The sequence below is a fragment of the Bacillus sp. FSL R10-2780 genome (genome assembly GCF_038006125.1).
Taxonomy (GTDB): Bacteria; Bacillota; Bacilli; order Bacillales; family Bacillaceae_G; genus Bacillus_A; species Bacillus_A cereus_U.
In genome coordinates, this window is record NZ_JBBOUQ010000001.1 from 3767221 (window position 1) to 3882563 (window position 115343).

Genomic DNA, 115343 nt, shown 5'->3' on the forward strand with positions numbered 1-115343 from the left:
TACCGTCTAGTAATGCACCGTACACTAAGCTTTCTGCGTATTGTGGCAATAATACTTTTAAAATTTCTTCTTCAGAAGGTTCGAATTCATAAGCTGTCGTCGGTTTGTCAGACGCCACATCCGTAAGCGGTAAAATTTTATTCTCCGTTACTTCTTGTGAAATTTTACTTACATAATGATTGTAGTAAATGTACAGCTCATCATAAGCACCATCTGCGAACATCGCAATTGCTCGAGAAGCAATATCTTTAATATCAATAAATGATGGGTGGTCAGATAATCCAACTACTTCATCAATGATGTTAAAGCCGCGACGTTTTAAATAATCACGTCCTAGTCGTCCAAGCACAATAATTGAATATTGGTTTGAATCCATATTATGACGTTCACGAATTACGTTACTTACTGTACGTAATACGTTACTGTTATAACCACCTGCTAGTCCGCGATCAGATGTAATAACGATGTATCCTGTACGCTTTACAGGACGCGCATTTAGCATTGGATGATTAATCCCTTTACTTCCTTGCGCAATGCTCGCTACTACTTCTTGAATCTTTTCCATATACGGAACGAAAGATTTAGCATTTTGCTCTGCACGGTTTAACTTAGATGCAGATACCATCTCCATCGCTTTCGTAATTTGACTCGTTTTCTTTGTCGAGTTAATCTTCGCTTTTATATCGCGTAAAGATGCCACAGGTTTTCACCACCTTTTTTCCGGAAGTTGGCACGATTAGTAAGAATCCTCTTCCTAATCTACGTTGCAAGATATTCTTGCTCATGATTGAAGGAAAAGAATAGGTGCACCTACTCTTTTCCTTTACATAACCGTCAGCAATCTCAAAAGCTGAGATGCCTTTATATGATCTAGCTAAGTCACAGTCGACTTCACTTTTATTTATCTAGCTCCAGCGGCTTGAATGCTCGGTGGCTTCACTTCTTCCTACGAGGCAAAAACCGCCTCTTCGTCAGAAGCTCCATCCCCCTCACATTCAGGACGAGCCGCTTCCGCTTTTATTTATTATTCAGAAGCTACGAATACTTTTTTAAATCCGTTAATTGCTGCTGCAAATTTGTCGTCATCCGCAAGTTTCTTAGTTGTGCGAATTTCGCTTAATAAGTCAGCTGCATTTGAATCTAACCAAGCATGGAATTCTTCTTCGAAACGAGTGATATCTACTACTGGGATATCATCTAGGAATCCACGTGTTAAAGCGTAAAGAATGATAACTTGTTTCTCTACACGTAACGGTTTGTGTAATCCTTGTTTTAATACCTCAACTGTACGAGCACCACGGTTTAATTTCGCTTGTGTTGCTTTATCAAGGTCAGAACCGAACTGAGCGAACGCTTCTAACTCTCGGTAAGATGCAAGGTCAAGACGAAGTGTACCTGATACTTTACTCATTGCTTTAATCTGAGCAGATCCACCTACACGAGATACAGAAGTACCCGCATCGATCGCTGGACGTACGCCAGAGAAGAATAGGTCAGATTGTAAGAAGATTTGTCCATCCGTAATAGAGATTACGTTGGTTGGGATGTAAGCTGATACGTCCCCTGCTTGTGTTTCGATGAAAGGTAGTGCAGTTAAAGAACCGCCGCCTCTTGCATCACTTAATTTTGCTGCACGCTCTAATAAACGAGAATGTAAGTAGAATACATCCCCTGGATATGCTTCACGACCTGGAGGACGACGTAATAGTAATGAAAGCTCACGGTAAGCCGCTGCTTGTTTAGATAAGTCATCATATACTACTAATACGTGTTTACCATTGTACATGAACTCTTCACCCATTGTTACACCAGCATAAGCAGCTAGGTATAATAATGGAGCTGGTTGAGAAGCTGATGCAGTTACAACGATTGTGTAATCTAATGCACCGTGCTTACGTAGTGTTTCTACTACGTTACGTACAGTTGATTCTTTTTGTCCGATAGCTACATAGATACAAACCATATCTTCATCTTTTTGGTTAATGATTGTATCAAGTGCAACTGCTGTTTTACCTGTTTGACGGTCACCGATGATTAACTCACGTTGACCACGGCCAATTGGTACAAGAGCATCGATCGCTTTAATACCTGTTTGAAGTGGCTCATGAACAGATTTACGATCCATTACACCTGGTGCTGGACTTTCGATTGGACGAGTGTTTGTTGTATTGATTGGGCCTAAACCATCAACTGGTTGACCTAATGGGTTTACAACACGACCGATTAGTTCTTTTCCTACTGGTACTTGCATGATGCGACCAGTACGACGAACTTCGTCACCTTCACGGATTTCTGTGTAAGGTCCTAAAATAATGATACCTACGTTGTTTTCCTCTAAGTTTTGTGCTAGTCCCATAACGCCGTTAGAGAACTCTACAAGTTCACCAGCCATAACGTTATCAAGACCATGAGCACGCGCAATACCGTCACCAACTTGGATAACTGTACCAACATCACTAACTTCGATTTCAGACTGATAGTTCTCGATTTGTTGCTTTATCAGTGCGCTAATTTCTTCAGCTCTGATGCTCATGTGCTTCACCCCTATCTATTCTTCATTAATTCACGCTGAATACGTGCTAATTTTCCTTGTAAGCTTCCGTCGTAAATGCGATTTCCAATACGTACTTTAATGCCGCCTAGTAAATCTTCATCTACAACATTTTTCACGCGAATTGCATCTTTTCCTGTTTTTTTTGCAAATGCTTCTGCAATGTTAAGTTTTTCGTCTTCTGATAGAAGACGAATAGAATATACAGTTGCATCCGCTACGTTACGCTCTTCATTAGCAAGAACAACATATTCATCTGCAATTTCAGGTAGAATATCAATACGCTTGTTATCAATTAAAATATATAACGTATTTAAAATAGATTCAGAAACAGATGCGAATACGTTTGCAAGAAACGTTTTCTTCTGCTCTTTTGAAATGTTCGGTTGCGTTAAAAAGCTATGTAGTTCTTCGTTCTTTACATAAACGTTTTGTACAAGGCGTAATTCCTCTTCAAACATTTCTAATACGTGTTTTTCTTTTGCAATTTTGAAAAGAGCGACAGCATAACGTTTTGCTACAATCCCATTGCTCATCGCGCTTCTCCTACTTCTTTAATATAATCGCGAATTAACTTCACTTGATCTTCTTCTTTTAACTCTTTTTCAATTACTTTAGAAGCAATTTGAACAGATAAAGAAGCGACTTGTTCTTGTAAAGCAGCAATCGCTTGCTCTTTTTCGCGTTGAATTTCTTGTACAGCAGATGTTTTAATTGATTCTGCTTCTTCTTTCGCAGCAGCAACAATAACATCTTTTTGATCTACAGCTTGTTTTTTCGCTCTTTCGATTAACTCTTGTGCTTCAACACGCGATTGTTTTAACATTTCACGTTGTTCTTCTACTAACTTCTTCGCTTCAGTGTTACTTCTTTCTGCAGCGTCGATTTCATTAGTAACATGCTCTTCACGTTCTTTCATAATTCCCATTAAAGGACCCCACGCAAATTTGCGTAGCATTACTAATAGAAGTAAGAAAATGAACAATGTATAAGCAATCGTTCCAAATGGAATGGAAGCACCTAATAATAAAGTTGGCACAAGGATTCACTCCCTTCAAAATATCTAAATTGATCCTATGAAAAAAAAAGACATACATTTCGTTCATAAAGCAATGGCGAAGAAAGTTCGGAAAAACACTCTTCGCCATCTATGTAAGGGGAGTCTCCCTTATTTGTTCATTACGATGAAAGCAATAACTACACCGATAATTGGAAGTGCCTCAACTAAAGCAACCCCGATGAACATAATTGTTTGAAGTGCGCCTTTTAATTCTGGTTGACGAGCAACACCTTCGATTGTACGTGATACGATAAGACCGTTACCAATACCTGCACCTAATGCTGATAAACCAATTGCAATTGCAGCTGCGATTACACCTAAACTCATTTAATTTGTCCTCCTTTGTATTATAAAAAAATAAATTTTTTCTTACTTAAATTATATTAATGGTCATGGCTTACTTTATGAGCCATATAAACCATCGTTAACATTACGAAAATAAATGACTGGATTGATCCAACGAATACACTGAATCCCATCCATGCTAACATCGGTACAAGTGCACCTAATGCTCCAAAGAATGATGCTCCGCCTAACTTAGCAAGTAATCCTAATAAGATTTCACCTGCATAAATGTTACCAAATAAACGAAGACCTAACGTTAATGTGTTAGCAAACTCCTCAATAACCTTTAATGGGAATAAGAATTTCATAGGTTGGAAATAACCTTTAGCATATTCTTTCGTACCCTTCATCTTAATTCCATAATAATGGGTGAGGGTAACTACCATCACGGCTAATGTTAATGCAACTGCTGGATCAGACGTTGGTGATCTCCACCATGCAATATGTTCGCCAGCCTCAACTGTTGAATACATGAATGGTAAACCAAGGAAGTTCGATACGATGATAAACATGATAAGCGTAACGCCAAGCGTTAAGAAACGTCCACCTGTTTTCCAGTCCATCGTACTATTGATAATCCCTTTCACGAAGTCAAACACCCATTCCATGAAATTTTGCATTCCGGTTGGGCGAAGCGCTAAGCTGCGAGTTCCGATAACAGCGATTAAGAAAACAATAACTGCTGCTACAGTAACCATCATAACTGATGACAAATCGAACGTTAAACCTAGAAATTTAACTAATTTACCGTGTTCCACTAGTAATTCACCTCTCTTCCCTGCTCGTATACTCTAAATAAAGAAAATCTATGATCATGACAAGGTATCCTGTCAGCAATCCTACACCTAAGCCCCACATCGCAATTAACTCTTGATATTTGGCTGCAAATAAAATTAATAACCCAATCGTGGCGAATCTTGAATATGTACTTACCGCTGTCGCCTTAAACTTCACGTTTTCTCCATTTGTTACGCGATCTAATAGCTTGTCTGTTCTACGTGCAATGATGCGCAAACTAAGAAAACTGAAAATCGTTCCGATAATCAGCCCAAGAAATACATCCTTGTAAGAGGTAATTCCCCATCCTAGCACTAGAAGCGCAAGCAAGTAGTACATATATTTCTTTTGTCTTTGGACAAGTCCATGTACGTCTATCATCATTGCTCTCCCGAATAGTAATGTTGAATGAGTCGAATCATTGCGTATACCCCTGTTCCTAACCCGAGTAATAACCCTATAATAAGAAACAACGGAAACGTTCCAACCTTATTATCAATCCATTGCCCACCAAAGATTCCAATAAGAATAGAACCAACTAACTGAGCAAGTATTCCTGACATTAAAGCATACGCTTTTATATGGCTGCGATCGTTTTTTTGCAAGGATTCATCCCTCCAATATGTAACCCTCATTCACGATGTGTTAATAATAACTCATTTTTCTGCATAAATTCTATACAAAATAAAAAGTTTACATTTTCGTCACGGAATAGATGCATTTTTGTCACTGAAAGCCCTACCATCTATCCCCGTTGTTAGCATACAATAGGGTATTAACAGTGTCAACGAGAAATCGTAAAAAATCAAAAAATTTGAGTATTAGGCATTTCCTCCCAAAAATGAAAACGTTCCCCTTCTAAATACTGGTTAGAGATATGCAATTTCTAACAGATCTCTCTTTATAATAGAAGAAAATGTTCACAAGTTTGTCACTATTATATTTTTAAGATATAGCGCTTTCCTTCCATAATATAGTGTTCTCTAGACGTAAGACTTCTATATTATATGTGATGTGTATATAACTTATGTTGTATATACCCTGTATATTTATCTCCCCCTCCCCCGTGCGCTGAGGGCGAAAAAAAACGAGAGGGGAATCCCCCTCTCGTCTGTTGTCTTACTTCGTTCCGAATAAACGGTCACCAGCATCACCAAGACCTGGAACTACATAACCATGGTCATTTAACTTCTCATCTAATGCTGCTATATAAATATCAACATCAGGATGCTCTTCCTGTACTACTTTTACTCCTTCTGGAGCAGCTACGATACACATTAATTTAATGTGCTTTGCACCGCGCTTTTTCAGAGAATTAATTGCTTCAGCCGCAGAACCACCTGTTGCTAGCATTGGGTCTAGTACGATAAAGTCACGCTCTTCTACATCCGTTGGAAGTTTCACATAGTATTCTACCGGTTGCAATGTTTCAGGGTCACGGTATAAACCAACGTGTCCTACTTTTGCTGCTGGAATTAATTTCAGAATTCCATCAACCATTCCTAAACCTGCACGTAAAATCGGAATTAAACCAAGTTTTTTACCAGCGATCACTTTTGTTGTCGCTTTGCTTACAGGCGTTTCAATTTCAATGTCTTTAAGTGGCAGATCACGAGTAATCTCGAAAGCCATTAAGCTTGCTACTTCGTCCACTAATTCACGAAAATCTTTCGTACCTGTATTCTTATCGCGAATATATGTAATCTTATGTTGAATTAACGGGTGATCAAATACATACAGTTTTCCCATGTGAATCTCTCCTTTAGATGATATTCATGCGTTTACACGCTTTTTTACACTATTTACGATTGTAAAGAAAACGCTACTAATATTCAAGGGCAAATTTGGTAAAATCATGATTTTGCGATGAATCTATCTAGTATCTTTACCAATTATGGGAGCTGTATCCTTCATTATATCGCCAAAATTTATTCATCATTTGTATACATACTTTAAAAGCAATATATGTCCACAAAAAAGACTACTAAAACAATTACGTTTCAGCAGTCTTTTTTAATCTATTATAGATTTGTATACATTGGGAATTTGCTCGTTAACGCCTCTACACGTTTGCGCGCTTCTTCTAGTTCAGCTTCATTCTCATGATTTTTTAATGTATGAGCAATAATTGCTGCAATCTCATCCATTTCTTCTGAACCAAAACCACGAGATGTTACCGCTGCTGTACCGATACGTACGCCGCTTGTTACAAATGGGCTTGCTGTTTCAAATGGAATCGTATTTTTATTCACTGTAATACCAACTTCATCTAATACGTGCTCTGCTACTTTACCTGTAATTTCTAAGTTACGAACATCAATTAAGATTAAATGATTGTCTGTTCCACCAGAAACAAGTGTAAGTCCTTCTTTTTGAAGGCCTTCAGCTAAACGATTCGCATTATTAATGATATTTTGTGCATATGTTTTAAAATCATCTTGTAGTGTCTCACCAAATGCAACAGCTTTTGCAGCAATTACATGCATAAGCGGGCCACCTTGAATACCAGGGAAGATTGATTTATCAATTTGTTTTGCAAATTGTTCTTCACATAAAATCATACCACCACGTGGGCCGCGTAATGTTTTATGTGTTGTTGTTGTAACGAAATGTGCATGTGGTACTGGATTTGGATGTAAACCAGCTGCTACTAAACCAGCGATATGTGCCATATCAACCATTAAGTATGCTCCCACTTCATCTGCAATCTCACGGAATCGTTTGAAATCGATAACACGAGGATATGCACTTGCACCTGCAACGATTAATTTTGGTTTATGTTCTTTCGCTTTTGCTAATACATCATCGTAATTAATGCGATGAGATTCAGCATCCACGCCATATTCTACGAAATTATATTGTACTCCACTGAAGTTAACAGGGCTTCCGTGTGTTAAGTGACCACCATGAGATAAATTCATACCAAGTACTGTATCGCCTTGCTCTAAAATCGTGAAGTATACTGCCATGTTCGCTTGTGCACCAGAATGTGGTTGAACATTTACATGCTCTGCGCCAAAAATTTCTTTCGCGCGATCACGTGCGATATCTTCTACTACGTCTACGTGTTCACAACCACCATAGTAACGTTTTCCAGGATATCCTTCAGCATACTTATTCGTTAAAACAGAACCTTGCGCCTCCATTACTGCTTCACTTACGAAATTTTCCGAAGCAATTAACTCAATCTTTGAACGCTGTCTTCCTAGTTCTGCCTCAATTGCAGCAAATACCTTTTCATCTTGACGTTTTAAATGATTCACCAAAATCCCCCTTTTCTGAACGAATTACATCAATTCCCAATAGTTTTTTCTCATTTATTCAGAAAAAACGAAAATTCAGGTTGTAATTCTTTCGAACCTTCATGTTTTCAACTACATTCTAACATGACTTTCTATATCATAAAAGAAAAAAAAAGACCAAAATTGGTCTTTTCTTTCTTCTATTATAAAGTCAGACTACATACCTTTTACCTTTCGATATAAAGCTGTTATAAGACTTTATAATTTTTCATGTTTAACGACAAGGAATAGCTTCTTCATTTGCCGCATAAACAGCACGTGCTCCACCTATTAGTTTCCCACGTGTTTTCGCCATCGTTACATGCGCACTTCCTATTTCCTTCACACTTGTACGAACCGGTACAGCTACATGCTTTAAATGCATACCGATAAATGTATCACCGATATCCATTCCTGCATCTGCTTTAATAAACTCAATTACTACCGGATCTTTAAAATTGTGATACGCATACGTCGCTAATGCACCACCTGCTGATCTAACAGGCGTAACTGTTACAATTTCAAATTGATATTTCATCGCTACATCTCTCTCAACTACTAAAGCACGATTTAAATGCTCACAACATTGAAACGCCAATTCAATACCTGTTCGTTCTTGAAATTGTTTAAATTCAGAAAAAATCGCCTCTGCCACTTCCATCGTTCCTGATGTTCCAATTCTTTCACCTAGCACTTCGCTCGTGCTACACCCCACTACAAAAATTTGGCCTCTTTGCAGTGAAGCTTGTTCTTGGAAATCAGAAAGCGACATTTGCAGCTGTTCTCTTACCTTTACGATTTCTGTCATTACGCCTCTTCCTTTCACAGGTTGGTTCACCAAATTATATTTCATACTACTTATAGTTAGAATCTATTACTTTGTTTCGTACGTTTTAATTTTTCCTACGCGGTTTTCGTGACGGCCACCTTCATAGTCAGTTGTTAGCCAAATTTTTGCGATATCACGCGCTAGACCAGCTCCAATTACACGCTCGCCCATTGCTAACATGTTAGTGTCATTATGCTCTCTCGTCGCTTTCGCACTGAAAGTATCATGAACTAATGCACAACGAATACCATTTACTTTGTTTGCTGCGATTGACATACCAATGCCTGTCCCGCAAACTAAAATGCCACGATCCACTTCACCATTTGCGACCATTTCTGCTGCCGGAAACGCAAAATCAGGGTAATCAACAGAACCAGCTTCACATTCACAACCTAAATCAATATATTCAATATTTAACTCTTCTAATAAACTTACAAGTTCTTTACGGATATTCATACCGCCGTGATCAGATGCTACCACTACTTTCATTTTTACCCCTCCAAAGTTTCAATCAATTATCTTCATTTCACACTCGCTACCTTAATGGAACGAAGTGATCTCCAATATCGTATTATACACGAAACATCAACCTTCTGAATGTTTTTTCAGTAAAGTTTGTACAAGTTTTTCCATCTCTTCTAACGTTTCTTTATAAATAGAAAGCGATCCGCCAAATGGATCTGAAATATCCTTACTTACACCCTCAGTTAATCCATATAATGTATCCAATTTCTTTTCAACACTCGGATAATGCCCAAGTACAATTTGCTTATGGTTTTCCGTCATTGTTACTACAATATCCGCCCAATCAACTAAAGTCTCGTTTACCTGCTGTGCAGCATGATCGATTACAATTCCTTTTTCAGCTAAAGCTTCCTTTACATGTACCGACGCATCGCTTCCAGGATAGGCAAAAACACCAGCAGATTGCACTTCAAATTTACCTTCTCCATAATGACGAAGCAAAGCCTCAGCCATCGGACTACGGCATGTATTTCCAGTGCAAACAAATAACACCCGTTTCATCCAAACCCACCCCTTTTTTTCTGTTTCCTACCATTTATCCCCGATTGATGAAGGCTAATAATCAACAGGGGATGAACACCCTCCACTGATTAAAGTTTCACTTTATCATAGCGTACATTAGAATAGAACAAAAGAAATGTGAATATACGAAAGGCGCATTTCTCTTATATTTTTTCTAAGAAAAATGCGCCTTATCCACATATATGTGAAACCCTATTTCCAAGCGCCCAAAGTATTTACCATACATAATGAACACACTACGAAACAAAATAAGGAATCCATTTCATACGAAACAGATTCCTTTCATACAATAATTATTTCATTGTAACTTTCATTACTTCTGTTGAACCTTTTGTAGCTGTTACACCTATAGTTGTCTTAATAGACTCAGCTGCATCTGTGTTTGTAATAACGATTGGAGTAATTGTGCTTTTCGCTTTTTCACGAATTAATTCTAAGTCGAATGAGATTAATTTATCTCCAGCTTTTACAGATTGTCCTTCAGAAACGTGAGCTTCGAAACCTTCACCTTCCATTTTTACAGTTTCTAATCCAACGTGGATTAAAATTTCTGTACCGTTTTTCGCTTTAATTCCAATAGCATGTTTCGTGTGGAATAATTGTACGATTTCACCATCAACTGGAGATACAACTACACCTTCAGTAGGATCGATTGCAACACCGTCACCCATCATACGACCAGCGAATACTGGATCTGGTACTTCTTCAATATTTTTCACTGCTCCAGTTAATGGAGCTACGATTGTTTCTTCATTTGTTTTTGAACCAAAACCGAATAATTTTTTAAACATAGGATAGTCCTCCTTATAATTTACCTAAAAGTTTATAGGGCAATCTCTATTCAAGATCGAAATACACGTAAGACTTCATACTTCGAATGTTATACTGAAAAAACGCTTTCGAAATAAATCATGTCGTTACTACTAGACTCTTATTGTAGCGCCTCACAAAATTCCAGTCAATTCTGATTGTCTGAATAACAATAAGAAGTTAACTTCTACTTATATTTTCTCTTTTTTTCACTTACTCGTCTAGAGGTCTTTACTACATTTTATTTTTTGTTGTTAATTTGTAAAATTTCTTTCGAATTTTTATTGAAATCCACTTGACTAAAGTAAGTAACTATTTTATTATTACTTACATAAGATAAGTTAATAACTTTTAGGAGGTTTTTGAAATGATGGATATCGGTCTTCTTATTATTCGTCTTATTATAGGAATTACATTCATGGGTCACGGTGCTCAAAAATTATTCGGTTGGTTTGGTGGCTACGGGCTGAAAGGAACAGGTGGCTGGATGGAATCAATCGGCTTACGCCCTGGTGTATTTATGGCATTTATGGCTGGCGCAACTGAACTATTAGGTGGTTTCTTATTCGCAGCAGGTATTTTCACTGTAGTTGGTTCATTATTTATCGTAGGAACAATGTTAGTAGCAATCTTCACAGTTCACGGAAAAAATGGTTACTGGGTAACACAAAACGGATTTGAGTATAATTTAATGTTAATCGCTGTTGCAGTTGGTGTAGCTTTAATCGGCCCTGGTGCTTACGTTTTACTTTAATGTTTATCTCTATTTCGAGATATTTACCAAAAAAGAGATTACTTCAAATTGAGGTAATCTCTTTTTTTACATCATCAAAAAAATATTATTTTCAGCAGGAGATTCCCATTGATATCTTGTAAACAAACAATAAGTATTCATATTTAGAAAGGGGATTACAACATGTTATCCATTAATCCAAACGAACAAACCGAAAAAGATAATTACAAATTACTAACAGGAAGTATCATTCCACGTCCTGTTGCATTCGTTACTTCTGTAACTAAAGATGGTGTATTGAACGGTGCGCCATATAGTTATTTCAATATCGTCGCTGCCAATCCACCACTTATCTCGGTTTCCGTACAACGCAAAGAAGGAAAACCGAAAGACACTTCCCGAAACGCAATCGAAAAAGGGGAATTTGTCGTACATATTTCTGATGAATCTTACGTAGAAGCGATCAATGAAACAGCAGCCAACCTACCTCCTAATGAAAGTGAAATCGAATTAGCAAAACTAACACCAATCGACAGTGATGTCATTTCAGTACCAGGGGTGAAAGAAGCAAACATTCGAATGGAATGCGTATTAGAACGCGCTATCCCGCTCGGCGGAACCGAAGACTCACCAGCTTGTGATCTACTAATTGGCCGCGTCGTTCGCTTCCACGTCGCAGAACACTTATACGAAAACGGTCGAATTCACGCCGAAGAACTAAAACCAATAAGCCGCCTTGCAGGACACAACTACGCAAAACTAGGAGAACAATTTGAATTAGTGAGGCCTATTTAAAAGTGGAAGCGGCTCGCTCAGAATCGCAGGGCATTGGAGCTCTCGACCTTGAAGCGCTATTTGCTTCGAGCGAGAGAGCGAAATGGCCGGAGATTCTAGCCGCTGGAGCTGGATATCCCCTAAAAGCGGAAGTGGCTCGCTCAGAATGAGAGGGAGATGGAGCTTCTGACGTAGAGGCGCTTTTTGCCTCGCAGGAAGACGCGAAGCCACCGACCATTCTAGCCGCTGGAACTGGATACAACTAAAAGCGGAACCTTAGACGCAAGGGCCTAGGAGCTGGAGCTAGATATCACCCTAAAAGCGCGACCGGCTCGTTCAGAATCATAGGGCATTGGAGTCTTTCATCATTCAAATATAAAATCCCCCGCTTTAAGCGGGGGATTTTTTCACTGTAATTCTTCCTTCTTCTCCTCTAATGCAGGTAATTTCTCTTTTTTAGATCTACCCAGCTTTATTACAAAGAAATATAAGGAAAGTAACGTAATAAGGAAAACAATTAAAAATGGATACGGTGAATAAAACGCACGCGCCGCCTCCGATTTTCCTGCAACAAATTTTAATGATTCGATATCTAAAAACTCAGCAAACATTTGTACACCGAGCATACTAAACCAAAAAACAAAAAAACTAATAATAATACCAAAAACTTGCTTTAATCTCGTCATTTGTACCATCCTTTCTATATTTGTGGAGTATTGTATTCAAATGCACAGAAAGGAATTAACTCACCATTCACGAATCAATTTAACCCAACCTAAAACCGCAATTTGCAAAATAACGCCCCAAAAGATAAGCCTACGTAACCACCTTGGAAAAAAAGTTATAAATACGACATACCATTTCAGCAACCTATTCATGTTCTCCACCCTCATATAAAATTATATAGGAAAAAGGAGATACAATCCAAACCCAACAAGAATAATACCACCTACTATTTCACCGTATGTACCAAGCATATTTTTGGCATGGCTACCAAGCAATAAACCCATCCAAGCTAGTAACATACTTATTAGTCCGAACAGTAATATCGTAATAATTGTCTCTGCTCCGTAAATTCCAAGACTAAGACCTACTGAAAAACTATCTATACTAACACCAAATGCAAATACAAATAAACTAATTCCAATTGGAGCAGTTCTAGTCTCTTCCCCTTCTAAAATAGACGAATATACGATATAAAACCCTAGCCCAATTAATAAAATAGCTCCTGCAAAATTCGCGACATCCCCATACCTCTCTGATAGAAAACGTCCTAGTACCATTCCGATAAATGGCATAATAATATGAAATATCCCAATCGTCATACCGATATAAAGGATTTGTCTTAACTTTAATGTTACCATCCCCATACCGAGGCTCACTGAAAATGCATCCATCCCCAGGGCGAATGCCATAATTATTAAAGGTATTAATTGTTCAAGTGTCATTCATATCCCCCCTCGGACGTGCTACTTCACAATATGCTTATCCGAGGAGAAATATTCTGTTTGCTAAAGGTACATTATCATTCAATAATAATCTGATGTCCCGCAGCTTTTGTTAAACGATTCATAATTGCATTTCCTATGCCTTCATTCGGGAATGATTCACTAAAAATAACATCTACTTCACTTGCATCAAACGTTCTAAGCACATCATATAACTTAGTCGCAACGCTGGCTAAATCGCTTCGCACACCACAAGACAATACAACATCTGCACTATACACATGCTGATACTCTTCTGTCGTTAATACACCTACTTTAAACCCTTCTTTCTTCTTCTCATCCACAATACGTTGAATAAACTCACGGGACCCTTCAACAATACTAAGTGGCGCTTTCGGTGCATAATGTGTATATTTCATTCCAGGTGATTTTGGTTTTTCTTTCTCATCCTTTAAAGCTGGATCTAAAGAAACATTTCCTATCACTGCTTCTAATTGCTCCTTCGTAATCCCGCCTGGACGTAAAATCGTCGGAACCTCGCTCGTACAATCAATTACAGTTGACTCAACGCCTACTCCTGTTGCCCCGCCATCAACAATACCAGCAATTTTCCCGTTTAAATCTTCATACACATGAGAAGCTAACGTTGGACTTGGGCGTCCTGAACGATTCGCACTCGGTGCCGCAACAGGCACGTTTGCCTCTTCAATAAGAGCGAGCGCTACTGGATGATCCGGCATCCTCACTCCGACTGTATTAAGTCCGGCCGTAACCCTCTCTGAAATCCCTTTTTTTCTCGGTAAAATGATTGTTAATGGTCCTGGCCAAAAATGCTCCATTAACTTTTCTGCAACCGGCGGAATTTCTCTTACGATACCATCTAACTGAGATTTTGTTCCTATGTGGACAATCAGTGGATTATCGCTCGGTCTCCCTTTCGCTTCAAAAATTTTCGCTATCGCTTCATCATCCATTGCGTTTGCTCCTAACCCATATACCGTTTCCGTTGGGAAGGCCACCGCTTCATTTTCTCTTAATAATCTCGCTGCTTCTTTTAATTGTGGATAATATTTTTTTCTTTCCACAACATTATCCACAACCCACATATTTGTATGCATTTTTTCCCACGTCCTTTTCTACCATGAAATACTTGTCTATTTTTAGTTTACTATGAGATTTATCCAAAAGACAAACAAGGTTTATCCACAAAATGTGGATAAACCTTGTTAATCCGTGGATAACTTTGTGAATAGCTGACAATTTAGTATTATTGCATTTAGCTCTTTTATATTTTTACAAAAGTGTTCTAACTGTCGAATTTCCTCTGGCACTTCCTCTTTCTCTATAATGACAAAGTTAAAAAACTGAAAGATTGTCACAGATTGTGGATGATTTGTGAGTAAGTACAATTGTCGAATATCTTTTTCTTTCATATACTGCAAAAACATCTCAAAAAAATATAAGAAAGTCTGTTTATCCACATTAGGTGTGAATAAACAAGAACGGATAAGTGCATTTCCCCCACCTTGTTCATATCCAACTACCGCTCGTATTTCTCCCGCCTCTTCCAAGATCATAAATTGTGCGTACAACTCATTTATTTTATCATCTTTTTTATTAGCTTGTCCGAAAAAAGAATGCAATCTTTCTACATCTGCTTTCGTAGCAAAATACACGTTCTTCATAGTAAATCCCTCCTCATTGATATATATGAGGAAGGATTTAGTAATAGTACTATTTAGAGAATAAAGATGTAAAAACTTCGACGATAAATAATTTAACCTCTGGTTTTTCTTCTTCCTCTTCTACTGTTACATACTCATTTTCCTTTTCTTGTTTTTGCTCCACAGGTTTTTCCACTTTTTCCACAGTTGTTGTTTCTACTTTTTTTACAGGCTGTTCTTCTACTTGCGTTTCATGTTTTACTACTTTCTTTTCCTGGACTGTTACTTTTTCAGCTTTTTCCGGCTTTACTACTTTCGTTTCTTTCACCTTATCCACTTTCTTCTCCGGTACATCCACTACTTCCTCATCTGGTTGTCTCACCTGCTCCTCTTCAGGAGATTCAGCTTTCACAACATGTTCTTCCTTCCTTACAGCTGTACCACTTGAAAAATCTAAGAAACACATCGGTGGAAATAATACACACCACCAGTTTGCACCTTCACCTTTTCCAATTGTAATAAGTACCGCTTCATATTCTCCTGCCGGATAAATAAAATTCCCATATACCTTTGTAGGAAACTTCACATTCTTACCGAATTTCACTTGAAATGCCTCTTTACTTCCTTCTCTTTTCAGCGTATTCTCCACTGTCTTTTCAATTTCAGGAATATGATTTTGAATTACTTTTCGCGCTTCTTCAAATGACGTTAAATCCGCTACCCATCCATCAATTTGCGCTTTCACTTCATCACGTACTTTACGTTTTAATGCCTGATCTTCATCTGAATCACTATTTGCTAAAATCCGTAATCGAACGGCCTCTTTCGGAATAACTGAAGGCCCTTTCGCATCAGCTTTCATATATCCAAACTGCACAAGCAACTGTGCACCAATTAATAATAGAAGAAGATAAGCAATAACTTGTTTTTTCATTTCCTCCACCGTCCCTTCTACAAACAGTGTGGACAGACTTTCATCTTTCTAAACTATTAAATTCAAAATCTATGTCAACTCCCCCCACTGAGATGAAGCGTTTCAATGGGGGCTTGAGTTAGAACTCTAGGTCTTTTCGTCTATCGCTAGACAGTTTGACGCTCTAGAATTCATGCCACCTTACGGTAACACCCCAAGTATGTTTTTGGTTGGTACTGGCAACGAACTATTGTTTTCCCACTTGCACCACCCTTTCGAAAAAGAGCAATTCTTCCTTATGGAAGAAGCCACCACTCAGATGAACCCGGCGTGTGCTACAAGCCCCGATAAGTCGAGTACACATGGATGGTTGACGCACCCACTAAGCTATGCGCGAAGCAACAGCCTTACGTTTTTGCACTTCTAATAGAATCGGCGTTTTCACTTTGAGATTGTCATCCAATTCTACAACTCTTGATTTTTGCAATGTATTCAATGCACCATTAATATCAGCATGGATACATGTTCCTGCTTTACTTTGGTACAGACCACGAGTGATTCGTTTGCCACTAAGGAGATAATGTGTTCTATCCTCCTTAGACCAAACTGGAATCGGATCTTTATCTAGGAAACTAGCTTTTGAAGTATAGCTTTCTTCTTGTTTCAAAAATCGGATACCTGCTTTTACACATTTATTCTCAATTGCTGCAATCAGTTTATGAAATGGGATTTGAACAAATTTTTGGTTATTCTTTTTTCCCATATCAGATTTTTGTTTCCAACCAGTGTTATAACCTACGACAACCGTATCTATGCTGCATGCTTTCACTTTTTTGAACAACAGGCCTACAGTTTGTGAAATGTAACCATTTATTTGTCGTTCTCGTTTATGCCAAAGTGCAGCCATTTGGTTCGTTACAACACGTTTTGAAAGTCCATTTTCCATATTTTTCAGTTGTAGATTACATATCATTTTGTTGAAGTACTGGTTAATGGATTTTAGTTTTTTTCCATCAATTAAGAATGTATCACCTGTATTTGTTGCACAACTTAATAATCTGTCTACACCTAAATCGCAACTCAAAGCGTTACTAGTAGTCGTGGATTGTTTCTTCATTTGAGAAACGTGCATTTCATATGTGTAATGCACCTCAAAGAACCGACCTTTTTGCTTCGGTACAATCTCAATGTAGGAGATTTTTTTATTTCTTAAGTTTTTAGGCATACGTATTTTAATGGAACCGAATTTTTTTCTGAATGCAACATTCATCGGAATCATCCAATACCCGTTATCATCCACTTTTGGAACTTGATAGATTTCAATGATTCGTTTGTCAGTTGAACGAGAATAATTCGGAAACTTAGGACGACCTGTGAATGTTTCAGGTTTTTTCTTCCACTGTTCCAATGCTTTAAAAAAGCTCTTCACTTCTGTAAATAAGGCTCTACGAATCGCTTGAACAGAGTTTGATTGAATGCCCCAGTAGTTCATATCGGCTTGCATAGCAGTGTCCACTTCTTTTACAGTAGCCATCTTGTTATTATTCAAGTAACTTTGTTTAATCGTGTACAATCCAACATTTCGCAATGCTTTTGAACTATGTGACATGCGTTGCAGTAAACGAAATTCTTTAGCCGTAAGGCAAGCTCGTCCGATATTCTGTTTCTGAGTGAATCGTTGGATGTTTTCTCTTTTCTTTTGTTTACGTAATACTTTCACTACTTTCTTTTTAGCCATTGTTTTCACCACCTTTCTTAGAGAGTTCATTAAAATTATTTCTTTTGGCGCAAGTAACCGAATGATGATTATTATCCAATTTCGTTGTCTTAAAATATATTCCCTCCTTATCTACGATAGATTATATCGTAAGACAAAAAGAAACAAATATTCGCTCTCAAAAAAATTATTATGAACGAAACAAAAGAGTTCAGCCTACCTTCTGACGGCAATTCATCTCCACCTGAATTGTTGGGTTTCACCCGTAACACAAATCAGATGGAGTCTTCTTGCTGAAAAGGATAAATTTTCCCACAAAAAAATAGAGTAAGGTGTGAACCTTACTCCATCTCTGCAAATACCATGCGATCTTTTCCATTAATGTCAAATACAACTTCAACTTGAGCACGCGGGAAAGTTTGCTGTAATAATGCTTTCACATCTTCACCTTGCCCTACACCAATTTCAAACGCCACAATCGCCTTTTTCTGTAATACATTCGGCAATTCCTCCATAAAACGACGATAGAAATCTAGTCCATCTTCCCCACCAACAAGCGCACGCTTCGGCTCATGCTCCTTCACAACAGTAGAAAGACCACGCCAATCTTCCTCTGGTATGTACGGAGGATTGGAAACAACAACATCTAACTTCTGACCTGTTTCATAAAACGGAGACAGTAAATCGCCGTGATAGAAAGTTACATCCGCCCCTAAAGTTTTTGCATTTTCTTTTGCAACTTCAATCGACTCCTGCGCGATATCTACTGTATACACATGAAGATTTTTATTTTCTAAAGCGAGCGTAATAGAAATCGCTCCACTACCTGTTCCAATATCCGCTATGTGAAGCTCCTCATTACCGAAATGGCGCTCAATTCTCTCTAGCACCCCAACTATAAGTTCCTCTGTTTCCGGTCTTGGTATCAATACCTCTTCATTTACAAAGAATGAGCGGCCATAAAACATTTCATAACCGAGCATATATTGGATCGGAGTACCTTCTACGTGCTTGTGGATAAATTGTGCAAAACTTTTCTCTTGTTCCGCAGTTATTTCTTCACGCATATTCATGAGCATTCCGGTTCTGTTCGTCTTTAATACATGACAAAGGACAATTTCTCCCGCATTTTCATCTCGTCCATTTTCCTGTAAAAAAGAAGAAGCCCATTTCAGGGCTTCATAGACACGCATTACTCAGCTGCCTCCATCTTTTGAGCCTGATCTTCCATCACTAAGGCATTGATGAAATCATCTAACTTACCTTGTAGGATTTGATCTAGCTTTTGAATCGTTAAACCGATTCGATGGTCTGTAACACGGTTTTGCGGGAAGTTATACGTACGAATACGCTCTGAACGATCTCCCGTACCAACAGCTTGTTTACGGTTTTGATCATACTCAGCTTGCGCTTCTTGTCTAAACTTATCATAAACACGTGCGCGTAATACTTTCATCGCTTTTTCTTTATTCTTAATTTGTGATTTCTCATCCTGACAAGATACAACTACACCAGTCGGTAAATGTGTTAAACGTACCGCTGACATCGTTGTATTAACGCTTTGTCCACCAGGACCACTAGAAGCAAACGTATCAACACGAACATCTTTTTCATGAATATTAATTTCTACTTCTTCTGCCTCTGGTAATACAGCTACAGTTGCTGTAGATGTATGAATACGTCCACCAGATTCCGTTTCAGGAACACGTTGTACACGGTGAGCACCATTCTCGAATTTCAGCTTAGCGAAAGCACCTTTACCGTTAATCATAAAGATAATCTCTTTATATCCACCTAACTCTGTATAGCTCGCTTCGATAATTTCAGTTTTCCAACCTTGCACCTCAGCATAACGGCTATACATACGATATAAATCACCAGCAAATAAAGCTGCCTCGTCACCACCAGCAGCACCACGAACCTCAACGATAACGTTTTTATCATCATTAGGGTCTTTTGGAACAAGTAAAACTTTCAGACGCTCTGATAATACTTTTTCTTGACCTTCTAACTCAGAAACCTCTTCTTTTACCATGTCACGCATATCAGCGTCTAACTTATCTTCTAACATTGCTTTTGCATCTCGTAATTGCTCACGAACATCTTTATACTCACGGTACACCTCTACCGTATCCTGAATATCAGATTGCTCTTTTGAATACTCACGAAGCTTATTTGTATCGCTAATAACCTCTGGGTCACTTAACAACTCATTCAACTTCTCATAACGATCTTCTACAGCTTGCAAACGATCTAACACACCATTCACCTCTACATCCTAGTATCTAATACAAATAGTATATGGTACTTAATCAAAAAAACGCAAATTATATTTAAAAGCACAAGCGGCTCGCTCAGAATGGGAGGAGGTTGGAGCTTCTGACAGAGAGGCGCTCTTTGCCTCGCAGGAAGAAGCGAAACCACCGACCATTCTAGCCGCTGGAGCTAGATAATATTTAAAAGCGCAAGCGGCTCGCTCAGAATGGGAGGAGGTTGGAGCTTCTGACAGAGAGGCGCTCTTTGCCTCGCAGGAAGAAGCGAAACCACCGACCATTCTAGCCGCTGGAGCTAGATAATATTTAAAAGCGCAAGCGGCTCGCTCAGAATAGCTAAGGTTCTCTCGTACAAAAGGTGCTTTTTACCTTGAGTAGCGGAGGTTCTTAGACACGAAGAGCTCGCCACCAATCTTCATCTATTTTCGAAAAAAACCCGCTCTACATAGCGAGTTTCATTTATCTTTGTTTTGTAGGTACTGCATGACAATGACGACAACGTGGTTCATACGATTCTGAAGCCCCAACTAAAATAATTGGATCATCAAATGCCGCTGGTTCTCCATCGATTAAACGTTGCGTACGACTTGCAGGAGATCCACATTCAGAACAAACTGCCTGCAATTTAGTTACATGTTCAGCAATCGCCATCAGCTGAGGAACTTGTCCAAATGGTAGACCACGGAAATCTTGGTCTAATCCAGCTACAATGACACGATAGCCACGATTTGCCAATACTTGCACCACTTCCACAATGTCCCCATCAAAAAATTGTACCTCATCGATTGCAATAACATCCATTTCTTCTGTTACATGGTTAAATATATCTTTTGAAGCTGAAACAGGAACTGCTTTAACCTTTAATCCATTATGTGATACAACATCTTCTTCACTATAACGATTATCAATACATGGTTTAAATACAATCGCATGTTGTTTCGCAAATTGCGTACGGCGTATACGGCGGATGAGCTCTTCTGATTTTCCAGAAAACATACTCCCGCAAATCACTTCAATCCAACCATTTTGATTCATTAAGTACATTGAGCTCTCCTTTCATCTACTTTCCTAATCTAAAGTAGGGTAAAGGTTTAATATTTTCGCAAAAAAAACAGACAAGCGAATACATACACTTGCCTGTTTTATGTTCTTTATTACTTAATACCGTATTTCTTATTGAAGCGGTCAACACGTCCGTCTGCAGTAGCAAACTTCTGACGTCCAGTGTAGAATGGGTGAGAATCAGAACTGATCTCAATTTTTAGTAATGGATAAGTGTTACCATCTTCCCACTCAACAGTTTCGCTAGAGCCTTTTGTAGACCCGCTTAAGAATTTGAAGCCAGTGTTCGTGTCCATAAATACAACTTTATTGTAATTTGGATGGATTCCTGCTTTCATTCTTTTCATCTCCTTCCGCCCTGAATCATTTTCGAAACAGAGTTTTTCATCTTCAGCTGCTTACACAACTATATTGATGAAACACATATGATGAAATTATAACAAGGCTAACTCCATTTTGCAACTACCTGTTTTTGTCTTTTTAAAAATTAAAAGCGCAAGCGGCTCGCTCAGAATCCAGGACACTTCAAGCTCTCGACCCAAATATGATTTTCATCCCAAAAAACAAAATTATTTCCATATATTACTCTCTCTAATATTACCTTAAAAACATAAAAAACTCGCTTACTACGAAATAAGCGAGTCCCAATCTTTTCCCTTTACTTAGTTGCTACATACCTTTTTGAGTCTGCAACAATGTTTTGTAAAAATTCTTCATTTGTCTTTGTTTGACGAAGTTTACGTAAGAAGCCTTCAACAAAGTCTGGTGTATCACGCATTGTTTTACGAATACCCCATAGTTTGTCTAAATGTTCTTTCGGAATTAATAGGTCTTCTTTACGCGTACCAGAGCGACGAATATCAATCGCTGGGAAGATACGGCGCTCAGCTAATGAGCGATCTAAGTGAAGTTCCATATTTCCAGTTCCTTTAAACTCCTCGTAAATTACATCATCCATACGAGACCCTGTATCAACAAGAGCTGTTGCTAAAATCGTTAAGCTACCGCCCTCTTCGATATTACGCGCAGCCCCGAAGAAACGCTTCGGTCTATGAAAAGCAGCTGGATCAATACCACCCGATAAGGTTCTACCACTCGGTGGAATAACAAGGTTGTAAGCACGCGCTAAACGGGTAATACTATCCATTAAAATGACAACGTCTCTTTTATGTTCTACAAGACGCATTGCACGCTCTAATACAAGCTCAGCTACTTTAATATGATTCTCTGGCACTTCATCAAAAGTAGAACTTACAACATCACCTTTAACAGAACGTTCAATATCTGTTACTTCCTCTGGACGCTCATCAATTAAAAGTACAATTAATTCTGCTTCCGGATGATTTGTTGTGACACTGTGTGCAATTTCTTTTAACAGACTTGTTTTACCAGCCTTTGGAGGCGCAACAATTAAACCACGTTGTCCAAATCCAACTGGTGCGATTAAATCCATGATGCGTGTCGGTAACTTTTTCGTTTCCGTCTCCAATTTCATTTGGCGATCTGGGTATAACGGTGTTAATGCAGGGAAATGTACACGCTCTTTTGCTGAGTCTGGATCATCTCCATTTACAGCTTCAACTTGTAGCAATCCAAAATAGCGCTCATTTTCTTTCGGAGGTCGTACTTTACCAGAAACCTTATCTCCATTACGTAAATCGAAACGACGAATTTGCGAAGCCGAGATATAAATATCTTCTGAGCTTGGAGAATAATTGATAGGACGTAAGAATCCAAATCCTTCTGATTGAATAATTTCTAATACGCCTTCCATGAAAAAGAAACCTTCTTTTTCTGCTCGAGCTTTTAAGATAGAGAAGATTAGCTCTTTTTTCGTTAACTTGCTGTAATACGAAATCTTAAATTCCTTCGCAAGCTCGTATAACTCTTTTAATTTCATGTTTTCTAATGCTGCAATTGACAAATTCATTCAGACACCACACTTTAACGTTTTTCTCTTTTCACATGGGTAAAGGGGAAAAATACGGAAGGCAAATAAATAATAATGAAAGGCAATAAGTTCAAGTAGGGTAATATTCACTATTGTAACCCTTTTATCTAGTTTTAATCAATACATTGAAACACAAATACAAGAAGCGAAGACAAGAAAATTTATCTTCGCTTTTCATATTTCTTTCTTTTTTCTACTCGCCTGATTTTAAGGCAGAATAGATAAGGCATTTTTTCTTTTATTTAATCCAGTTCCAGCAGCTAGAATCTCCGGTCATTTCGCTCTCTCGCTCGAAGCAAAAAGCGCTTCAAGGTCGAGAGCTTGAAGTGCCCTGCGATTCTAAACGAGCCGCTTACACTTTTTACTTAATCCAGTTCCAGCGGCTAGAATGGTCGGTGGCTTCACTTCTTCCTACGAGGCAAAAAGCGCCTCTACGTCTGAAGCTCCATCCCCCTCCCATTCTGAACGAGCCGCTTGCACTTTTTATTTAATAACCAAATTCGGTTTTTTATTTAAGCTATGGCGGCCGTCTACGAAGCGTACTGTGCCTGATTTTGCACGCATAACAAGGGATTGTGTTGTTCCGACGCTACCTTTAAATTGAACGCCTCGTAATAGTTCTCCGTCTGTTACACCTGTTGCTGCAAAGATTGCATCGTCACCTTTTACTAAGTCTTCCATACGAAGGATACGATTGATATCTTCAATACCCATTTTTTTGCAACGCGCTAATTCAGCTTCGTTTTGAGGTAAGAGCTTCCCGTGAATTTCTCCACCTAAGCATTTTAATGCAACCGCAGCTAATACACCTTCAGGTGCTCCACCAGAACCGAATAAAATATCTACACCGGTACGGTCAAATGCTGTATTGATTGCTCCAGCTACATCTCCATCGTTAATTAATTTAATACGAGCACCAGCTTTACGAATTTCTTCGATAATTGCTTGATGACGTGGACGGTTTAAAACTGTCGCTACAACATCTTCGATATCTTTATTTTTCGCTTTCGCAACTGCACGTAAGTTGTCGATAATAGGTGCGTCAATATCAACTGCACCAACCGCTTCTGGACCAACCGCTATTTTATCCATGTACATGTCAGGAGCATGTAACAAATTGCCGTGATCTGCAATTGCAATAACAGCAAGCGCATTCCAGCCGCCAGCCGCTACGATATTGGTCCCTTCTAAAGGATCAACTGCAACGTCTACGCGCGGTCCATATCCTGTTCCCAATTTCTCTCCGATATATAGCATTGGCGCTTCATCCATTTCACCTTCGCCAATTACAACTGTACCTTTCATCGGAATTGTATCAAATACATCACGCATAGCTGATGTTGCTGCACCATCTGCCTCATCTTTTTTTCCGAGCCCCATCCAACGCGCTGATGATAATGCTGCAGCCTCTGTTACACGTACTAACTCCATAGATAAACTTCTTTCCACAATAATCCCTCTCCTTTAAGTCTTTATATTTCTGCCGTATTTTGTGAACCGTGTTTTTCTATAAAGTGTACTTCCGTTAGTAGTGATTCTTCGCTCCCCATTAACGGAAGTATCACCACCTTATCCCGATTGGTGAGGGCTAATAATCGGCATGGGATATCCCATACTGATTAAAGTTTCACTTTATGCATTCTTCATTTCTTCAATTTCTTGCTTTGTCATTTGTTCTCGCCAAATGTTTGCACCAAGCCCTTTAAGCTTGTCTACTATATTTTCGTAACCTCGATCAATATGATCAAGTCCCGTTACTTCTGTAATGCCATCTGCCATTAAACCCGCAATAACAAGGGACGCACCAGCTCGTAAGTCACTCGCTTTCACCTTCGCACCTTGCAATAAAACAGGTCCAGTCACAATCGCTGAACGGCCTTCTACTTTAATCTGTGCGTTCATACGGCGCAATTCATCAATATGCTTGAAACGTGCGCTGTAAATTGTATCAGTTACAACTCCTGTTCCATGCGCTTTTGTTAAAAGCGTTGTAAACGGCTGTTGTAAATCTGTTGGAAACCCTGGATATACAAGCGTTTTCACATCAACTACTTTTAACTTTCTATTGCCGTTCACTGTAATTTGGTCATCGTTCGTTTCAACTTGAACACCAGCTTCTCTTAGCTTCGCAGTAACGGATTCTAAATGCTGAGGAATAACATTATCAACTGTTACTTCTCCTCCTGACGCTGCTCCTAAAATCATATACGTACCAGCTTCAATACGATCTGGAATGATAGTGTGGTGACAACCATGTAAAGAATCCACACCATCAATTCGGATTACGTCTGTACCAGCACCTTTAATACGTGCTCCCATACTCGTTAACAATGTAGCTACATCAATAATCTCTGGTTCTTTTGCTGCATTTTCAATAACAGTTCTACCTTTCGCTCGTACAGCCGCTAGCATAATATTAATCGTAGCTCCTACACTAACAACATCTAAATAAATACGCGCTCCACGTAGTTCATCTGCTCTTAAATAAATGGCACCTTGTTCATTTGTAACATGTGCCCCTAACGCTTCAAACCCTTTAATATGCTGATCAATCGGTCGTGGCCCTAAATGACATCCACCTGGAAGCCCAATAACAGCTTTTTTAAAACGGCCAAGCATTGCACCCATTAAATAATAAGAGGCGCGCAATTTTTTCACTTTTCCATTTGGTAAAGGCATCGCAACCATGTTAGAAGGATCGACTACCATCTCTTCTTCCTGCCCATAAGTTACTTTCCCTCCAATTTCCTCTAGTAAGTCTCCTAATATTTTCACGTCCGAAATATTAGGAACGCCACCGATAGTTACTGGAGTATCTGCTAAAATTGTCGCTGGAATTAGTGCAACAGCACTGTTCTTTGCACCACTCACGCGAATCGTTCCATTTAAAGCTCTTCCGCCTTCAATTAGCAATTTTTCCATATTGAGCTCCCTTCTTGTGAATGTATTTATCTACTACTTCTTTATAAGAAGTAGTAGAAGATTCCCCCTTAAGAATCTCAATCACTCTTTCCATCCTGAAACCCAATAAGTAGAAAACCATCACCTGTAGCTCCCCTGCTGTACAAATAGATGAAGATTAACTATTCATCGAATCAAATTCCTCAATTCAGATACTTACCACATTTATTAATAGGACTATGCACATTATTTTCTATATTCGCAAACCAAAAATTCACTTTATAAAATCTTTAGACTTGTTCACGCTTTCATTATACAACGAAAGGAAACCGTCTAAAAGACTAGACGGTTTCCAAAACGGAATTTTATTCTTACGCTTTACCGTTAGAACCGAACTCACGCATTTTACCAGCAACAGTTGCTTTAATAGCGTCGCGGCCAGGTCCAATATATTTACGAGGATCGTAAACTTCTTGGTCTTTGTTTAATGCTTCACGAACAGCTTTTGTAAACTCAATTTGGTTCTCAGTGTTTACGTTAATTTTTGAAGTACCTAAAGAAATAGCTTTTACGATATCAGCAGTTGGGATACCAGTACCACCGTGTAATACTAAAGGTACGCCAGTGAAGTCGCGAACTTGTTCCATTTCAGCGAATCCTAAGTTAGGCTCACCTTTGTAAGGACCGTGTACAGAACCTAAAGCTGGAGCTAGGCAATCGATACCTGTTGCTTCAACAAGGTGTTTACACTCTTCAGGATTAGCGTAGATAACGCCTTCAGCGATGATGTCATCTTCTTGTCCGCCAACTGTACCAAGCTCAGCTTCTACAGATACGTTACGAGCATGTGCGTATTCTACCACTTTTTTAGTAGTTTCAACGTTCTCATCGAATGGGTGGTGAGAAGCGTCGATCATTACAGATGTGAAACCTGCATCGATTGCTTCTTTACATTTTTCGAAGCTTGAACCATGGTCAAGGTGAATCGCTACAGGAACAGAAATGTTCATTTCTTCGATTAAAGCTTTAACCATAGCTACAACTGTTTTGAAACCAGTCATATGACGAGCTGCACCCTCAGATACACCTAAGATTACAGGAGATTTTTCTTCTTCCGCAGCAGCTAAGATAGCTTGAGTCCACTCTAAGTTGTTCATGTTGAATTGACCAACTGCGTATTTTCCTTCTAGTGCTGTGTTTAGCATTTCTTTCATAGAAACTAAAGGCATGGTGAATCCTCCTAAAAAACGTTTTTTGTATCCGATAAATTCTTATCGCTGGTAGTATGACCAGAATAAGGTAAAATATGTATATTTACATACCGGACTTCTTTCTACACTCAATAGGATAACAACTTGTACTCAAAAACTCAACTGTATTCACCTGCTCAATAGTCCATGTAAACGCTTTTTTCCATATTTTTTATAAAAAATTCATTTTTTACGCCTCTACAGCAAGCTGATCTCTCACCGCTTGACGAATCTCATCAATATCAAACGGTTTAGCAAAGTGCATTAAAGCTCCTAAATCTTTCGCTTCTTGAATCATATCCAATTCTCCATAAGCAGTCATTAAAATCACTTTAATACTCTCATCAATTTCTTTTACATGTTTTAAAATCTCTATACCATCCATACCTGGGATTTTCATATCTAACACTACTAAATCTGGATTATCTTTTTTCACGATATCTAAAGCTTGAAATCCATTCGCTGCTTGAAACGTCTGATAACCTTCTTTTTGGAACACTTCATGCAATAAAACACGAATGCCATATTGATCATCAACGATTAAAATTTTTCCTTCCATAACTCCCAACCTTTCTGTGTAAGTACAAGATTTAAAGCTTCTTATATCTTATCGGTTTATTTTCGCTACTCTTTGCCAAATCCCTTCCTATTCTTTCTTATTTTACCGTTTCCTATTTTGTTATGCCACCCTACTATTTCCCCTTTCCAAAAAAAATAAGCTATAATGAGAACCAGCTAACACGAAAGAAAGGAGCAACAACATGTTAAAAATTTTCTCGACTCAATTAAGTGGATATTTCTCCAGAATTTCTCAAAAAGAAGAAATGAATATAGAAGATAGCGCTCGTCTACTTGCCCAGGCGTTAATTGGTGACGGCTTCATTTACTTGCATGGTACAAACGAAATGGAGGGTATTGTTTCAGAAGCATTATTTGGTGCCGAACCAATGAAACAGGCAAAACGTTTAATAGAAAACGGTGAACTGGCGGCAGTGACTTCTGCGGACCGCGTACTTCTTATTAGTCGTTTTTCGACAGATGAAGAAATTATAACAACCGCGAAAAAACTTCATGAAGACGGCCAATCTATCGTTGGAATCTCGGCTATTCAAGAAGGTGCTGAATCACTGGAACAATATACAGATGTACATATTGATACAAAGCTGTTAAAAGGTCTTATTCCAGATGATGAAGGTAACCGCTACGGGTTCCCAAGTTTAATTATAACTTTATTTGCTTATCACGGATTGAAATTTACAATTGATGAAATGTTAAACGAATATTAAAAAAAGCGCCCTATTTCAGGCGCTTTTTTTTATTACTTGCTCTCTTTATTCGTAATAGAAGCACTTACGAAATCATGGAACAATGGTTGCGGACGGTTTGGACGAGATACAAGTTCTGGATGGAACTGTGCTGCCACGAACCAAGGATGATCTTGTAATTCAATAATTTCCACTAGACGACCGTCTGGGCTTGTACCAGAGAATACAAATCCTTCTTTTTCCATATCTGGACGGAATTGATTGTTGAACTCATAACGATGACGATGACGCTCATATATAACCGGCTCGTTGTAAGCATTGTAAGCATTTGTTTCTTCAGCAAGCTTACATGGGTATAGACCAAGGCGAAGTGTACCACCTAAATCTTCTACATCTTTTTGTTCTGGTAATAAATCGATAATTGCATAAGGTGTGTCAGGATTAATTTCAGAAGAGTTAGCTCCTTCTAATCCTAATACGTTACGTGCAAATTCGATTGATGCAAGTTGCATACCTAGGCAAATTCCTAAGAATGGAACTTTGTTTTCACGAGCATATTGAATTGCAACGATTTTACCTTCTACACCACGATCGCCGAAGCCACCTGGTACAAGGATACCATCTGTGTCGCCAACTAATTCTTTTACGTTCTCTGCTGTTACGTGCTCAGCGTTTACCCATTTCACTTCTACATCTGTGTCGAATGAATAACCTGCATGACGAAGTGCTTCTACAACAGAAATATATGCGTCTTGAAGCTCTACGTATTTACCAACAAGAGCGATTTTTGTTTTCTTAGAAAGGTTACGTACTTTATTAACTAGTGCAGTCCAATCTGTCATATCTGCAGCAGGATTGTCTAATTTTAAGTGATCGCAAACGATTTGGTCCATGTTTTGTTCTTGAAGAGCTAATGGAACCGCATATAAAGTATCTGCATCGCGTGCTTCGATAACTGCTTTTGTATCGATGTCACAGAATAATGCAAGCTTGTCTTTCATGTCCTGAGAAACAGGTAATTCTGTACGAACAACGATAATGTTCGGCTGAATACCTAAGCTGCGAAGCTCTTTAACGCTATGTTGCGTTGGTTTTGTTTTCATTTCACCCGCTGCTTTTAAGTACGGGATTAACGTACAGTGAATGTACATTACATTGTCACGACCGATGTCGCTCTTAATTTGACGAATTGCTTCTAAGAATGGTAGAGACTCGATATCACCAACAGTTCCACCGATTTCTGTAATAACAACGTCGGCGTTTGTTTCGCGACCAGAACGATATACACGTTCTTTAATTTCGTTAGTAATGTGAGGAATAACTTGAACTGTTCCTCCTAAATATTCACCACGACGCTCTTTTTGAAGAACTGAAGAGTAAATTTTACCTGTTGTTACGTTGCTGTATTTATTTAAGTTGATGTCGATAAAACGCTCATAGTGACCTAGGTCTAAGTCCGTTTCTGCACCATCATCTGTTACAAATACCTCACCGTGTTGGTATGGGCTCATAGTCCCTGGGTCTACGTTAATGTATGGATCAAACTTTTGAATAGTTACGTTTAAACCACGATTTTTTAAAAGTCTTCCAAGAGATGCTGCTGTAATACCTTTACCTAAAGACGATACTACACCGCCTGTTACAAAAATATACTTAGTCATGAAAATACTCCCTTCTACTTCGTTGTTATATAATCACCGTTGCAAAGCGCAACGTATGTAGATAACAGTGTATCTATCTTATTGTTAGGCTCTTTTTATTTTCTAAACAAAAAACAAAAAAGAAAATTGCTCCCCTCATCACATAAAGTAATAAGTAGGGAGCAATTTTCTTTTATATTTACACTTTAAAAGTATTATCGTCCTTTTTTAAAGAGCCCAAAAATGATTCTACATGGACGATAATGAAAAGTCAAGAACTAACGCTCTTCCTCTTCTTCTTCTTCAGTTTCATCGTACTCAAGTTCTTCTTCTGCGAAGTCTTCATCATCTTCTTCTACATCATCAAGATCATCATCTTCATCATCTGCGTCTTCTTCTTCAAGAACCTTGTCCAAATCTTCTACATCTTCTTCTTGGTCTGCGTTTCCTTCTGCATCGCCGAATTCATCTTCATCTTCTTCGATGTAGTCGTCAAAACCGTCCTCTTCAACTTTACGTTTCTTCTTCGGTTTTGGCTGAGGCAGAATTTCTTCATCAATTTGCTCATATGGGTACCAGCTGCGTAGCCCCCAACGATTTTCTCCTAAATTAATGAAACGTCCATCGATGTTTAAATCTGTATAAAATTGTGCGAGTTTCGTATTAACTTGTCCTTGAGATAGTCCCAGCACTTGAGCGATTTCTTGAACCAACTCGTTGAATGTCGTTGCTTGTCTTTTATTCCCTAAAACGCTATGTACAACTTCAATCATTGAACATTCTTTTAGCTCTTCTGGTGAATATTGCTTAAAATTCACTTATGCGGCACTTCCTTTCTTCAAATATAACCTTATATACAACGGTCTGCTTAAAAAAATCCATACTATTCATTATAAACAAAAGTCGCACAAATATGCTACAAAAAAAAAACGGGAAACTTTATATGGTAATAAAGTGAAACTTTAATCAGTGGGGTTTTGTTCATCCCCCACTGATTATTAGCCTTCACCAATCGGGCGTTTACGGGCGTTTGATCTCCCACCTAACTTCTTTGTTCCAGCCGAATTTTGAGGTGGGAGTCTTACTGCCCACAAATAGCGGGATAAAATTATAATTTGTCCATTCCTTATTTCGGAAACATATGCGCACCTTGCAGTACATACCTAATTTGCATTTCTGTATATTCTTCGAGAGTATACAGTTTTTGCAGGGCCCAACGTCTAAATCCCCACATTTGTCCTTGTATGAAAATATTATGTGCAAGAAGCTGTATTTCCTTTTTATTTAGTGTAAATGTCCCATTTTCAGTACACTGCTCTAAAATATTCTCAAACATCCCGACCATTTGAAACTCTTTTTCTAATACATATGGGAGTGATTCTTTCGGTAAAAAACGTACCTCTTGATACATAATTAATACTTCTTCTTGCAATTCATCCATCACTTTAAAATAATTCGTTATCGCTATCTTTAAGCTTTCTATACTTCCCTTCTCTGTACACACTACTTTCTCTAACCGCTCTTTTACATGTTCATAAATACTATCACAAACTAAATATAATACATCATCTTTTGTGCGAATGTATTCATAAAGTGTTCCGATACTAAATCCAGCCGCTTTCGCAATTTCTCTCGTTGTTGTACGCGGGAATCCTTTTTGCTTAAACAGCTGCACCGCACCTTTAATCATTTGTTCACGCCTTAACGCAACTAATTTTTCATCTTTCACTGACGCATGTACATTATGTTTAACCATCCCTTCACCTCTCTCTATTATTTTTGGAAGTAAAAAGCGTAGGAAAATACCTACGCTTTCGTTCCTACTTCGTTAACATACGAGAAATTACAAGCCTTTGAATCTCTTGTGTTCCCTCATATATTTGTGTAATCTTTGCATCGCGCATATAACGCTCTACTGGATAATCTTTCGTATAACCATAACCACCAAATACTTGTACTGCTTCAGTCGTTACCTTCATCGCTGTATCACCTGCAAATACTTTTGACATCGCTGACTCTTTCCCGTACGGAAGCCCTTCAGATTCAAGCCAAGCCGCTTGATATGTTAAAAGACGCGCTGCCTCTACATCCGTTGCCATATCTGCAAGTTTAAAGCCAATTCCTTGTTGCGCCGCAATCGGCTTCCCAAACTGATGACGTTCTCTTGCATATTCTACAGAAGCATCTAAAGCGGATTGTGCAATCCCAACCGCTTGCGCCGCAATACCATTACGACCGCCATCTAACGTTTGCATCGCAACTTTAAATCCTTGGCCCTCTTCCCCTAGCAGATTCCTTGCAGGAATACGGCAGTCTTCAAACATAATTTCAGTCGTTGGCGAAGAGCGAATTCCTAACTTACTTTCCTTCTTCCCAACTGAAAACCCTAGCGTATCACTCTCCACAATAAATGCACTCGTGCCGCGCTGCTTCGAATCAGGATCTGTTAATGCAAAAACAACATAAATATCAGCAATGCCGCCATTTGTAATAAAGATTTTCGAACCATTTAAAATGTAATGGTCTCCATCTCGTTTTGCAGTCGTCCTCATTCCACCAGCATCTGATCCAGAGCTTGGTTCTGTTAAGCCATATGCACCAATTTTCTTCCCTTCAGCCATTGGGCGCAAAAACTTTTGTTTTTGCTCTTCCGTTCCAAATTTAAAAATTGGCCATCCAGCAAGTGAAGTATGTGCAGACAACGTTACACCTGTAGAAGCACAAACGCGGGATAACTCTTCAACGGCAATTACATACGCCAAGTAATCGCTTCCAATTCCGCCGTATTCTTCAGGCCACGGAATACCGGTCAAACCAAGCTCTGCCATTTGATCGAATAAAGCGCGATCAAATCGCTCTTCCTCATCACGCTCTGCTGCTGTCGGTGCTACTTCATTCCTTGCAAAATCCCGAACCATTTTCCTTATCATTTCATGTTCTTCTGATAATTTAAAATGCATTCCCGTCTCCCCCTCTGCCTTTTTATAAAGCTCGACTAATTACAAGCTTTTGTATTTCGCTCGTTCCTTCATATATTTGTGTGATCTTCGCATCACGGAAAAATCTTTCTACTGGATAATCTTTCGTATAACCATAACCACCAAATACTTGCACTGCTTCAATCGCAACTTCAACAGCCGTCTTAGAAGCAAATAATTTCGCAATAGAAGCTTCTTTACCGCATGGTAATCCTTGTGCTCTTAGCGATGCCGCTCTGTATACAAGTAATCGCGCTGCTTCTACGCTAGTCGCCATATCTGCAAGTTTGAATCCGATTCCTTGCTGCGCCGCAATTGGCTTTCCGAATTGCTCACGCTCTTTCGCATAATCAATCGCACTTGCAAGCGCCGCTTCCGCGATTCCTAATGCCTGCGCTCCGATTCCAATTCGCCCAACATCTAAATTCGCCATTGCCACCTTAAATCCTTGTCCTTCTTCACCAAGTAAATTCTCAGCCGGCACTTTCATATCTTCAAACGTAAGTTGCACTGTACGAGAACCAAGAAGCCCCATCTTATGCTCATCTTTTCCGATGATTAAGCCTGGTGTATCTTTCTCTACTATAAATGCTGAAATCCCGCTTTTCCCCGCCTCTGGATTTGTAGACGCGAAGACGATATATGTACTTGCTTCACCACCATTTGTAATAAAGACTTTCGATCCATTAATGATGTAGTGATCGCCTTTCTTTACAGCTCTTGATTTCAAACTGCCTGCATCTGATCCTGCATTCGGTTCTGTTAGAGCAAATGCGCCTAAATATTCACCAGTCGCCAGTTTAGAAACATACTTCTGCTTCTGTTCTTCTGTTCCGAAATACAAAATCGGGTTCATTCCAACTGACGTATGTACAGCTAAAATTACACCAACCGTTGCACTTATCTTTGAAATTTCCTCAATTGCTAAAATATAAGAAATAAAATCCATTTCTGCCCCGCCATATTTTGCAGGCGCTGGAATACCCATTAGTCCAAGCTCACCCATCTTTTGCAAAATCTCTTTTGGGAACACCCCTTGTTCCATACTAGGAACAAAGGGAGCTATTTCCTTCTGCGCAAAATCTCGAACCATTTTCCTCATTATTTGTTGCTCTTCAGTAAAATGAAAATTCATGTACTTCGCCTCCGTTTGCTATATATCTTTTTAATAATTTGGTAAGACCACTACTTTAATAAAGGGAGGAATTTATTCGTAAACGTAGAAACCACGACCCGTTTTACGTCCTAACCATCCTGCATTCACATACTTACGTAATAATGGACATGGGCGATATTTACTATCTCCTAATCCTTCATGCAACACTTCCATAATGTATAAACACGTATCTAAACCGATAAAATCAGCTAATGTAAGTGGTCCCATCGGATGATTCATACCGAGTTTCATTACTTCATCAATCGCTTCTTTCGTCGCTACACCTTCATATAACGTATAGATTGCTTCGTTAATCATCGGTAATAAAATACGGTTCGATACAAACCCTGGGAAATCATTTACTTCAACTGGCACTTTCCCGATTTTTTTCGTAATATCCTCAATCGTTTCGTACACTGCATCATCTGTAGCTAAACCACGAATAATTTCAACAAGTTTCATAACTGGAACTGGATTCATAAAGTGCATGCCGATTACTTTCTCAGGACGTTTCGTTACCGCTGCAATTTCCGTAATTGGTAGCGATGACGTATTCGTCGCTAAAATTGCGTGTTCTGGAGCAATTTCATCTAGATTCGCAAAAATTTTCTTTTTAATATCCATTTTCTCAACAGCTGCTTCAATAATAAGATCCGCTTCTTTGACACTATTTAAATCGAGCGTCCATGTAAGACGATTTAAAGTCGCTTCTTTCTCTTCTTCCTTCATACGACCTTTTTCTACTTGGCGGGCTAAATTTTTCGAAATAACAGCTAGCCCTCTATCTAATTGCTCTTGCTTTAAATCTTGTACTTTCACATCATAGCCTGCCATTGCACACACTTGTGCGATACCTGAACCCATTTGCCCTGCACCAATTACAACTATTTTTTGTACACCCATTCTTTCTTCCCCCTTAATATAAGTTGTTAATAAACCGAAAATTTCCTGAACGTAAATTAATGAACCTCAATCATCACTGCATCACCTTGACCTCCACCGCTACAAATAGAAGCAATTCCAATTCCGCCGCCGCGCTGCTTCAGTGCATGGATAAGTGTAACGATAATACGTGCTCCGCTCGCTCCAATTGGATGCCCCATTGCTACAGCACCACCATTTACATTCAATTTTTCCGGATCGATTCCTGCGATTTCTGTACTTGCAATTGCTACAGCCGCAAATGCCTCATTGATTTCAAATAGATCTATGTCTTCAATTGTCTTACCTGTCTTTTTCAGCAATTCATTAATTGCATAACCTGGTGTTCTTGGGAAATCCTTCGATTCTACCGCAATCGCCGTATGCGCCAAAATTGTCGCTAATGGCTTTCTTCCTTCTTGCTTCGCTCTGTCCTCGCTCATTAATACAAGCGCAGCACCGCCATCATTTAGTCCAGGAGCATTACCAGCTGTCACCGACGACGTCTTATCAAAAACAGGCTTTAATTTCGCTAATTTTTCAACCGTTGTATCTTCACGCGGCGCCTCATCCTTAGCCACGACGATAGGATCGCCTTTTCTTTGCTGAATTGTTACTGGTACAATCTCCTCTTCAAAACGACCTTCCTTATGTGCCGAAACCGCACGTTGATGGCTACGATATGCCCATTCATCTTGTGCTTCGCGGGAGATCCCATCCTCGTTTGCAACTTCTCCGCCATAAACACCCATGTGTATACCTGAAAATGCGCATGTTAAACCGTCTGCAACGTTTAAATCGATAACTTCGTTGTTACCCATTCTGTATCCCCATCTTGCCCCTCGTAAAATGTAAGGGCTGTTACTCATCGATTCCATTCCACCAGCTACAATCAGTGATTGATCACCAGTACGAATAATTTGATCCGCTAACGTAACTGCGCGAAGTCCTGATGCACAAACTTTATTTACTGTTTCTGTCTGCACTTCCCAAGGAATGCCGGCCGCTCTTGCTGCTTGGCGTGATGGAATTTGTCCTTGCCCTCCTTGGATAACCGTTCCAAATATAACTTCTTCAACATCACTAGCGGAAACATTCGCTCTTTCAAGCGCTGCCTTAATTGCGATTCCTCCAAGTTCTGTTGCTTTCACGTCTTTTAAAGTTCCTCCAAATTTTCCAACCGGTGTTCTTGCAGCACTTAAAATAACTGTTTTACTCATGTTTCTTTCCCCCATTTCTTTTTTTAGCACCGAGCGCTCGCTCGGCATTCCTACGCTTAGAAGAGGTGCAATTATTGCACCTCTTTCTAAAGTTGGATGCATTCCTACAAACTACATTGCTTCTTTCTTCTGTCCGATAACTGAGCGTTCTAAAATCTCTGTTACGTCCAGAGTTTGAACTGTTTCTTCAACTTCTTTCGCTTTCGTACCGTCACTAATCATCGTTAAGCAATACGGGCATCCTGTACCGATAATTGACGGCTGCACAGCTAGCGCTTGTTCTGTACGAGCAACGTTAATACGAGAACCTGCCGTTTCTTCCATCCACATTAGGCCACCACCCGCACCACAGCACATTCCCGTTTCACGGTTACGCGCCATTTCTACAAGGTTTACACCTGGAATTGCTTTTAGAATATCGCGCGGTGCTTCGTATACTTCGTTGTATCTTCCTAAGTAACAGGAATCATGATACGTAACTGTCTCTTCAATAGAATGGACAGGTTTTAAACGTCCTTCCTTCACCCACTGAGCTAGTAATTCTGTATGATGATAGACTTCTGCTTGTAAGCCAAAGTCCGGGTACTCATTTTTAAAAGTGTTATAAGCATGAGGGTCAATCGTAACGATTTTCTTCACTCCTGCTTTTTCAAATTCTTCAATATTTTTAGTCGCCATTTCCTGGAATACAAATTCATTTCCAAGGCGGCGCGGTGTATCACCAGAGTTCTTTTCCTTATTACCAAGAATTGCGAATGAAATGCCTGCTTCGTTCATTAGCTTCGCAAATGATATCGCAATCTTCTGACTGCGATTGTCATACGAACCCATTGACCCAACCCAGAATAAGTATTCAAACTCTTCGCCAGCTTTTGATTTCTCCTTTACAGTTGGAACTGTTACTTCATCGTCACCTTGGCGCCATGTTTCACGCTCTTTACGATTCAGTCCCCACGGATTCCCTTGACGCTCAATGTTTGTCATTGCACGCTGCGCTTCCGCGTCCATCTTCCCTTCTGTTAAAACGAGATAGCGGCGTAAATCAATAATTTTGTCAACATGCTCATTCATAACTGGGCACTGGTCCTCACAGTTACGGCACGTTGTACATGCCCAAATCTCTTCTTCTGTAATAACATCTCCGATTAAACTTGGATCGTACGCTAGCGCTGTAGCCGCTGATTCTTGTTGTCCTTTTCCAGCTGCCATCATCGCTAACTGATTTCCTTGTGTATTATTAAAAGCAACAACTGGAACCCACGGTGCTTTTGATGTTACCGCTGCTCCTTTATCAGTTAAATGATCACGAAGTTTTAAAATTAAATCCATCGGTGATAACATTTTCCCTGTTCCTGTTGCCGGACACATATTTGTACAACGACCACATTCGACGCAAGAATATAAGTCGATAAGTTGATTTTGTCTAAAGTCTTCAATTTTACCAACACCGAATGTTTCTTGCGTTTCATCTTCAAAATCGATTTTTTCAAGTTTTCCTGGATTTGAAAGACGACCAAAAAATACGTTAACTGGTCCAGCAATTAAATGCGCATGTTTTGATTGTGGTACATAAACTAAAAACGTTAACAGGATTAATAGATGCACCCACCAAGAGAAATAGAACACTGAAATGGCTACGGTTTCATTTATCCCTGAGAAAACGTAAGCGATTGCAGAAGCGATTGGTTCACTCCACGAAAGCTCTTCGCCATGCCATATAATTCCCATTCCATTACCAAGTAGCACAGAAATCATTAAGCCACCGATAAAGATAAGGACAAGACCTGATTTGAAATTACGTTTTAAACGAACAAGCTTTTCAACATAGCGTCTATGAAAAGCCCAAAAGACTGCAATTAAAATAACAAGTGTGACAATTTCCTGGAAGAATGTAAATGCAGGATATAGTGGTCCAAGTGGAAGATGTGATCCTGGTGCGAGCCCTTTCCAAACGAAGTCAATTGCTCCAAATTGGACAAGAATAAATCCGTAAAAGAACATAACGTGAATGATGCCGCTCTTTTTATCTTTCAGCAGCTTTTTTTGACCGAAAACATTGACCTTAAGGAGATCCCAACGTTCTTTAAAACGACGGTCAAATTCAATCTTTTTTCCTAATTGTATGTAGGCCATCCTCGTTCGTATAAGATATACAAACAAATATCCCGCATAAGCAATAACAGCAATGGCAGCCAGCCAATTAATGATTAGTAAGCTATTCATTTTATGCTACCCCTCTCTTTGTAAGCCCTCTTCCTTTTTTAGAATCTTCGAAAATATATAATTTTCTGAATTGTATCCCCTATTTCCATTATATAATGAGTGAGCATTCAGTCAACAGTTTTTTGTTATACAACAACACATTTTTTAATAAAGCTGTTTATTTCGGTGAAACTATAAAGTGAAACTTTAATCGGCGGGGCTGTTCATACCCAATGATTATTAGCCTACACCAATCAGGCTTTTACGGGCAGCCCTAATCCCAACCAACTTCTTTGCTTTAACCCAATTTTGAGGTGGGAGTCTTACTGCCCGAAAATAGCGGAATAAAGTAAAGTTTTAATTTATAAAAAACTGATGGTGAAAAGACCGTGAAGGAGGGAATTTACTTATGTTCTTCTTATCTCTCTTGTTATTAGGCAGCGCTCTCTGGATTACAATCGACCTTTCATACGGGAGAATTCTTCATTTAAAGCGCGTACGTTCTCGTTCTTTCTCTTTACGTCAAAGTGATTTTCGCCTTTATACATACGGAAATGATCTGTACGATGCTCTCTTTACTGATATAAAACAAGCTAAACACCATGTGCACGTCTTATTTTTTATTGTAAAAAACGATGACATAAGTCGTAAATTTTTAAAGTTACTTATCGATAAAGCACAAGAAGGAATTGAAGTAAGACTTTTACTCGACCGGTTTGGAAGTCATTATTTATCAAAAGAAGCGGTTTACTCCCTACAAAAGCATGGTGTCTCTTTTTCATTTTGTCACAAAGTAAAATTTCCTTTTCTTTTCTTTTCTGCCAATCAAAGAAATCATAGAAAAATTACAGTTATTGACGGGAAAATTGGTTATATTGGTGGATTTAATATCGGCGAGGAATATTTAGGGCACAATCAAAAGTTAGGGTTATGGAGAGATTATCATTTACGTCTTACAGGTGAAGGGATACAAGATTTACAAAAACAATTTTTACATGACTGGTTTGATGATACGAACCAAAACTTATTAGATTCCTCTCTTTATTTTCCAGAACAACAACCTGGTGCTATTCTACATCGCTTCATCCCTACTGATGGTGCCTATTTACAAAATACATTTTTACATTTAATCGAAAGCGCGGAAAAAGAACTCTTTATCGGTACACCATATTTTATTCCTGGAAAAAAAATTATGAACGCATTATTAAAAGCACGAAAACGTGGGGTTCAAATAACTATTCTCGTTCCACAAAAGGCAGATCACGCCCTCGTTCGAGAAGCAAAATTCCCATATTGCCGAAAGTTAATACAAGCTGGTTGTAATATTTACGCTTTTCAGCAAGGATTTTTCCACGCAAAAATTATTATAGTAGATGATCATATTTGTGATATCGGAACTGCTAATTTCGATATGAGAAGTTTATATAGTAACCATGAAATCAATTGCCTTTTATACGATAAACATTTCATACAAGAAGTAAAAAGCAAATTCGAGGAAGATTTGGGACGCTCCTCATTACTTTCCTTTGAAGATGTCAGCCCTCTCTCCATTATTGATAGAGGAAAGGAATGGATAGGAACGATACTCGCGTTCTTTTTATAGGGAAATTTCAAGAGCCAAAGAGGTGAATCACATATGATAATGCGATTTGGATATGTCTCACATGCTACGGCATTATGGGACTGTTCGCCTGCCAAAACAATGACATTTACAAGCTGGAAAAAACTAAAAAAACAAGAGCGTGAAGATAAATTATATAATGTCACACTGCAAAATCTAGAACACACAATACGCATCCTTCATTACAATATTGCACACGAAATTCCATTATATCGTTTATCATCTTCTATCGTCCCGCTTGCAACACATCCTGAAGTTAAATTTGATTACATTCAACTATTTGCTCCGCTATGGCGTAAAATAGGAGCATTAATTCAAGAACACAATTTACGCGTAAGTTTTCATCCCAATCAATTCACACTATTTACAAGCGACAAACCACATATTACAACTAATGCAATTACAGATATGACCTATCATTATAACGTGTTAAATGCTATGGGAATTGCAGATTCTTCCTACATTAATATCCATGTAGGTGGCGCGTATGGAAATAAGGAGAAGGCAATCGAACGTTTTCATGAAAACATACAACAACTTCCTTACCATATAAAAAGACAAATGACTCTTGAAAATGACGATAAAACATATACAACTTCTGAAACTTTGGCTATTTGTCAAAAAGAAAAAATCCCTTTCGTGTTCGATTATCATCATCACATAGCGAACCTTTGTAATGAACCGCTAGAAGAATTACTTCCTATGATATTTAAAACTTGGTCACATACAAATGTCCTTCCTAAAGTTCATATTTCTTCTCCTAGATCTGAAAAAGAATTTAGGGCCCACGCAGATTATATTGATTTAGAGTTTATTAAACCTTTTTTGCACATTACAAAAAAAATTGATCATGATTTCGATATTATGATTGAAAGTAAACAAAAGGATTTAGCACTTCTTCAGTTAATAGATGAAATCGCTTCTATAAGAGGGATAAAAAGAAAAAACGGCGCAACGTTACAATGGTAATTTGTAACACTGCGCTATTTTTTCAAAAAAAGTAATTCTTATAGCAAAAAACATCCCAATTTATATGCTATTATTTAAATTAGCATTTTCCCCCTGCGATTCAACTTTATTGAAACGGAGTCATAATATGATTAATCAAAAAAAATATGTACAATTTGTCATGATGTATATAATTATATTTTCTCTTTGGATATTCCTTATCCCTAGGGATTTAAATATAAAAGAAATTGGAATTCTCTTCTTATTTTGGTTTGCTACACTCTTTTCTTGCTATTGCTTATATAAAGCAATTAAAAAGATGAAGCACGGTGACAAACTATTTTGGGTTCTAGTACTATGCACTTGTATATGTGGATTAGCTATGGAGATAACTTTATTTCTTCATTCACTTTCTATATATGATCAAGTCATATTCTCATATAAGGCATTGCCTTTTTTCATCATACAATATATTTTGCTCTTTTCTGGCTTTGCTATAAAGTTTATAAAACATTACTCTATTAGAGGCCTTGCTCAATTTTCATTCGATAGCATCTTTATTGTTATTATGAATATTTATTTTACCTTAACTTTTATTTTAGATATTTCCAGCTTTCGTATGTTGACGAAGGACACGTGGCTTTTGATTGGGTATTTTATCGCACAATCATTAGTAATTTACGCCGTTATTAGCCTATATAGGAGAGAGCAGTATTCTTCTAGCAGAATCTCATTAATTATCGGCTTTACTATCATACTTGTTTACGGATATATACACTTGCTTCAGATAACCTCAGGAATGGAAACTTCTTCTGAAGTCTCTTATTTAATACATACTGCTTCGATTTTACTAATCGGTTTATCATCCATATTGTACATTTTGGATAAACCCATGCAACATGAAACGAAAGCGAAATATTATCGATTCGATTATGTGCGCTTTATATTACCATATTTCAGTATAATCATTACCTTTGCCTTTATTCTTATTCAACCTTGGGATGATAAGTTCATGTTAATCGGTCTCGTATTATCACTCATCTTATTATTCCTACGACAACTTTACATGTGGAAAGATAATCAAGTACTAATCGATACGTACGAACAGTTGACTACACAACTAGAAGGAAAAGTTGAAGAAGGTGCATCTGCGTTATCAAAAAGTGAACAACGTTATACATCTTTATTCGAAGATCATCCTGATGCCGTTTTCTCTTTAAATATGAATGGCATTTTTCAACAATCTAATAAGGCTTGTGAAAGCTTATTTACTGCCTACTATTGTGAAGTCGAAAGCTATTCCCTTCTACACTTTATTGATTTAAAAGACCATGATCTACTAAAGAGAGCTTTACAAATAACTAAAGAAGGTAGACCACAAACTTTAGAGGTTCGTACAAAAGAAAAAGAAGGCTACTACTATTACCTTCACATTACACTCATCCCTACTTTCATAAATAAAGAAGTTGTTGGGATGTTTGGTATAGCACGTGATATTACAACTTTATATGAAAAACAAAAGCAAGTAGAGCATATGGCTTTCCATGATGCACTTACAGGACTACCGAATCGCCGGAAATTCGAAAAAGATTTAAAAACGATTTTAAATACAGCTCAAAACAACACTAATGACGTTGCGGTCATGTTCCTCGACTTAGATCGATTTAAAAAAATTAACGATCGACTCGGCCATGATGTCGGGGATTTATTATTAATTGAAGTAGCAAAAAGATTACGTGGATGTTTGCGTTCAAAAGATATCGTTGCCCGCCAAGGCGGAGATGAATTTACGATTCTATTACCAGATATGTACTCTGAAAAAAGTGCTTCTTTTATAGCTGAACAAATTTTAACTATTTTAAATAAGCCTTACTTTATTAAAGATGAAGAACTTTCTGTTACACCGAGTATCGGAATTGCGATGTACCCTGACTACGGAACCGATGTAACCGAATTAATGAAAAATGCAGATATGGCTATGTACCGAGCAAAAGCTAATGGAAAAAACAGATTCATTTTCTTCTCAAAAGAAATGAGTATTGCGCAAAATGAAATACACTTCCTAGAAGGTGAACTTTCAAAAGCTCTGCAACAAAATGAATTTTTCCTTGAATATCAACCGCAAGTAAATACAAAAACAAAACAAATTATCGGTTTTGAGGCATTAGTTCGCTGGAAACATCCAAAACTCGGAATTGTATCGCCTGCCCAATTCATTCCTCTAGCGGAGGAAACAGGATTTATTATTGAACTTGGTAATTGGATTTTACGTACCGCCTGCTTAGAAGCAAAAAAGTGGCATAACCAAGGATTTTCTCACTTAAAGGTTGGTGTAAATTTATCTGTTGTTCAATTTAATCACGCAGATTTAATATCAACTATTTCAAAAGTCTTGGAAGAAACAGAACTAAAGCCAGAAGCGCTAGATATTGAGATTACGGAAAGTATCGCAATTAATCAAAATCATTCTGTAATTGCTAAACTAGAAGAACTTCAAAATCTCGGTATCCAAATTTCAATTGATGACTTTGGAACTGGTTATAGTTCTTTAGCTTATTTAACGAAATATCCAATCAATACATTAAAAATTGCTCGAGAATTTATTTGTGGAATTACAAATAGCCCTTTAGAAGAAGCGATTATCGCTTCCATTATTACGCTATCAAAAGAATTAAATTTAGAGGTTATTGCGGAAGGTGTAGAAACAGAAGAACAATGGAAGTTTTTACACGAACAAAACTGTGACCACATTCAAGGATTCCTCTTTAGCAAACCTGTTTCTAGTAAAGATGTTTGGATGTTACTCAACGAAAAAACAACCGTCTAAGTAAGACGGTTGTTTTTTAATATTCAAAAGGTAGATCTGAAGCTAATTGTACCTCTTGATTATTATGAGAAATTACCTGGCTTTTCTCTAAAGCTGTATCTCCTAATGAAATACCCCATGCCATCGCTAACGTTAATAGACTACCAATAAGTAGTTTTTTCATATTCCATCACCCACATTTTTTCTTTTAATATATCATGAAAATTTATCCATACCGTATGCAATTATGCATATCCATTTTTTAGGGTGTTTATCTGTTGATTTTATTTGCAAGCGCTTCTTTATATACATGCATTTCTAATATATCAAAAAAGAAACTTGCTTTCTTATATGCATCTTCAATCTCTGCCCCATCATGCTCTAACTTCTCTAGGCATTCACCTCTTTGATAGTATAGCTGTCCAATTAATGCCATACTATTAATCCGGCACGATATTTCAATCGCTTTATTCACTTGATAAAGTGCTTCTTCATATTGGTTATCTAAGTATAATGCTTTCGCGTGATTATATCTTACCTTCACATCGAATTCTTCATTATTATGCAATGTTTCTACTTGCTTTAATATATCCTCAAATAACTCAATACTCTTCTTAAAATAGCCATTTTCAGCATAAATATTTGCAATCGCATTTTCTATATAAAGATTTTGATACACATCTATTCCCGTTAATTGTTGATTTAGTAGCTTTTTTAACTCTAGAATACAATATTCATAATCAATCTTCTTTAGCACATACGCAGATACATGATATTGCCATTGAAGAAACTGCTGAAACTCAGGATGATACTCTTCCTTTTTCAGCTCATTCCATACTTTATTATAAATCTCTTTATATTTCTTTTGCTTAAGAAGTATAATAATTCGATCTTTAAACTGCTTTTTCCTCTCGATATCGGAATAAATGAGTACCTCATAAAAATGAATAATGGGAACTTGTAACTTCGCTGCGATACCTTGCAATATATCCATACTTGGGTATACCGCGCCCGATTCAATTCTGCTCACTTCCGATTGATGACATACATTATCGGAGAGTTGTTTCTGTGTTAATCCTCTCATTACCCTAATTTTCTTTATTTCGCTTCCTAATTTTTCTGCATGCATACTTACTCACCATCCCATTATAACAATCTAATTTTTTTTAAGTTGTCATACCACTACAATAATGTGAATTCGACAATTTTTGATATGAAATAATGCATAATATATATAAAATTCCGCAAATTCCTCATACAATTCATCTCACATACACAATACAAGATTAGGAGTGTTATAGATGAATTATAGAAAACTTGCTAGTGCTTTCGTTACATTCGGTCTTCTTTGTCCTTTATCAACAGAAGCTATTCACGCTCAAGAATTAGATAAAAATGAAGTGAAAGTTGAAATTGCTCAGCCTGGTTTAACAATCGGAAAATTAACACAACCTCAAAACGATACAAAAGAGAATATTGCTAAAAAGTATTTAAAAGGTGAGGTAAATGGGGCTAAAGCTCAACAAGAGCAAGTTACTACTGAAAAGAATGTCGATTTTCAACCTACAAATACAGAAACAAAAGAAAATCAAACCGAATTACGCCTTGCACAAACATACAAAAACTATAAAGTATATGGTCAAGATCTCATTGTAAAAGTAGATAAAAATGGAGTAATTACAACTGTTAGTGGTAAAGTTGCCCAAAATTTAGACCAACAACTTAATCTTACTATAACAAATTTTTTGTCGAAAAATGAAGTAAAATCTAAATTACGCAATATACTTCAAATTCCAAGTGATGCGACAGAAACAGAATTTTCTAGCGAAACGGTAGTTTATACGAAAAAAGATGGGCACTATACATACGCAACGGTCCTTACATTTACTTATGAAAACAATGAACAAGTTATAAACGGAAATGCAATCATGGACTTACAAACTGGTGAAGTACTTTTCCAAGAAAAGTTTATTAAAAATAAAGAGAATAAAACTATTAATCAAGTAACAGCACCTAAACTATCACCAGCGAAAGAACAAGGAACTGGGAAAAATGCGCTACAAGAAAATGTATTATTTAATATCGCAAAAGGTACTGACGGAAAATTTTATTTAGCTGATTTATCCCGTGGAAATGGTATTTATATTTATAACGCAGACTATGCTGACTCTCTTGGTGGCAATAGCCAAGCCGGTTATCCAGGGACACTTATTTCAAGTAACACTTCGAACTTTGCAGATAAAGAAGCAGCTGGTGTTATGAAAAACATGAGCAATATTTACGACTATTTTAAGAAAGAACATAATCTAAAAAGTTACGATAATAAAGATTCAAAAGTTGTTGCTAGCGTCCACGGATTTGATTCTACTGAAGTTAGTGATGGTGTAAAAGAAAACTATGTAAATGCGTTTTGGCATCCAGGTTGGAATCAAATGGTCTTTGGTGACGGGCTAAATGGAAAATTAACCTCTGCTCTTGACGTAACAGCCCATGAATTTGGACATGCTGTATTTAGTGGTACGACGAAAAATAAAATTGTGCGATATCCAAGTGCTGAAACATCTGCGCTAAATGAAGGTTTAGCAGATTTTTGGGGTACACAAATAGAATATTACGTAAAGAAAGATAAAGGAAATTGGATTATGGGTGATACGTTAGGTGGTCTAACAATTCGTGACATCCCAGGGGAAATTGGTGACGGCGGCAACAAACTATATACAAACTTACAAGATTTCTATAATGATGGAAATAATCAAGAATCTCATGTGAATTCCGGAATCATTAGCCATGTATTATATCAATTAGCTGAAGGTAAAACGTATAACGGTATATCTGTTCAAAGACAAGGAAATGAAAAAGTAAGTAAAGTTGTTATGCGTGCATTGCAAAACTACGCAACTTCAGCAGAAGATTTTGAATCACTTCAATCTCACATTGTACAAGCTGCAAAAGACTTATATGGTAATACGACAGCAACAGAATTCGAAAAGGCTTTCCAAGCACATGGATATACAGCACTAGCAAAAATTAATAAAGTAGTAGAAGTACAACAAGGAAAATAAGAAAAAAAGAAGTTTACCGACTATAGGTAAACTTCTTTTTATATCCATCCCTTTTCTTCCGCAATTGTAATTGCCTCAATTCTATTTTTCGCGTCGAGCTTCGTTAACACTTCGGAAATATAATTACGTACTGTACCCGGTGAAAGATAAAGTGTTTTCGCAATTTCATTTGCCGTCTTTCCTTCTTTAGCAAGTAACAATACTTCTTTTTCACGATCTGATAATGGATTTTGCTCCTGCCATAAACCAAACATTAAATCTTGAGAAACCTCTCGTTTTCCCTTCATTACATTACGAATTGCTGCGGCTAAATCTTCACTCGGGCTATCTTTTAACAAATATCCGTGCACACCAGCTTTCATCGCCCTTTCAAAATACCCTGGCCTTGCAAATGTTGTTAAAATCATTACTTTGCATAATGATTTTTCTTTCTTTAAAGTTTCAGCAACATCCAATCCACTTTGAATCGGCATTTCAATATCCATAATACTTATATCCGGCTTTAACGATTCAATTAATTTTAACGCCTCTTCCCCGTTCGCAGCTTGCCCAATCACTTCCATATCATCTTCTAAATCAAGTAGGGCTCCTAATGCACCACGAAGCATCCGTTGATCTTCCGCAATAATAATTCGAATCATGCCCTCACCTCATCTTTTCCTGTTCTAATGACAACTGGTACTTTTACTGTTAATAGCGTCCCCGGATTAATCGTATCTAGCTCCACTAGACCGTCAATTAAGGCAATTCGTTCCTTTATACCACGAATGCCGTTTCCATCATGATTTTGCTCCTCTAAACCGACGCCATTATCTTCTACTTTTAAAATCAATTCACCTTGTGATTCTAATATAGAAACAATGCACACTGTCGCCTTACTATGCTTCACTACATTCGTAACTGCCTCACGTAAACACATACCTAAAATATTTTGCTCGATTGGCGATAACGAACTAGAATTAGCCTCCTGCTTTACTTCCAATTCAATATTGGCTGCTTGCAAAATCGCTTTTATTTGCTCAAGCTCTTCTTCTACTGTAATCATGCGCATATCAGAAATTAATTCCCTCAGCTGCTTTAAAGCGGTACGAGATGTTTGTGTAATTTCCTTCGCTTCCATACTTGCCCGCTCCGGATTTTTCACAATTAACTTCTCAACAAGCTGACTTTTTAAAGTAATAAGAGATAGTGTGTGTCCTAACGTGTCATGAAGATCTCTTGCAATTCGCTGACGTTCTTCACGTTTTACTAAATCTTTAATTTGTTCGTTTGCTTCGTTTAATTGATTCCTTAATACCTTTTTTTGATTAAAATTACGCATTCCAAATGGTGTAAGGAGCATTAAAATAAACATTGGGACTATATTCACTAAACTTGTAGTTGTTAGTTGATTAAAGTTTACAAATGTAAAAGCTCCCAGCATTACAATTAACAGGCCCCACAACAATCGAAATACTTTTTTACTTGGTGCAAATCCCATCGCACTTGCCGTAAAAAATCCAAAGAAAATCATAAAAGGATTATAAAATACAGCAAATAAAAAGGTTAGTAACATTTGAATACATGCCCATAAAATGAACGTCTTTTGAACGAAATAAAGTTGACGGTATGTGACAATGAAAACTATCAACATACCGATGCCAATTACAAGCTTCCATCCTGATACTTGTGTTAAATTATAAATTGGAAATAGCAGATACACGAGCCAAATATATGGGAAGAATCCCATATATTTTGGAAAAATCTCAATCCTCTTCTTCTCTATCATTTATACCGCTTCCTGTCTTTTTCTTATATATATTGATACTACAACAAATATAAGGAAATAACCTCCTAGTACCGCGATATTTTCCCATCCAATTGATTTTCCAGCTACAATATCCCATGCCCCGCTACCAAAATGATATGTTGGTGTCCATTCTCCAATAGTTCTTAATACTTTTGGGAATACTTCAATTGGCATCCATAATCCGCCAACTACAGCTAAGCTCATATTTAAAATATTAGCCAGGCCAGCAGCTGCATCCGCCTTTTTGATTGAACCTATTACTGTTCCGAGTGCTAAAAATGGTGTCACGCCTAATAATAACCATAATCCGGCACCAATCCATTGACCTACTGTTAACTCGACATTATTAATTAATATTCCTGCCATAAAAATAACTAAGATTGAAAAAGCATTCACTACTGTTTGAGCAATAATCTTTGCTGCTAAATATGCTCCCTCTGGAAGTGGTGTGATTTTTAAAAGATGTGTCCAGCCTTGCCCTTTTTCCTGAGAAAGTCTCACACCGAAACTAAAAAGTGCAGTCCCTACAATACTGAAAGTCGCCATTGAAATTAAATAATGAGCTTTCCAAGCATCTCCGTTTTGTGGGACTTGAATAACATTTGTGAAAATATAGTAAAACATAACTGGCATTAATAATGAGAAAAAGATAAATAATTTATTACGGAACGTACGCAAAACCTCTATTTTACATTGCATCCATAGTGCTCTCATGCGATTTCCCCCTTCTGATTTGCGACAAACTGTTCAAATGCTTCGTCGAGACTTCCACGTTCAACTGAAATATCTGTTACAGGTAAGTTCTTTTGATAAATTGCTTGTAACGTGGCATCAGTATCCTCCGTTGTTAAAATAATCCGCCCCTCATTTGACTGTACTCCTGTTACATTCGGCAATTCCTTTAGCAAGCCCATAGGGATACTTTCTTTCGAATAAAACGAAATCGTTTTTCGAGAAATCGTCGCTTTCATTTCATCTGGCGTACCATCTGCGATGATCTTTCCGTTCGCAAATAATAAAATCCGATCCGCTAAAGCATCTGCCTCTTCTAAATAGTGCGTCGTTAAAATAATCGTTTTCCCTTCACTTGCTAACTTTCTAATCGTTTCCCAAAATGTTTTTCGAGACGTAATATCCATTCCAACTGTCGGCTCATCTAAAAATAACAACTCTGGATTTCCTGCAAGTGCCAGTGCAAAATTTAACCTTCTCTTTTGGCCACCCGATAATTTCTCACATCTTTGCTTTCGCTCTGATTCTAAATTTGATAACTGAAGTAATGTTTCTTTCGCTACTGGATTCGTATAATAACTACGGAATAACTCGATTGCTTCTTCTACCGTGATACTATCAATCACACTTACTTCTTGTAGCATCGCACCGAGGCTATTACGAGCATCTCTATGCTTCGGACTCTTTCCAAATATAGAGACATTCCCCTCTGTCGGATCTTTTAATCCGAGCATCATTGAAATTGTCGTTGTTTTCCCCGCACCATTTGGACCGAGTAATGCTACTATTTGCCCTTTATTTACATGAAATGAAACGTTATTTACTGCTTTTTTATGTTTAAATGTTTTAGAAACACCATTTACTTCAATAATCTTTTCCATCTCTCCACCCCCGCCGTTTCTTATATTTACATTGTATTCCTTGGAAAAGTTAGGAAACAGTATGATGCGTCATGACATCAATATGACAATTGTCATGTATTCTCTATGAGCAGAATCACCCCGCATACCGCACGCAAGTAGCAGGAGCAAAATAAACATGATACAATCGGATAAGATATATATTCGAGGAAGGACAGTGGTTTTCATGATTATTCGTAATGAACAAGATTTAGAAGGTTTACGAAAAATCGGCCGCATCGTTGCACTTGCACGCGAAGAAATGAAAAAGCAAGCGAAGCCAGGTATGACAACGAAAGAGCTTGATTTAATTGGTAAAAAAGTATTAGATGAGCACGGTGCTATGTCAGCACCTGAAAAAGAATATAAATTCCCAGGTGTAACTTGCATTAGTGTGAACGAAGAAGTTGCTCACGGTATTCCAGGAGATCGTGTATTAAAAGAAGGCGACTTAGTAAACGTAGACGTATCAGCAGCACTTGACGGCTATTATGCAGATACAGGTATTTCATTTGTTCTTGGAGAAGATGAAGAAAAAGAAAAGCTTTGCCAAGCAGCAGTAGACTCATTTTGGGAAGCAATGAAAAAGGTAAAAGCTGGATCAAAACAAAATCAAATTGGTCGTGCTGTTTCTAACTTTGCACATAAAAGTGGATATAACGTTATTCAAAACTTAACTGGTCACGGCATCGGTCTTAGCTTACACGAAGCCCCAAATCACATCTTAAGCTACTATGATCCAATGGATAATGCACTTCTAAAAGACGGCCTTGTTATCGCTGTAGAACCATTCATCTCTATGAAAGCTGATCATATTATTGAGCGCGGTGATGATGGTTGGACATTCGTTACACCAGATAAAAGCCTTGTTGCACAATGTGAACATACAGTTGTTGTAACACGCGGTGAACCGATTATTTTAACAGAAATATAATAAAAAAACAGCCGTTTTGTAGATTCCTGCTACTGAAACGGCTGTTTTTTTATTATTTTTATGCATGTAAAAGCTTATATAAATAAAAAGGTGGTGCATCAAAGCATCACCTTTTTAACGGGGTGAGGCTGTCCAAAAGTACAGAAAACTCTTGAACAGCCTCGTATTTTCATATGGATGCCTTACATATATCACTGATGATAATTATGAAATGCGGAAACATAGTTACCATCACATGATTCAAACAAAAGAAAAGAAACCCTATAACGGATCTCTTTTCCCTACATAATCTAAAGTTTGGGTACACTAGATTCATGCAATGTAGGAGCCTTCAGAACAGAAAGCGATCCTTCATTTAAAATGATAGCATACATATATCCGCTAAAAATATGCAAATATGCATATAGCGTTTTTTCATTTCTCAACATACATTTATTTAAAATTCATACATATAAAGGTAAAATAAAGTCGTTATCCGTCTTCTTTTGTCAGTCAGAGAGAATAGAAGAATGGGAGAGGAAAAAATGAGAAAATTACTGAAACAAAAAATAGTAAGCTCCTTGCTTGCTGTATCACTCGCCGTTAGCTTAGCTCCAATCGGACAAGCAAAAGCTGATTCCACGTCAGAAATTACACAGACTCCACCTATTACAAAACAAGTTGATGCAAACCGCGCCATCGAGCATATCCGTTTCTTATCCGAAACAATCGGTCCCCGTCCAGGTGGTACAAAATCAGAAGAATGGGCTTCTCGCTATGTTGGTATGGAACTTAAATCATTGGGATATGAAGTAGAGTATCAGCCCTTTCAAGTGCCGGATCAATACGTTGGATTTATCGAATCACCATTAGGGACAAAGCGTAATTGGCAAGCTGGTGCTGCTCCAAGTGCACTAATTTCTACAGAGGCTGTTACAGCTCCGCTTATCTTTGTTCAAGGTGGTACAAAATTGGACGATATTCCAAATGAGGTAAACGGAAAAATTGTTTTATTCGAAAGAGGTGCAACAGTAGCAGATTATAATAAACAAGTTGAAAATGCTGTTAGTAAAGGGGCAAAAGGTGTTCTTTTATACAGCTTAATTGGAGGTCGTGGAAACTACGGACAAACTTTCAATCCTCGCTTAACTAAAAAGCAGTCTATCCCTGTCTTTGGTCTTGCTTATGCTCAAGGAAATGCATTTAAAGAAGAAATCGCTAAAAAAGAGACAACAATGCTTTCCCTAAAAGCGAGACATGAATCTAATTTAACATCTCTAAATGTCATCGCAAAAAAGAAACCAAAAAATAGTACAGGTAATGAAAAAGCTGTCGTTGTAAGTTCACACTATGATAGTGTCGTTGGAGCACCTGGGGCAAATGATAATGCTTCTGGTACAGGATTAGTATTAGAATTAGCTCGTGCTTTTCAAAATGTAGAAACTGATAAAGAAATTCGTTTTATTGCTTTTGGTTCTGAGGAAACTGGCTTACTTGGCTCTGATTATTATGTTAATAGTCTGTCCCAAAAGGAACGCGATCGAATTTTAGGTGTCTTTAACGCAGACATGGTTGCAACAAATTATGATACAGCAAAGAATTTATATGCAATGACTCCTGATGGCTCAACAAACCTTGTAACAGATGCTGCCTTACAAGCAGGTAAACAATTAAATAATGATCTCGTTCTTCAAGGAAAATTTGGCTCTAGTGATCACGTACCATTTGCTGAAGTGGGTATTCCTTCTGCACTATTTATTTGGATGGGCGTCGATAGTTGGAATCCATTAATCTATCATATCGAAAAGGTATATCACACGCCTCAAGATAACGTATTAGAGAATATTTCACCAGAACGTATGAAAATGGCATTAGAGGTCATTGGTACAGGCGTCTATAATAGCCTTCAACCTACCGTGAAAACAGGACAAAAAGCTGCTTAATACTATTTCAAGCCACCGATTAATCGGTGGCTGTTTATTGAGAAAAAATAAATATGCATAAAAGCATATTTATTACATGGTATTATCGCGTATAATTAAAATCGTAATATATAAATAAAAACACATTTATTACATAGCATTATCATGTAGAATAAAAATTGTAATAATATTGATTACATCTAATAAAGAGGTTTTTCAATTATGAAAAAATTATTCTTGCAGTTGTGTGAACTTTAACTTGAATTTCAGGAATTAATGCTTTTATTCCTGAAATAAACGTTGCAGCAGCTACTCAAGAACAAAGCTTTCCAAAATACTATTTCTAAATTAGCCATAAAAATGGCTATGCATTCATCTAAAACTTAATGGAACATGGTCATTGACCTTAAATTACATGAGATAGGACACCACATTCTAATCTTATGATAATAGACTTCTTAAAAGCAGCTTTATTATCGCTTTAGAGCCGCTTATCTCTATGAAAGCTGACCATATTATCGGGCCACTGATTAAGTCCAACTTGAAACTGTTCTCTTTTTTCTATAAAAAAACCCTTCAGGTTGCATTCTTCCCTTCACTTTATCGTGAAGTTTTTGAATACTTACCTAAAGGGCGTAATATCAATAGTAATTTTTCAACTTGTCTGCTACTCAGATTACGGTTTAATCAATAATCTAAAGCTTTTTTATTATTTTATTCGCTGACGAGCAAATAGAATTCCACCTAAAAGGAACAATACCATACCGCCAAGAATTGAAATCATTTCTGCTGATGTTCCTCCTGTGTTAGGAAGTAATGTTGGCTTATCATTTTCTGTAGTAGGTGGAACTTTTGAATCGCTATTTTTGTCTGTATTTGTGTTTGGATCCGTACTTGGATCTTTTGGATCCGTACTTGGATCTTTTGGATCTGTACTTGGATCTTTTGGATCTGTGCTTGGATCTTTTGGATCTGTGCTTGGATCTTTTGGATCTACACCTGGTTCGTCCTTGATTTTTGTATTCGTGATGTCATAACCATTTACTTCGGATTTGTATCCCGCTACTGGTTGTTCTTTCACTTCATACTTGTACGCCTTACCTTCAGCATCATATGCTGCTAAATCTTTAAACGCATATTTCCAATCACTTGCTGTACTCACTTCTTGTGTTGCGATTACTTGGCCATTTTGTAGTAAGTCTACTTTAATCATTGAAGGACGTTCTTTCGCATTATCGTCTTTCCACGTTTTCGTTCCTTCTACTTTTGTTTGACCAACCTTTGTATTCGTGATGTCATAACCATGTACTTCTGTTTGATATCCGTCTACTGCTTGTTCTTTCACTTCATACTTGTATGCTTTTCCGTCTGCATCATATGCTGCTAAATCTTTAAATTCATATTTCCAGCCTGTTGCTTTGCTTACTTCTTGCGTCGCAATCACTTTACCGTTTTGTAGTAAGTCTACTTTAATTGCTTTCGGACGTTCTTTCGCATTATCGTCTTTCCACATTTTTGTTCCTTCTACTTTTGTTTGGCTTACTTTTGTATTCGTGATGTCATATCCTTTGACTTCGGATTGATATCCATCTACTGGTTGCTCTTTCACTTCATACTTATATGCTTTTCCTTCAGCATCATATGCCGCTAAATCTTTAAACGCATATTTCCATTCGCTTGCTGCGCTCACTTCTTGTGTTGCGATTACTTGGCCATTTTGTAGTAAGTCTACTTTAATTGCTTTCGGACGATCTGTTGCGTTGTTATCGTTCCAAGTCTTTGTTCCTTCTACTTTCGTTTCGCCTACTTTTGTATTTGTGATGTCATATCCTTTGACTGCGGATTGATATCCATCTACTGCTTGTTCTTTCACTTCATACTTATATGCCTTACCTTCAGCATCGTATGCCGCTAAATCTTTGAATTCATATTTCCAGCCTGTCACTTCTGTTACTTCTTGTGTTGTGATTACTTGGCCATTTTGTAGTAAGTCTACTTTAATCATCGTCGGACGATCTTTCGCATTATCGTCTTTCCACGTTTTCGTTCCTTCTACTTTTGTTTGACCAACTTTAGTATTCGTGATGTCATAACCATGTACTTCTGTTTGATATCCGTCTACTGCTTGTTCTTTTACTTCATACTTGTATGCTACTCCGTTTGCATCGTATGCTTGGAGGTTTTCAAATGTGTACTTCCAATTTGTTGCTTTGCTTACTTCTTTTGTGTCTACTACTTTATCATTTTGTAGTAACTCTACTTTAATTATCGTCGGACGATCTTTCGCATTATCGTCTTTCCATGTTTTCGTTCCTTCTACTTTCGTCTTGCTTACTTTTGTATTCGTAATGTCATAACCTTTTACTTCGGATTGATATCCGTCTACTGGTTGTTCTTTTACTTCATACTTATATGCCTTACCTTCGGTATCGTATGCCACTAAATCTGTAAACGCATATTTCCATTCGCTTGCTGCGCTTACTTCTTTTGTATCGATTACCTGGCCATTTTGTAGTAGGTCCACTTTGATTGTTTCTGGACGTCCTTCACCATTTCCGTCCTTCCATAGCTTCGTTCCTTCTACTTTTGTTTGACCAATCTTTGTATTCGTGATGTCATAACCTTTCACTTCGGATTTGTATCCGTCGATTGGTTGTTCTTTCACTTCATACTTGTATGCCTTACCTTCGGCATCATATGCCGCTAAATCTTTGTATTCGTATTTCCAGCCTGTTGCTTTGCTTACTTCTTGCGTCGCAATCACTGTACCATTTTGTAGTAGGTCTACTTTAATCATTTCCGGACGATCTTTCGCGTTATCGTCTTTCCATGTCTTCGTTCCTTCTACTTTTGTTTTGCCAACCTTTGTATTCGTGATGTCATAACCGTTTACTTCTGTTTGATATCCGTCTACTGCTTGTTCTTTCACTTCATACTTATATGCCTTACCTTCGGCATCATATGCCGCTAAATCTGTAAACGCATATTTCCATTCGCTTGCTGCGCTTACTTCTTTTGTATCGATTACCTTGCCATTTTGTAGTAAGTCTACTTTAATCATATTCGGACGATCTTTCGCATTATCGTCTTTCCACGTTTTTGTTCCTTCTACTTTTGTTTGACCTACTTTTGTATTTGTAATGTCATAACCTTTTACTTTGGATTGATATCCATCTACTGCTTGTTCTTTTACTTCATACTTATATGCCTTACCTTCGGCATCGTATGCCGCTAAATCTTTGAATTCATATTTCCAGCCTGTCACTTCTGTTACTTCTTGTGTTGCGACTACTTGGCCATTTTGTAGTAAGTCTACTTTAATCATCGTCGGACGATCTTTCGCATTATCGTCTTTCCACGTTTTCGTTCCTTCTACTTTTGTTTGCCCAACTTTAGTATTCGTGATGTCATAACCATGTACTTCTGTTTGATATCCGTCTACTGCTTGTTCTTTTACTTCATACTTGTATGCTACTCCGTTTGCATCGTATGCTTGGAGGTTTTCAAATGTGTACTTCCAATTTGTTGCTTTGCTTACTTCTTTTGTGTCTACTACTTTACCATTTTGTAGTAACTCTACTTTAATCATTGTTGGACGATCTTTCGCATTATCGTCTTTCCATGTTTTCGTTCCTTCTACTTTCGTCTTGCTTACTTTTGTATTCGTAATGTCATAACCTTTTACTTCGGATTGATATCCGTCTACTGGTTGTTCTTTTACTTCATACTTATATGCCTTACCTTCGGTATCGTATGCCACTAAATCTGTAAACGCATATTTCCATTCGCTTGCTGCGCTTACTTCTTTTGTATCGATTACCTGGCCATTTTGTAGTAGGTCAACTTTGATTGTTTCTGGACGTCCTTCACCATTTCCGTCCTTCCATAGCTTCGTTCCTTCTACTTTTGTTTGACCAATCTTTGTATTCGTGATGTCATAACCTTTCACTTCGGATTTGTATCCGTCGATTGGTTGTTCTTTCACTTCATACTTGTATGCCTTACCTTCGGCATCATATGCCGCTAAATCTTTGTATTCGTATTTCCAGCCTGTTGCTTTGCTTACTTCTTGCGTCGCAATCACTGTACCATTTTGTAGTAGGTCTACTTTAATCATTTCCGGACGATCTTTCGCGTTATCGTCTTTCCATGTCTTCGTTCCTTCTACTTTTGTTTTGCCAACCTTTGTATTCGTGATGTCATAACCGTTTACTTCTGTTTGATATCCGTCTACTGCTTGTTCTTTCACTTCATACTTATATGCCTTACCTTCGGCATCATATGCCGCTAAATCTGTAAACGCATATTTCCATTCGCTTGCTGCGCTTACTTCTTTTGTATCGATTACCTTGCCATTTTGTAGTAAGTCTACTTTAATCATATTCGGACGATCTTTCGCATTATCGTCTTTCCACGTTTTTGTTCCTTCTACTTTTGTTTGACCTACTTTTGTATTTGTAATGTCATAACCTTTTACTTTGGATTGATATCCATCTACTGCTTGTTCTTTTACTTCATACTTATATGCCTTACCTTCGGCATCGTATGCCGCTAAATCTTTGAATTCATATTTCCAGCCTGTCACTTCTGTTACTTCTTGTGTTGCGACTACTTGGCCATTTTGTAGTAAGTCTACTTTAATCATCGTCGGACGATCTTTCGCATTATCGTCTTTCCACGTTTTCGTTCCTTCTACTTTTGTTTGCCCAACTTTAGTATTCGTGATGTCATAACCATGTACTTCTGTTTGATATCCGTCTACTGCTTGTTCTTTCACTTCATACTTATATGCCTTACCTTCGGCATCATATGCCGCTAAATCTTTGAATTCATACTTCCAACCTTTTTCCGCTGTTACTTCTTGCGTTGCGATTACTTGGCCATTTTGTAGTAAGTCTACTTTAATCATATTCAGACGATTTTTCGCATTATCGTCTTTCCATGTTTTCGTTCCTTCTACTTTTGTTTGCGCTACTTTTGTATTTGTAATGTCATTACCTTTTACTTCGGATTGATATCCGTCTACTGGTTGCTCTTTTACTTCATACTTATATGCCTTACCTTCGGCATCATATGCCGCTAAATCTGTAAACGCATATTTCCATTCGCTTGCTGCGCTTACTTCTTTTGTATCGATTACCTTGCCATTTTGTAGTAGGTCGACTTTGATTGTTTCTGGACGCCCTTCACCGTTTCCGTCCTTCCATACCTTCGTTCCTTCTACTTTTGTTTGACCAATCTTTGTATTCGTGATGTCATAACCTTTCACTTCGGATTTGTATCCGTCGATTGGTTGTTCTTTCACTTCATACTTGTATGCCTTACCTTCAGCATCATATGCCGCTAAATCTTTGTATTCGTATTTCCAGCCTGTTGCTTTGCTTACTTCTTGCGTCGCAATCACTGTACCATTTTGTAGTAGGTCTACTTTAATCATTTCCGGACGATCTTTCGCGTTATCGTCTTTCCATGTTTTCGTTCCTTCTACTTTTGTTTTGCCAACCTTTGTATTCGTGATGTCATAACCGTTTACTTCTGTTTGATATCCTGATACTGCTTGTTCTTTCACTTCGTACTTGTATGCCTTACCTTCGGCATCATATGCCGCTAAATCTGTAAACGCATATTTCCATTCGCTTGCTGCGCTTACTTCTTTTGTATCGATTACCTTGCCATTTTGTAGTAAGTCTACTTTAATCATTTCCGGACGATCTTTCGCGTTATCGTCTTTCCATGTTTTCGTTCCTTCTACTTTTGTTTGACCTACTTTTGTATTTGTAATGTCATTACCTTTTACTTTGGATTGATATCCATCTACTGCTTGTTCTTTTACTTCATACTTATATGCCTTGCCTTCGGCATCGTATGCCGCTAAATCTTTGAATTCATACTTCCAACCGCTTGCTTCTGTTACTTCTTGTGTTGCGATTACTTGGCCATTTTGTAGTAAGTCTACTTTAATCATATTTGGACGATCTTTCGCATTATCGTCTTTCCACGTTTTCGTTCCTTCTACTTTTGTTTGCCCAACTTTAGTATTCGTGATGTCATAACCATGTACTTCTGTTTGATATCCGTCTACTGCTTGTTCTTTCACTTCATACTTATATGCCTTACCTTCGGCATCATATGCCGCTAAATCTTTGAATTCATACTTCCAACCTTTTTCCGCTGTTACTTCTTGCGTTGCGATTACTTGGCCATTTTGTAGTAAGTCTACTTTAATCATATTCGGACGATTTTTCGCATTATCGTCTTTCCATGTTTTCGTTCCTTCTACTTTTGTTTGCGCTACTTTTGTATTTGTAATGTCATTACCTTTTACTTCGGATTGATATCCGTCTACTGGTTGCTCTTTTACTTCATACTTATATGCCTTACCTTCGGCATCATATGCCGCTAAATCTGTAAACGCATATTTCCATTCGCTTGCTGCGCTTACTTCTTTTGTATCGATTACCTTGCCATTTTGTAGTAGGTCGACTTTGATTGTTTCTGGACGCCCTTCACCGTTTCCGTCCTTCCATACCTTCGTTCCTTCTACTTTTGTTTGACCAATCTTTGTATTCGTGATGTCATAACCTTTCACTTCGGATTTGTATCCGTCGATTGGTTGTTCTTTCACTTCATACTTGTATGCCTTACCTTCAGCATCATATGCCGCTAAATCTTTGTATTCGTATTTCCAGCCTGTTGCTTTGCTTACTTCTTGCGTCGCAATCACTGTACCATTTTGTAGTAGGTCTACTTTAATCATTTCCGGACGATCTTTCGCGTTATCGTCTTTCCATGTTTTCGTTCCTTCTACTTTTGTTTTGCCAACCTTTGTATTCGTGATGTCATAACCGTTTACTTCTGTTTGATATCCTGATACTGCTTGTTCTTTCACTTCGTACTTGTATGCCTTACCTTCGGCATCATATGCCGCTAAATCTGTAAACGCATATTTCCATTCGCTTGCTGCGCTTACTTCTTTTGTATCGATTACCTGGCCATTTTGTAGTAGGTCAACTTTGATTGTTTCTGGACGTCCTTCACCATTTCCGTCCTTCCATACCTTCGTTCCTTCTACCTTTGTTTGACCAACCTTTGTATTCGTGATGTCATTACCTTTCACTTCTGTTTGATATCCGTTTACTGCTTGTTCTTTTACTTCATACTTGTACACTACTCCATTTGCATCATAGACTGCTAGGTTGTCAAATTTGTATTTCCAACCATCTGCCGCTGTTACTTCTTTCGTGTCTATTACTTTTTCATTTTGTAGTAAGTCTACTTTGATCATTGTCGGACGATCTGTTGCGTTATCGTCTTTCCATGTCTTTGTTCCTTCTACTTTTGTTTGCGCTACTTTTGTATTTGTAATGTCATAACCTTTTACTTCTGTTTGATATCCATCTATCGGTTGTTCTTTCACTTCATACTTGTACGCTACTCCATTTGCATCATAGACTGCTAGGTTGTCAAATTTGTATTTCCAACCATCTGCCGCTGTTACTTCTTTCGTGTCTACTACTTTCTCATTTTGTAGTAAGTCTACTTTGATTGAACTTGGACGATCTTTCTCGTTATCGCCTTTCCATGTTTTCGTTCCTTCTACCTTTGTTGTTTGTACCACTTTTGTATTTGTAATGTCATAACCTTTTACTTCTGTTGTGTATCCATCTATCGGTTGTTCTTTCACTTCATACTTGTATGCTTTTCCATTTTCATCGTATACAACTAAATCTTTGAATTCATATTTCCAATTGTTTGCTGCTGTTACTTCTTTTGTTTGAATCACTGTTCCATTTTGGTATAAGTCGACTTTGATCTTTTCTGGACGACCTGCTCCGTCTCCATCCTTCCAAGTCTTCGTCCCTGAAACAGATGTGGTTTTTACTTTATTTGGAATATCCAGTTCGACTCCATTTTCATCATCTGATTTTATTTCAAACCATACTTTTTTCTCAGGATCGAAATCAATATAGTCTGGAGCTGAAACCTCTTGTACATAATATTTACCTGGTGATAATTGAGGCGTTTCAACTATCCCTTTTTCATTTGTTTTATATTCGCCCCCAACTTGTTCACCAGACTCTTTATACAACTTAAACGAAACATTCGGAATTACTTTTTCTTTATTTCCTTCAATATGTTTAACAATTTTCAGCTTTCCTTTTGGAACCTTGTTACCAGTAGCACCACCACCAGCTGTCATATTTTCGACTGGATGAGTACCCGATTCAGTAACTGGTTCTTTGTTTAGAACTTGGTAATCAATCGTATAATCATTCTTAAAAAACTCTTGCTTCTTCCCAGCTTCCGTTATAGTAGATGTATAACCAATCGTAAAGGCAGCAAGACGTGCTTTATCCTTATTAAGCACAACTTTAAATGATCTGTCTCCAGTAAAGGTAATCGTTCCGTAACCTTGCTTTTCAAACTCTTGTAGCGTTAACGATCGACGACCTAGATAATCATCTACACTTATATAGAAACTATCCTTATTAAGTGTTTGACCTTCCTGTAAATTATCAGTCACAACAATATCACGACTTAACTCTTCTTTATTTAAATTTATATTCAAGAACCAACGTACTTCATTGTCCTTACCTGAGTTCATATCACCAGTTTTATAAAAAAACGGTGGCTTTCCAGGATCTGTGCCACCACCACTACTTGGACCGGTAATTGTTACAGACTGCTTATCTACAGTTGTACCGAAATTGGTTTCAATCTCTTTCTTTTGATCCGTTCCTACATTAGTAGCTTCCACGAAAAAGTTTAAATACCCTTGAATATTTTCATATGTATCCACTTTATCATTAAATGTACATACCACAGTACCTGCTGTAACTTTACAAGTACCATAGTCATTTAATAGAAACTCGCTATTTAATCCTTTTAATTCTGGAGGCAGTGTTAATGTTAGTGTGTCTCCAGGCTTCAGCCTAAGTCCATCTTTTTCACTGAAGTTTACAGTTACTTTAGTCCGTTCTGTGGTACTTAGATTTGTTTTACCAATCTGAAAACTATCCACAAGTCCTGCTGTGTTTAGCTCTTGTGCATTTGCTACTATAGGTAGCAAACTCTGACCTATAGTAAACATGAAAATCATTATAATCGAAAAAATCGAAGTAACTCTTTTTAAATACATATTTTATGTTATCCTCCTATAAAATTAAAAATAGATAGATCCTGGTACAAGCATACTATGACAAAGATTCTACCATTCAATGTCATTAAGCCACTTTACTAAAATGCGTTTGATAGCTATTATCATCTTTTTCTCTTTTTTCAACCCTTCTATTATTTAGAAACTTGAAGTTTGACTCTTATATAGATTCATCTAATTTCTCCGACATTTTATTTCTGGCCTATACCGTTTAACAAAAACAGATACAGGACAAATTTTGATAAAGAAATTCAAATTACAAGTACACATGAACGGACCTCAGAATAACTTCAAAGCTAGAAGAAGACAATTTGAAAAGCAATCACGATAAAGCTCATGACAGCCATTGTCGTCTTATTATGCTGTGAAATTTTAGAAATTTCTTCAAATCCAATGCAAACGTTCGCTCTATAAATGCAAAAATTTCATTGCTGGCAAGTATGAACGAGCTACTTCACAGTAACTATGCATTTGGTCAACTTCCTTACTTATCCTCCTAAAGAATAACAAGAAGTACCATCTATAATCGAAATTAGCATATCAGCCGAGGAAAGTTACAACTGTGAAACATACTTGAATACTCGTATTCTAAAAGATGTTATTGAAGATGCGTTTTCTGCCATTATAAGTTGAGGTGAAATTGGCCATATGTTAAAACGTTTTGTGTTTAGTTACACAACTGACCTACACACCGAAACAAGTAGAACAAGAAGCGTTCCACCGCCAGCAGTATATAATTAAAAACGCTCTGGATGAAGTATTGTTTGCCTATGCAAGATGATAGTCATATTCTCCAAATTTGAATACAGTGGACCGAATTTGGGGGTAACTAAAAAAGAGTATGATTGTCAACTGATTTCATGTAAATCGCATAGAAATACGAAATTCAGCCTTTTCATTTTTGGAGTATATAAATGAGTGTCGAGAAAAAAACTTTGCCTAATGGGTTCCATGGCTATGTCGAAGAATTAAAATGAGCTTATATATGATGATAATATCAAAACCGAGAGATTTATATCCTTTCATTATTTTTTATCAAATCATGAAAACTTTAATTGTACTATATGTACTATCTTAAACATACCCCCCTAGTTTCTTGACTAAGCTGGAAGTTTTCAAGATTAATTACTAATTGGTTAGATACTTGGTTAGATGAATTGTTATTTTAGTATTTGGCATAGCTGTAACAATGTTTTTTACAACAATCACACCATTTCCTAGTAACATTCCACCAACTAATAATACATATATGGATTTTTTGATAACCTTACCCCCAACAGTCTATTATTCTAGAATCGTCCCTAAAAATCAATAGTTAATTGGTATTTTACTATTTTCACTTCATCACCATAACATATCTTTGTCACATGTATTTATATTAGAAAACTGACACAGAAAAAGAGACAGCTCTGCCATCTCTTTTTCTGTGTCAGTTTCCCCTCATCAAGACGTACGTGAGGTTCTCCCCCATACGTCTTTTCGTTGGTCTTGTTTTTTGACATCTAATCAGTTTATAGACTGATCAGATGTCTTTATATCAACTTGTTATCACTTCTAAACAAAAATAAGTATCTTTTCTTTTCTTTATTACATTTTTTCTGGTGCAGATACTCCTACGATTGCTAATGCATTTTGAAGTGTAGTGCGTACTGCTTTCATTAATTCGTAACGAGCTTTACTTAATTCTAAGTTATCTTGGTTTAATACTTTTTCTGCATTGTAGAAGCTGTGTAATGCTGCAGCTAATTCAAATGCATAGCTTGTAATGCGGTGTGGCAGACGTTTTTGCGCTGCATCCGCAACTACAGCTGGGAATTCACCAAGTTTTTTCAGTAACTCTACTTCTTTCTCAGAAGTAACAAGTTTGTAATTCACGTCTTCGCCTGTAGCTAATCCTAACTCTTCACCTTGACGAAGGATACTGCATACACGAGCATGAGCATATTGTGCATAGTATACTGGGTTTTCATTAGATTTTGATACAGCTAAGTCCATATCGAAGTCTAAATGAGAATCACCGCTACGCATTGCGAAGAAGTAACGCATTGCATCCACGCCTACTTCTTCCATAAGCTCACGAAGTGTAACTGCTTTACCTGTACGCTTACTCATTTTCATTTTTTCACCATTTTGGTACAGTTGTACCATTTGGATGATTTCTACTTCAAGTGTTTCTTTATCGTAACCTAGCGCTTGAATAGCAGCTTTCATACGAGGAATGTAACCGTGGTGGTCAGCACCCCAAATGTTGATTAGCTTACCGAAACCACGCTCTAATTTATCACTGTGGTAAGCGATATCTGGCGTTAAGTATGTGTAAGAACCGTCATTTTTAATTAATACACGGTTTTTGTCGTCACCGTAAGTCATTGAACGGAACCAAGTTGCTCCGCCTTCTTCAAAGATTTCGTCACGCTCTTTTAATACAGCAAGAGCCTGATCAATTTTTCCGTTTTTGTATAATGATGTTTCTGAGAACCACACATCGAAGTTAACACGGAAGCTTGCTAAGTCTTTTTGAAGTTTTGCTAACTCATATTTTAAACCGTATGAACGATAGAATTCATAGCTTTCCTCTGCATCAGCTTTTGCATAACGATCGCCAAACTCTTCAGCTAAACGTTTACCGATTCCAATAATGTCCGCACCATGGTAACCGTCTTCTGGCATTTCTTTCTCTAAACCTAAAGCTTGCATGTAACGAGCTTCAACAGAAAGAGCTAAGTTATGAATTTGGTTACCAGCATCATTAATGTAGTACTCACGAGATACATCGTATCCCGCTTTTGCTAATACGTTACATAAAGTGTCACCTACTGCCGCACCACGTGCATGTCCTAAGTGAAGATCGCCTGTTGGATTCGCAGATACGAACTCAATTTGTACTTTTTCACCTTTACCAGTATTCGTTTCACCGTATGCTTCACCAGCGTTAACGATTGTTGGGATTAAGTCTGTTAAGTAGCTATTATCCATGTAGAAGTTAATAAAACCAGGACCAGCGATTTCAATCTTTTCAATAGAAGCTTTTGCTTTATCGAAGTTTGCAACTAATTCTTCTGCAATCATACGAGGTGCTTTTTTCGCAACGCGTGCAAGTTGCATTGCCATATTTGTAGAGAAGTCACCATTTGTTTTATCTTTTGGCGATTCTAATACAACGTTTGGAATTTGTTCTTCTGTCGCTAATTCTGCCTTTAATACAGCAGCTTGAATTTCTTCTTTAATCAATTCTTTTACTTGTTCTAAAGAATTCATTACTTTGCCTCCTTCAAATTAATTGTAATTGTATATCTGCCAGCCTCTTGTTCACTTAGAAGCAATGCGTACGTTAAGAAGAGTTGTCCTTTTTTCTTTTCATCCGACCATTTAAAAAGAACGTTATCAGTTTTCGTTTGCAATGCAAACGTACCAAGTTCACTCGTATACGTACCAGTTGTCCATTCACCTTTCACATGCGTCTGACGCATAGAAATAGCACCTGAACGCATAATGAGAACTTGTTCATCTTGAATTTTAATAATTGTTTTCACTTCGCCTTGTTCGTTCGACTCTTGGAATGTTATATATGTACCTTGACCTTTTACATAGTATTGACCATTTGCTTCAAAAGCAACGGTTTCCTTCCTCGCCCCTTCACGGATTTCTGTTACGAAATGAACGTGTACCGGCAAGCCTGCAAGTTGTTTCTTCACGTCTTGCACACCCTTCAAATGTTATAGATATTAAATACTACTTATAATAAATCACTTTTCCTATCATATCAAAAAAAGACTCTGTCTGTCTGCTGAAAAATCAGGAAAACTCCTTTTCAAAAAATAATTCACCTTCACTTTATTTCATATGTTAAAATATTTTTTAAATCTAAATATTCTTTCACTTTAAAGGGGTGAATTTGGTGATACCAACAAAATTAAAAAAAGGTGATGAAATAAGGGTTATTTCACCATCTTGTAGTTTAAGTATTGTCTCAAATACGAACCGAGAGCTTGCCACAAAAAGATTAACCGATATGGGCTTTCACGTTACATTCTCAAAAAATGCTGAAGAAATAGATCGCTTTTCTTCATCCTCTATTGCTTCACGAGTTCAAGATCTTCATGAAGCATTTAGAGATCCTAATGTAAAAGCAATTTTGACGACACTTGGCGGATACAACTCTAACGGTTTATTGAAACATCTCGATTATGATTTAATTCGAGAAAATCCGAAGTTTTTCTGCGGTTATTCTGATATTACCGCTTTAACTAACGCGATTTATGCTAAAACAGGCTTAGTTACATATTCAGGTCCTCACTTCTCTTCATTTGGAATGGAGAAAGGCCTCGATTATACGACCGATTACTTTTTAAAATGCTTAACTTCTAATGAGCCTATTGAAATATTTCCGGCTGAAACATGGAGCGATGATTCTTGGTATATTGATCAGGAAAATCGAGAATTTATTAAAAATGAAGGATATGTTTCAATTCAAGAAGGAGAAACTACAGGAGATATTATTGGTGGTAATATGAGCACATTTAATTTACTACAAGGTACGCCATATATGCCTAACTTACAGGACAAAATTTTATTTCTTGAAGAGGATAGTTTAACAGAAAAAGCTACCCTTAAAACTTTTGATCGATATTTACATTCTCTTATGCAGCAACCTGACTTTGAACATGTAAAAGGCATTGTTATAGGAAGAATGCAAAAAGGAGCAGAATGTGCGATAGCAGACATTCAAGAAATGATTGCTTCAAAGGTAGAACTTAAACATATACCTATCATTGCAAATGCTAGTTTTGGGCATACAACTCCTATTTTCACTTTTCCCATTGGCGGAAGAGCAACAATCACTTCTAATACAAAGAACACATCTATTACAATTTTAACGAATTAAAAAAGGAGCGATTTGTTCGCTCCTTTTAAACTTTTTCTATTTTTTGTAATGCCTTTTGCGGGATTGATTCTTTCGGGATTTCAGCCCATCCTTTTCCTTGCATACCCTTTGCATAAATTTTTATAAAATCACCTGTATGCAATTCACGGTTCACTATTCTTTTAATAATTTGTAGCTTTCCGTCTTCCGTATACCCTTTAAATGTATACAAATATTCATCATCTTTTTTCTCACCTTTATCTATAACTGCATAATAATCTTGTATTTCTTTATTTGAAAAGAAGTTGTCTACAAAAGCATGTACCCCTTCTGTTTTTGTGTTTAAATAATATGCTGTTCCCCCTAAAATAATGGCGAACACAGCTAAAACTTTAATGACCAATTTCATAAATGCGCCTCCTGTTTGCACTTCTTTCTCACTAACCGTATGTCTATACCTGTATTATACGAAAAAAATCATACTATACTCCATCGAAATGTCTTACACTTCCCTTACATTATTGTAAGACTTTTTCACCTTACAGCAATTTCCGGGCAAAAAGTTTTTCCGTTTAACAAACTTTTATATTATTATTGAATGATACGAATTTTTATTACAACAATCAAAGGAGACAGTTTTCAAATGGCTATCTTGCAAGGTTTAGCACTATTACTTGTTGTACTCTGTCTATTTACACTTTTTAGTTACCGTGCTCCTTACGGAATGAAAGCAATGGGTGCTTTAGCTAATGCAGCAATCGCGAGTTTTCTTATTGAAGCATTTCACCGTTATATCGGTGGAGAAATGTTTCATAATGACTTTTTACAATCAGTAGGAGAAGCATCTGGTAGTATGAGCGGTGTCGCCGCGGCAATTTTAGTAGCATTAGCAATCGGTGTTTCACCTGTATACGCTGTTTTAATCGGTATAGCTACTAGTGGGTTCGGTATTTTACCAGGATTTTTCGCTGGATACGTTTGTGCTTTCGTCGTGAAATTTCTCGAAAAGAAATTACCAGCTGGTGTAGAATTTTTAGCAATTCTATTTATTGCCGCACCAATTTCACGTGGAATGGCCATGCTTATGGATCCACTCGTTAACGCAACACTCGGTAAAATCGGTTCTATGATTTCAGTTGCAACTACAGAAAGTCCTATCATTATGGGTATTATGCTTGGTGGATTAATAACAGTTATCTCTACATCTCCATTAAGTTCTATGGCACTAACTGCAATGCTTGGATTAACTGGTTTACCAATGGCAATTGGTAGTCTTGCCGTAGCAGCTTCTGCCCCAATGAACTTCATTTTCTTTAAACGACTAAAAATCTGTTCAAAGAAAGATACAATCGCTGTGGCAATCGAGCCGTTAACACAAGCCGATGTTGTCTCAGCAAACCCAATTCCTATCTATATGACAAACTTTGTTGGCGGTGCGCTTGCCGGTATTATTACGTCGCTATTCCAGCTCGTTAATAATGCACCAGGGACAGCATCACCAATTCCAGGACTTCTCGTGTTGTTCGGATTTAATGATGTAATAAAAGTAACGATTGCTGCCATATTATGTGGAATCGTTACCACCATCGTTGGATACGTCGGTTCCATTGTGTTCCGCAAATATCCAATCCGTTCTGCTGATGAAATTCGCGGCATTACTTCGGAAGAGAAAGTTGCATAAGAAAAAGAGCTATTCTCATCGTTTGAGAATAGCTTTTTTTTGATGTCTCGTAACGATAAGTGAAATTATACCAGCGGTTTTTTAAATATATCGACTTACCGACACATAACGACAAAAGTAAAGGCCTCCTAGTCGTCTAGGAGGCCTTTACTCTATCCAGCTACAACGGCTAGAATCTCCGGCCATTTCACACTCTCTTTCGAAGCCAAAAGCGCTTCTCGGTCGAGTGCTCCAATGACCTGCGATTCTGAGCAAGCCGCTTCCGCTTTTATTTCACCCAACCGAGCAGCATTTCCCGCACGAATTTACTTGCTGCGATTGGTGTTTGATCACTATGATCGTAGACTGGAGCTACTTCTACTAAGTCTGCTCCGACTACTTTTATATTTGAATTTGCAATTGCTACGATGGACTCTAATAGTTCTTTAGATGTGATACCTCCAGCTTCTAATGTTCCTGTTCCAGGAGCGTGAGCTGGGTCTAATACGTCGATGTCAATTGTGACATAGACTGGGCGTCCTGCAAGTTTCGGTAATACTTCTTTTAACGGTTCTAATACGTCAAATTTATATAAGTTCATACCTACTTCTTTTGCCCATTCGAATTCTTCCTTCATTCCAGAACGAATACCGAAAGAATATACGTTTTCCGGACCAATTAAATCGCACACTTTACGAATTGGTGTAGAGTGGGATAAAGGCTCTCCCTCATATGACTCACGTAAGTCAGTATGAGCATCCATATGGATGATTGCTAAATCCGGATATTTTTTTGCCATTGCCTTAAAAATTGGCCAAGACACTAAGTGCTCTCCGCCGAGACCTAGTGGAAACTTACCGGCATCTAATAGTTTTGCTACATATTCTTCAATCATGTCTATGCTGCGCTGTGGGTTCCCAAATGGTAATGGAATATCACCCGCATCAAAGTACTTTACCTCTTCTAGTTCACGATCTAAATACGGACTATATTCTTCAAGACCGATTGATACTTCACGAATACGTGCAGGGCCAAAGCGAGATCCTGGACGAAAACTTACTGTCCAATCCATAGGCATCCCATAAATAACCGCCTTTGACTCTTCAAAACTTGGATGACTTTTTATAAATACTTTACCTGAATAAGCTTCATCAAAACGCATACTCTTTTCCTCCTTGTGTGGAACTTAAGGTATCCCAACCTTTCACTATTTCTCAAATTTGGAGCGTACTGCTCCTCTTTCTCGATTTACCGGGGTCTTCTTTTTTAACGATAAGAAGACGATTTTCTTTACAGAAGTGCAAGTAGCTAGCATGTTCAAGTCTTCTGGACAAACACCTTAAATGAACTACTTGCACCTTATTTGTTCGAACTCGATTTTCTTACTTAATTAAATCGCCAACAAATTTCGGTAGTGCGAATGCTGCATTGTGTAATTCTTTTGTGTAATATTTCGTTTCGATTTCGTGGAAACGCTCTTCACTTACTTCTAATGGATCATGTTTTTTAGATCCGATCGTGAACGTCCAAAGTCCACTTGGATACGTCGGAATGTTTGCTGTGTATAGACGAGTAATTGGGAAAATCTCTTTTACGTCTTTAAATACAGTTGTAATTAGTTCTGGTGTAAACCAAGGGTTGTCCGTTTGGGCAACAAAAATACCATCTTCTTTTAACGCTTTTGAAATTCCAGCGTAGAAGCCTTTTGTAAATAAGTTTACTGCTGGGCCTACTGGCTCAGTAGAATCTACCATAATTACGTCATATTCGTTTTCGCTTTCTGCGATGTGTAGGAAACCGTCTCCTACTTTTACTTCTACACGTTCATTATCTAATGCACCTGCAATTGATGGTAAGTACTGCTTAGAGTACTCAATTACTTTTCCATCGATTTCAACAAGAGTTGCTTTCTTCACGCTTGGGTGTTTTAACACTTCACGAATAACACCACCATCGCCTCCGCCAACAACTAATACGTTTTCAGGGTTTGGATGTGTAAATAAAGGTACGTGCGCTACCATTTCATGATAAACGAACTCGTCCTTTTCTGTTGTCATAACCATGCCGTCTAAAATAAGCATGTTTCCGAACTCTTCCGTTTCAACCATATCAAGTTTTTGGAATTCTGTTTGCTCCGTATGTAATGTGCGGTTAATACGCGCCGTAATTCCAAAATGCTTTGTTTGTTTTTCAGTGAACCATAGTTCCATCGTACAATCACGCCTTTCGCTGCAAATTTATAATAGGGACATCATTAATGTCCCCTAACAAAAATAAAACAAAACATCCAAAAAGTATAGTTAAAAGTACAAAAATACCGAAAATATATTTTAGTCAGAGGGTTCTAACATATATGCGAAAAAGGTTTGCTCTGTAATAGGAAAGAAAACCCTTTCTTAAGAAAGGGCTTTTGTCTCTATTTCTACCGGTTTACGAATTGGAATTAAGATCATAACGCAACCGACTAACACAACAATTCCACCGACTAAAAACGGACTTTGCGGCGAAACTGTATGACCGATGACTCCTGATAAAATTGGAGCAATCGCGCCTCCTAACCAACGAACGAAGTTATAAACACCTGATGTAACAGATCTTTCATAAGGTGAAATATCCATTACATAACTTGTAAATAACGCATTATTTAATCCTGATGCTAATCCAGATAGAACGATTAATACGATTTGTAACCACATAATTTTCACAAAGAATAGTGCAATTAATAACATCGCAAATACGAGTAAACTACCCTTCAACACTGTTTTCGGTTCATATTTACCTTCTAGCTTATGTGCTAAAATTGCTGATCCGTAAGCTAGCGCTAATCCCCATCCACAAAATACAAATCCTAATTGAATAGCAGATAAGTGCATAATAAGTGGTGAATAGGCTAAAACGACGAAAAATCCGTAGTAATATAACATCCCTGAAATGGCACCTTGCATAAACGGTTTATATTTCACCAAGTTAAGTAATTCTCCCATGCCTGCTGCTTTACGCTTCACTTTTCGCTCCGGTTCTTTTACAAAAAAGAAAACTAAAATAAATGCTAAGGAAATTAAAATACTCGTCGCAAAAAATGGGTAACGCCAAGAATGTCCACCTAATATTCCGCCTAATAATGGTCCACCTGCCATCCCTAAACCAATGGCTGCTTCATATAGTCCTACTGCTTCATGAACTTCTTTACTTAATGCAATTAATAATGTCATCGCTGTTGCGAAGAACATCGCATTTCCTAATCCCCACCCAGCGCGGAAAAGAGATAATTGAGCAATCGTTTGCGATATACCACATATAAATGCAAATACAGTCACAATCGCAAGACCAATCGTCATCATTCGTTTATCAACAAATCTTGATGCAAATATTCCAGCTGGTAACATCATAATTGCCATCGTTAAAATATATGATGTAAATAACATCTCGACTTGCCAATGCGATGCACCAATTTGTTCAGCAATACTTGGTAAGATTGGGTCGACTACCCCTATACCTGAAAAGGCAAGGAAGGTAGCCACCACTGTAATCAATCTCCCTAATTTTTGTTTGCTCTCCATTTTGATTACTCTCCTTTTGTATTCTCTAAAAATGTAACTGCACGGCTTAAACTATCCTCTAGCTCTGCCTTCACGCGATGCATTTGCTCCATTTTCTCGTCTAACGTTTGCACTTGTTCTTCAAGCATCTCTTTAATTTCTTGAATCACTTCACGGTCACGCGGATTCTCACTATTTCTTCTTTGTTCCATTCTTTCTTTTAACGATAAGAAATGTTGCATTTCTTGAAGCGTAATTCCTAGCACTTCTTTCGCTTCCACAATCCTTTTAATTCTTGCAATGTCCTCGTCTGTATACAGGCGAATATTCCCTTCACTGCGTTCTGGGGGATGAATTAAACCAATTTCCTCATAATAACGAAGTGTACGCTTTGTTAAACCGACTTGCTTTGTTACTTCATCAATTTTATACATGTGTATTCCTCCCTTCACTGGATTATTACATTTTACGTTAACGTTAACTATTATGCAACTATTATACTTTTGTAAATGTTTGTCATATGAATTGTATTTTTCTCAAAGCAGTTTCATAATGAAAGAAAAGAGATGATAAGGAGATTTCCACATGAATAAACCACTTATTTTCGCTCATCGCGGGGTAAAAGGAACACACCCAGAAAATACGATGATTGCCTTCCAAGAGGCTGAACGCATTAGTGCTCATGGAATTGAACTTGATGTTCATCTATCAAAAGATGGTGAACTAGTTGTTATTCATGATGAAACAGTGGACCGTACAACAAATGGCGTGGGACTTGTTTCTGAGAAAACTGTAGAAGAATTACAAGTTTTAGATGCTGGTAGCCATAAAGGCCCTTCTTTCCATGAAGCAAAAATCCCAACGTTACGAGAAGTATTTATTTGGCTCTCTACAACAAATTTACAACTTAACATTGAATTAAAAACAGATGTTATTCACTATCCAACTATTGAAGAAAAGGTCGTCGCTCTCGTTCGTGAATATCATCTATCCAATCAAATTGCATTTTCATCATTTAACCACGATTCCGTTTCATTATTAGCAGAAATTGCTCCAGAAATTCCAAGAGCGATTTTGTACGATACACCACTTGCAGATCCTATTGCTGAAGCAAAAAAACGTGGGGCAACTGGATTACATCCAAACTTTCAATTATTAACGAAAGAGTTCGTCCAATTAGCACAGGGGCAAGGATACGTTTTTCGTCCTTACACCATTAATGAATATAAAGATTTACAAACTATGATTGATTATGGCGTAGATGTTATTATTACCGATTGGCCAGCGCGTGCTTTTGAGCTCCTTTCTTAAATGAAGGGGCTCTTTTTATTTTGGAAATTTCATTGTTTAAAATAAACGAAAACCCTCAATACTAATACAATAATGCTTGTATTAATGAGGGGCTGAAAAAGATGGATCAAACTATGAATCCAAAACTTAAAAAATATAAACGTCTTTTCTTCACCGTAATGTTTTCTTGTGTTCTTTTTTTCGTTTTTTCCTTTTTTATTATCATTATAGCTGCAAAAATTATGGGACCTCCCCCTGTTGCGGTTCCGCAAACGAGTATCTTTTACGCTAATGATGACACTGTTATAGGACAAAGTAATGAAATGCAAAAACGCTATAATGTATCTCTCGATGAAATTTCTCCTTATGTAAAAGGGGCGACACTATCTATTGAAGATCAACGATTCTACAAACATCATGGCTTTGATATGAAGCGCATTGCTGGTGCCATTGTTGCCGATTTAAAAGCAATGGCAAAAGTACAAGGTGCTAGTACTATCACACAACAGTATGCTCGTAACCTATACTTAGATCATGATAAAACGTGGAAGCGTAAACTATTAGAAGCAATGTATACCGTTCGTCTTGAAGTGAACTATAATAAAAATCATATTTTAGAAGGGTATTTAAATACAATTTATTACGGGCATGGTGCTTACGGAATTGAAGCTGCTTCCCGCCTGTATTTCGATAAAACTGCAAAAGAATTAACATTAGCAGAAGCTAGTATGCTCGCAGGCATTCCGAAAGGACCTAGTTTCTACTCTCCCTTTTTAAAAGAAGAGCGTGCTAAAGGGCGTCAATCTCTCATACTAAATGAAATGGTAGAACAAGGGTATATTACAAAACAGCAAGCTGCCTCAGCAAAAAAAGAAACACTTACTTTTGCCTCATTGGATACGAAAAAAGTTGCAGAAATTGCACCTTATTTCCAAGATGCTGTACAAGCTTCCCTTCTTCGTGATATCGGATTAGATGAGCAAGCCTTACAGCGAGGTGGTTTGCGTATTTATACAACGCTAGACCCTAAATTACAATCTGTAGCAGAGCAAGCTGTAAAAAATCATATACCTGAAACAACAAACATCCAAACTGCCCTCGTCTCTATGAATCCAAAAACGGGTGAAGTGGCTGCCCTTGTTGGTGGAACTGATTATAATACGAGTCAATTTAACAGGGCTACACAAGCCGCTCGTCAGCCCGGGTCTACATTCAAGCCGTTCCTATATTATGCAGCCTTAGAACGAGGATTCACCCCTGCTACACGCTTAAAAAGCGAATACACGGTATTCACTTTAGGTGACGGTGTTTCAAAGTATAAACCAAAAAACTATAAAAACTATTATGCAGACGATTTTGTGACAATGGCACAAGCACTCGCTGTTTCTGATAACGTATATGCTGTGAAGACGAATTTATTTTTAGGCGAAGACATTCTTACAAAAACAGCGAAGCAATTCGGCATCACTAGCGCATTAAAAGATGTTCCGTCTCTCGCCCTCGGCACATCTCCTGTAAAACCAATTGAAATGGTCAATGCTTATAGCATGTTTGCAAACGGCGGGAAAGAAGTAAAACCAATCTTTATAAGGCGCATCGTTGATCATGAAGGAAATATGCTATACGATGCTCATTTAGAAAGTAAACAAGTTCTAGATAAAAGCAAAGCTTTTGTGATGGAAGAAATGATGACAGGTATGTTTAATAAAAAACTAAGCAGTTATGCCGCTGTGACCGGTCAATCGATGTTATCAAAACTATCAAGAACATATGCCGGGAAATCTGGTTCTACAGAAACTGATAGTTGGATGATTGGATTTACCCCGCAACTTGTAACAGGGGTTTGGATTGGATACGATCAACCTAAATCCATTTCAAATGTAGCAGAACAAGGATACGCGAAAAAAATATGGACCGATACGATGGAAAAAGGATTAGATGGACAGCCTAAAAAAGAGTTCAAACAACCAACAGATGTTGTTGCTGTCGATGTTAACCCTGAAAACGGTAAGATTGCTACAAAAAATTGTCCCATTTCTGTGAAAATGTACTTCGCAAAAGGTACAGAGCCAACAGAGTACTGTATGGATCACGTTGATGGTAAGGAAGAGTTCGAAAAGGTTAGTGAAGAAAAGAAAAAGACGGGTTGGTGGAAAAAATATCTCCCGTGGTAAGAAAGAAGGCTATTGATATTCCTTGTCGAATCGCTGATATATTTTCATATCCCATAGTCCTATTCAAAAAATAAAAAGGATGTCTCACTAGTCAAAAATCGACTAATGAGACATCCTTTTCTTTTATTCACCTAATAATGCGTGGCGCAATTCTTCACTAGATTCGTTCCAAATTGCTTCATTATGCTCTTTTAAGAATGTACCAAGTACTTTTTTAGATGATTCATCCATATGATCAATCATGATGTAACGCTTTAGTGATTTATCCATTTTGTTTACATGCTCTGGAAGTGATTTATATCCGCGGCGAATTTCACGATCAACTGTCATTTCACAAGCAGTTACACCTGCGTAATATGCACCGTTTGGTGTTCTTTCAATCGTTACCCAAACGAGCCAAAATGGTTTTCCGTTTGGAACTTCATCTTTATTTGTTAAAAACTTAATTCCTTTTTCTACTGTACTACGTGCATGCATCGCACCGATATCAACGAACGCAGTTTTCTCTAATACATCAACAAATACAGGAGAAATATTTTCTAGGCTTAATGCCCCAACACCAAATCCACCATGTCCATCTGTGGAGTCATTCTTCACGATATTAAAACCGATTTTTTTCTTTTTCTCTGTCATATGTAAATTCCTCCTCACTTAATAATTATAGGAGCCCGAAAATAGGCGCAATGATACTTTGTAAAAATACTAATACATACGGAATAACTACATTGAAAATAGGCTGAATTGTGTAATTGCTAAGCGGTGTAATAACAAGAATTAATAACGCAATTGATCCATACTTTTCATACTGTGTCATTTTCGCACGAATATTTGCTGGTGCTAAATCTTCCACAACGCGATACCCATCAAGTGGTGGAATCGGTAATAAGTTAAATACAAGTAAAACAATATTAAGCCCAATGAAAATTTGGAAGAACTGACTTAACGTATCTGCTACTGCAGGTGGCATCGCATCTAACGCTCCAAATGTTATTAAGCTATACCAAATAATTAAACCAATTGCACTTAAAATAAGATTACTTATCGGTCCCGCAATAGAAACTAATATTCCCGCAAGACGCGGTCTTTTAAAGTTATACGGATTAACAGGCACCGGTCTTGCCCAACCGAATCCAAGAATCAATACAGCAATCATCCCGATAGGATCTAAATGAGCCATCGGTGATAACGTTAACCGTCCTTGTTTCTTTGCTGTATCGTCTCCAAATTTATATGCAACATACGCATGTGCAAATTCATGCACAGATAGCGCAATAATAATCGCCATTGCTACCAATGGAATTTGGTGCAACGGATATCTAAATAACTGATCCATAGTTCATCTCCTCTTCAATATGTCCAAAAAAGAAATTATTTGTTTTTCCGATTGTTCTTCCTCATAATCCGCTATAATAAGAGTGTAACTTACATAAAAGGAGCGATTGTACATGCCATACGTAACAGTGAAAATGCTAGAAGGACGCACAGAAGAACAAAAGAAAGCTCTTGCTGAGAAAGTAACAGCAGCAGTAAGCGAAACAACTGGTGCTCCTGAAGAAAACATCGTTGTTTTCATCGAAGAAATGTCTAAAAACCATTATGCAGTTGGCGGAAAACGCTTAAGCGACAAATAATTTCAAGTTTTTTCATAAGAAGCAGCTCTTAGCTGCTTCTTATTTCTTTCCTTCTAACAACTCGATAATTCTCTCTTTATATTTTCCTTTTCTTCCATCTTCATAGATTAAATCATGTGGATAGAATAGCTTTTGATCCGTTCGCTTCTTACCTGTAATCGCCTCAACAATATCCGATTCACGCGAAAGCTCTCTAAGTTCCCCGTTCGGCATAAGAAGTAAAATTGGCAGACGCTCTTCTTCTTCTCCTGCGCGGTAAAAGTCATACGGTAAATCCGATGTTGAATCAACAACTAAATAATACTCTGGATCTAGTCCAATCTTTTTAAATAAGCTACTTAATTCCATCCAATTATCTAAACCGTGTTTATCTGTAAACTCTACATATTTAAATAAATTTCGATTCATAAAACGGCGACATAAGTCACTTAAAATTGGATCTTCTTCGTCTTGCCATACTTGGAAGTAATAATACATTACGTTCTCGTCTAGCTTTAAATAGTCCTCTACTGTTACTTCTTCTTCAAATAAAGAATAGAAATGAACAGGATGATATTTAAACGCATAATACTTCTCATGCAGTGATTTAGCTCGGTGTAAAATCTTCGTTAAAATTACTTCTGCACTACGTGTTACTGGATGGAAATATACTTGCCAATACATTTGATAACGACTCATAATATAATGTTCTACAGCATGCATACCACTATTTTTAATGACAACTTGATTACCATACGGGCGCATGACACGCAGTATACGTTCCATATCAAAGTTCCCATACTTTACACCAGTAAAATATGCATCTCTTAATAAATAATCCATACGATCAGCATCAATTTGGCTTGAAATCATACTAATCGCTAATTTATTAGTAGATGTTTTCGCAATTACATCTGCTACCTTTTGCGGGAAATCTTTATCCACACGGCTTAATACACGATTAATTTCCGTATCACCAACGATAATCTTTTGCGTAAATTTCTCATGATCTAACGAAAATACTTTTTCAAACGAATGAGAAAATGGGCCGTGACCAACATCATGAAGTAATGAAGCACATAAACATAACAATCTATCTTCAGCATTCCAATTTGGTCTGCCATCAAACACATCATCAATCATACGACGAATAATTTCATATACACCTAACGAATGAGTAAAGCGACTATGCTCTGCACCGTGAAATGTAAAAAATGTCGTTCCAAGCTGCTTAATACGGCGCAAGCGTTGAAATTCTTTCGTTCCGATTAAATCCCAAATAACGCGATCACGCACGTGCACATATTTATGTACTGGGTCTTTAAACACTTTTGTTTCGCTGAGTTTGTCGTTTAAATATACCACTTTCCGACATCCCCCTTTCTTTACTGCATTCTTACTATATATTATAAACGATATAGGAAACAGAAAGAAATGAAAGACTATATTAATTCCTGTTATATAAAGAAAAATCACTTTTACCGACGTAAAAGTGATTTTTCTTTATATATTATTTTCCTAAAACAAATTCAGCAACTTCGTCTAGGATCATTTCTTTACCTAGTGGGAAGTATCCTTTGTTTAGGTCTTCATTGCTAATTGTGAATACGTGATTATTTTTAACAGCGTTCATGTTTTTCCAAATTGATTCTTCTTGGAATTCTTTTAGACGCTGAGAACCGTCACCAGTTGTAAATACGAATAAGTAATCTGGGTTGTAATCGATTAAAGCTTCTTTTTGTACTTGTACTAGCGGTTTATCAGTTGGTGTACCTTTAACTGCTGGTAATTTTAAGTCATTAAAGATTACGCTACCGTAACCGTAGTCACCGTATACACGGAAAGCATTTGGATATGCAGCCATTTTCATGAATGTTGCATCACCAGTTTTAGCGATGATTTTGTCATGTAATTTGCTTGCTTTTTCATCATACTGTTTGAACCATTCTTTTGTTTCTTTCTCTTTACCGAAGATTTGACCTACTTCTTCGAATTTTGGACGCCATTGGTCTAATGGAGTTTTTAACATAACTGTTGGTGCAATTTTAGATAATTGATCATAAATCTTTTCTTGACGATTGTTTACAAGAATTAAGTCTGGTTTTGCAGCAGCTACTGCCTCGATGTTAATTTTATCGCCCCAAGCAGAACCTACTGGTTTCACACCTTCTAATTTCTTTGCAATATGTCCATCAATTTTTTCTTGTGTTGTATTTGCAGTAATAATCGGTTTCATGCCGAAAATTAATAATTCTTCTGTTGAACCACTAAGGTCAGCAATTTTCTTTGGATTTGCAGGGATTTTAATTTCCCCTTTTGCGTGTTGTACAGTGCGCTCTTCAGTTTTCGTATCCTTCGCATCTGCTTTCTTTTCTTCTTCTTTGTTAGAACAAGCTGCAAATAGTACAGAAGTAACAACTAGTACCATTGCTAATAGTGCCATTTTAAAATTTTTCATATTCCCACTCCTTCTAGCTGTATTTCTCTTATAATTTGCATGTAACTATAAGAAACGAAAACAACAATTAATTAATATATTTTCATTAATTGTTGTTTATATCCCGTTCTAACGGGCGTTCAACTTCCCATCCATGGGTCAGAAGCTCAACGTCCATTAGAACTCCCCCTCTCACCTCTTTAAGAGGGGGAAATTCTATTAATTACGCTTTTTTACGCAATTGATTATTAATCATCGCTAAATCGTATGTTAAACAAATTGGTTTACAGTTTACTGGACATGGAACGATTTGAGCTTCGATTTCAAATACATTTCGAAGCGTTTCACTTGTCATAACTTCATCTGGCGTTCCTTGTTTCATTAACTTCCCAGCTTTTAATGCAATCATATGATCAGAGAAACGAGAAGCATGATTTAAATCATGAATAACCATAACAATCGTTCTGCCTTCTTCTTTGTTTAACTTCTTCAGTAAGTTTAATACTTCAAGTTGATGAGCCATATCTAAGTATGTTGTTGGTTCATCTAACACAAGTAAATCTGTTCCTTGTGCAAGAGCCATCGCAATCCATACACGTTGACGCTGACCACCTGATAAAGCTTCTGCTGGACGATTTGCGAATTCTGTCATCCCCGTCACTTCAAGTGCCCAATGAATGTAGCGATAATCCTCTTCTTTCAATGTTCCAAATCCTTTTTGATGAGGAAAACGTCCATATGAAACAAGTTCAAACACAGTAAGGCCTGTTGGCACTTCTGCAGTTTGTGGTAAAATCGCCATTTTCTTTGCGATTTCTTTCGTTGGCTGTTTCTCAATTGCTTTCCCATCAAGATAAACAGTACCTCGTTTTGCTTTCAAAATACGAGAAGCCGTTTTTAATAATGTAGATTTCCCACAACCATTTGGTCCAATAATCGTTGTAATTTGCCCTTCCGGAATTTCAACTGTTAATCCATCTATAATTAACCCTTCATTATAGCCAACAGATACCGCATCAACTGCTAAAGTTGCCATACAAAAAGCCTCCCTTTATTTTGTCCTCATAAGTAAATATATGAAATATGGTGCGCCAATTACAGAAATAACAAGACCGACCGGTATTTCTGAAGTTGGTAACACACTTCTTGAGATTACATCTGCAAATAAAAGCAAGAACGTTCCTATTAATGCAGCCGTTGGTAACATAATTTGATGTTTACCACCAACGAGGCTTCTCGCTAAATGCGGAGCCATTAAACCGATAAAACCGATTCCGCCCGCAACAGCAACAGATGCACCAGCTAAACAAACTGCAATAAATAATAATTTACGTCTTTCCTTTTCTACGTTTACACCAAGGCCAACTGCTGTAGAGTCGCCTAAATTCATTACATTTAATATGTGCGCTTTACTAATGGCAAGTGGTAAGAAAATAACCATCCATGGGAGTACACTTAATACGAACTTCCAATCTGTTCCCCATAAACTTCCTGCCAACCAAATTGTTGCAAAGCGGAAATCATTAGATGTCATCTTCATAGAAAAAATTAAACTAACAGCACCAAATCCGGCTGCAACAGCGATACCAACAAGAATTAATCGAGTGGATGAAACACCGTCTTTCCATGCTAGTAAATAAATAATAACCGCTGCTAATATCGCACCAATTAGTGCGAAGAATGGAAGGATAAATACAGATAAGAATGTACCAGTTCCAACTTTTCCAAAGAAAAAGTAGACGAATACAACAACTGTTAATCCCGCTCCAGCGTTAATACCTATAATACCTGGATCAGCAAGTGGATTTCGTGATAACCCTTGCAAAATTGCACCTGACATAGCTAACGCAGAACCAACTAATATAGCAATAACCATACGTGGCATTCGAAATTCAAATAAAATGACAGATTGATCTTCTGCACCTAATCCAACCAATGACTTTAATACATCTATTGGAGGTATTTTAAATGTTCCTGTATTTAAACTTATTAAAAATATAGCAACGATTAATCCTACTAAAATCGTTAAAATAGAAACGTTCTTTTTTGTTAAGACGCTCGTCCTCACATTTTTCCTCTCCCTTCGTTACGTGCTAAGTAGAGGAAGAATGGCACCCCAATTAGCGCTGTAATTGCTCCAATTGGCGTTTCAAATGGTGGATTAATAACGCGAGATAACATATCTGCACATTCAATTAACAATCCACCTAAGACTGCAGAACATGGAATAACCCATCTATAATCTGAGCCTACAAGGAAACGAGTCATATGCGGAATTACAAGTCCAACAAATCCAACTGATCCTGCCATAGAAACCGCAGAACCCGTTAATACAAGAACAAGTACTGTTCCGATAAATTTAATTAATGTCGTATTTTGACCAAGTCCAATCGCAATTTCTTCACCAAAGCTTAAAATTGTAATATATCTCGACATCATAATTGCTATGACGAGACAAACAAGGCCAATCGGTACTAACATATTAATACTTTGCCATTTCACTCCGGCAACACCGCCTGCATTCCACATACTTACCTCTTGGGCAAGGTTGAAATACAATGCAATTCCAGATGAAATTGCCCCTAATAAAGCACTAATTGCTGCACCAGCTAAAGCTAATTTCACAGGCGTTAATCCACCTGGTGAAGAAGACCCAATACCATATACAATGCTCGCTCCAAACGCAGCTCCAATAAAAGATGCGATAACGAACATTAAATAAGGTGAATTAGGGAAGAATGCATACATAATTGCAATCCCGAATACTGCACCATCTGTAATCCCCATTAACGATGGGGATGCAAGTGGATTTCGTGTCATACCTTGCATAATTGCTCCTGATACCGCTAAAAAGGCACCTGCAACTACGCCCCCTATTGCTCTAGGCATACGAAGTTCTTGAATTACGTTATGATGCGTTATAGACCCATCAAACTGAAATACAGCTTGCCAAACGGTCTTTAAACTAATATCTGCTGCACCAAACGAAATAGAAACTGCCATGCTTAAAGCTAACAAAATTGTGCCTGCTATTAAAATAATAGAAGCAACGAGCGGTCTGCTCTTAATCTCTTTAACATTCACATCTTGCTGTTCTATACTCCTTGCGCTCGCTTCCATCCCTCAACCATCCTAACCAACAACATATATTTAATAAAATGAAATTTATTCTCAAATAATAATAAAAAAATTAGGTGAATTGACATTCTCATGATAATGATTCTCAGAATCAGACACTTTCTATTCTACCTACCACGTCAAAAGACTGTCAACCATTATTTTGAAATACGAATTCATACAAAGCGCTATCTTATGGACATAAAAAAAGAAGAGTAACCTGTTCACTCTTCTTTTTCTTACTTATTTAACTTTGCTTCAATTTTTACAATTAATTCGTCTTCTGTTGGAGCCGCAACTGGACGATTATTTACAAACGCGAATGATTTTTTACGACCAGGGCCACAGTAAGACTGACATGCAACCTCAATCGTTGCACATGAATCTACTTTTTTTAACTTCGGAATCAACGTTTTAACGTTCGTTGCCTGACAATCATCACACACACGAAATTCGTTTCCCATTATATATAACACTTCCTCTATTTTAAACTTTTCACAAGTACATTTAAAAATAAACACTAAATGGTATTTTACCGCTCTTTGAAGCTTGTTGCAAGTGTCCGCGCGTAGCTCTATTCCTATATAAGGCTACCTATTATTTATATTTTCTCCTTCAAAAGCTCCCATCATTCATAGCCACTTTTCTTCTCTTCATTGAAATCTACCATATTTTTAAAAGCTTTGTATAAAAGCTCATTTTTTTGCCCATTATAAAAATAGGAAGTTCATAAAAAGAAAGGGAGTTGAATCTATGAAAGTAAGACAAGATGCTTGGACAGACGAGGACGATTTATTACTTGCTGAAACGGTGCTTCGCCATGTTCGAGAAGGAAGTACTCAGTTAAATGCATTTGAAGAAGTAGGTGATCAGTTAAATCGCACATCTGCTGCTTGTGGTTTCCGCTGGAATGCTGTTGTTCGCTATAGCTATGAACAAGCTCTTCAACTAGCAAAAAAACATCGTAAAGATAAAATGCGTGCTGCGGGCGGTGAACAGGCAAAAAAACGTTTGCTTTATACACCACCAGCTTCAGAGGCGATAACTGATTATGAAGAACACGTACCGTATGAAACAGCTGTTCAATATACAGAAGCTATTCCATATCAAAAGCCGACTGTCCCTGCTCCAAAAAGCTCAATAACAATGCAAGATGTTATTTACTTTTTACAAACAGTTGGATCTTCAAATATAAAAGTAACAGCTCTTGAAAACGAGAATACGAGATTGAAACAAGAAATTAAAGCGCAAATCTTGCGAAATGAAGAACTAGAAAGGAAACTAGAAAAATTAGAACAACAATCTCATACTGTACAAGAGGATTACGAAACACTTATGAATATTATGAACCGTGCTCGTAAATTAGCAGTAATGGATGATGAGGAACGCTCACAAACATCTTTCCGCATGGATCGAAACGGTAACTTAGAAAAAATTGCAGAATAAAAAGGATGCATGCAATGCATCCTTTTTATTCTTTCACTTCAAAATCCCCCTTTATATCCGAGAAAACCCCTTTCTTCATTTTTTGCTATAATAGAGGTTGTCATTTTATAAATAAGGGGTTAGTTATATGAGCAATTCCCGTTCGATTTTATCTCAGCCAGAGTGGCGTATTGCGGATCAGTCTAGTTTAGGACCAACATTCCATGCATTGCAGTCATTCGCAATGGATGACACGTTATGCACAAGTATTGGAAATGGTCTATCCGCTGCAACAATGCGCTCTTGGGTTCATCACAATACAATTGTTCTTGGCATTCAAGATTCACGCCTACCACATTTAGAAGAAGGTATTTCCTTTTTAAAAGAAAACGACTTCAATGTTATCGTTCGTAATTCTGGTGGACTTGCTGTCGTACTTGATGAAGGTGTTTTAAACGTATCACTTTTATTCCAAGAAACAGAAAAAGGTATCGACATCGATCTTGGATACGATACGATGTGGCATTTAATTAAGGAAATGTTAAAAGATTACGATGTTACTATCGAGGCAAAAGAAATTGTTGGTTCTTATTGTCCTGGTAGCTATGATTTGAGCATTCGCGATCAAAAATTTGCTGGTATTTCTCAGCGTCGTATTCGCGGAGGCGTTGCTGTACAAATTTACTTATGTGCGACAGGAAGCGGATCTGAGCGTGCCGCACTCGTTCGTGATTTTTACAACATAGCAATTCAAGGAGAAGAAACACGATTTACGTATCCTGAAATTGTGCCAATTACGATGGCTTCACTATCTGAATTACTTGGCGAAACAATTACAGTGCAAGATTTAATGATGCGCCTTTTAAAAACACTGCAACAATTCGCTCCAAAGTTAACACCATCTCAGCTAACAGTAGATGAAGTTCCTTTATATGAGACGAATTTACAACGTATTATTGACCGTAATAATAAGGCACTTGGTTTAGAAAAATAAAAAAGACCACCCTCATTTCAAAAGAAATAGGGTGGTCTTTTTTCATATTAATTCATTATAGAATTAAAGTGCTTGAGCTGCTGTAATTAAAGCTAACTTATACACTTCTTCTTCGTTACATCCACGAGATAGATCATTTACAGGCATGTTTAAGCCTTGTAAGATTGGTCCTACTGCTTCGAAGTTACCTAAGCGTTGAGCGATTTTGTAGCCGATATTACCAGCTTCTAGGCTTGGGAATACGAATACGTTAGCATCACCTTTAATTGTAGAACCTGGAGCTTTCTTCTCAGCTACAGATGGTACGAATGCAGCATCGAATTGGAATTCTCCATCTAAAGCTAATTCAGGAGCCATTTCTTTTGCAATGCGAGTTGCTTCTACAACTTTTTCTGTTTCTGGAGATTTCGCAGAACCTTTTGTAGAGAAGCTTAACATAGCAACGCGTGGGTCAATGCCGAATAGTTCAGCCGTTTTTGCACTTTCGATACCAATTTCAGCTAAATCTTGGCTGTTTGGTGCAATGTTAATTGCGCAATCAGCGAATACATACTTCTCTTCTTCACGTACCATGATGAACACGCCTGAAGTTTTTGTAACGCCTGGTTTTGTTTTAATAATTTGAAGTGCTGGACGAACTGTATCAGCTGTAGAGTGAGCTGCACCACTTACTAAACCTTGTGCTTTGCCCATGTATACAAGCATTGTACCGAAGTAGTTTTCGTCTTTAAGAATTTTACGAGCATCTTCTTCTGTTGCTTTACCTTTACGGCGTTCAACGAAAGATGCTACCATTGCATCCATCTCTTCGTATGTAGCTGGATCGTAAATATCAACGCCTGCTAATGTTAAGTTCATGCTAGCAGCTTTTGCGCTAATTTCTTCTTTATTACCAACTAAAATTGGTTTTACTAGTTCTTCTTTTGCTAAACGCTCTGCAGCGCCTAAAATTCTTTCATCAGTTCCTTCAGGAAGTACGATAGAAATGCCTTTTCCTTGAACTTTTTCTTTTACTGCTGTAAATAAATTGCTCACGAATAAACCCTCCTACAAATGTTAAAAACTAATCTACCTTTAAGAATACTTCTTTTCAGCTATATTTTAAACTTATAGCTCCCAAAAAATAGATAAAATGAAAATGATTATATTTTCATAAAATTCAGCCGGAAAATAAAGCCTACTTAAGCCTTATTTTCTCCCGTTTTTCAGTAAATATAAATGTGACAGTTTTATGCACCGAAACTTTATGTAGATGTTTTTAATCCTATATATGCTATAGTTAACGTGTAAAATATCATTAACTGAGGTGAATAGAATGAGTGAAGCAACAACAACGTTAGATGGCTGGTATTGTTTACATGATTTACGTTCTATTGATTGGGCAGCATGGAAAACATTATCTAGTGACGAACGCGGACAAGCAGTGTCTGAATTTTTAAATGTCGTTGAAAAATGGAACGAAGTAGCTACTGCAAAAAAAGGCAGTCATGCAATGTATACAGTTGTTGGTCAAAAAGCAGATATTATGCTTATGATCTTACGTCCAACAATGGAAGAGTTAAATGAAATCGAAACAGAATTAAATAAAACAACATTAGCTGAATATTTAGTTCCTGCATATTCTTACGTATCTGTTGTTGAACTAAGCAACTATCTTCCAGCTGATGAAGACCCATACCAAAACCCACAAGTCTTAGCTCGCTTATATCCTGAGTTACCGAAAGCAAATCACATTTGCTTCTATCCAATGGATAAGCGTCGCCAAGGTAATGATAACTGGTATATGCTTCCTATGGATGAACGTAAGAAACTTATGTACAGTCATAGCAAAATCGGTCGCCAGTACGCAGGTAAAGTGCGCCAAGTTATTTCAGGATCAGTTGGATTTGACGATTTTGAGTGGGGCGTAACATTATTTGCTGACGATGTTCTTCAATTTAAGAAACTTATATATGAAATGCGCTTCGATGAAGTAAGTGCTCGCTACGGTGAATTTGGAACATTCTTTGTCGGAAACATTTTACCAAGCGAAAAAGTAACAACATTTTTACACATATAATATAAAAAAGGAACGAAATTCGTTCCTTTTTTTATTACCCTCTACATTTACCTGCAAAAACCTTCTTTTCTCTGCAAATTTGAACAAAAATCGACAAATTCTTTTCAAATTTCTTGTAAGATTGTAACCTTTTCACATCCGAATTTATGCTAAAATGGTACGAGCTATATGCTAATAACGATGCGAAGGTGATAATGTATATGAAGAAAATCTTGTCTATTTCACTATTGTTTCTATTGTCATTTTCTTCCTTAGGAGTAACAACATCCCATGCGGAAGAAAAAATACATATAGAGGCAGCTGCTGCACTTCTATTTGATGCAGATACAGGAAAAATACTGTATGAACAAAATCCAGATGAACTACTAGCTATCGCTAGTATGTCAAAATTAATTGTTGTTTATGCCGTATTAGAAGCAATTAAAGAAGGAAAAATCACTTGGGATACGAAAGTAAACATTTCTGATTACGCTTATGAAGTTTCACGTAACAATGAATTCTCTAACGTACCGTTCGAAAAGGGACGCCAGTATACTGTAAGAGAATTATATCATTCTATCGTTATCTTCTCTGCGAATGGATCTAGTATTGCTTTAGCAGAATTACTTGCAGGAAGTGAAAAGAACTTCTTAAATCTTGCAAATGAACATGCGAAAAAACTAGGGTTAAAGAAATATAAATTCGTAAACGCTACAGGGTTAAACAACGCTGATTTAAAAGGAAAACATCCTGAAGGAACTGATCCGAATGGAGAAAACTCCATGTCAGCTCGCGATATGGGTATTCTTTCAAAAACAATTATTACAAAGTATCCAGAAATGCTAGAGGATACAAAACAAAGATTTAGAAACTTCCCAGATAATCATCCGAAACCAATTCGTATGGAAAATTGGAACTGGATGTTACCAGGTGCTGCTTTCTCTTATGAAGGAGCAGATGGTTTAAAAACAGGAAGTTCTGATACCGCTGGATATGGATTCACTATTACAGCAAAACGCGGTGATTTACGTCTTATCTCTGTTATTATTAAAACGAAATCAATGGACGAACGTTTCACAGAATCTCGCGCATTAATTGAGTATGGATTTAATAACTTCGAAAAACAGAAATTAAAAATAGATAAAAACAACAAAATTTCTGTAGTAAAAGGAAAAGAAGACTACGTAACAGTTGCACCAGAAAAAGAAGTGACAGTAGTTACTGCAAAAGGTAGCAAATCACCTTACAAAATTTCTACTGAAGCAGATAAATCACTTGCTGAAGATGGGCATTTAGTTGCTCCTATTAAGAAATATGCAAAGGTAGGTTCAATCGTCTTAGAACCAACTGATAAATATGGTTTCTTAGACGGAAATAAAAGTATAAAAGTTACTGCAAAAACGACTGAAGAAGTAGAAAAAGCAAATTGGTTCGTATTAACAATGCGTTCAATTGGCGATTTCTTCTCAAACTTATGGTCTAAAGTATTTTAATGATGAAAAGCTAGCTCCCGCTAGCTTTTTTTATTTTCCCCTCTAGATGTAAAACTTCGTTTGGTTGTCATATCTGCGTCCTTTTTCTCATACGTATGAACTAGTAATTGTTCCACACTTCATCTAGAAATGAACCTCTTTCTACAAGGCATTCCAAAAAGAGAGGTGACACATAATGGGTGTTATCGCATATAACGAAGAAGATGTAAAGTTATTAGCTAGACTGATGCGTGCTGAAGCCGAAGGAGAAGGCCAACAAGGGATGTTAATGGTTGGAAACGTTGGGGTAAATCGTGTCCGCGGAAATTGTTTAGATTTTAAAAAAATACGTAATTTACGTCAAATGGTTTATCAAAATCCTGGTGGTTTTGAGGCAACTCAAAAAGGGTATTTTTATCAACGAGCGAGAGAACAAGATATCGCATTGGCAAGACGGACTATTCAGGGACAACGTTTTTGGCCCGCCAACTTTGCCTTATGGTTCTTTAGACCTGAAGGCCCTTGCCCACCAACTTGGTATGATCAGCAAAATTCTGGTCGCTTTAAAAAGCACTGCTTCTTCCAACCATCTGGTGGAGATTGTCCAGGCGTATATTAAGGAATGAAAATGAGGAGGGATTTTTGAATGGCACAGCAACAAAACCCGTACTACGGAACAGGTTTTTATCAACCATCTGGAACTTATGTACAACCGCAACAAATGACCCCACAACAACAGCAACAACAGCAAGCAATGCAACAACAAGCTGCTCAAGCTCAACTTGCAGTTTCTCAAGGGATGTTACCACTAGAGCAATCGTATATCGAAAATATCCTTCGTTTAAACAAAGGTAAGCCAGCTACAGTTGTAATGACTTATGAACGTGGTAGTTCGCTTGGTACACAATCTTATACAGGGATTATCGAGGCAGCTGGCCGTGATCATATCGTTATTAGTGAACCGAAATCTGGAAAGCGTTATTTACTACTAATGATTTACTTAGATTATGTAGAATTCCCAGGAGAAATTACGTATTTACCTAGTCAACAAGCAACTTATGCTCCAAGACCATAAAAAAAAGCTGGCGGATGCCAGCTTTTGTTTTTTTATAACCCTTTTACAACTGCAGTTCCGACTAAAATCCACGCCACAATAAACGCTACACCACCAAGAGGTGTAATTGGGCCAAAGAATTTAATACCTGTTGTACTTAATGCATAAAGACTGCCTGAGAACATAATAATCCCAGCTACCATAAGCCAACCCGCCGTGCTTAAAAGTGATGATTGCATTTTGTCCATTAATAGAGCAACTACGAATAAGCCACCTGCATGAAACATTTGATATGTAACGCCCGTCTTCCACACTTCTAACATTTTTGCAGAAATTTTATTTTCTAAACCATGTGCTCCAAAAGCCCCTAATGCAACAGATAGTCCCGCTGCAATACAACCTAGTAAAAAGAAAATTTTCATCTTAATTCCCCTTTTTTACCTTTATCATAAGCAATTTTTACATATAAGCCAAACGATTTTACTTTTAAAAGTCAAATAAAGATTTACCGTTTGCATCCTTTTCTTTTATATATACTTTTTCTCCAGAAACCGGCATAACTGGTTGAACTGTCGTCATAGGCTGAGACCCGATTACTTGTGTTTGAACTTGTGGTTCTCTATACGTAGAAGGCTCCACTTGTTCATCCAATAATAAATCACATAAAGCACGTACAACTAATAAGTGTTCTTTTGATTGTTGTCCTTCACTACTTTTTGCCTTTGCAATTTCATTCGCCATTTTATTTAAAATCTTATCACTAGATACTTGCATTCCTTGTCACCTCTTACTTTGTAGTTCTTTCTCAAATTGCCCCAGTTTCTCCACCGAACCAAATACTATTATCATATCATGTTCTTGTAGTTTTTCCTGCCCCGTTGGATTATGGATAATATCTCCATCCCTTAAAATCGCTAAAATTGTTACATCAAATTGATTTCTCACATTACTCTCTAGTAACGATTTACTGGCTAAGATAGAGTCTTTACCAACTTGAATTTCTTCAATTACAAAGGATTGTTCTATTCCATACAATACTGTATCAATATAATGAACTGTTAACGGATTCGCAATACCTTTTGCGATATGAATTCCTGCCATACTAGATGGATTAATAACCTTATTTGCACCAGCGCGCCGTAATTTCTCTTCTGTTTCTGGTTTTTCAGCTCTTGCTACAATTTTAATTGCACCATTAAGCCCTCTTGCCGTTAATGTAATAAATACATTTTCAGCATCGTTTGCTACGATAGCCACTAGACCCGCTGCCTTCGAAATTCCCGCATTATGTAACACTTGATCTTCAGTTGCATCCCCATGTACATATAAAAGCTTTTCCTGTTCGAATATACTTTCATCTTTATCCACAACTACAAATGGGATTTTCTTTTCCTGTAATTCATGTACAACTTGAAGCCCTACTCTTCCGCAACCACATACTATAATATGCTTTTGTAACTGCGCTATTTGTTTATCCATCTTCTTCCTCCGCACTGCATGAAATAAGTTACCCTCAATGATCATAGCTGCTACTACCCCCATTGCATACGTAACGATACCGACGCCGACAGGTATAATAAGGAGCGCAAAAAATTTCCCTGCCTGTGTTACGGGCACTACATCACCATATCCAACCGTTAATACAGTAATCATCGTCATCCAAAATGCTTGAAACAAACTAATTTCTTCAATTGTCATAAATCCTAGCGTCCCTAGAATTACAACAAAGGTCATACATATAACTGCTATCCATAATTGCTTACGTGCATTCATATTATATTTCAACTCTTTTCTCTATCTACAATCTTTGCCAAAGGAAATGAAATACCTATATACTAGAAACGGAATCTATGAAAGAGGTTGATATAATGAAGCTATTTCTTTCTGCCTTACAATGGGCACTATTTATTTTAGCTGGAAGTCTTATTGTACCAATTAGTGTCGCAACTAGTTACGGCCTCGATGGTACTGAAGCTATCGCGTTTGTACAAAGGACATTATTTGTTCTCGGTTTTGCCGGCCTACTACAAGCTATATTCGGTCATAAACTTCCTATTCAAGAAGGTCCCGCAGGCCTTTGGTGGGGAATTTTCTCCCTGTATGCAAGTTTAGGCGTCGTATTATTTGGATCAAGCAATGAAACACTTAAGGTCCTTCAGTACGCTTTCCTACTAAGCGGAATTATTTGTATTATTCTTAGTGTTTTTGGACTTATCGATAAACTAGTTCGTTACTTTACACCGACAGTAATTGGAACGTATTTATTCCTTCTTGTCGCACAACTTAGTGGCTCCTTCTTAAAAGGCATGTTTGGCCTTGATGGACAACATACAGAAGTACAGCCAAAGGTATTTATTCTTTCACTCATTGTTATTTTACTATCTTTTTTCATTATGAAGCTACCTATTATTGGACAATATTCCGTTCTTTTTAGTATCGTCTGCGGCTGGATATTATTCGCGTGCTTCGGATTATCTAATCCAGTAACACCTGTGACAGATATAATTCGTCTTCCATCTCTATTTGTTTTCGGAATGCCCCGCATTGAATGGAACATGGCAATTACGGTAGTTTTCGTCACACTATTACTTCTAACAAATATGTTAGCAAGTATTCGCGTTGTACAAAAGGTTGTTTCAAAGTATGAAGAAGATTCTGCTCCAGATCGCTTCAAACAAGCTGGCATTATAACAGGAATAAATCAATTGCTAGGCGGTCTGTTTTCAGCCATTGGTCCTGTTGCCATTTCTGGATCCGCAGGATTTATTGCAACGACAAATATTTATAAGCGCCTTCCATTTATGTTAGGGTCAAGCTTTATCATTCTTGTTAGTATATTCCCGAAGATTACTTCATTCTTTGCAGCAATCCCCGTTGCAGTTGGGTATGCTGCGATTTACCCTGTATTTGCAAGCATGATTGGTCTCGCTTTTCGTGAATATGACACTGTACAAAATAAAGAACAATTATTTAAAGTAGCAGGTCTTTCAATCTTTACAGGAATCGGAGTTATGTTCGTTCCAGCCGGAGCGTTTTCTACGCTGCCACCATTTTTAGCATCATTTTTAAGTAACGGTCTCGTTCTTGGATCTGTAATGGCTATCTTGCTGGAAATACTATTTTCTCGTTCGCACGAAAAACAACTATCGTAAATTGGAAAACTTCCATTATTGCACTCTATCTTTAGAGTTGTTACGATAATGATAAAGTGAAACTTTAATCAGTGGGGGTTTTGTTCATCCCCACTGATTATTAGCCCACACCAATAGGGCATTTACGGGCAGTGGATCTCCCATCTAACTTCGTTGCTCCAGCTGAATTTTGAGGTGGGAGTCTTACTGCCCGCAAATAGCGGGATAAATTGTCATGGGCAATACGCTCATGATAATTTATACTAACAATGCAGAACTTCTCCTAATTTCATGTAAAGAGGTTCGATGTCTTACTATATATTCCCCACTATCTTCATAAAAATTTATTTCTATTCCAACAAAGAAAGGAATTTTCTATATGACTTATAAAATGATTGTTTTAGATTTAGATGATACTTTATTACGCGATGACCATACAATTTCACCTCGTACGAAAGAGGCTTTAATGACAGCACAAGAGCAAGGAGTTAAAGTTGTACTTGCTTCTGGGCGCCCAACATTCGCAATGCGTGCGATTGCAAAGGAATTACATTTAGCGGAATATGGAAGCTTTATTCTTTCATTTAACGGTGCAAAAATCATTAACTGCAAAACGGATGAAGAATTATTCAGCAGTACATTATCTCCTGAAATCGTTCACAGTTTATATGATATTAGTAAAGAAGAAAATGTATGGATTCATACATACATTGGTGACGATATTATAACTGAAGAAAATAACTCTTATACCGAAATTGAAGGTCAAATTACTGGTATGCCAATCGTAGCGGTAAGTAACCTAAAAGATGCTGTACAACAACCAGTTGTAAAAGTTCTAATGGTAGAAAAGCCAGAACACTTACAAGTGGTAGAAACAAAACTACAAAAACAACTAGAAGGTCAATTAAGCGTTATGCGCTCTAAACCATTCTTCTTAGAATTCACTGAATATGGTGTTACAAAAGGAACGAGCTTAAACCAATTAATCCAAAAACTTGGTATTAAACGCGAAGAAGTTATCGCAATGGGTGATAGCTATAACGATCAGGCAATGATTGAATTCGCTGGTCTTGGCGTTGCAATGGGCAATGCACCAGATGATATTAAAGAAATTGCAAACTATGTAACAGATACAAATATGAACGATGGTGTTGCTAAAGTTGTAGAGAAATTTGTACTAAAAAGCGAAGTGCTTGTTTAATATTTTCATTCATAAAACCTATTTGAAGTCAAATACTTCAAATAGGTTTTTATTTAAATTGCATTGCTTTTGTGACTATATTTTGAACTTTGCACTATTCTCGTAGTGTAAAGTTTCTTTTTGTATATAATGAAACAAAATAGACTATTTTATTTTGAAAAAGAATACAAATTTACTATATACAAGCATATATTAAAGGAGGCTACTTCATGTTATCTACACCAATCGGACGATTAAGAGCAATCGGCTTAGTTGAGGGTATTTCTTTCCTATTACTATTATTTGTAGCAATGCCGTTAAAATATTTTGCAGGGTTTGCAACAGCTGTTAAAATTACAGGTATGGCTCATGGCGTTTTATTCGTACTATTCATCTTTGCGGTAATTCAAGTAACAATCGTACACCGTAAAACAATTTTATGGGCACTTGGTGCACTTGTTGCATCAGTTATCCCATTTGGTACTTTTGTACTAGATGCAAAACTAAAAAATGAACAGTAATAGTAAAAAGGTAGTTAACAATTGTTAGCTACCTTTTTTGCGTTTATATATTCGAAATTTGCCAATCGATTTCTTTTTCATCCATGTTAGATAAAATCTCATTTACTTTAGAGTACGGCTTACTTCCAAAGAAACCACGTCTTGCTGATAATGGGCTTGGATGTACGGACTCGATAATATGATGATTCGTATTCGTAATTAACTTTTTCTTCGCCTGAGCATGGCGTCCCCATAATATGAAAACAACTGGCTTTTCACGTTCATTTAATAGCTCAATTACGCGATCTGTGAAATGCTCCCATCCTTTTCCTTTATGAGAATTCGCCTCACCTTGACGAACCGTTAACACGGTATTTAATAGTAAAACCCCTTGCTCCGCCCATTTTACTAAATAACCGTTATTCGGAATTTCATAACCGTATTCATCTCGCAGTTCTTTATACATATTTAACAAAGATGGCGGCGTTTTAATACAAGGTTGTACCGAAAAACTTAAACCATGTGCTTGATTCGGTCCATGATATGGGTCTTGTCCTAAAATAACGACCTTTGTATTTTCATAACTTGTATACTGAAGAGCGTTAAAAATATCTTCTTTCTTTGGATAAATCACATGCTCCTCATACTCTTCTTTTAAAAAATTAGCTAAAGCTTGATAGTATTCTTTCTCAAATTCTGACCCCAGTAATGGTCCCCAATCATTCTGCAAAATGTTTTCCATGCCTTCACTTCCTATCCAATTAATTCACCATATCCTGCCTTGTAAATACTACAAATGAAATGATAAGAGATACTACTGCCCAAACCGTTAAATTCATTAAAGAAAATCCCATTGATAACCCTTGTAATGCAGGCAGTTTTCCTGATAAATAATCCGTTAACGATAAGTTGACACTAAAAATGTATTTCGCACCTTCCCAAGACGTTGCGAATGAACTCAAAATGCCACCCGCAATTAACGCCGCTAACATAACGCCCATGCCGGCTGGTGTATTACGAATTAAAACGGAAACCATGAATGATATAGTTCCGACAACGATAGCAACAAACCAAGCTAGTCCGTAAGCCATCAAAATGTATTGCCACTGCGGAATAAGATGTACAAAGTTCGTATTTAATGTCTCCTTATCAATGACGAATCCTGTTAAAACAGGTAAGTTCCATCCAGAGTATCCAAATACAATCCCTGATAATGCGTAAGCAAATAAACCGACAAGAAGCAATATGAGCGAAATGAAAAATAGCATCGTCACATATTTACTAAGGAGTATTTTCCAGCGCCGAATAGGCCTCGTCAGAAGCATTTTCATCGTACCATCGCTTCGTTCTCCTGAAACAATATCAATGGCGACAATCATAACAAGCAATGGAATAAATAACGTTATTCCTTGTTCAATAAACGCCCTCACAAATGTTGGTGCCCCTGGTGCAGTCGGATTAATATTATGATCTAAATAATATTGTTGCTGTTCCACTCTTACTTTTAGCCAATCACGCCATTCTTCTGGCAATCTAGAATTGTTCAAGCGGTTTTGGGAATCAACAATTTGTTGCTGTAATGATACTTTCCAATCGGTCGTACCAAGCCTTTTTTGCGTTGTTTCTATTTCACGATACTGAGCATACACAAAAAGCGGAATCAAGATTGCTAAAATAAGCATGACAACAACAATCCGTTTCTTACGATAAATCTTTTCTGATTCATTTAAAACTAGATTCGCAAATTCACGCATGTTGCTCACCCCTTGTGAGTTCAATAAATAAATCTTCTAGCGTAAATACAAGCTCTTTGACGCTATGTACATCTATCTCGTTTTCTACAAAGTGCTTATTCCAAACACTAATAGACGCAACATCCATACGACATAGTAAACGCTCATCTTCTATACTAACTTCCTCTACCTCTTCAGCAGCGTCTAACATGTCTTTCGCTTTGGAAACCGGTGTAACGACCCATTCCACACGATCACTCGCTGTTTTGATCAACTCTTCAATAGGTGCAACTGTTATCATTTTTCCTTTATGAATAATCGCAACACGGTCACATATCATTTGCACTTCACTTAACAAGTGACTCGAAATAAATACACTCATATTTTCTTCTTTTACAAGCTTATGTATAAATTCCCTAAGTTCTCTAATCCCAGCTGGATCTAAACCATTCGTCGGTTCATCTAATATGAGCAATTTCGGATTTCCAAGTAGCGCCTGTGCAATTCCAAGGCGCTGCTTCATACCAAGGGAATATGTTTTTACCTTATCGTGAATACGCTCATCTAAATGAACCATTTTTGCAATTTCAATAATACGTTCATCTGATATATCACCAAGCATGCGCGCAAATTGCTTTAAGTTTTCCCATCCCGTTAAATATGTATAAAGCTCTGGGTTTTCAACGATACTTCCAATTTGACGCATCGCTTCTCTGAAATTTTCCTTAATAGAATAACCACCAATAGAAATAGTACCTTCTGTCGCTTTAATCAGTCCGACTAACATTCGAATTGTTGTCGTTTTCCCGGCTCCGTTCGGCCCTAAGAAGCCAAACACTTCTCCTTGTTTTACATCAAATGAAATGTCTTCTACAAGTGTCTTCTTTCCCATTACCTTCTTCACGTCTCGTACGGAAAGTATCATCGTCATTTTATCCCTCCTTGTTCTAGTTTTAATTTACTTACGACGTTTTGGACTAATCGCTCTGCCATATATGTGTAGCCGACTTCATTCGGATGAAAATGATCGGAGTATAATAAATCTTTTCCGCGATTTTGGAATAAATCAAATGTCGGTGTAATATATACATTTTTATCATTTAATGCTAACTTCTCTAAAGAAGCATTCCAATCAACAACAATATTTGATGAACCTCTTAAATCTTCTACATCCTCAAAAGGATTGTATAAACCTAGCCAAAAAATAGGGCTATCTGTATTTAATTTACGAATTTCTTCTATAATTTTCTTTGCTTCATTTTGAAATGTTTCCGTATCAGGACGATATGTCTCTAAATCTATTTTTCCGAGCGATTCCCATCCTGGGAATAAATCATTTCCTCCAATTGTTAAAACAATTACATCTGCTTGCTTAATTGAATATTGAGCTCCGCTACCCTCTAGTTGTTTTAATAAATCCGGCATTTTTGCGCCACTAACTGCCAAATTGGTTAGTGCAACTTTTTGTTTATAATCTTTTTGTAAATCCTCTTTCATTCGTCCAATATAGCCAATTCCTTCTTTGTCACCAACGCCGCGCGTTAATGAATCACCTAAACTAACTATTTGTAACGTTCCCGTTTTCTTTTTCTCTTTTGCCACTACGTCAGTCTTCGTAATTAATTTTGAAGCTTTCGGATTTAATACATCATTCACACCCGAAACAAAACCGTATGCAAATAAACAGAAAGACGCAATTGTAATGAGTAGAATTACTTTTACTAATTTTGATCTCATATCAAAACCCCTTTTAGCCCCTATAGATTGTCCATAATTATACCAAACGAATTTTCGAAAAGCGATTTTCATACCTTCTCTATTATGTCGTTTCCCTATCTACCAATTCTGGCAATAACTCTACATGCTTCACATCTATTTCCTCATCATTAATCTTTTCATATAATAATTCAAATGCCTTTACACCAACATTTTTACTAGAATGCGAAATCGTCGTAATACCTAATATATTTGCCACTTCTTGATCATCACATCCGATAATCGTAATATCCTCTGGGATACGAATTCCTTGTTTTTTCGCCTCCGTTACCATTCCTGCAGCAATATGATTGCAAGATACAAGAAACGCCGTCGGTTTTACAGACATACTAGCCCATTCTCTGACTACATTGCGCCCATCTTCCACCGTAAAACAGCCTTTAAACTTCCAGGCATCTAACGGTGTTACAACAATCTGTTGAAGTGAATCCTCATACGCCTTTTTTCGCCTTTGACTATTAATGCTATTACTTCTTCCAATGCAATATCCGATACGTGTATGACCCGCATCTATTAAGCTTTTCATCCCGCGCAAAAATACTTTGTAGTAATCAATATGTACACTTGAAATGAAATTCGAATCTATTTCCTCACACATCACAATTGGACCAAACTTTGTATACTCTTCAAGTTTTTCCTTACTATTTGTCCGTGAACATATAATTACTCCATCAAGCTTTTTCATTTTTAACATATGTAAAATTTCAAGCTCTTTTTCTTCGCTATAATTTGTCTGGCAAAGCATCATATTATAATTGTTCTTTGCGGTTTCCTTTGATATCCCTCCAATAATGGCACTGTAATATTGATCATTTACGTGCGGCAATAAAACGCCAATTACATTTGTTTTTCCTTTCACTAAATGAATAGCATTCACATTTTGCGTATAATTTAATTCTTCTATAATCGCTAAAATTTCTTTTCGTTTCTGTTCATTCACGTACGGATGATTATTGAGTACACGTGAAACGGTTGAAACAGATACCCCAGCAAGTTCAGCAATCTTTCTTATATTCGTCATCTTATTCTCCCCTTCCCCTCAAAAATTCTCGCTTGACCTGGTAAGCTTTCCACAGTATATCCTTTCTTAGCAAATACATTTTGAAAGGATATACAACTATGCTTCGATTCAAATTAGAATATATATTTTTTATTGGTGGTTTACTCATTCTCGCCATCGGCATTAATATGATGACGACAATTACTTCCTTTGGACTTAGCCCTTATGATTCCTTCTTTATTGCACTATATCAAAATTTCGGGATAAGTATTGGTTTTTGGATTTTCATGATTAACTTTGTTTTTACCCTGATCGTACTCTTTTGGGACAAAAAACAAATTACAATCGGCACAATTGTCACAATGATTCTTATTTCTCTTTTTGTTGATTGGGTTGGTTCTATTACGACTATTATGGACGCTATCCGCTCTCTTCCAAAATATATAACACTTATTTGCGGAAATCTATTCGTCGGAGCCGGAATTGGTCTTTACGTCTCTACTAACCTTTGCGCGGCACCCCAAGAGGCTTTCGTTTTAACTGTTGCTGAGAAAAAGAAATGGACATTTAGAAGAACAGAAATTTCATTAGCTTTTTTATTTTTAACACTAAGCTTCTTATTAGATGGGCCAATCTATTTTGGAACAATTATCTTATCCTTTACAACAGGTTGGATTATTCAAGCATTTATTCAAGTTGGTACGCAGATTTTAAATAGAAAAAACCCTATTAAGCAAGCCGCTTAATAGGGTTTTTTCTATTTATCGGAAGAGATACTACTTAGCATCTCCTTCAATTCGATAGTTTGCTTTCACACAATCTATTTCTTCATACGATTGCAATGTATGTAGAATGTACTCATAATCCGCAAGAGAAGCACGATGCGTTACAATTACAATTTCTGCTTTCCCTTTCTCTTCAAGTGGCATTTGAATAATCTTTTCAAAACTAACACCGCGCTCAGAAAACAATGATGTAATTTTTGCAAAAACACCAATTTCGTCTTTCACATGAAGTCTTAAAAACTTTTTCACAATAATTTCATCTGGCTCTTTTAGTACCTTTTGATATTGCGGGACTACAGCACTATTTCCGTTTACACCTAGCCTAATATTTTGCATTACAGCAACTAGGTCAGAAACAACAGCTGTCGCTGTCGGTAAGCTTCCTGCTCCCGGACCATAAAACATCGTTTCTCCTACCGCTTCACCATACACATAGACAGCATTATATTCATTTTGCACTGCCGCAAGAGGGTGTGCATTTGGAAGTAACGTCGGCTCAACTGTAACCTCTAATTTCTCGCCATCTCGCTTTGCAAGACCAATTAATTTAATTGTATAACCTAAGCTCTTACTATATTCAATATCTTCTGCTGTAATAGAAGTAATTCCTTTTACCTTCACATCTCCAAGCTCTACATTTGTAGAGAAACCGAGAGTAGCCAAAATCGTCATTTTTCTTGCCGCATCTAAACCTTCTACGTCTGATGTTGGATCTGCTTCTGCAAATCCAAGCTGCTGAGCTTCTTTTAACACGTCGTTATATGCTCTCCCTTCGTCTGACATTTTCGTCAAAATAAAATTTGTCGTTCCATTTACAATTCCCATTACTTTCGTAATAAGATCTGAAGAAAGTCCTTCTACGATGCTTCGTAAAATTGGAATCCCTCCAGCTACACTTGCTTCGTAAAATAAATCAGCCTTGTTATCTTTTGCTACCGCTAAGAGTTCCGCTCCGTGTAAAGCCATTAAATCTTTATTTGCAGTCACAACGTGCTTCCCGCCTTTTAAAGCTTGTAAAATATATGCTTTCGCATCATCAATGCCGCCCATTACTTCGATGACAACATCAATATTAGGATTATCTAAAATTTCATTCACATCTTGTGTTAATAGAGTAGAAGGTACCTCTACCTCTCTCTCTTTCTCAATATTTTGCACCAACACTTTCGTTACTTTCACTGGACAACCTACTTGGTGTATAAGTCGTTCTTGATGATCTGTAATAATACGAACTACACCACTACCAACTGTCCCAAGACCTAATAACCCAACTTGAATTTCTTTCATAATACTGTCCACCCCTCAAAAATTGTGTTTAGATGCCATTATATAGACAAAAAATCTGAAAAACAATGTATTTTGAACATTCGGAAAAATAAGGGTTAATCTTTACAAATAAAACGCTACCACGTGTTACACAATCATTATTTACAATATATAAGGGGTTTCTTGATACACGTAATAATTCAGCCAATTAGAGAATAATAAATTCCCATGACTCCTCCACCTAACAAGTGGCTTCTCATCTGGATTATTATGTTTAAAATAATTTTTTGGCACATCAATATTTAACCCTTTTTGGCAGTCCCGTTCGTATTCTTCCTTTAACGTATCACAACTATATTCACTGTGTCCGAGTGCGAAAACTTGCCTTCCCTCTTGCCCAATAACAAGATGAACACCCGCTTCTTCAGAATTGGCTAATAACGTTAATTCTTTCACTTTTTCAATATCACTCTCTCGTACTTCTGTATGACGAGAATGCGGAGCAAAAAACACTTCATCAAACCCTTGTAACAATTTCACATGTTGCTCGCGAACCTCATGTTCAAATACACCAAACATTTTTTCCGCAAGAGGATACTTCGGCACACCATAGTGATAATACAAACCAGCTTGTGCCCCCCAGCAAATATGAAGCGTAGATGTTACATTTGTTTTTGAATACTCCATAATACGTCCAAGCTCTTCCCAATAATCTACTTCTTCAAAAGAAAGAGTTTCAACTGGTGCTCCTGTAATAATGAGTCCATCAAATTTTTCATTCTCAATATCACGGAATGTTTTATAGAAGCTCGTTAAATGGTCCTGTGCTACATTGCGAGACAGATGCGATTCCATATGAAGTAAATGAACATCTAATTGCAACGGTGTATTTCCAATTAAACGAAGTAATTGCGCCTCTGTTTCTTGCTTTGTAGGCATTAAATTTAATATAGCAATTTTCAAAGCACGTATATCTTGTGTTACTGCTCGCTCCTTCGTCATTACAAAAATATTTTCCTTCTGCAATACTTTGCGAGCTGGTAAATCTTTATCAATTATGATCGGCATGTTGTTTGCCTCCGACTAGCGCTGCTTCTAAATCTGCAATAATATCAGAAACATCTTCTATACCGACCGATAAACGGATTAAATCAGAGGTAACGCCAGCTAAACGCTGATTTTCTGCGCTTAATTGTCTGTGCGTCGTACTAGCGGGATGTATTACACAAGTTCTTGCATCAGCTACATGCGTTACAAGAGTTGCGAGTTTTACATTTGCGATAAATTCTTTTGCTGCTTCTAATCCACCCTTAATACCAAATGTTAAAACTCCACTAGCACCTTTTTTCAAATACTTTTGTGCTAACGAGTAATTTTCATTACTATCTAGCCCTGGATAATTCACCCATTCAATGCGATCATGATTAGCAAGCCACTTAGCAACTTCGAGAGCATTTTCACTATGACGCTCCATTCGTAAATGCAATGTTTCCAGGCCAATGTTGCTAATATATGCATTGAATGGGCTCATACAGTTTCCGTAGTCTCTTAATAACTGAACGCGTGCTTTCACAATATACGCTGCTGCTCCAAAATTTTGAACATAGCTTACACCGTGATAACTCGGATCCGGTTCAACAAGCTCAGGGTATTTTCCATTTGTCCAATCGAAGTTCCCTCCGTCTATTACAATGCCGCCTAAAGAACTTGCATGGCCATCAATATATTTCGTTGTGGAATGGACAATGATATTTGCCCCATATTCAAATGCCTGGCATAAATAAGGCGTCGCCAATGTATTATCAACGATAAAAGGTACTTCTAATTCTTTTGCTGCCGCTGAAAGTTCTTTGAAATTCAAAACGTTCATTGCTGGATTTCCTAACGATTCTGCATAAACAAGTTTTGTCTTATCATTAGCAAGTGCCGCAATTTCATCTGCCGTTAAATTAGGATTAAAGAACGTAACATCAATGCCAAGCTTGCGTAAACTCACTCCAAATAAATTAAACGTTCCTCCGTAAACAGTTGAAGAACAAAGTAAATGGTCTCCACTACTGCAAATATTTAAAACCGCAAGCATAATAGCTGCCTGCCCAGAAGCTGTTGCAACAGCCCCTACACCGCCTTCTAAATCTGATAACTTCTGCTCAAATGCAGCTAGAGTAGGATTTCCAATACGCGTATATATATATCCTTCTGCCTCTAAATTAAATAGTGCTGCTAAATCATCTGACGTATCGTATTTATACGTTGTACTTTGATAAAGTGGTAAAACACGCGGCTCACCATTTTTTGGCGTATAGCCACCTTGCACACAAATCGTTCCTTTCCCCCATGATTCTCCCATCTCTCATTCTCCTTTCTTTTAATGCAAAATAAAAAACTGCTCCTTTCCTGAAAACAAGAAAGGAGCAGTTTGAAGACACGCTCTAAGGCTCTTTCTTATCTCTCAGGATTATTACCTGCAGGATTTGGCACAATTCCGTTATACGGCTGTTGCCAAGGTTTCATCGGGCCTGTCCCTCCACCTTTTCTTGATAAGACTATGCAATTACCGTTGATTTTATAGCAATAATTTCCTAATGTCAAATAGTTTTTCTGAATGTTCTAAATTAAATGTAAGTAATTTAATTTAAACAACAAAAGAAATATATTCCATATTCATTTGAAAAAGACCTTTTAAAAACTCCGATCAATATATAGAATTAAATAAGTGGTTTAACCGCGTTGGTTTCAAATTTTTATGAGACCCTAATATATTGAATAAGCCAACCCCTCAAAAAGATACTATATATATTCAATTCATTTCACACTAGCATATTTAATCCTTTCTACATTAAAACTTACATAACGGAGGTACAACATGACAAATAAAAAGGACATGCACTATATACTCGTCCTATATGGCATTCTTTTAGGCGCTATAGTAGGAGCTACAGTCTGGTTATTTTTAGTTACAATAAATATCGGAATTCACTTTATTTGGGGATACTTACCTACTATTTTCTCTTCTCCTCCTTATTACACCATTTGTGTAACAATCATCGGTGGTATCCTCGTTGGTTTAACACAAAAATACTTCGGTACATATCCACGTCTTATGCCGGAAGTGATGGCTGAATATAAAAAAACAGGTAGAATTGAATACAGTTTTGTACATAAAGCTACTTTAACTGCGCTTATCGTTTTAATATTTGGAGCTAGCTTAGGACCAGAAGCTGCACTTGTTGGAATTATCGGTGGACTTTGTACATGGGTAGGAGATCGCTTTAAATTTGCTTTAAAGGGAATGAATGAACTAACAGAGGTTGGAATTGGTGCTACTTTAAGTGTCATTTTTAATGCACCATTATTCGGTTACTTAGCTCCGAATGAAAATGAGGGTGAACAAATTAATGAATTTTCGAAAGGAAAAAAAGCAATTGTATATTTAGCTACCACTTTTGCCGGTTTTTCCGTTTACTTATTACTTAGTAAACTCGATAATCGTGGATCCTTTATTGTTGATTTCGGGGAAGGGTCTCTTGCTCTTAATGAATGGATCGCCTTTCTACCACTTGCTAGCATTGGTGCTATAGTTGGTTTCTTTTATTTCAAATTAGAATTCGCATTAGAGAAATTAATCCACCCCTTCAGGGAATACAAAGTATCACTTGGAATTATCGGCGGTATTTTACTCGGGGTTACTGGAACTTTCCTCCCGTATACGTTATTTTCAGGGGAACATCAATTAAAAGATTTAGTCGTTGAATGGAGCCATTTATCCTTCTGGGTACTACTTCTTTCAGGGGTTTTAAAATTATGTATTACTGCCGTTTGTTTAAATACGGGTTGGCGCGGCGGACATATTTTCCCCATTATATTTGCTGGATCAAGTATTGGATACGCTATAGCTTCTATTCTGCCTATAGATCCAATATCTTCCGTAGCCATCGTCACGACAGCTATTTCAAGCTATGCATTAAGAAAACCAATAGCTATAACATTACTATTACTCATGTTTTTCCCGCTCAATTTATTATTACCGATGCTCGGGGCTGCGGCAATTGGCAATGCATTTCCGCTTCCTAAACATAACGAAACTACAAATTAATATAAAAAAACAGCATTAACATGTAAATGTTAATGCTGTTTTTTCGAGTGACGATTATGTTTTTAATTAAAATTTACTTGCTACTTTAGCCGCTTCTTCAAGACCTGCTGCAATGATCTCTTCTGCTTTATCTGGGAATTGATTATGTCCTTCGATAACTACTGTTTCCATGTTTGTTGCGCCGAAGAAGCCCATCATGCTTGCTACATATTTAACAGCCATTTCCATTTCAGCTGCTGGTCCTTCAGAATATACGCCGCCGCGTGCATTTAATAACGCAATCTTCTTATCTCCAATAAGCCCAACTGGACCTTCTGGTGTATATTTAAACGTTTTACCAGCACGGTTTAAATAATCAATATACGTGTGTAATACGGCTGGAATCGTTAAGTTCCATAATGGGAAACCGAAAACTACTTTATCAGCTTCTAGAAATTGATTTAAATACTTATCAGCAACTGCTACCACTTTTGCTTCTTCTTCTGTTAAATCAAATCCTCTACCTGCTTTGAATGTACCATTAATCATATCTACGCCTACATATGGTAATTCTTCTTTATATAAATCAAGTTCTACTACTGTATCATTTGGATGTGCTTCTTTATAGTTTGCTAAAAATGCCTCGTATAATCTCACACTTACTGCTTGTTCCGCTGGGCGGTTGTTTGCTTTTACAAATAAAACTGTTGCCATTGTTTTTCCTCCTAATACTCACTCTTATGTTGTTATATATCACTTACGAAAAAGGGTACTCCCTTGTAATTGCTGTTGCTTACAAATATATTCTATCTTTATATCAAGACAATTACGTCCTCACATAGACGTATTTTTCCATAAAAAAAGTCCACCTTCTAAAGGCGAACTAGGTCTTACGACTTTTGTCTTATACAATTCCATTTTTCACTGCATATAATGCTGCTTGTGTGCGATCGGATAAATGTAACTTACTCAAAATACTACTCATATGAGCTTTTACCGTTTTTTCTGTAATAACTAAAACAGAAGCGATTTCTTTATTACTCATCCCTTTCGCCAATAGCTGCAATACTTCATTTTCTCTCGCTGTTAACACATCCACTTGAACGGAAGGTTCTTCTTCTTTTTCTTCCTGTGGTAATGTTTGAGAAAGAAGGGCATTTGCTATATCTGGATGTAATTGAATATTACCTTTATACGCGCTTCGAATAGCTTCAACAAGCTGATCTGGTTCTATATCTTTTAAAATATAACCGCTCGCCCCAGCTTTTAGTGCCGGCAATACATGAGCTTGATCAGAAAAACTAGTTAATACAATTACTTTCACGTTTGGATATTCTTTTTTGATACAAGCTGTTGCCTCAATTCCATCCATCTCAGGCATATATAAATCCATTAATACGACATCTGGACTCGTTTCGCCTACTTTCACCAACGCTTCTTTCCCATTGTTTGCTTCCCCAACTAATTCAAAATCTTCCTGTGTGCTTAGAAAAAATGCCAATCCTTTTAAAACAACTGTATGATCATCAACTAACAATACTTTTATTTTCACAAACTTCCCTCATTTTCACATCATAATGGTACATTTACTTTTACACTCGTTCGTTTCTTACTGCTTACAATTTTAATTGTTCCACCAACTAATTCTACTCTTTCACGCATCGTAGTCATACCGAGTGATTTCTTCTCTTTTATATCCTTTTCTACAAACCCATTTCCTTGATCGACTATTTCTAATGATACATTTTTCTCCGTCACTTTGAAATAAATCGTCGCTTCTCCTACATTCGCATGCTTACTTACGTTATTTAAAGCTTCTTGTCCAATTCGCCATAGCGCTTCTTCTACTACACGCGGCAAATCACGCACACCTGTAACTTGTTCCCGAATTTTCAATCCTAAACTTTCACCATATTGCTTTAAAGCTGGTAATAACCCTTTCTCTAATCCAGCCGGACGAAGCTGCCAAATTAACGTTCTCATTTCTTTTAAGGCACCTTGTGCTAATTCACGCATCTCATACAAAGACTGATCTACCTTTTCATTTTGACCCTTTAAGACAGCTTCAGCGCCTTTCGTCATAAACGTTAATGAAAACAACTTTTGTGAAACAGAATCATGTAAATCTCTAGCTAAACGATTACGCTCTTCCATTCGTACAAGTTCGCGGCGTTTTTCATTTAATCTTAAGTTCTCTATCATTAATGAAATATGATTTGCTAACGCTTGTACTACATCTATCGTATTTATATCAAATTCTCCATTATTCGAACTTACACTTAATACTCCAAATATATGATCTTGAATATGTATCGGAATAGCGATAACTGCCCTATTAGGATGCTCTATATTACCAACCTGACGCTTCAACAAGACAGACTCTTCTTTTTCCAACGCTTCCTGTGCTGCTGCCCTCAGATCATCTTGTAGTTCACCCTTCTTATAAGAAGCTCTCACAGCTAGTTCATTTTCTTCTCTAATAAAGAATGCAACTTGCTCCCATAGAAATAAGCTCCCTATTTGCTTTACAATCCCTTCTGGTAATGCATTAAATTTATGAATTGTCCTTAAAGCTTGAATAAAGCGTTCTAGCTTTACATAATAATGAGCTCTTCTCTTTTCATTTTCATACAGTTTTGTACGCTTTAATGCCGTTCCAATTTGAAAGGCAACTGATTGTAATAGTACTAATTCTTCTTCAGAAAAATGCGTTTTACCTGGGCTAGCTACATTTAATACGCCAAATTCGTCTCCACCCGCTTTGAGCGGTACTGTCGCATGATGTACAATCCCTTCTGTATCTCCCCAGTTGTATTCAATTGCATTATTAATTCTCTTACATTCAATAATATTAACTGCTCGCTCTAATTTCCCTTCCACAAAGCTGTGTAGGCACCAGCAATTCCCCTCACACATCGGCCGTTTATTTTCGAATCTCAATCCCTCTGGTAATTGGTAATCAATTAATTTCGTATATCTGCCATTTTCATCCGCAAGAAAAATCCATCCTGTCGTTAAACCAGTTACATTCAATAGCTTTTCCAGCACAGCTTGAAGTACGTGATATGTATCATTTGAGGTATTCAACGTTTCTGCAATTTCTTTTAATATAACTAATTCATTTGTACGATTCTCTTGAAACATAATTCGTCTCCTACATACAAGATTTTAAATAGTACTTAACATAAATCATCTACTTTTCACTTTGTACTTATTCGTAACATTGATATAATAGTGAAAACATAGTTTTCATTATATCACTTGAGGGGGCTTTCCTAATGACATTAAATAAGGCACTTACAATCGCTGGTTCTGACACAAGTGGCGGTGCTGGTATACAAGCAGATTTAAAAACATTCCAAGAACTTGGCGTATATGGAATGACATCTCTTACAACAATCGTAACAATGGACCCACATAACGGTTGGGCACATAACGTATTCCCAATTGCGGCTTCTACATTAAAACCACAATTAGAAACAACAATTGAAGGCGTTGGCGTAGATGCTTTAAAAACAGGTATGCTTGGATCAGTAGAAATTATCGAAATGGTTGCAGAAACAATTGAAAAGCATAATTTCGAAAATGTAGTAGTTGATCCTGTTATGGTATGTAAAGGAGCTGACGAAGCATTACATCCTGAAACGAATGATTGCTTACGTGACGTTCTTGTCCCAAAAGCATTGGTTGTAACGCCAAACCTATTTGAAGCATATCAATTAAGTGGTGTGAAAATTAATTCTCTTGAGGACATGAAAGAAGCTGCAAAAAAAATCCACGCTTTAGGTGCTAAATACGTACTGATTAAAGGTGGTAGCAAACTAGGCACAGAAACTGCTATTGATGTGTTATATGACGGCGAAACATTCGATCTTCTAGAATCAGAAAAGATTGATACGACAAATACACACGGTGCAGGTTGTACATATTCTGCTGCAATTACAGCAGAACTTGCAAAAGGAAAAACTGTGAAAGAAGCAGTAAAAACCGCGAAAGAATTCATCACAGCTGCAATTCGTCATTCATTTAAGATTAACGAATACGTAGGACCAACACATCACGGTGCATATCGCAAATTCGTTGCACCGAAAGAACTTGTCTAACATAAAGCTTTTTATTAATAAATTTAAAAATAGATTAAAACCCACAGACATTTATTGTTCTGTGGGTTTTAATCTATTTGCAGAAATGTTTTAAAGTACTCCCCGAATTCCTATGATGCTGAACTAACCTTGTTTCTACCATTTCTTTTTGAATAATATAACGCATCATCCGCTGATTGAATAAATTGATCAGGTGATTTTTTATACTCTGAAATTCCGACAGAAACTGTAATTTTAATTTTTTCCCCATTTTGCAGTTGGAATGAATGCTTTTCAACAGCTAGTCGAATTTGTTCCCCTATACGAGTTCCAAATGCTACTCTCTTTTTTGGTAACAACAGAGCAAACTCTTCGCCACCCTTTCGAAAGACTAAATTTGGGAATGGTGCATTCTCTAACAAAATACGCCCTAGTTGTTTTAACACTTCATCTCCAGCAGGATGACCGTACGTATCATTTACATACTTAAAGTGATCAATATCGATAAGTAATAAACAAAGTGAATCATTTTTCATATGCTTGCTACCAATATGACGATTCATCTCGAAATCAAACTGCCTTACATTTCCTAGATTCGTTAATGCATCTATCGTTGCATAATGCTTCATCGTTTGAAATAATTCATTGGATTGCAATACGTAACTTGCACTTACAAATGTGATGTATGCCGCTACAATACAACAAACTAAATATAAAACCACTACATATATATCCTTAAATAAAATATAAAGTGGTAGTATTAAAATAGACAAACTGTACACATTAAACCATATCCATTTTGTAAATATAGAAATCTTCATCCGCCAAATGAGGGTGCTGCCAATCCCTATTGCCACGATAGTATAGCAAGCCAATTCAGAGGCTAAAGAATACTCAGTAAAAAATACCCGCGTTATTAAAATGATCATAACTGTTATACTACTAGCTATTGGGCCACCAATTATAACTGCCAAAATAACTGCTAAATAACGTAAATCCAACATAATATTTTCAATATGTACACCAAAACGCATCAATAATATACTTAATATTCCAGTTAAAATACCGACCAAACATTTCTGCCAAAAAGAGAATCCTTCTTTTAACGGCTTATCTCTTAAAAGCTGAGCACCTACAAAGATAAAGGAAAGAATGATTGTCATATTTACAAATAGATCTCTGAACATAAAATAATCTCCCTACTTTTTCTTTTCCATCTATCACTTTCTATATGTTATTGTATTACGAAATACCTATAATTCCCAAACTTTTTTATTTTATTGTTCCACGTGGAACAGCAAAAAGCAAAATAAAAAAGGAGACGAAATTTCGTCCCCTCCATTAACAACATCGCGATATCTTTCCACCTTTTGCATTAAATCTAGCTTCTTGCGCCTCAGCAAAAAATTGCTTTTGACATAGAATTTTCTCTTCTGGATGATGTACTTTCATATGATTTACATACGTTTCGTAACTTGGAACTCCGACAAGTAAACTAATAAATTGCTTTCTCTTTCCCCATACGTTCCGTAAACTTTTAAGCATAGTTCCTCGACTCACTTTCATCTCTTGGAATATATGGTGCCTCTTTTAACGGCATTGGCTTATTTCTTAATACTTGAATCCAAATTCGAAGTGCAGAAATTAATACAGCAATTACAACTATCATAAAAATTCCACAAAGCGCTGCATCAATATAGTCATTCAAAATAATTTGTTTCATTTGTGTAACATTTTTAGCCGGAGCTAATACCTTCCCATCATCTAATGCTCCCTGGAATACTTTCGCATGTGATAGAAATCCTATTTTGGGATTTTCATGAAATAGCTTTTGATAACCTGCTGTCATTGTTACAATAAGCAATCCGACAGTTGGAATAAGTGTTACCCAAACATATGCCTTTTTTCCCATTTTGAACAAAATTGTCGTTCCAAGTAATAATGCAATACCTGCTAACATTTGGTTTGCAATACCGAAAAGTGGCCATAATGTATTAATTCCACCAAGCGGATCTATTACCCCTTGGTATAAGAAATACCCCCATCCTAGTACACATAGTGTTGTAGCTATCACATTTGCTAATGTTGAATCTGTTTTCGCAAACGGCTTATATACATGACCTAAAATGTCTTGAATCATAAATCTCCCTACGCGTGTTCCCGCATCAATCGTTGTTAAAATAAATAGTGCTTCAAATAGAATAGCAAAATGGTACCAAAATGCCATCATCGCCGTTCCGCCCATTACTTGCGAAAATATATACGCCATACCAATTGCTAATGTTGGTGCACCACCTGTACGTGATAAAATGGTCTGTTCTCCGACATTAACAGCAAGATCTTTTAATTCATTCGGTGTAATAGCAAATCCCCATGAAGAAATAACTTGAGCTGCCTGCGATACATCCGTACCGATAAGTGCTGCAGGACTATTAATTGCAAAATAAGTTCCTGGTGTTAATACACAAGCTGCAATCATTGCCATCGCTGCTACAAACGATTCCATTAACATTGCTCCATAACCGATTGGCTTTGCGTGGCCTTCTTGCTCAATCATTTTCGGCGTCGTGCCTGATGAAACGAGAGCGTGGAATCCTGACACAGCACCACAAGCTATTGTAATAAATAAGAACGGGAATAAGTTACCGGAGAAAACAGGACCTGTCCCATCGATAAATTGCGAAACTGCTGGCATTTTTAAATCTGGTGCTACAACTAAAATACCGATTGCTAACCCAAGTATCGTCCCTATTTTTAAAAATGTACTTAAATAATCACGTGGCGCAAGAAGCATCCAAACCGGTAATGCCGATGCAATAAATCCATATACGATAAGCATAATAGCAATTGTCTCACCACTAAAAGTAAACATACTTGCAAGTGTCGGATTTTCCGCCACATATTGTCCTCCAATAAGGGATAAGATTAGTAGAACAATACCGATTACTGATCCTTCTCCTACTCGCCCTGGCCTAATGTAACGCATGTAAACTCCCATTAAAATAGCAATTGGAATCGTTGCTGCGATTGTAAACATTCCCCATGGGCTTCCAACAAGCGCCTTCACAACTACTAAAGCTAATACCGCTAATAAAATGATCATAATACCTAAAATACCAATCATTGCAATTAATCCTGTAACAGGACCAATCTCATCTTTAATCATTTCTCCTAATGATTTACCATTACGTCTCATTGAAGCAAATAAAATTACAAAATCCTGTACAGCTCCAGCAATAACTACCCCAACAATAATCCAAATTGTCCCAGGTAAATACCCCATCTGCGCCGCCAAAATCGGTCCTACTAAAGGACCTGCCCCTGCAATCGCTGCAAAGTGATGTCCGAATAAAACCCATTTATTTGTCGGAACATAATCCTTGCCATCGTTTAACGTATGAGCAGGTGTTTGTCTATTATTATCTAGACCAAAAACTTTCCTCGCTATAAATCTACTATAAAAGCGATACGCAATCGCATACACTGATACAGCAGCAACTAATAGCCATACAGCATTAATTGTCTCACCTTGCGATAACGCTATTACACCAAAAGCAGATGCTCCTAGCGCTGCAATAACTCCCCAAAGTAAAATTGACTTCAATGTTTTCACATACAATCCCCCCATTACTACTTCTTAGTGGAGATTGTACTAAATTTTCTGAATATTTTACTTAAATCCTCCTTATCATGAAGGATTTTTAGATTATCATGTTGAAATTCTCTCATTACTTGTCACAGTTCAATTTTATTTCGAAGTCGTTTTACATAATTGCGGCTTACTGGAATCGGTTGCTCATCGTACCTGTCTAAATGCAAATTATACGTGCCATTATAATAAGGTTTAAGTTCTTGTACATACGACATATTAATTAAATAGCTTTTATGTACACGTAAAAAATCATATGCATTTAGTTTATTTTCTAATTCCTGGAGTGTATATGTTGAAATATGCTGATTATTCGTTGTATAAATTGAAACGGTTTTGTTTTCCTTATTTTTACTTACATATACAATATCTTCTGGGAAAATATATCTAATCCCCTCATGGCCTTCTATCGGCAATTTACGCAAATGACTCTTTGCTTTCTCACCTTGTTCTTTCCCCATTTTATATAAAATGAACTGTAAATCTTCTTCACGAAATGGTCGTAATAAATAATAAAATGCTTGGAAACGAAAAGCTGTAATTGCCTCTTCTATATCCTCACCAATAAAAATAAATTTCGTATAACAATTCACTTCTCGTAACAAACTCGAATATTCAAAACCAGTACCATCCATTAATTGCGAATTTAAAAAAACAAAATCAGGTGTATGTTTTTTCATTATTAGCAAAGATTCTGTTCCAGTTTCCGCTTCAAAACATTCTACATTTCGAATGTTTTCAGTAAAGTTCTCAACTAATTTTCTTCGCTCTTCTGTTTCTCCCATGATAAGTAAGATTTTCATTTATCCAGCCACCTAATTCCTTTGTCCATATTTCTTGTTGTATACATTCGCTTTAGTAAGAAACAATCCCTTTTTCTTACTATACCATTATTTATCTAAAAAAACAGAAAAAAGGAAACCACTTTGGTTCCCCTTTTCTTTTATCCCGATTGGTACGGACTAACAATCAGTGGTTGATGGACAAAACACCCACTGATTAAAGTTTCACTTTATACTAATTCCCTCTGTTTCGTTTCTTGACCAAGTATAATGACAGCAAGTGCCCCAATTAAAATTGATCCACAGAAAATCGTAAATATTAGCGATAGTGACGCTTGTGAAGCAACTAAATACCCTACTAATAGTGGTCCAAGAATACCACCAATACGTCCAAATGCCGCTGCCATTCCTGCACCTGTACCGCGAATAGTTGTTGGATACTGTTCCGGTGTATAAGCGTATAATGCACCCCAAGCACCTAAATTAAAGAAGGATAGTAACATACCCGCCACTATTAATGCTGTTAATGAATCCGCAATTCCGAACACATAAGCACTACATGCTGTACCAATTAAATACGTAACCAATACAAATTTGCGACCAAGACGTTCAATAAACCATGCAGCTGTGAAATATCCTGGAAGTTGAGCTAAAGTCATAATAAGTACGTACTGAAAACTTTTTATTAAACTAAAGCCTTTTAGTACCATTACACTAGGTAACCAAAGGAACATTCCATAATAGGAAAAGACAACACAAAACCATAGAATCCATAACATAATTGTTGCTTTACGATATTCTCCAGACCAAACCGATTTTATATTTTCAATAACAGATGGCCTTTTTTCAACCATTTGGAACCTTGGAGAATCGGGTAAATTCCATCTTAAATATAAAGCATATAACGCTGGAACTGCACTTAATACCATAGCAACTTCCCAACCGTATTTAGGAATAACAAAATATGAGATAAGAGCTGCGATTAACCAACCACCAGCCCAAAAGCTTTCTAATAGTACAACTATTTTCCCACGTTCGTGCGCTTCAACACTCTCCGATACAAGGGTAGATGCAACTGGCAGTTCCCCGCCAA

At 37.2% G+C, this 115343-nt stretch carries 106 protein-coding genes, 1 pseudogene and 1 riboswitch (2 of these 108 only partly in view); of the genes and pseudogenes, 27 read left to right on the forward strand and 80 right to left on the reverse strand.

Translation table 11 applies throughout. From position 1 onward, the window contains the following. The 15 genes from atpG to NSQ47_RS19785 all read right to left on the reverse strand — a co-directional run. Positions 1–700: the 5' portion of a F0F1 ATP synthase subunit gamma gene (gene atpG, locus NSQ47_RS19715; RefSeq protein WP_002159783.1), read on the reverse strand. 161 nt of this gene lie to the left of the window's left edge; the window shows 700 of its 861 coding nt (coding positions 1–700); its start codon is at positions 698–700; the stop codon falls past the left edge of the window. 324 nt (positions 701–1024) lie between these two features. Further along, a complete protein-coding gene (atpA, locus tag NSQ47_RS19720) occupies positions 1025–2533 on the reverse strand; it encodes a F0F1 ATP synthase subunit alpha (RefSeq protein ID WP_002113043.1) in 1509 nt (502 codons plus the stop codon). An 11-nt stretch (positions 2534–2544) separates the two neighbouring features. Beyond that, entirely contained in the window at positions 2545–3087 is a 543-nt protein-coding gene (gene atpH, locus NSQ47_RS19725; RefSeq protein WP_341037811.1) for a F0F1 ATP synthase subunit delta, read from the reverse strand. Continuing rightward, positions 3084–3590 carry a F0F1 ATP synthase subunit B gene (gene atpF, locus NSQ47_RS19730; protein WP_002113045.1) on the reverse strand — a complete coding sequence of 169 codons (507 nt, stop codon included), beginning with the start codon at positions 3588–3590 and terminating at the stop codon, positions 3084–3086. The genes atpH and atpF overlap by 4 nt, the downstream gene beginning before the upstream one ends. A 129-nt stretch (positions 3591–3719) precedes the next feature. Continuing rightward, positions 3720–3938, reverse strand: coding sequence for a F0F1 ATP synthase subunit C (atpE, locus tag NSQ47_RS19735; protein WP_000052064.1), 219 nt, complete (start codon positions 3936–3938; stop codon positions 3720–3722). A 56-nt stretch (positions 3939–3994) separates the two neighbouring features. Beyond that, positions 3995–4714 (reverse strand): F0F1 ATP synthase subunit A, encoded by a 720-nt coding sequence (gene atpB / locus NSQ47_RS19740; RefSeq protein WP_016106712.1) that lies wholly within the window; start codon positions 4712–4714, stop codon positions 3995–3997. Positions 4715–4721: 7 nt separating this feature from the next. Continuing rightward, positions 4722–5114, reverse strand: coding sequence for an ATP synthase subunit I (locus NSQ47_RS19745; RefSeq protein WP_002016288.1), 393 nt, complete (start codon positions 5112–5114; stop codon positions 4722–4724). Continuing rightward, the gene (locus tag NSQ47_RS19750; protein ID WP_002089742.1) at positions 5114–5338 is read right to left on the reverse strand and encodes an AtpZ/AtpI family protein; all 225 of its coding nucleotides are present in this window, start codon (positions 5336–5338) and stop codon (positions 5114–5116) included. The genes NSQ47_RS19745 and NSQ47_RS19750 overlap by 1 nt, the downstream gene beginning before the upstream one ends. Positions 5339–5364: 26 nt before the next feature. Continuing rightward, complete coding sequence (locus NSQ47_RS19755; RefSeq protein WP_000232963.1) at positions 5365–5478, reverse strand: DUF4024 domain-containing protein; 114 nt, start codon at positions 5476–5478, stop codon at positions 5365–5367. 374 nt (positions 5479–5852) lie between these two features. Next, positions 5853–6482, reverse strand: a complete 630-nt coding sequence (gene upp, locus NSQ47_RS19760) for a uracil phosphoribosyltransferase (protein WP_002113046.1) — start codon at positions 6480–6482, stop codon at positions 5853–5855. A 272-nt stretch (positions 6483–6754) separates the two neighbouring features. Then, positions 6755–7996 carry a serine hydroxymethyltransferase gene (glyA, locus tag NSQ47_RS19765; protein ID WP_002159781.1) on the reverse strand — a complete coding sequence of 414 codons (1242 nt, stop codon included), beginning with the start codon at positions 7994–7996 and terminating at the stop codon, positions 6755–6757. 253 nt (positions 7997–8249) lie between these two features. Then, positions 8250–8822 (reverse strand): TIGR01440 family protein, encoded by a 573-nt coding sequence (locus NSQ47_RS19770; protein WP_002159780.1) that lies wholly within the window; start codon positions 8820–8822, stop codon positions 8250–8252. 66 nt (positions 8823–8888) lie between these two features. Next, positions 8889–9332, reverse strand: coding sequence for a ribose 5-phosphate isomerase B (gene rpiB, locus NSQ47_RS19775; RefSeq protein ID WP_000869917.1), 444 nt, complete (start codon positions 9330–9332; stop codon positions 8889–8891). Between the two features lie 96 nt (positions 9333–9428). Further along, the gene (locus tag NSQ47_RS19780; protein WP_341037813.1) at positions 9429–9869 is read right to left on the reverse strand and encodes a low molecular weight protein arginine phosphatase; all 441 of its coding nucleotides are present in this window, start codon (positions 9867–9869) and stop codon (positions 9429–9431) included. A gap of 314 nt (positions 9870–10183) precedes the next feature. Then, entirely contained in the window at positions 10184–10681 is a 498-nt protein-coding gene (locus tag NSQ47_RS19785) for a PTS sugar transporter subunit IIA (protein ID WP_002159778.1), read from the reverse strand. 386 nt (positions 10682–11067) lie between these two features. Here NSQ47_RS19785 and NSQ47_RS19790 point away from each other — a divergent pair, with 386 nt between their 5' ends. Both NSQ47_RS19790 and NSQ47_RS19795 read left to right on the forward strand, forming a co-directional pair. Further along, positions 11068–11454: a DoxX family protein gene (locus NSQ47_RS19790; protein WP_002144734.1), complete on the forward strand. Its 387-nt coding sequence runs from the start codon at positions 11068–11070 to the stop codon at positions 11452–11454. A 162-nt stretch (positions 11455–11616) separates the two neighbouring features. Beyond that, positions 11617–12228: a flavin reductase family protein gene (locus tag NSQ47_RS19795; RefSeq protein ID WP_016106716.1), complete on the forward strand. Its 612-nt coding sequence runs from the start codon at positions 11617–11619 to the stop codon at positions 12226–12228. Between the two features lie 386 nt (positions 12229–12614). Here the strand turns inward: NSQ47_RS19795 and NSQ47_RS19800 are convergent, their stop codons facing one another. The 15 genes from NSQ47_RS19800 to spo0F all read right to left on the reverse strand — a co-directional run bounded on the left by NSQ47_RS19800 (position 12615) and on the right by spo0F (position 27945). Beyond that, a complete protein-coding gene (locus tag NSQ47_RS19800) occupies positions 12615–12893 on the reverse strand; it encodes a DUF3935 domain-containing protein (protein WP_002159775.1) in 279 nt (92 codons plus the stop codon). Positions 12894–13106: 213 nt separating this feature from the next. Beyond that, positions 13107–13655 (reverse strand): manganese efflux pump MntP, encoded by a 549-nt coding sequence (locus NSQ47_RS19805; protein WP_002159774.1) that lies wholly within the window; start codon positions 13653–13655, stop codon positions 13107–13109. Positions 13656–13732: 77 nt separating this feature from the next. Continuing rightward, positions 13733–14773, reverse strand: a complete 1041-nt coding sequence (locus NSQ47_RS19810; RefSeq protein WP_002016299.1) for an L-threonylcarbamoyladenylate synthase — start codon at positions 14771–14773, stop codon at positions 13733–13735. Positions 14774–14881: 108 nt separating this feature from the next. Beyond that, positions 14882–15340 (reverse strand): mechanosensitive ion channel protein, encoded by a 459-nt coding sequence (locus NSQ47_RS19815; RefSeq protein WP_340988027.1) that lies wholly within the window; start codon positions 15338–15340, stop codon positions 14882–14884. A 49-nt stretch (positions 15341–15389) separates the two neighbouring features. Then, positions 15390–16253: a stage II sporulation protein R gene (spoIIR, locus tag NSQ47_RS19820; RefSeq protein WP_016106719.1), complete on the reverse strand. Its 864-nt coding sequence runs from the start codon at positions 16251–16253 to the stop codon at positions 15390–15392. 361 nt (positions 16254–16614) lie between these two features. Then, positions 16615–17970 (reverse strand): transposase, encoded by a 1356-nt coding sequence (locus NSQ47_RS19825; RefSeq protein WP_341037815.1) that lies wholly within the window; start codon positions 17968–17970, stop codon positions 16615–16617. Positions 17971–18290: 320 nt separating this feature from the next. Further along, entirely contained in the window at positions 18291–19142 is an 852-nt protein-coding gene (gene prmC, locus NSQ47_RS19830; RefSeq protein WP_002159772.1) for a peptide chain release factor N(5)-glutamine methyltransferase, read from the reverse strand. Beyond that, positions 19142–20209, reverse strand: a complete 1068-nt coding sequence (gene prfA / locus NSQ47_RS19835; protein WP_002144724.1) for a peptide chain release factor 1 — start codon at positions 20207–20209, stop codon at positions 19142–19144. The genes prmC and prfA overlap by 1 nt, the downstream gene beginning before the upstream one ends. 472 nt (positions 20210–20681) lie before the next feature. Further along, the gene (locus NSQ47_RS19840) at positions 20682–21266 is read right to left on the reverse strand and encodes a thymidine kinase (protein ID WP_002016305.1); all 585 of its coding nucleotides are present in this window, start codon (positions 21264–21266) and stop codon (positions 20682–20684) included. A 110-nt stretch (positions 21267–21376) separates the two neighbouring features. Continuing rightward, positions 21377–21622: a type B 50S ribosomal protein L31 gene (locus tag NSQ47_RS19845; protein ID WP_000643447.1), complete on the reverse strand. Its 246-nt coding sequence runs from the start codon at positions 21620–21622 to the stop codon at positions 21377–21379. Between the two features lie 320 nt (positions 21623–21942). Continuing rightward, the gene (gene rho / locus NSQ47_RS19850; RefSeq protein ID WP_002159771.1) at positions 21943–23214 is read right to left on the reverse strand and encodes a transcription termination factor Rho; all 1272 of its coding nucleotides are present in this window, start codon (positions 23212–23214) and stop codon (positions 21943–21945) included. 504 nt (positions 23215–23718) lie between these two features. Beyond that, on the reverse strand, positions 23719–24684 hold the full coding sequence (gene glpX, locus NSQ47_RS19855; protein ID WP_002113062.1) for a class II fructose-bisphosphatase: 966 nt from the start codon (positions 24682–24684) through the stop codon (positions 23719–23721). A 183-nt stretch (positions 24685–24867) separates the two neighbouring features. After that, positions 24868–26157 carry a UDP-N-acetylglucosamine 1-carboxyvinyltransferase gene (murA, locus tag NSQ47_RS19860; protein ID WP_078174952.1) on the reverse strand — a complete coding sequence of 430 codons (1290 nt, stop codon included), beginning with the start codon at positions 26155–26157 and terminating at the stop codon, positions 24868–24870. 350 nt (positions 26158–26507) lie between these two features. Next, the gene (locus NSQ47_RS19865; RefSeq protein ID WP_002159768.1) at positions 26508–27365 is read right to left on the reverse strand and encodes a class II fructose-bisphosphate aldolase; all 858 of its coding nucleotides are present in this window, start codon (positions 27363–27365) and stop codon (positions 26508–26510) included. A gap of 211 nt (positions 27366–27576) precedes the next feature. Next, a complete protein-coding gene (spo0F, locus tag NSQ47_RS19870) occupies positions 27577–27945 on the reverse strand; it encodes a sporulation initiation phosphotransferase Spo0F (RefSeq protein ID WP_000398592.1) in 369 nt (122 codons plus the stop codon). A gap of 202 nt (positions 27946–28147) precedes the next feature. Here spo0F and NSQ47_RS19875 point away from each other — a divergent pair, with 202 nt between their 5' ends. Beyond that, positions 28148–28672 (forward strand): DUF2529 domain-containing protein, encoded by a 525-nt coding sequence (locus NSQ47_RS19875; protein ID WP_002159767.1) that lies wholly within the window; start codon positions 28148–28150, stop codon positions 28670–28672. 32 nt (positions 28673–28704) lie between these two features. Here NSQ47_RS19875 and pyrG read toward each other — a convergent pair whose 3' ends face one another. The 8 genes from pyrG to NSQ47_RS19915 form a co-directional block, all read right to left on the reverse strand. After that, positions 28705–30312: a CTP synthase gene (gene pyrG, locus NSQ47_RS19880; protein WP_016106722.1), complete on the reverse strand. Its 1608-nt coding sequence runs from the start codon at positions 30310–30312 to the stop codon at positions 28705–28707. Positions 30313–30569: 257 nt separating this feature from the next. Continuing rightward, positions 30570–31109 (reverse strand): DNA-directed RNA polymerase subunit delta, encoded by a 540-nt coding sequence (gene rpoE, locus NSQ47_RS19885; RefSeq protein ID WP_002159765.1) that lies wholly within the window; start codon positions 31107–31109, stop codon positions 30570–30572. 308 nt (positions 31110–31417) lie between these two features. Then, positions 31418–32047: a TetR/AcrR family transcriptional regulator gene (locus tag NSQ47_RS19890; protein WP_002159764.1), complete on the reverse strand. Its 630-nt coding sequence runs from the start codon at positions 32045–32047 to the stop codon at positions 31418–31420. A 64-nt stretch (positions 32048–32111) separates the two neighbouring features. Next, entirely contained in the window at positions 32112–33251 is a 1140-nt protein-coding gene (acdA, locus tag NSQ47_RS19895) for an acyl-CoA dehydrogenase AcdA (protein WP_002113071.1), read from the reverse strand. A 22-nt stretch (positions 33252–33273) separates the two neighbouring features. After that, positions 33274–34404, reverse strand: coding sequence for an acyl-CoA dehydrogenase (locus NSQ47_RS19900; RefSeq protein WP_199709259.1), 1131 nt, complete (start codon positions 34402–34404; stop codon positions 33274–33276). A 72-nt stretch (positions 34405–34476) separates the two neighbouring features. Beyond that, the gene (locus tag NSQ47_RS19905) at positions 34477–35328 is read right to left on the reverse strand and encodes a 3-hydroxybutyryl-CoA dehydrogenase (RefSeq protein ID WP_002113074.1); all 852 of its coding nucleotides are present in this window, start codon (positions 35326–35328) and stop codon (positions 34477–34479) included. A 56-nt stretch (positions 35329–35384) separates the two neighbouring features. Then, positions 35385–36668 carry an acetyl-CoA C-acetyltransferase gene (locus NSQ47_RS19910; protein ID WP_088079762.1) on the reverse strand — a complete coding sequence of 428 codons (1284 nt, stop codon included), beginning with the start codon at positions 36666–36668 and terminating at the stop codon, positions 35385–35387. Between the two features lie 9 nt (positions 36669–36677). After that, positions 36678–38789 carry a heterodisulfide reductase-related iron-sulfur binding cluster gene (locus tag NSQ47_RS19915; protein WP_002198758.1) on the reverse strand — a complete coding sequence of 704 codons (2112 nt, stop codon included), beginning with the start codon at positions 38787–38789 and terminating at the stop codon, positions 36678–36680. Positions 38790–39177: 388 nt separating this feature from the next. On the opposite strand from NSQ47_RS19915, the gene cls reads away from it, so the two are divergent. From cls to NSQ47_RS19930, 3 genes are all read left to right on the forward strand, one after another. Then, positions 39178–40371 carry a cardiolipin synthase gene (cls, locus tag NSQ47_RS19920; protein ID WP_002113079.1) on the forward strand — a complete coding sequence of 398 codons (1194 nt, stop codon included), beginning with the start codon at positions 39178–39180 and terminating at the stop codon, positions 40369–40371. Between the two features lie 33 nt (positions 40372–40404). After that, the gene (uvsE, locus tag NSQ47_RS19925) at positions 40405–41358 is read left to right on the forward strand and encodes a UV DNA damage repair endonuclease UvsE (protein WP_199715297.1); all 954 of its coding nucleotides are present in this window, start codon (positions 40405–40407) and stop codon (positions 41356–41358) included. 127 nt (positions 41359–41485) lie between these two features. Next, a complete protein-coding gene (locus NSQ47_RS19930) occupies positions 41486–44164 on the forward strand; it encodes a DUF4084 domain-containing protein (protein ID WP_341037822.1) in 2679 nt (892 codons plus the stop codon). A gap of 16 nt (positions 44165–44180) precedes the next feature. Here NSQ47_RS19930 and NSQ47_RS19935 read toward each other — a convergent pair whose 3' ends face one another. Then, positions 44181–44327, reverse strand: a complete 147-nt coding sequence (locus NSQ47_RS19935) for a quorum-sensing peptide PapR (protein WP_033714914.1) — start codon at positions 44325–44327, stop codon at positions 44181–44183. Between the two features lie 87 nt (positions 44328–44414). Beyond that, on the reverse strand, positions 44415–45272 hold the full coding sequence (locus tag NSQ47_RS19940) for a helix-turn-helix domain-containing protein (protein ID WP_016106729.1): 858 nt from the start codon (positions 45270–45272) through the stop codon (positions 44415–44417). A gap of 172 nt (positions 45273–45444) precedes the next feature. Here NSQ47_RS19940 and NSQ47_RS19945 point away from each other — a divergent pair, with 172 nt between their 5' ends. Then, entirely contained in the window at positions 45445–47205 is a 1761-nt protein-coding gene (locus tag NSQ47_RS19945) for a M4 family metallopeptidase (protein ID WP_341037823.1), read from the forward strand. A 38-nt stretch (positions 47206–47243) separates the two neighbouring features. On the opposite strand, the gene NSQ47_RS19950 is transcribed toward NSQ47_RS19945, so the two are convergent. The 4 genes from NSQ47_RS19950 to NSQ47_RS19965 are packed head-to-tail and all read right to left on the reverse strand — an operon-like array spanning position 47244 to position 50607. Further along, on the reverse strand, positions 47244–47846 hold the full coding sequence (locus tag NSQ47_RS19950) for a response regulator transcription factor (RefSeq protein ID WP_131232876.1): 603 nt from the start codon (positions 47844–47846) through the stop codon (positions 47244–47246). Beyond that, positions 47843–48973, reverse strand: coding sequence for a sensor histidine kinase (locus NSQ47_RS19955; RefSeq protein ID WP_341037825.1), 1131 nt, complete (start codon positions 48971–48973; stop codon positions 47843–47845). The genes NSQ47_RS19950 and NSQ47_RS19955 overlap by 4 nt, the downstream gene beginning before the upstream one ends. Further along, positions 48974–49708 (reverse strand): ABC transporter permease, encoded by a 735-nt coding sequence (locus NSQ47_RS19960; RefSeq protein ID WP_002113090.1) that lies wholly within the window; start codon positions 49706–49708, stop codon positions 48974–48976. After that, complete coding sequence (locus NSQ47_RS19965; protein ID WP_341037827.1) at positions 49705–50607, reverse strand: ABC transporter ATP-binding protein; 903 nt, start codon at positions 50605–50607, stop codon at positions 49705–49707. Before NSQ47_RS19965 ends, NSQ47_RS19960 begins: the two co-directional genes overlap by 4 nt. A 157-nt stretch (positions 50608–50764) precedes the next feature. Between NSQ47_RS19965 and map the strand changes: the two genes are divergently transcribed. From map to NSQ47_RS19980, 3 genes and pseudogenes are all read left to right on the forward strand, one after another. Continuing rightward, positions 50765–51559, forward strand: a complete 795-nt coding sequence (map, locus tag NSQ47_RS19970; RefSeq protein ID WP_098775394.1) for a type I methionyl aminopeptidase — start codon at positions 50765–50767, stop codon at positions 51557–51559. Positions 51560–52083: 524 nt separating this feature from the next. Then, a complete protein-coding gene (locus tag NSQ47_RS19975; protein ID WP_341037829.1) occupies positions 52084–53481 on the forward strand; it encodes a M28 family metallopeptidase in 1398 nt (465 codons plus the stop codon). Positions 53482–53810: 329 nt separating this feature from the next. Continuing rightward, positions 53811–53980, forward strand: a pseudogene (locus tag NSQ47_RS19980) (type I methionyl aminopeptidase); the annotation flags it as partial. Between the two features lie 189 nt (positions 53981–54169). Here the strand turns inward: NSQ47_RS19980 and NSQ47_RS19985 are convergent. The 3 genes from NSQ47_RS19985 to NSQ47_RS19995 form a co-directional block, all read right to left on the reverse strand. Beyond that, a complete protein-coding gene (locus NSQ47_RS19985; protein ID WP_341037830.1) occupies positions 54170–62599 on the reverse strand; it encodes a Cna B-type domain-containing protein in 8430 nt (2809 codons plus the stop codon). Positions 62600–64204: 1605 nt separating this feature from the next. Next, the gene (gene argS, locus NSQ47_RS19990; protein WP_016106739.1) at positions 64205–65875 is read right to left on the reverse strand and encodes an arginine--tRNA ligase; all 1671 of its coding nucleotides are present in this window, start codon (positions 65873–65875) and stop codon (positions 64205–64207) included. Beyond that, entirely contained in the window at positions 65875–66312 is a 438-nt protein-coding gene (locus NSQ47_RS19995) for a DUF1934 domain-containing protein (RefSeq protein WP_016106740.1), read from the reverse strand. The genes argS and NSQ47_RS19995 overlap by 1 nt, the downstream gene beginning before the upstream one ends. 203 nt (positions 66313–66515) lie before the next feature. On the opposite strand from NSQ47_RS19995, the gene NSQ47_RS20000 reads away from it, so the two are divergent. Then, on the forward strand, positions 66516–67502 hold the full coding sequence (locus NSQ47_RS20000; protein WP_341037832.1) for a S66 family peptidase: 987 nt from the start codon (positions 66516–66518) through the stop codon (positions 67500–67502). Between the two features lie 25 nt (positions 67503–67527). On the opposite strand, the gene NSQ47_RS20005 is transcribed toward NSQ47_RS20000, so the two are convergent. Beyond that, a complete protein-coding gene (locus NSQ47_RS20005) occupies positions 67528–67890 on the reverse strand; it encodes a YxeA family protein (RefSeq protein WP_002113100.1) in 363 nt (120 codons plus the stop codon). Between the two features lie 234 nt (positions 67891–68124). Here NSQ47_RS20005 and NSQ47_RS20010 point away from each other — a divergent pair, with 234 nt between their 5' ends. Next, on the forward strand, positions 68125–69162 hold the full coding sequence (locus NSQ47_RS20010; RefSeq protein ID WP_341037835.1) for a PTS sugar transporter subunit IIC: 1038 nt from the start codon (positions 68125–68127) through the stop codon (positions 69160–69162). A gap of 268 nt (positions 69163–69430) precedes the next feature. Here the strand turns inward: NSQ47_RS20010 and speB are convergent, their stop codons facing one another. The 4 genes from speB to NSQ47_RS20030 all read right to left on the reverse strand — a co-directional run bounded on the left by speB (position 69431) and on the right by NSQ47_RS20030 (position 73114). Beyond that, positions 69431–70303, reverse strand: a complete 873-nt coding sequence (gene speB / locus NSQ47_RS20015; protein ID WP_016106742.1) for an agmatinase — start codon at positions 70301–70303, stop codon at positions 69431–69433. A 220-nt stretch (positions 70304–70523) separates the two neighbouring features. Continuing rightward, complete coding sequence (speE, locus tag NSQ47_RS20020; protein ID WP_000424696.1) at positions 70524–71351, reverse strand: polyamine aminopropyltransferase; 828 nt, start codon at positions 71349–71351, stop codon at positions 70524–70526. 186 nt (positions 71352–71537) lie between these two features. Next, positions 71538–72701 (reverse strand): MFS transporter, encoded by a 1164-nt coding sequence (locus tag NSQ47_RS20025; RefSeq protein ID WP_341037837.1) that lies wholly within the window; start codon positions 72699–72701, stop codon positions 71538–71540. A 5-nt stretch (positions 72702–72706) separates the two neighbouring features. Then, positions 72707–73114 (reverse strand): MerR family transcriptional regulator, encoded by a 408-nt coding sequence (locus NSQ47_RS20030; RefSeq protein ID WP_002159740.1) that lies wholly within the window; start codon positions 73112–73114, stop codon positions 72707–72709. A gap of 151 nt (positions 73115–73265) precedes the next feature. Here NSQ47_RS20030 and NSQ47_RS20035 point away from each other — a divergent pair, with 151 nt between their 5' ends. Beyond that, positions 73266–73991 carry a glycerophosphodiester phosphodiesterase gene (locus NSQ47_RS20035; RefSeq protein WP_341037839.1) on the forward strand — a complete coding sequence of 242 codons (726 nt, stop codon included), beginning with the start codon at positions 73266–73268 and terminating at the stop codon, positions 73989–73991. Between the two features lie 101 nt (positions 73992–74092). Continuing rightward, positions 74093–76144, forward strand: a complete 2052-nt coding sequence (locus NSQ47_RS20040; protein ID WP_341037841.1) for a transglycosylase domain-containing protein — start codon at positions 74093–74095, stop codon at positions 76142–76144. Between the two features lie 123 nt (positions 76145–76267). Here the strand turns inward: NSQ47_RS20040 and NSQ47_RS20045 are convergent, their stop codons facing one another. After that, a complete protein-coding gene (locus NSQ47_RS20045; protein ID WP_002159737.1) occupies positions 76268–76777 on the reverse strand; it encodes a YwhD family protein in 510 nt (169 codons plus the stop codon). A gap of 25 nt (positions 76778–76802) precedes the next feature. Beyond that, complete coding sequence (locus NSQ47_RS20050) at positions 76803–77477, reverse strand: site-2 protease family protein (RefSeq protein WP_088079774.1); 675 nt, start codon at positions 77475–77477, stop codon at positions 76803–76805. Positions 77478–77589: 112 nt separating this feature from the next. Here NSQ47_RS20050 and NSQ47_RS20055 point away from each other — a divergent pair, with 112 nt between their 5' ends. Next, positions 77590–77775: a 2-hydroxymuconate tautomerase gene (locus tag NSQ47_RS20055; protein WP_001147171.1), complete on the forward strand. Its 186-nt coding sequence runs from the start codon at positions 77590–77592 to the stop codon at positions 77773–77775. A 39-nt stretch (positions 77776–77814) separates the two neighbouring features. Here NSQ47_RS20055 and NSQ47_RS20060 read toward each other — a convergent pair whose 3' ends face one another. The 6 genes from NSQ47_RS20060 to NSQ47_RS20085 form a co-directional block, all read right to left on the reverse strand. Beyond that, positions 77815–79119, reverse strand: a complete 1305-nt coding sequence (locus NSQ47_RS20060; protein WP_002113111.1) for an HD domain-containing protein — start codon at positions 79117–79119, stop codon at positions 77815–77817. A gap of 145 nt (positions 79120–79264) precedes the next feature. Next, positions 79265–80212, reverse strand: coding sequence for an ABC transporter substrate-binding protein (locus tag NSQ47_RS20065; protein ID WP_016106745.1), 948 nt, complete (start codon positions 80210–80212; stop codon positions 79265–79267). A gap of 202 nt (positions 80213–80414) precedes the next feature. Further along, a complete protein-coding gene (locus tag NSQ47_RS20070; protein WP_000212073.1) occupies positions 80415–81227 on the reverse strand; it encodes an ABC transporter ATP-binding protein in 813 nt (270 codons plus the stop codon). A gap of 15 nt (positions 81228–81242) precedes the next feature. Continuing rightward, positions 81243–82259 carry a FecCD family ABC transporter permease gene (locus NSQ47_RS20075; RefSeq protein ID WP_002113117.1) on the reverse strand — a complete coding sequence of 339 codons (1017 nt, stop codon included), beginning with the start codon at positions 82257–82259 and terminating at the stop codon, positions 81243–81245. Then, positions 82256–83311, reverse strand: coding sequence for a FecCD family ABC transporter permease (locus NSQ47_RS20080; protein WP_002113119.1), 1056 nt, complete (start codon positions 83309–83311; stop codon positions 82256–82258). Before NSQ47_RS20080 ends, NSQ47_RS20075 begins: the two co-directional genes overlap by 4 nt. A 236-nt stretch (positions 83312–83547) precedes the next feature. Continuing rightward, positions 83548–83772, reverse strand: coding sequence for a DUF1450 domain-containing protein (locus NSQ47_RS20085; RefSeq protein WP_000526075.1), 225 nt, complete (start codon positions 83770–83772; stop codon positions 83548–83550). A 289-nt stretch (positions 83773–84061) separates the two neighbouring features. On the opposite strand from NSQ47_RS20085, the gene NSQ47_RS20090 reads away from it, so the two are divergent. Together NSQ47_RS20090 and NSQ47_RS20095 are read left to right on the forward strand one after the other, a co-directional pair. Then, positions 84062–84754 carry an RsfA family transcriptional regulator gene (locus NSQ47_RS20090; protein ID WP_016106747.1) on the forward strand — a complete coding sequence of 231 codons (693 nt, stop codon included), beginning with the start codon at positions 84062–84064 and terminating at the stop codon, positions 84752–84754. A 127-nt stretch (positions 84755–84881) separates the two neighbouring features. Next, positions 84882–85727: a lipoate--protein ligase family protein gene (locus NSQ47_RS20095; RefSeq protein ID WP_341037842.1), complete on the forward strand. Its 846-nt coding sequence runs from the start codon at positions 84882–84884 to the stop codon at positions 85725–85727. 63 nt (positions 85728–85790) lie between these two features. On the opposite strand, the gene pta is transcribed toward NSQ47_RS20095, so the two are convergent. Beyond that, positions 85791–86762: a phosphate acetyltransferase gene (gene pta / locus NSQ47_RS20100; protein ID WP_002113123.1), complete on the reverse strand. Its 972-nt coding sequence runs from the start codon at positions 86760–86762 to the stop codon at positions 85791–85793. 280 nt (positions 86763–87042) lie between these two features. Here pta and hemQ point away from each other — a divergent pair, with 280 nt between their 5' ends. From hemQ to gerQ, 4 genes are all read left to right on the forward strand, one after another. Next, positions 87043–87786 (forward strand): hydrogen peroxide-dependent heme synthase, encoded by a 744-nt coding sequence (hemQ, locus tag NSQ47_RS20105; RefSeq protein ID WP_002113124.1) that lies wholly within the window; start codon positions 87043–87045, stop codon positions 87784–87786. Between the two features lie 194 nt (positions 87787–87980). Beyond that, positions 87981–89258: a serine hydrolase gene (locus NSQ47_RS20110; RefSeq protein ID WP_341037843.1), complete on the forward strand. Its 1278-nt coding sequence runs from the start codon at positions 87981–87983 to the stop codon at positions 89256–89258. 175 nt (positions 89259–89433) lie between these two features. Next, the gene (gene cwlJ, locus NSQ47_RS20115) at positions 89434–89856 is read left to right on the forward strand and encodes a cell wall hydrolase CwlJ (RefSeq protein WP_000538158.1); all 423 of its coding nucleotides are present in this window, start codon (positions 89434–89436) and stop codon (positions 89854–89856) included. Positions 89857–89883: 27 nt separating this feature from the next. After that, on the forward strand, positions 89884–90312 hold the full coding sequence (gene gerQ / locus NSQ47_RS20120; protein ID WP_215580288.1) for a spore coat protein GerQ: 429 nt from the start codon (positions 89884–89886) through the stop codon (positions 90310–90312). A gap of 32 nt (positions 90313–90344) precedes the next feature. On the opposite strand, the gene NSQ47_RS20125 is transcribed toward gerQ, so the two are convergent. The 3 genes from NSQ47_RS20125 to NSQ47_RS20135 all read right to left on the reverse strand — a co-directional run bounded on the left by NSQ47_RS20125 (position 90345) and on the right by NSQ47_RS20135 (position 92064). Beyond that, positions 90345–90713, reverse strand: a complete 369-nt coding sequence (locus NSQ47_RS20125) for a DUF423 domain-containing protein (RefSeq protein WP_002016371.1) — start codon at positions 90711–90713, stop codon at positions 90345–90347. A gap of 64 nt (positions 90714–90777) precedes the next feature. Continuing rightward, the gene (locus NSQ47_RS20130) at positions 90778–91065 is read right to left on the reverse strand and encodes a YwdI family protein (RefSeq protein WP_002089830.1); all 288 of its coding nucleotides are present in this window, start codon (positions 91063–91065) and stop codon (positions 90778–90780) included. A gap of 6 nt (positions 91066–91071) precedes the next feature. Further along, positions 91072–92064 (reverse strand): potassium channel family protein, encoded by a 993-nt coding sequence (locus NSQ47_RS20135; RefSeq protein ID WP_002113127.1) that lies wholly within the window; start codon positions 92062–92064, stop codon positions 91072–91074. A 95-nt stretch (positions 92065–92159) separates the two neighbouring features. Between NSQ47_RS20135 and NSQ47_RS20140 the strand changes: the two genes are divergently transcribed. The 3 genes from NSQ47_RS20140 to NSQ47_RS20150 all read left to right on the forward strand — a co-directional run bounded on the left by NSQ47_RS20140 (position 92160) and on the right by NSQ47_RS20150 (position 95123). After that, positions 92160–93443: a purine/pyrimidine permease gene (locus tag NSQ47_RS20140; protein WP_341037844.1), complete on the forward strand. Its 1284-nt coding sequence runs from the start codon at positions 92160–92162 to the stop codon at positions 93441–93443. 358 nt (positions 93444–93801) lie between these two features. Further along, the gene (locus tag NSQ47_RS20145; RefSeq protein WP_341037846.1) at positions 93802–94623 is read left to right on the forward strand and encodes a Cof-type HAD-IIB family hydrolase; all 822 of its coding nucleotides are present in this window, start codon (positions 93802–93804) and stop codon (positions 94621–94623) included. A gap of 209 nt (positions 94624–94832) precedes the next feature. Next, the gene (locus NSQ47_RS20150) at positions 94833–95123 is read left to right on the forward strand and encodes a DUF3817 domain-containing protein (protein WP_002113131.1); all 291 of its coding nucleotides are present in this window, start codon (positions 94833–94835) and stop codon (positions 95121–95123) included. A 43-nt stretch (positions 95124–95166) separates the two neighbouring features. Here the strand turns inward: NSQ47_RS20150 and NSQ47_RS20155 are convergent, their stop codons facing one another. From NSQ47_RS20155 to NSQ47_RS20175, 5 genes are read right to left on the reverse strand one after another with little or no spacing between them, the layout of a single operon-like run. Next, entirely contained in the window at positions 95167–95844 is a 678-nt protein-coding gene (locus NSQ47_RS20155) for a uracil-DNA glycosylase (RefSeq protein ID WP_340826805.1), read from the reverse strand. A 19-nt stretch (positions 95845–95863) separates the two neighbouring features. Beyond that, positions 95864–96856: an ABC transporter permease gene (locus tag NSQ47_RS20160; RefSeq protein ID WP_002113133.1), complete on the reverse strand. Its 993-nt coding sequence runs from the start codon at positions 96854–96856 to the stop codon at positions 95864–95866. After that, positions 96849–97766: an ABC transporter ATP-binding protein gene (locus NSQ47_RS20165; protein ID WP_002113137.1), complete on the reverse strand. Its 918-nt coding sequence runs from the start codon at positions 97764–97766 to the stop codon at positions 96849–96851. Before NSQ47_RS20165 ends, NSQ47_RS20160 begins: the two co-directional genes overlap by 8 nt. Beyond that, positions 97763–98644 (reverse strand): SGNH/GDSL hydrolase family protein, encoded by an 882-nt coding sequence (locus tag NSQ47_RS20170; RefSeq protein ID WP_002159725.1) that lies wholly within the window; start codon positions 98642–98644, stop codon positions 97763–97765. Before NSQ47_RS20170 ends, NSQ47_RS20165 begins: the two co-directional genes overlap by 4 nt. A gap of 10 nt (positions 98645–98654) precedes the next feature. After that, positions 98655–99632: a LacI family DNA-binding transcriptional regulator gene (locus NSQ47_RS20175; RefSeq protein WP_016106756.1), complete on the reverse strand. Its 978-nt coding sequence runs from the start codon at positions 99630–99632 to the stop codon at positions 98655–98657. Positions 99633–99730: 98 nt separating this feature from the next. On the opposite strand from NSQ47_RS20175, the gene NSQ47_RS20180 reads away from it, so the two are divergent. After that, positions 99731–100357 carry a YczE/YyaS/YitT family protein gene (locus tag NSQ47_RS20180; protein ID WP_002159723.1) on the forward strand — a complete coding sequence of 209 codons (627 nt, stop codon included), beginning with the start codon at positions 99731–99733 and terminating at the stop codon, positions 100355–100357. Between the two features lie 30 nt (positions 100358–100387). Here the strand turns inward: NSQ47_RS20180 and NSQ47_RS20185 are convergent, their stop codons facing one another. From NSQ47_RS20185 to NSQ47_RS20195, 3 genes are all read right to left on the reverse strand, one after another. After that, positions 100388–101683 carry a homoserine dehydrogenase gene (locus NSQ47_RS20185; protein WP_002159722.1) on the reverse strand — a complete coding sequence of 432 codons (1296 nt, stop codon included), beginning with the start codon at positions 101681–101683 and terminating at the stop codon, positions 100388–100390. 141 nt (positions 101684–101824) lie between these two features. Further along, positions 101825–102730 carry a homoserine O-acetyltransferase MetA gene (metA, locus tag NSQ47_RS20190; RefSeq protein WP_016106758.1) on the reverse strand — a complete coding sequence of 302 codons (906 nt, stop codon included), beginning with the start codon at positions 102728–102730 and terminating at the stop codon, positions 101825–101827. After that, a complete protein-coding gene (locus NSQ47_RS20195) occupies positions 102714–104012 on the reverse strand; it encodes a bifunctional O-acetylhomoserine aminocarboxypropyltransferase/cysteine synthase (protein ID WP_199709650.1) in 1299 nt (432 codons plus the stop codon). Before NSQ47_RS20195 ends, metA begins: the two co-directional genes overlap by 17 nt. A 92-nt stretch (positions 104013–104104) precedes the next feature. Further along, positions 104105–104209: riboswitch (SAM riboswitch) on the reverse strand. Positions 104210–104528: 319 nt separating this feature from the next. Here NSQ47_RS20195 and NSQ47_RS20200 point away from each other — a divergent pair. Next, entirely contained in the window at positions 104529–105758 is a 1230-nt protein-coding gene (locus NSQ47_RS20200) for a chloride channel protein (protein ID WP_088099745.1), read from the forward strand. Positions 105759–105824: 66 nt separating this feature from the next. Here NSQ47_RS20200 and NSQ47_RS20205 read toward each other — a convergent pair whose 3' ends face one another. The 3 genes from NSQ47_RS20205 to NSQ47_RS20215 all read right to left on the reverse strand — a co-directional run bounded on the left by NSQ47_RS20205 (position 105825) and on the right by NSQ47_RS20215 (position 108881). After that, entirely contained in the window at positions 105825–106451 is a 627-nt protein-coding gene (locus NSQ47_RS20205; RefSeq protein ID WP_002159718.1) for an FMN-dependent NADH-azoreductase, read from the reverse strand. 190 nt (positions 106452–106641) lie between these two features. Continuing rightward, positions 106642–107289, reverse strand: coding sequence for a response regulator (locus NSQ47_RS20210; RefSeq protein ID WP_002016393.1), 648 nt, complete (start codon positions 107287–107289; stop codon positions 106642–106644). A gap of 20 nt (positions 107290–107309) precedes the next feature. Next, positions 107310–108881, reverse strand: a complete 1572-nt coding sequence (locus NSQ47_RS20215) for a GAF domain-containing sensor histidine kinase (RefSeq protein ID WP_341037855.1) — start codon at positions 108879–108881, stop codon at positions 107310–107312. A gap of 134 nt (positions 108882–109015) precedes the next feature. On the opposite strand from NSQ47_RS20215, the gene pdxK reads away from it, so the two are divergent. Continuing rightward, the gene (gene pdxK, locus NSQ47_RS20220; protein WP_002113152.1) at positions 109016–109840 is read left to right on the forward strand and encodes a pyridoxine/pyridoxal/pyridoxamine kinase; all 825 of its coding nucleotides are present in this window, start codon (positions 109016–109018) and stop codon (positions 109838–109840) included. 110 nt (positions 109841–109950) lie between these two features. Here the strand turns inward: pdxK and NSQ47_RS20225 are convergent, their stop codons facing one another. The 5 genes from NSQ47_RS20225 to NSQ47_RS20245 form a co-directional block, all read right to left on the reverse strand. After that, positions 109951–111006 (reverse strand): GGDEF domain-containing protein, encoded by a 1056-nt coding sequence (locus NSQ47_RS20225; RefSeq protein WP_341037858.1) that lies wholly within the window; start codon positions 111004–111006, stop codon positions 109951–109953. Between the two features lie 154 nt (positions 111007–111160). Then, positions 111161–111364 carry a YbdD/YjiX family protein gene (locus NSQ47_RS20230; protein ID WP_002113158.1) on the reverse strand — a complete coding sequence of 68 codons (204 nt, stop codon included), beginning with the start codon at positions 111362–111364 and terminating at the stop codon, positions 111161–111163. After that, a complete protein-coding gene (gene cstA, locus NSQ47_RS20235) occupies positions 111357–113432 on the reverse strand; it encodes a carbon starvation protein CstA (protein ID WP_341037861.1) in 2076 nt (691 codons plus the stop codon). The genes NSQ47_RS20230 and cstA overlap by 8 nt, the downstream gene beginning before the upstream one ends. Before the next feature lie 122 nt (positions 113433–113554). Then, a complete protein-coding gene (locus NSQ47_RS20240) occupies positions 113555–114271 on the reverse strand; it encodes a LytR/AlgR family response regulator transcription factor (RefSeq protein ID WP_341037863.1) in 717 nt (238 codons plus the stop codon). A 209-nt stretch (positions 114272–114480) separates the two neighbouring features. Further along, on the reverse strand, positions 114481–115343 hold the 3' portion of the coding sequence (locus NSQ47_RS20245; RefSeq protein ID WP_341037865.1) for an MFS transporter. It continues 337 nt past the right edge of the window; the window shows 863 of its 1200 coding nt (coding positions 338–1200); its start codon lies off the right edge, out of view — the gene reads right to left on this strand; the stop codon is at positions 114481–114483.

Excerpts from the sequence above, each read along its gene's own strand:
- upp (WP_002113046.1), bottom strand. The coding sequence starts at position 6,482 with ATGGGAAAACTGTATGTATTTGATCACCCGTTAATTCAACATAAGATT.
- NSQ47_RS19805 (WP_002159774.1), bottom strand. The coding sequence starts at position 13,655 with ATGACACTTGAACAATTAATACCTTTAATAATTATGGCATTCGCCCTG.
- atpE (WP_000052064.1), bottom strand. The coding sequence starts at position 3,938 with ATGAGTTTAGGTGTAATCGCAGCTGCAATTGCAATTGGTTTATCAGCA.
- NSQ47_RS20200 (WP_088099745.1), top strand. The coding sequence starts at position 104,529 with ATGACAAATAAAAAGGACATGCACTATATACTCGTCCTATATGGCATT.
- NSQ47_RS20040 (WP_341037841.1), top strand. The coding sequence starts at position 74,093 with ATGGATCAAACTATGAATCCAAAACTTAAAAAATATAAACGTCTTTTC.
- NSQ47_RS20025 (WP_341037837.1), bottom strand. The coding sequence starts at position 72,701 with ATGGAGAGCAAACAAAAATTAGGGAGATTGATTACAGTGGTGGCTACC.
- speE (WP_000424696.1), bottom strand. The coding sequence starts at position 71,351 with ATGGAACTATGGTTCACTGAAAAACAAACAAAGCATTTTGGAATTACG.
- NSQ47_RS20095 (WP_341037842.1), top strand. The coding sequence starts at position 84,882 with ATGAGCAATTCCCGTTCGATTTTATCTCAGCCAGAGTGGCGTATTGCG.
- hemQ (WP_002113124.1), top strand. The coding sequence starts at position 87,043 with ATGAGTGAAGCAACAACAACGTTAGATGGCTGGTATTGTTTACATGAT.
- acdA (WP_002113071.1), bottom strand. The coding sequence starts at position 33,251 with ATGCATTTTAAATTATCAGAAGAACATGAAATGATAAGGAAAATGGTT.
- NSQ47_RS19900 (WP_199709259.1), bottom strand. The coding sequence starts at position 34,404 with ATGAATTTTCATTTTACTGAAGAGCAACAAATAATGAGGAAAATGGTT.
- prmC (WP_002159772.1), bottom strand. The coding sequence starts at position 19,142 with ATGCGTGTCTATGAAGCCCTGAAATGGGCTTCTTCTTTTTTACAGGAA.
- NSQ47_RS19935 (WP_033714914.1), bottom strand. The coding sequence starts at position 44,327 with ATGAAAAAACTACTTATTGGTAGTCTATTAACGTTAGCGATGGCATGG.
- NSQ47_RS20110 (WP_341037843.1), top strand. The coding sequence starts at position 87,981 with ATGTATATGAAGAAAATCTTGTCTATTTCACTATTGTTTCTATTGTCA.
- NSQ47_RS20170 (WP_002159725.1), bottom strand. The coding sequence starts at position 98,644 with ATGAAAATCGCTTTTCGAAAATTCGTTTGGTATAATTATGGACAATCT.
- NSQ47_RS20230 (WP_002113158.1), bottom strand. The coding sequence starts at position 111,364 with ATGCTTAAAAGTTTACGGAACGTATGGGGAAAGAGAAAGCAATTTATT.
- metA (WP_016106758.1), bottom strand. The coding sequence starts at position 102,730 with ATGCCGATCATAATTGATAAAGATTTACCAGCTCGCAAAGTATTGCAG.
- NSQ47_RS19965 (WP_341037827.1), bottom strand. The coding sequence starts at position 50,607 with ATGGAAAAGATTATTGAAGTAAATGGTGTTTCTAAAACATTTAAACAT.
- NSQ47_RS19950 (WP_131232876.1), bottom strand. The coding sequence starts at position 47,846 with ATGATTCGAATTATTATTGCGGAAGATCAACGGATGCTTCGTGGTGCA.
- murA (WP_078174952.1), bottom strand. The coding sequence starts at position 26,157 with ATGGAAAAATTGCTAATTGAAGGCGGAAGAGCTTTAAATGGAACGATT.
- NSQ47_RS19930 (WP_341037822.1), top strand. The coding sequence starts at position 41,486 with ATGATTAATCAAAAAAAATATGTACAATTTGTCATGATGTATATAATT.
- NSQ47_RS20155 (WP_340826805.1), bottom strand. The coding sequence starts at position 95,844 with ATGGAAAACATTTTGCAGAATGATTGGGGACCATTACTGGGGTCAGAA.
- uvsE (WP_199715297.1), top strand. The coding sequence starts at position 40,405 with ATGATAATGCGATTTGGATATGTCTCACATGCTACGGCATTATGGGAC.
- NSQ47_RS19905 (WP_002113074.1), bottom strand. The coding sequence starts at position 35,328 with ATGGGTGTACAAAAAATAGTTGTAATTGGTGCAGGGCAAATGGGTTCA.
- NSQ47_RS19955 (WP_341037825.1), bottom strand. The coding sequence starts at position 48,973 with ATGATAGAGAAGAAGAGGATTGAGATTTTTCCAAAATATATGGGATTC.
- NSQ47_RS20080 (WP_002113119.1), bottom strand. The coding sequence starts at position 83,311 with ATGGAAGCGAGCGCAAGGAGTATAGAACAGCAAGATGTGAATGTTAAA.
- NSQ47_RS19790 (WP_002144734.1), top strand. The coding sequence starts at position 11,068 with ATGATGGATATCGGTCTTCTTATTATTCGTCTTATTATAGGAATTACA.
- NSQ47_RS20135 (WP_002113127.1), bottom strand. The coding sequence starts at position 92,064 with ATGAATGCACGTAAGCAATTATGGATAGCAGTTATATGTATGACCTTT.
- NSQ47_RS20185 (WP_002159722.1), bottom strand. The coding sequence starts at position 101,683 with ATGAAAGAAATTCAAGTTGGGTTATTAGGTCTTGGGACAGTTGGTAGT.
- NSQ47_RS19945 (WP_341037823.1), top strand. The coding sequence starts at position 45,445 with ATGAATTATAGAAAACTTGCTAGTGCTTTCGTTACATTCGGTCTTCTT.
- map (WP_098775394.1), top strand. The coding sequence starts at position 50,765 with ATGATACAATCGGATAAGATATATATTCGAGGAAGGACAGTGGTTTTC.
- NSQ47_RS19785 (WP_002159778.1), bottom strand. The coding sequence starts at position 10,681 with ATGTTTAAAAAATTATTCGGTTTTGGTTCAAAAACAAATGAAGAAACA.
- NSQ47_RS20055 (WP_001147171.1), top strand. The coding sequence starts at position 77,590 with ATGCCATACGTAACAGTGAAAATGCTAGAAGGACGCACAGAAGAACAA.
- NSQ47_RS19910 (WP_088079762.1), bottom strand. The coding sequence starts at position 36,668 with ATGCATCCAACTTTAGAAAGAGGTGCAATAATTGCACCTCTTCTAAGC.
- rho (WP_002159771.1), bottom strand. The coding sequence starts at position 23,214 with ATGAATTTGTCAATTGCAGCATTAGAAAACATGAAATTAAAAGAGTTA.
- NSQ47_RS20035 (WP_341037839.1), top strand. The coding sequence starts at position 73,266 with ATGAATAAACCACTTATTTTCGCTCATCGCGGGGTAAAAGGAACACAC.
- NSQ47_RS19940 (WP_016106729.1), bottom strand. The coding sequence starts at position 45,272 with ATGCATGCAGAAAAATTAGGAAGCGAAATAAAGAAAATTAGGGTAATG.
- NSQ47_RS19825 (WP_341037815.1), bottom strand. The coding sequence starts at position 17,970 with ATGGCTAAAAAGAAAGTAGTGAAAGTATTACGTAAACAAAAGAAAAGA.
- NSQ47_RS19800 (WP_002159775.1), bottom strand. The coding sequence starts at position 12,893 with ATGACGAGATTAAAGCAAGTTTTTGGTATTATTATTAGTTTTTTTGTT.
- NSQ47_RS20195 (WP_199709650.1), bottom strand. The coding sequence starts at position 104,012 with ATGGGAGAATCATGGGGGAAAGGAACGATTTGTGTGCAAGGTGGCTAT.
- spo0F (WP_000398592.1), bottom strand. The coding sequence starts at position 27,945 with ATGGAAGGAAAAATTTTAATCGTTGATGATCAATATGGCATTCGTGTT.
- cls (WP_002113079.1), top strand. The coding sequence starts at position 39,178 with ATGTTCTTCTTATCTCTCTTGTTATTAGGCAGCGCTCTCTGGATTACA.
- NSQ47_RS20215 (WP_341037855.1), bottom strand. The coding sequence starts at position 108,881 with ATGTTTCAAGAGAATCGTACAAATGAATTAGTTATATTAAAAGAAATT.
- NSQ47_RS20045 (WP_002159737.1), bottom strand. The coding sequence starts at position 76,777 with ATGACAGAGAAAAAGAAAAAAATCGGTTTTAATATCGTGAAGAATGAC.
- pdxK (WP_002113152.1), top strand. The coding sequence starts at position 109,016 with ATGACATTAAATAAGGCACTTACAATCGCTGGTTCTGACACAAGTGGC.
- NSQ47_RS19840 (WP_002016305.1), bottom strand. The coding sequence starts at position 21,266 with ATGTACTTAATGAATCAAAATGGTTGGATTGAAGTGATTTGCGGGAGT.
- speB (WP_016106742.1), bottom strand. The coding sequence starts at position 70,303 with ATGCGTTTTGATGAAGCTTATTCAGGTAAAGTATTTATAAAAAGTCAT.
- NSQ47_RS19890 (WP_002159764.1), bottom strand. The coding sequence starts at position 32,047 with ATGGTTAAACATAATGTACATGCGTCAGTGAAAGATGAAAAATTAGTT.
- NSQ47_RS19745 (WP_002016288.1), bottom strand. The coding sequence starts at position 5,114 with ATGATAGACGTACATGGACTTGTCCAAAGACAAAAGAAATATATGTAC.
- NSQ47_RS20205 (WP_002159718.1), bottom strand. The coding sequence starts at position 106,451 with ATGGCAACAGTTTTATTTGTAAAAGCAAACAACCGCCCAGCGGAACAA.
- NSQ47_RS20140 (WP_341037844.1), top strand. The coding sequence starts at position 92,160 with ATGAAGCTATTTCTTTCTGCCTTACAATGGGCACTATTTATTTTAGCT.
- NSQ47_RS20050 (WP_088079774.1), bottom strand. The coding sequence starts at position 77,477 with ATGGATCAGTTATTTAGATATCCGTTGCACCAAATTCCATTGGTAGCA.
- NSQ47_RS20225 (WP_341037858.1), bottom strand. The coding sequence starts at position 111,006 with ATGTTCAGAGATCTATTTGTAAATATGACAATCATTCTTTCCTTTATC.
- NSQ47_RS19770 (WP_002159780.1), bottom strand. The coding sequence starts at position 8,822 with ATGACAGAAATCGTAAAGGTAAGAGAACAGCTGCAAATGTCGCTTTCT.
- NSQ47_RS19795 (WP_016106716.1), top strand. The coding sequence starts at position 11,617 with ATGTTATCCATTAATCCAAACGAACAAACCGAAAAAGATAATTACAAA.
- NSQ47_RS20125 (WP_002016371.1), bottom strand. The coding sequence starts at position 90,713 with ATGAAAATTTTCTTTTTACTAGGTTGTATTGCAGCGGGACTATCTGTT.
- atpA (WP_002113043.1), bottom strand. The coding sequence starts at position 2,533 with ATGAGCATCAGAGCTGAAGAAATTAGCGCACTGATAAAGCAACAAATC.
- NSQ47_RS19815 (WP_340988027.1), bottom strand. The coding sequence starts at position 15,340 with ATGAAGAACGTGTATTTTGCTACGAAAGCAGATGTAGAAAGATTGCAT.
- argS (WP_016106739.1), bottom strand. The coding sequence starts at position 65,875 with ATGAATTCTTTAGAACAAGTAAAAGAATTGATTAAAGAAGAAATTCAA.
- NSQ47_RS20030 (WP_002159740.1), bottom strand. The coding sequence starts at position 73,114 with ATGTATAAAATTGATGAAGTAACAAAGCAAGTCGGTTTAACAAAGCGT.
- NSQ47_RS20010 (WP_341037835.1), top strand. The coding sequence starts at position 68,125 with ATGGCTATCTTGCAAGGTTTAGCACTATTACTTGTTGTACTCTGTCTA.
- rpiB (WP_000869917.1), bottom strand. The coding sequence starts at position 9,332 with ATGAAAGTAGTGGTAGCATCTGATCACGGCGGTATGAATATCCGTAAA.
- NSQ47_RS20085 (WP_000526075.1), bottom strand. The coding sequence starts at position 83,772 with ATGGGAAACGAATTTCGTGTGTGTGATGATTGTCAGGCAACGAACGTT.
- NSQ47_RS19780 (WP_341037813.1), bottom strand. The coding sequence starts at position 9,869 with ATGAAACGGGTGTTATTTGTTTGCACTGGAAATACATGCCGTAGTCCG.
- NSQ47_RS20145 (WP_341037846.1), top strand. The coding sequence starts at position 93,802 with ATGACTTATAAAATGATTGTTTTAGATTTAGATGATACTTTATTACGC.
- NSQ47_RS20240 (WP_341037863.1), bottom strand. The coding sequence starts at position 114,271 with ATGAAAATCTTACTTATCATGGGAGAAACAGAAGAGCGAAGAAAATTA.
- NSQ47_RS19975 (WP_341037829.1), top strand. The coding sequence starts at position 52,084 with ATGAGAAAATTACTGAAACAAAAAATAGTAAGCTCCTTGCTTGCTGTA.
- NSQ47_RS20160 (WP_002113133.1), bottom strand. The coding sequence starts at position 96,856 with ATGCGTGAATTTGCGAATCTAGTTTTAAATGAATCAGAAAAGATTTAT.
- NSQ47_RS19960 (WP_002113090.1), bottom strand. The coding sequence starts at position 49,708 with ATGAGAGCACTATGGATGCAATGTAAAATAGAGGTTTTGCGTACGTTC.
- NSQ47_RS20065 (WP_016106745.1), bottom strand. The coding sequence starts at position 80,212 with ATGAAAAATTTTAAAATGGCACTATTAGCAATGGTACTAGTTGTTACT.
- NSQ47_RS20070 (WP_000212073.1), bottom strand. The coding sequence starts at position 81,227 with ATGGCAACTTTAGCAGTTGATGCGGTATCTGTTGGCTATAATGAAGGG.
- spoIIR (WP_016106719.1), bottom strand. The coding sequence starts at position 16,253 with ATGAAAAAACAAGTTATTGCTTATCTTCTTCTATTATTAATTGGTGCA.
- NSQ47_RS19985 (WP_341037830.1), bottom strand. The coding sequence starts at position 62,599 with ATGTATTTAAAAAGAGTTACTTCGATTTTTTCGATTATAATGATTTTC.
- pyrG (WP_016106722.1), bottom strand. The coding sequence starts at position 30,312 with ATGACTAAGTATATTTTTGTAACAGGCGGTGTAGTATCGTCTTTAGGT.
- NSQ47_RS19875 (WP_002159767.1), top strand. The coding sequence starts at position 28,148 with ATGTTAAAAATTTTCTCGACTCAATTAAGTGGATATTTCTCCAGAATT.
- atpH (WP_341037811.1), bottom strand. The coding sequence starts at position 3,087 with ATGAGCAATGGGATTGTAGCAAAACGTTATGCTGTCGCTCTTTTCAAA.
- NSQ47_RS20130 (WP_002089830.1), bottom strand. The coding sequence starts at position 91,065 with ATGCAAGTATCTAGTGATAAGATTTTAAATAAAATGGCGAATGAAATT.
- NSQ47_RS20165 (WP_002113137.1), bottom strand. The coding sequence starts at position 97,766 with ATGACGATGATACTTTCCGTACGAGACGTGAAGAAGGTAATGGGAAAG.
- NSQ47_RS19865 (WP_002159768.1), bottom strand. The coding sequence starts at position 27,365 with ATGCCTTTAGTTTCTATGAAAGAAATGCTAAACACAGCACTAGAAGGA.
- NSQ47_RS19810 (WP_002016299.1), bottom strand. The coding sequence starts at position 14,773 with ATGCATACAAATATGTGGGTTGTGGATAATGTTGTGGAAAGAAAAAAA.
- NSQ47_RS20175 (WP_016106756.1), bottom strand. The coding sequence starts at position 99,632 with ATGACGAATATAAGAAAGATTGCTGAACTTGCTGGGGTATCTGTTTCA.
- NSQ47_RS20005 (WP_002113100.1), bottom strand. The coding sequence starts at position 67,890 with ATGAAATTGGTCATTAAAGTTTTAGCTGTGTTCGCCATTATTTTAGGG.
- NSQ47_RS19915 (WP_002198758.1), bottom strand. The coding sequence starts at position 38,789 with ATGAATAGCTTACTAATCATTAATTGGCTGGCTGCCATTGCTGTTATT.
- NSQ47_RS20150 (WP_002113131.1), top strand. The coding sequence starts at position 94,833 with ATGTTATCTACACCAATCGGACGATTAAGAGCAATCGGCTTAGTTGAG.
- NSQ47_RS20180 (WP_002159723.1), top strand. The coding sequence starts at position 99,731 with ATGCTTCGATTCAAATTAGAATATATATTTTTTATTGGTGGTTTACTC.
- cwlJ (WP_000538158.1), top strand. The coding sequence starts at position 89,434 with ATGGGTGTTATCGCATATAACGAAGAAGATGTAAAGTTATTAGCTAGA.
- gerQ (WP_215580288.1), top strand. The coding sequence starts at position 89,884 with ATGGCACAGCAACAAAACCCGTACTACGGAACAGGTTTTTATCAACCA.
- NSQ47_RS19845 (WP_000643447.1), bottom strand. The coding sequence starts at position 21,622 with ATGAAAGCAGGAATCCATCCAAATTACAATAAAGTTGTATTTATGGAC.
- NSQ47_RS19755 (WP_000232963.1), bottom strand. The coding sequence starts at position 5,478 with ATGGTAGGGCTTTCAGTGACAAAAATGCATCTATTCCGTGACGAAAAT.
- NSQ47_RS20090 (WP_016106747.1), top strand. The coding sequence starts at position 84,062 with ATGAAAGTAAGACAAGATGCTTGGACAGACGAGGACGATTTATTACTT.